The following is an 86,084-nucleotide window of genomic DNA, read 5'->3' as shown; positions in this document are numbered from 1 at the left end:
ATGTTGGCTTGTACAGCTTGTATCATCAGGCTTTACTACAAATCTATCATATACTGCATATTGAAGCGTTCTTCCTGTCATATCTTCTAAGGTTACTATATCTCCATTCTCTAAGATCGGAAGAGCGTCGTGCGTCGATGATTACAGCGTGTATGAGTATTTTGCCGACGCTTATGAATATTAATCTTGTGTATATGCGAAACTTCATTTTTTCGATTGTAGTGTTGCTCTTTCTGACGGCATTCGCCCCCGTGGCGGAAGCCCAGGAAAAAGTGCTTACACTCTCCGAAGCCGAAGCCTTACTCGAAAAAGCCCAACAGAAATACGACCAGGCCAAAAAAGACTACCGCAAGTCGCTGAAATCGCCCCAAGAGGGCACTTCGCTCAAAGCCATGCGGGCCGCCAGCCGCGAAGTAGGTCGTTACCGCCTCGAAATCTTCAAGGCCCACAAACGTGATTACCTCCGCGAAAGAGCCGAGCTGTCGGACAAAGAGGCCGCTGAATTCTTCCCCATATATGAAGAATTGCAAACCAAAATGTTCCGCGTGCAAGACGATGCCTCCCGGGCCATCAAACGGCTGATGCGTTCGAAAGAGCCTGTCTCCGAGACCGAATACCGGGCCGCCGTAGAGAAAAAGATTGAAGCCGAAATGCAGGAAGCCCTGTTGCAAAAAGAGTATTTCGAGAAATTCCTGCAAATACTTCCGGCGCAGAAAATCGTGAAAATATTTGACTCCGAGGCCCGCTTCTCCCAAGAGATGATGCGCAACCACTGGCCCAACAACAAAGACCAAGCCGGGCAGCCTCACCCCTCAACCCCCAAAGAGAAATAGCCGCATAAAATAGATTCTCAGATAACTTTGTGTTTTTTCCCGGGAGGTGCGCCTTCCGGGATTTTTTTTGCCTGACACACGACCGGCCGACACATGCCCCCCGACGCGGCAGCAAAGCAACCGCGTCGACAACTCCGCCCCAAGGCCCGTCCCCTCGGCCAAGACAAGAGGTCGATCGGCCCAAAGGTCTTGCAGGAGCTTGTAGCCCCCGGGGTGCAGGAACAAATCATCTTGTCAAGGAGGGCAAGTCCCGGCAACGCGCTGCATGACCACCACGTCGGCATACCCCCCCTCACGCACAATCCACTGCGAAAGATGCCCGCAACGCACGAAACCCGACGCCTCGAACAGGCGCAAACTGGCGACATTGGGCCCGGCAATGTGCGCATAGAGCTGGTGCAGGTGGAGAAAACCGAACGCATAACGGCACAGCAGGTCGAGAGCCTCCCTGCCGACGCCTTGCCGTCGGGAGGCGGCATCGACATAGATACCCACCGCCGCCCGGCGATGATACGGGTCGAAATCGAACAAGTCGGCCATTCCCACAACGGCCTCATCGTCACGACATACCACCATCAGCCGCAACTGACGCGACTGGTAGATGTCTTGATGCAGGCTCTCTTCGATATAGGTGCGTATCGCAAAACGCGAATAGGGCGCCAAGGCACAGCCGTCGCCCCACAGCGAAGAGTCGTTCTCCCAGCGGTAGACGAGGGAGACATCTTCGGGCTCGACGGCCCTCAACGAAAAACGGGTTCCCGATAAAAAATCCATGACAGGCTTGCAAAATTAGGTAAACGACGTATGCGCCGAAACGATTTTCCCGCTTTCGGGTGAATAGATATAAAACCGCACCTTCCCGGGAGCGCTCCACGCCTCCATGCACTCGATGATGGCTCCATAGGTGTAGAGCGAACGGTCGAAGACCACATGCTGCCGTCGCCGGGCACCGGAGAGACGGACGGCCATCTCGGCGACATCGGAGGTGACAAAATCGAGCGTGACGCCATGATGCGCCAACAACGATGCCGCGGCATCGGGTTCGCGACACAGGAGATTCCATTCACCCGACGTCTCGTCGACCTTTTTCTTCTTGGGGAAGAGCTTGCGGCGCACGGCGGCCGCCGAGGCCCGCAGGTAGATGGCCAAGCGAATGGAGAACTGGGCGAAAAACTTGTAATGGGGATAATGTTTTCGCAAGAAAATGAGCATCGCCTGGTAGAAGATGCGCACATAACGCAACGACTCGGTTTTGGTGCTTTCGCCCTTATAATGAATGATGCGCAGGGGCAGATAATAGTTGTGCCGGCCGGTAAGGGTCATGCGGTAGGAGAGGTCTATGTCCTCGCCATACATGAAGAACTGCTCGTCGAGCAGGCCGCAGCGGTCGAGCGTGGAACGCCGCAACAACATGAAAGCGCCCGAAAGCACATCGACGCGATTTATCTCATTTTCGTCGAGATAACGCAGATGATAGCGCCCGAAACGAGGGCTGCGGGGAAATATCTTGGCCAGCCCGAAAATCTTGCAGAACGAGACCCACGGTGAGGGGAAACCCCGTTTCGACTCAGGCAGGAAACGGCCGTCGCCATCGAGCATCTTCACCCCGAGGGCCCCGGCATCGGGGTGGTCATCGAGGAAGCGGCACGCCTCGGAGAGGACCGATTCCCCCACGACGGTATCGGGGTTGAGCAACAGCACATAACGCCCCGACGACAAGGCCATGGCCTGGTTGTTGGCGCGTGCGAACCCCACATTCCCGGTGTTGTAGATATATTTTACCTGCGGGAAACGCCGGGGTATATAGGTATCGGAACCATCGGTCGAAGCGTTGTCGACGACAAAAATCTCGTGCGGTATCTCCTTCACGGCATCAGCGAGCGAGAGCAGGCACTGCTCCAAGAATCCGCACACGTTGTAATTGACGATGACAATGCTCAGCGTAATCATGATTCGGGCTTCAACTGTGGAATGTTTCGTCGAACGGCAGACGGTTGATGATGGAACGTCCCAGCGTCACTTCATCGGTGTATTCGAGCTCGTCGCCGATGGAGACACCGCGGGCGAGAATCGACACCTTGACCTGATAGGGGGCCAACTTGCGGAAGATGTAGAAGTTGGTCGTGTCGCCCTCCATCGTGGGGCTCAACGCCAAAATCACCTCTTTCACGCCGCCGGCCGCGACACGCTGCACCAGGCTCTCTATCTCGATGTCCGACGGGCCTATCCCGTCCATGGGCGAAATGATTCCGCCCAGGACGTGATAGAGGCCGTGATACTGCCGCGTGTTCTCCACGACCATCACCTCCTTGATGTTCTCCACGACGCATATCGTCGAGGCGTCGCGCGAAGGGTCGGAACAGAGGGCACAGGTGTCGGTGTCGGAGATATTGTGGCACACGTTGCAATAATGCACCTCCTTGCGCAGGCGAATGACGGCATTTCCGAAACTCTCGGCCACCGACTCGTCTTGCCGCAACAGATGCAAGACCAGGCGCAAGGCGGTCTTGCGCCCGATTCCCGGCAACTTGGCAAATTCATTGACGGCATTTTCGAGCAGGGGCGAGGCAAAGGGCTGAAAGTCCATGACAGTGAGGCAGAGAGGGGTTACTGTTTTTCCTTGATATAACCGTTGCGGTAGGCAACCAAGAGCTTGTTGAGATTATAGATTTGCTCTTCAAGTTCTTTTCCTATGTCGGTGTCGCGCACCCGCATGCGACGCTGGCTCAGTTCGAGAATGACGTTGGTCGATATGATGTCGATACCGTCTTCGATGGCTTTCTGCGTCGACTCGAAAGGCTCATGCTGCACCAGTTGCAGGCCGCGGGAGTGGAAGATGAGCGTGTACCCGGCAATACCGGTCTCGGGCTGGTAAGCCTTGGAGAAACCGCCGTCGATAACCAGCAACTTGCCGCCGGCCTTGACGGGTTTTTCGCCTTTGAGCGTCTTGACGGGAATGTGCCCGTTGATGATGTGGGCATATTGGCCGGTGAGGCCAAACTCTTTGAGTATCATCTCACACACCGACTTTTCGTCGTAGTGAATGTAATAGGGGCATTTCCGCTCTTTCCACAACTCCTTGTCTTCGACAAAATAACGTTCGAACGTAGCCATCTTGTCTTTGCCGAAAGAGGGCGCGTCGGCACCGCACCAAAGGTACCAAATGTAATCGAGGGCATACTGCTTATCGGGTGAATTGACGCCATAATAGGCCAATCGTATCATTTGGTCGATTTTATCGAGGAGCGCCTTGCCCTTGTATTTCTTTCCGTCGATGGTGACGTCTTTGAGCGAGCCATCGTCGTTGAGGGGTATGGAAGCGTGGTAGAGGAGGTTGTTGTTGCGCACGAGATACATGCTGCCGTTGGAGAAGAGGCAACGCATGTGCTTGCGCAGCTTCTCGCTGTTGACAAAGGAGGCATGCAACCGGTTGACGAGTTCTTCCTCCTCGGGAGTCAACGCATAGGGGTTGGCCGGGTCGATCGTGGGGAAAATCTTGTCACGCAAGGCATATTCTTTCCCGTCGAGAATCAACACGCCACGCGCATAGTCGATTTTGTCGAGCAACAAGCGGTCGTTCATTTCAAAATCGGGGTGAGAAAGAATGAGCTGTCCTTCGAGTTTGAATTGTATGATGGAGATGGCTTTGTGCATCTGCGCCAGGAGGCGGCGGGTCTTGTCGCTATATTCGCCGTCGAGGCTCTTGGGCAAGAAGAGGGTGCAGGGGTCGTCTTTGTATTGCTCGATGGCAAAGGTGGCCAACGGCACGAGGTTGATGCCGTAACCGTCTTCGAGCGTGCCGTGGTTGCCATACCGCATCGACATGCGAATGACATTGGCCATGCAGCTGTCGTTGCCGGCGGCCGCGCCCATCCACAGAATATCGTGGTTGCCCCACTGTATATCGACGTTGTGATAGGCGCAGAGCTTGTCCATGATGATTTCGGCGCCGGGACCGCGGTCGAAGATGTCGCCCACGACATGCAGGGTGTCGATGACCAGCCGCTGTATGAGGTTGCAGATGGCACAGATGCAGGCATCGGCCCGGCCGGTGGAGATGATGGTGGAGATGATGCCGTTGACATAAGCCTGCTTGTTGGGGTCGATTTGCGACTCGTGCAACAACTCCTGCAAGATGTAAGAAAACTCGGCCGGCAAGGCTTTGCGCACTTTGGAGCGGGTGTACTTCGAGGAGACGTTCTGGCACACGCGTATGAGTTGGTGCATCGTGATGCGATACCAGTCGGTCATGTCTTTTTCCTCCTTCTTGATGAGTTCAAGTTTCTGCTCGGGATAGTAAATCAGGGTACAAAGTTCCTTGACTTCGCTCTCACGCAAAGTTTGGCCGAAGATTTCTTCGACTTTGCGACGCACCGAACCCGATGCGTTTTTGAGCACATGGAGGAATGCTTCATATTCACCGTGGAGGTCGGTGAGAAAATGTTCCGTACCTTTGGGCAGGTTGAGAATGGCTTCAAGGTTGATAATCTCGGTGCAAGCATCGGAGATGGTCGGGAACTTTGTCGACAACAACTGCAAATACCGCAGGTCATTGAATGCCGACTCGGGGGTGATAGGCGGCCTTTTTTCCATAGTATTGATGTTTAGACAGTCAAAAATAGCACTTTTTTTTTATTATCTATCAAGAAACTTCCTATATTTGTCATGTAATCTGCAAAACGTCTGTTCCATGGAGATAAAAGAGGCCCGATTTGTCATCAGCAACACCGATGTGACGAAGTGCCCGGCGGACGACCGCCCCGAGTATGCGTTCATCGGGCGGTCGAATGTGGGCAAGTCGTCGCTCATCAACATGCTCACCGGCCGCAAGGGATTGGCCATGACCTCATCGACACCGGGCAAGACCCTGCTCATCAACCATTTCGACATCGACGGGACCTGGTACATCGTCGACCTGCCGGGTTACGGATATGCCCGCCGGGGGAAGGAAGGCCGGGAAAACATTCGCCGCATCATCGAGCGTTATGTCCTCGGCCGCGAATCGATGACCTGCCTTTTTGTTCTCATCGACAGCCGCCACGAGCCGCAAAAAATCGACCTCGAATTCATGACCTGGCTGGGCGAAAACGGCGTGCCTTTTGCCATTGTCTTCACCAAAGCCGACAAACTGGGCACGACGGTCCTCCGCGACAAAATCGAAGCCTACAAGACCCGTCTGCTCGAAGAGTGGGAAGAGCTGCCCCCCATCTTCATCACCTCCTCGGAGACGCGGAAAGGCCGTGATGAACTGCTCGACTACATCGGCTCCCTCAACGAAATGATAAAAAACGCACCCTCGGGCGCTGACAGCCCGGAAGGGGAAGAAACATAAAATCTAAATTTTAAAAAGAAAATGAACTCTTGGTTCGAATGCAAAGTTAAATACGATAAAGAAATCGAAGGCGGGCTGCAAAAAAGCGTGAGCGAGCCCTACATGGTCGACGCCCTCTCCTTCACCGAAGCCGAATCGCGCATACTCGAAGAGATGCGCCCGTTTATCTCGGGCGAGTTTACCGTCGCCAACATCAAACGGGTAAAAATCAGCGAGCTGTTCTTCGACGAAAGCGGCGACAAATGGTACAAGTGCAAGGTCAACTTCATCACGCTCGACGAAAAGAGCGGCGTGGAGAAACGCACCGCCTCGTACATGATGGTGCAAGCCGCCGACTTCAAGACCGCCCTCGAAAATCTGCTCAAAGGCATGAAGGGCACCATGGCCGACTATGAAATCGCCTCGATTACCGAGACGCCCCTCATGGACGTGTTCCGCTACGATGCCGACGCCGTCCCCACCGCCACCCCCGCACAAGAATAAAAACCGCCGAAAACCATGAACGATATAGCCCGACAACTCAACGCCGTAAAATCGACCCTCCCCGCAGGTGTCGCCCTGGTGGCGGTATCGAAATTCCACCCGGTCGAGACCCTGCGCGAAGCCTACGATGCCGGACAACGCATCTTCGGCGAAAGTCGGGTGCAGGAGCTGGTCGCCAAAGAGGCCGCCCTGCCCAAAGACATCGCATGGCACTTCATCGGGCACCTGCAAACCAACAAGGTGAAGCAAATCGTCCCCTTCATCTCCCTCATACACAGCATCGACAGCCCGCATCTGCTCGAAGAGGTAGAGCGGTGCGCCGCCCGCTGCGACCGCCGTGTCGACTGCCTGCTGCAACTGCACATCGCCGAGGAAGAGACCAAATTTGGCTTCTCTCCCGACGAATGCCGCGACTACCTGGCCTCGGGCACCTGGCGCGACCTCGCCCATGTGCGCCTGCGCGGGGTGATGGGCATGGCCACCCTCACCGACGACGAACAGGCCGTGCGCCGCGAGTTTGCCACCCTGCAAGCATTCTTTGCCGAAATCAAAGAACAATACTTTGCCGGCGACGACGCCTTTACGGAAATATCCATGGGCATGTCGCACGACTACCGGCTGGCGCTCGATTACGGCACGACAATGGTGCGCGTCGGCACCCTCATTTTTGGAGAAAGAAATTATTAATCTTATAAAACCACTATCATGTTAAAGACACAGTATGCAGGATTGGAATTGAAAAATCCCATCATCGCCGCCAGTTCGGGACTGACCGACCAAGTAGAAAAAATCATCGCCCTCGAAAAAGCCGGCGTGGGCGCCGTAGTACTGAAATCGCTCTTCGAAGAGCAACTCGCCGCACAAAGCGAGCATCTGCTCAACAGCTCCGACAGCGATTACCCCGAAGCCTATGACTACCTCCAAAACATCGTCAAAGCCCACGAGGTAGAAAAATACCTGACCTTGATACGCGAAGCCCGCCAAGCCGTATCAATCCCCATCATCGCCAGCATCAACTGCTACGACGACGGCAGCTGGGAGAGCTTCGCCACCGACCTCGAAAAAGCCGGTGCCAATGCCATCGAACTGAACATACAGAAAATCAATCCCACCCCCGAATACCGTCCCGGCACCATCGGAAAACTCCACGTCGAGATTCTGCAAAAAGTAGAAGCCGCCGTGAAAATTCCCGTGACGGTGAAGATAAGCCGCAACCTCTCCAACCTGGTGTCGGTTGTCGACCAGTTGCGTGCCGCCGGAGCCGCCGGCGTGGTACTCTTCAACCGCCCGTGGCAACCCGACATCGACATTCATAGCCGCCGCCTCATTGCCGGCAACCCGTTCAGCACCTCGGCCGAGTTGAGCGACACCCTGCGCTGGCTGGGCATCGTCTCGGGACAAGTAAACAAACTGCCGCTGGCCGCCTCGACCGGCGTACACACCCCCGAAGACCTCGTGAAGGTGATTCTGGCCGGCGCATCGGCTGCCGAACTTTGCTCGACCCTCTACATCAACGGAGAAGCCATCGTAGGCAAAATGCTCGACTTCCTCACCGGCTGGCTCAAAGAGCAGGGATTTGCCTCGCTCCAAGAAGCCATCGGCGCACTCAATTACAAAAACATTCCCGACGTCGCTTACTACGAACGTCTGCAATTTATCCGCCAATATCGCGAAGCCGGCAACAGCAAGCACTGATTGCCGCCGCGCGTGTTTCTCACACACTCACACAACAACCGTAAACTCCCGACCCGGCCGCCAACTGGCCCGGGCCGGGAGCGCCGGTGAAATAAAAAAACTTTTAACCATGACAACCGTAAACCATACCGAAAAAACACAGTCGGGACTATCTTTCGCCGACTTCGATACCGTCATCGACGGGAAAAAGGTATCGCTTTTTCAACTGACCAACCGCAACGGGGCCGAAATCTGCATCACCAACTACGGCGGCATCGTCGTATCGCTGCTGGTGCCCGACCGTGACGGCAAGATGACCGACGTCGTGCTCGGTCACAGCACCCTCGACAGCTACCTGCACTCGCCCGAGAAATACCTCGGCGCCCTTATCGGCCGCTACGGCAACCGCATCGGCAAGTGCCGCTTCAACCTCGACGGGAAAAACTACACCATCACATCGAACAACCCGGCTTGCGCCCTGCACGGCGGCATCAAAGGTTTCAACGAAGTGGTGTGGGATGCCCGCCAAAGCGACACCCAGACCCTGCACCTCATCTACCGTTCGCCCGACGGCGAAGAGGGATTTCCCGGGAACATGAAGATAGAGGTGACCTATACCCTCACCAACGAGAACGCCATGGAGATACACTACCGGGCAACAACCGACAAAGCCACCGTGTGCAACCTCACCCATCACTCGTTTTTCAACCTCAACGGCGACGGCGGCGGCGAAGTGACCAACCACGTCGTGACCATCGACGCCCCCTTCTACACCCCGATGGACGCCGACTCGGTGCCCACCGGCGAGATTGCCACGGTCGAAGGCACCCCGATGGATTTCAGGAAACCCACGGCCATCGGCCTGCGCATCGACGACAACTTCGAGCAGTTGCAATTCGGCCGCGGATATGACCACAACTATGTGCTGGCCAAGAACTTCCCCGGAGAATATGCCTTTGCCGCCGAAGCCTACTCCCCCCAAACGGGCATCGTCATGACCGTCTACACCACCGAACCGGGCGTACAGCTCTACACCGGCAACTGGCTCAACGGATTCACCGGGAAATGCAACCGCACATACAGCGCCCGCACGGCCGTATGCTTCGAGACCCAACATTTCCCCGACAGCCCCAACAAGCCGCATTTCCCCTCGACGCTCCTGCGCCCGGGCGAGACCTACACCCAGACGTGCCGTTACCAATTCTCGGTGCGACAATAACCCCCTCTTTTGCATACGAATTTTATAAATAAGAAAGTTATGATACAAGAAAAGAAAAACAGCAATATCGTCGCCATCATCACGATGTTTTTCATCTTTGCGATGATATCTTTCGTGACCAACCTGGCGGCCCCCATCGGCACCATTTGGGGATACCAGTTCGAAGGCAACGGCGTGCTGGGCATGATGGGCAACATGATGAACTTCTTGGCCTACCTCTTCATGGGTATCCCGGCCGGTAACCTGCTGGTGAAAATCGGATACAAGAAAACCGCCCTTTGGGCCATGGCCGTGGGTGTCGTGGGTCTGGCGGTGCAATACCTGTCGAGCGTCGTCGGCACCGACACCGTGCTCTTCACAATGGACAGCACCATCGAAAAAGAGGGCGTGCTGCAAACGGTGGCCTTCCCCGTAACGTTCAACTACTTCATCTACCTGCTCGGAGCCTTCATCTGCGGCTTCTGCGTGTGCATGCTCAACACCGTGGTGAACCCCATGCTCAACATACTGGGCGGCGGCGGTAACAAAGGCAACCAGCTCATTCAGGCCGGCGGCGCGCTCAACTCGCTCTCGGCCACCCTCACCCCGTTCTTCGTGGGTGCCCTCATCGGCTCGCTCACCAAATCGACAACCATGGTCGATGTCGCCCCGCTGTTGTGGATAGGCATGGCCGTCTTCGCCGCGGCGTTCCTCATCATCACGTTTGTCGACATTCCCGAGCCGCACCTGCACAAGGGAGGCAAGAAAGAGGTCTTCGAGCATAGTCCCTGGAACTTCCGCCACACGGTCATGGGCGTCATCGGCATATTTATATATGTAGGCGTCGAAATCGGTATTCCCGGCACCCTTAACTTCTACCTGGCCGACCAAAGCGTCACCGGTGCCGGTGTCGTGGGCGACGCATCGGCCATTGCGGGAGCCATCGTGGCCATCTACTGGCTGCTCATGCTCGTGGGCCGCACGCTGAGCAGCGCCATCAGCGCCAAAGTATCGACCCGCACCCAACTCATCGCCGTGTCGGCCACGGCCATCGTGCTGGTAATCCTGGCCATCTTCATTCCCAAGACCTGCACGCTCGACATGCCCGGTTACAGCGTGAGCAACGGCATCGTCGTGGCCCAAGTTCCGGTAAGCGCCCTGCTGCTCGTGCTCTGCGGCCTCTGCACCTCGGTCATGTGGGGAGGCATCTTCAACCTCGCCGTCGAAGGACTGGGCAAATACACGGCCCAAGCTTCGGGCATCTTCATGATGATGGTCGTTGGCGGTGGCATTCTGCCCCTCATCCAGCAATACCTGGTGAAGGTGAGCGGATACATGAACAGCTACTGGCTCATCGTGGCCGCCCTCGCGTACCTGCTCTACTACGGCATTTCGGGCTGCAAGAACGTAAACAAAGATATACCTGTCGATTAACCCATTAAATTGCTATACCTTATGGACAACACACTTGTAAGAACCAGTTTCCAGAAATATTTCGCGACCTCGGGCGACCTCTACTTCTCGCCGGGACGCATCAACCTCATCGGCGAACACACCGACTACAACGGGGGCTTTGTCCTGCCCGGAGCCATCGACAAAGGAATCCTCGCCGAGATAAAACCCAACGGGAAAAACATCGTCCGCGCCTACTCGGTCGACCTCGACGAGTATGCCGAGTTCGGCATGGAAGAGAGCGACAAACCGGCACAAAGCTGGGCTTGCTACATCTTCGGCGTGGTGCGTGAAATCATCAAACGCGGCGGAAAAGTGGGCGGCTTCGACACCGCCTTCTCGGGCGACGTGCCCCTCGGTGCCGGCCTCTCCTCGTCGGCCGCCCTCGAAAGCACCTTCGCCTTCGCCCTCAACGACCTCTACGGCCTGGGCATCGACAAGTTCGAGCTGGCCAAGATAGGACAGGCCACCGAGCACAACTACTGCGGCGTGAAGTGCGGCATCATGGACCAGTTTGCCTCGGTATTCGGCAAAGCCGGCCATCTCATTCGCCTCGACTGCCGCTCGCTCGAATATGAATATGTGCCCTTCGACCCGAAAGGCTACAAAATGGTGCTCATCGACTCGGTGGTGAAACACGAACTGGCCTCGTCGGCCTATAACCGCCGCCGCGAATCGTGCGAAGCCGTCGTGGCCGCCATACAGAAACGCCACCCCGAAGTGTCGCTCCTGCGTGACGCCGACATGGCCATGCTGGCCGAAGTGAAAAACGAGGTGAGCGCCGAAGACTACATGCGCGCCGAGTATGTCATCGAAGAAATCCAACGCCTGCTCGACGCCTGCGACGCCCTCGAAAAAGGCGACTACAAGACCGTGGGCGAGAAAATGTACGGCACCCACCACGGCATGAGCAAACTCTATGAGGTGAGCTGCGAAGAACTCGACTACCTCAACGACGTGGCCCGCGAATGCGGCGTCACCGGCTCACGCGTCATGGGAGGCGGCTTCGGCGGCTGCACCATCAACCTCGTGCCCGAAGAGAAATACGACCACTTCATAGAGACGGCCGTCAAAGGCTTCACCGAAAAATTCGGCAAGGAGCCCAAAGTCTACCCTGTTACCATCAGCGACGGCGCCCGCAAATTGTAATACCGGCAAACCGTCGGACATACATTCAAAAAGACCTTTGTCTCCTTATGGGACAAAGGTCTTTTTTATACCCATAGCCCTCCTATGATAACCAAAAAAGGCTTTCCCTTTACAAATTCTCCTCAAAATGAGCCATTTTATGTTGCAAAACATATTGTAAAACGAATAAGCAGTCCGAATAAGTGTTATTTTCACACCGTTAAAATCCACAACCCTCGACAATAACATAAAATCTATATGCTCATGAAAAAACACGCTTTTCTCCTGGCCGCGCTGACACTCCTGCTGGGTGCCTCCTGCACGCAAAAGGCCGAAACCACCCTGTCGGGTCTCAACCCGGCCGATTTTGAGACCGTCGTCGACGGAAAACCGGTAGCCCTCTATACCTTGAAGAACGCCGCCGGCATGGAAGTCTGCATCACCAATTTCGGCGGACGCATCGTCTCGCTCATGGTGCCCGACCGCAACGGCGAAATGCGCGACGTGGTATTGGGATTTGACAACATCGCCGACTACCAGAACGTGCCCTCCGACTTCGGAGCGTCGATAGGCCGCTATGCCAACCGCATCGACCACGGCCGCCTCATCATCGACGGCGACACCGTGCAACTGCCGCAAAACAACTTCGGACACTGCCTGCACGGCGGCCCCGACGGCTGGCAATACAAGGTGTATGAAGCCCGCCAGCTCGACGGCAAGACCCTCGAACTCTACATGGACTCGCCCGACGGCGACGAGAACTTCCCCGGCCGCGTCGAGGCCAAAGTGACCTATAACCTCACCGACGACAACGCCATCGTCATCGCCTACGAGGCAACCACCGACGCGCCCACCGTCGTGAACATGACCAACCACTCCTACTTCAACCTCTCGGGCGACCCCACCCGCACCATTCTCGACCATCTGCTCACGGTCGATGCCGACAGCTACACGCCCGTCGACAGCACTTACATGACCACGGGCGAGATAGCCCCCGTCGAAGGAACTCCGATGGACTTCCGCACCGAAACGGCCGTGGGAGCCCGCCTGCATGAAAACAACGAACAGTTGAAAAACGCCAACGGCTACGACCACAACTGGGTACTGGCCACCGCCGGCGACGCCGAACGCACCGCCACCCGACTGGTATCGCCCGAGACAGGCATCTGCCTCACCGTGCGCACCACCGAACCGGGCATACAAATCTACTCGGGCAACTTCCTCGACGGCACGGTCAAAGGGAAAGGCGGCATCGTCTACAACCCCCGCACCGCCATCTGTCTCGAAACACAACATTACCCCGACAGCCCCAACAAACCGCAATGGCCCTCGACCCTGCTGCGCCCCGGCGAGAAATACGAGAGCCTCTGCATCTACGGATTTTCGATTGCTGAGTAACCTGTTTTTATAAACCTTAAATAATCATATTGTGGAAACATTAGATTGGATTGTCATAGGGCTCTTCTGCTTAGCCCTCGTGGGCATCATCGTATGGGTGATGCGCCAGAAACAAGATGACTCGAAAGATTACTTCCTCGGTGGCCGCGACGCCACATGGATTGCCATCGGCGCCTCGATTTTCGCCTCGAACATCGGCTCCGAACACCTCATCGGCCTTGCCGGCGCCGGCGCGTCGAGCGGCATGGCCATGGCCCACTGGGAAATTCAGGGCTGGATGATATTGATACTCGGCTGGGTCTTCGTCCCGTTCTACTCGCGCAGCATGGTCTACACGATGCCCGAGTTCCTCGAACGCCGCTACAACCCCCAGTCGCGCACCATACTCTCGCTCATCTCGCTCATCAGCTATGTGCTCACCAAGGTGGCCGTGACGGTCTATGCCGGCGGACTGGTCTTCCAGCAGGTCTTCGGCATCGACACGCTGTGGGGCATCGACTTCTTCTGGATTGCCGCCATCGGCCTGGTGGTCATCACCGCCCTCTACACCATCTTCGGCGGCATGAAATCGGTACTCTACACCTCGGTGCTGCAAACCCCCATTCTCCTGCTCGGCTCGCTCATCATTTTGGTTCTCGGATTCAGGGAACTCGGCGGCTGGGACGAGATGATGCGCATTTGCAGCAACGTCACCGTCAACGATTACGGCGACTCGATGACCGACCTCATACGCAGCAACAGCGATCCCGACTTCCCATGGTTGGGCGCACTCGTCGGTTCGTCGATTATCGGTTTCTGGTACTGGTGCACCGACCAGTACATCGTGCAACGTGTGCTCTCGGGTAAGAACCAGAGAGAGGCCCGCCGCGGAAGCATCTTCGGCGCCTACCTCAAACTGCTGCCCGTCTTCCTCTTCCTCATTCCCGGCATGATAGCCTTTGCCCTGCACCAGAAATCGCTGGCCGCCGGAGGTGAAGGATTCCTGCCGATGCTGGCCAACGGCATGCACAACGCCGACGCCGCCTTCCCCACCCTGGTATCGAAACTGCTGCCCGCCGGCGTGAAAGGTATCGTGGTGTGCGGTATCCTGGCCGCCCTCATGAGCTCGCTGGCCTCGCTCTTCAACTCCTCGGCCATGCTCTTCACCATCGACTTCTACAAACGCTTCCGTCCCAACACGCCCGAGAAAAGACTCGTGGTGATAGGCCAGGTGGCCACCGTGGTCATCGTGCTGCTGGGCATCTTGTGGATACCCATCATGCGCAGCGTGGGCGACGTGCTCTATGCTTACCTGCAAGACGTGCAGTCGGTACTGGCTCCCGGTATCGCCGCCGCCTTCCTCCTCGGTATCTGCTGGAAACGCGCTTCGGCCAAGGGCGGCATGTGGGGATTGCTCGCCGGCATGATTATCGGCCTCACCCGCCTCGGCGCCAAGGTCTACTACTCCACCGCAGGAGCCGCAGCCGGCGACAGCCTCTTCAAGTACCTCTTCTACGACCTCAACTGGCTCTTCTTCTGCGGCTGGATGTTCCTCTTCTGCCTCCTCGTGGTCATCGTGGTGAGCTACTGCACGCAGGCTCCTTCGGAAGAGAAAATCAAGGGGCTGGTATTCGGAACGGCCAGCAAGGAACAACTGGCCGAAACCCGGGCCAGCTGGAACAAGTGGGACATCATTCACACTTGCATCATTATAGCCATTACCGCCGCATTCTACTGGTATTTCTGGTAAAACAACAATCCCTGCCGCACCCGTGACAAACCGTGCGGCAGGGGTGCAACAACAAACTATGTCGTACTATCATTCCGAAATCAAACACTACGTCGCCGTGGACTGCGTCATCTTCGGTTTCCAGCAAGGGTCGCTCAACCTGCTGCTGCTCAAACGCAAGATGGAACCGGCCCAAGGGCAATGGTCGCTGATGGGGGGATTCGTGCGCGAAGGCGAGAGTGTCGATGACGCGGCCAAGCGGGTCTTGGCCGAACTCACCGGCCTCGAAAACGTCTACATGGAGCAGGTACACACGTTCGGCGCCATCAATCGCGACCCCGGCGAACGCGTCATATCGGTCGTCTACTACGCCCTCATCAACATCGACGAATACGACCGCGAACTGGTGCACGAGCATAACGCCTACTGGGTCAACATCGACGAGGTTCCGCCCCTCATCTTCGACCACGAAGAGATGGTGGCGCAGGCCCGGGAAAAGATGAAACAGAAAGCGGCCCGGGAACCGATAGGCTTCAACCTGCTGCCCAAGCTGTTCACCCTCACCCGCCTGCAAAGCCTCTATGAGGCCATCTACGGCGAGACCATCGACAAACGCAACTTCCGCAAACGGGTAGCCGAGATGGACTGTATCGAGAAAACCGACAAAATCGACAAGGAATCGTCGAAACGGGGCGCCTCGCTCTACCAGTTCAACGCCAACGTATATAACCGAACCAACACGAAATTCAAACTTTAAAAACATACCGCTATGTTAGAAGCTCTGAAAGAAAAAGTATTCCGTGCCAACCTCGACCTGGTCAAGCACGGGCTGGTCATTTTCACCTGGGGAAACGTCTCGGCCATCGACCGGGAGAGCAACCTGGTTGTCATCAAGCCTTCGGGCGTAAGTTATGAAACGATGGTGGCCGCCGACATGGTGGTGGTCGACCTCGATGGCAACATCATCGAAGGCGGCCTGCGTCCATCGTCCGATACCCCCACGCACCTCATGCTCTACAAAGCCTTCGACGGCATCGGAGGCATCGTGCACACCCACTCGACCTACGCCACCGCCTGGGCACAAGCCGGCCGCGACATTCCCAACATCGGGACGACACACGCCGACTACTTCCACGATGCCATACCCTGCACCGACGAGATGTCACGCGCCGAGGTCGAAGGGAACTATGAAAAAGAGACCGGCCGCGTCATCATCAGATGCTTTAAAAACATCGATCCCCTGCACACGCCGGGGGCCCTCGTGCGCAACCACGGGCCCTTTGCCTGGGGCAAAGACGCCGCCGACGCCGTACACAACGCCGTGGTGATGGAACAGGTTGCCCAGATGGCCTACCTCTCCTACCAAATCAATCCCGAGCTCACGATGAACCCGCTGCTCGTCGAGAAACATTTCAGCCGCAAGCATGGCCCCAACGCCTACTACGGGCAGAAAAAATAACCTCATGTATCAACAAACAAAAAAATAACACGCTATGAAAGGATTTGAAAATTTTGAAGTCTGGTTTGTCACCGGCGCCCAACTGCTTTACGGAGGCGATGCCGTCATCGCCGTCGACGCCCACTCCAACGAAATGGTAAAGGGGCTCAACGAATCGGGCAACCTGCCTGTAAAAGTCGTCTACAAAGGCACCGTCAATTCGGCCCGCGAAGTGACCGACACGCTCAAAGCCGCCAACAACGACCCGCGCTGCATCGGCGTCATCACCTGGATGCACACCTTCTCGCCGGCCAAGATGTGGATACACGGCCTGCAAGAGCTGCGCAAACCGTTGCTGCACTTCCACACCCAGTTCAACAAGGAGATTCCCTGGGAGACCATGGACATGGACTTCATGAACCTCAACCAGTCGGCACACGGCGACCGCGAATTCGGCCACATCGTCACCCGCATGCGCAAAAACCGCAAAGTGGTCGTAGGCCACTGGCAAGACCCCGCCGCACAAGCCAAAATCGCCGTGTGGATGCGGGTGGCCGCCGCCTGGGCCGACGCACAGGACATGCGCATCATTCGCTTCGGCGACCAGATGAACAACGTGGCCGTGACCGACGGCGACAAGGTCGAGGCCGAAATGCGGCTGGGCTATCATGTCGACTACTATCCCATTGCCGACCTCGTGGCCGTGCAAGACCAGGTAACCGATGCCGAAGTCGACGCCCTCGTGGCCGAATACGAGAAAGAGTATGACCTCGCCCCCAACTGCCAAGCCGGCGGCAAAGACCGCCAGCAGGTGCGCAACGCCGCCCGTGAGGAGATAGCCCTGCGCCGCTTCCTCGAAGCCAAAGGGGCCAAAGCCTTCACCACCAACTTCGACGACCTCGCCGGCGTAGACCAACTTCCCGGCCTCGCCTGCCAACGCCTTATGGCCGAAGGCTACGGTTTCGGCGCCGAAGGCGACTGGAAGACGGCCGCCCTCTACCGCACCATGTGGTTCATGGGTCAGGGACTGCCCCGCGGCTGCTCGTTCCTCGAAGACTACACCCTCAACTTCGACGGCGAGAAGAGCGCCATACTGCAAGCCCACATGCTCGAAGTGTGCCCCCTCATCGCCGAGCACAAACCCAAACTCGAAGTGCACCCCCTCGGCATCGGCGGCAAGAACGACCCCGCCCGCCTCGTCTTCACCTCGAAACAGGGAGCCGGCGTCGCCGCCACGATTGTCGACATGGGCAACCGCTTCCGCCTCATCGTCAACGAAGTCGACTGCATCAAGTCGAAAGAGCTGCCCAAGCTGCCGGTCGCCTCGGCGCTGTGGATTCCCCGTCCCAGCTTTGAAGTAGGTGCCGCCGCTTGGATTCTGGCCGGAGGCACCCACCACACCTCATTCTCCTACGACCTCACCACCGAATACCTCGAAGATTATGCCGACATCGCCGGCATCGAACTGGTGGTCATCGACGCCAACACGACCATTCCGCAATTCAAGAAAGAGTTGCGCCTCAACGAGATTTACTACATGCTCAACAAAGCCCTCTGCTAAAACCGAATGATTATGAGTAAATATGTCATAGGACTCGACTACGGCAGCGACTCGGCCCGGGCCATCGTCGTCGATGCAGCCACCGGTCGGCAGCTTGCCTCGTCGGTCAAATACTATCCCCGTTGGAAAACGGGAAAATACTGCGACCCCGCCGCCAACCAATATCGCCAGCACCCGCTCGATTATGTCGAGGTGCTCGAATCCTCGGTGCGCGAAGCACTGGCTGCCTGCCCCGCCGGAACGGCGGAGCAGGTGGTGGGCATCGCCTTCGACACGACAGGCAGCACGCCGGCCTTCACCGACGAAAGCGGCAACCCGCTGGCACTCCTGCCCGAGTTTGCCGAGAACCCCAACGCCATGTTTGTCTTGTGGAAAGACCACACCGCCGTGAAAGAGGCCGCCGAGGTCAACGACCTCGCCCGTCGCTGGCACACCGACTACACTTCCTATGAAGGAGGCATCTACTCCTCGGAGTGGTTTTGGGCCAAAGCCCTCCACATCTTGCGCGAAGACCCGCAAGTGCGGGCCAAAGCCTACTCCATCGTGGAATATTGCGATTGGCTGCCGGCCCTCATCACCGGCGTGAAACACAGCCGTGACATCGTGCGCAGCCGCTGCGCCGGCGGCCACAAAGCCATGTGGCACGAGAGCTGGGGCGGACTGCCCGACGAGGAGTTTCTCACCACGCTCGACCCGCTGCTGGCCGGATTCCGCAGCCGCCTTTTCGACAAGACCGAGACAGCCGACAAACCGGTAGGCACCCTCTCGCCCGAGTGGGCCGGGCGGCTGGGACTGTCGACCGACGTCGTCGTGGCCGGCGGAGCCTTCGACTGCCACATGGGCGCCGTGGGTGCCAACATCGCCCCGCACACCTTCGTGCGTGTCATCGGCACCTCGACCTGCGACGTGATGGTCGTTCCCTATGAAGAGATTGGCGACAAACTCATTCGGGGCATCTGCGGCCAGGTCGACGGCTCGGTCATTCCCGGCATGATAGGTCTCGAAGCCGGCCAATCGAGTTTCGGCGACGTCTACGCCTGGTTCAAACGAGTGCTCGAATATCCGCTCCGTGAGATATTGGCCAAATCGGAAATCATCGACGAGGCCACCAAGGAAAAACTCATCGCCGAAACGGCCGACCAAATCATTCCCCGCCTCACCGCCGAGGCCGAGAAACTGCCCGTCGACGAGAACGCCCTCCTCGCCACCGACTGGCTCAACGGCCGCCGCACCCCCGATGCCAACCAACTGCTCAAAGGCACCTTGACGGGAATCACCCTCGGCAGCGACGCACCGCGCATCTTCCGGGCCCTGGTCGAGGCTACGGCGTTCGGCTCGCGAGCCATCATCGAGCGGTTCCGCAGCGAAGGCGTGCGCATCGACCACGTCATCGGCATCGGTGGCATCGCCCTGAAATCGCCCTTTGTGATGCAAACCCTCAGCGACGTGCTCAACATGCCCATCAAGGTATGCCGCACCGACCAGGCCTGTGCACTCGGCGCCGCCATGTTCGCCGCCACGGCCGCCGGCCTCTACCCCACCGTCGAAGCCGCACAGGCCGCCATGAACTCGGGATATGCCGCCGAATACCGTCCAAACGCAAATAATGCAGTCAAATATCAAAAGATATACGAAAAATATTGTAATTTAGGGGCGTTTACCGAAAAAGAACTTTTTGCGTAAGACTAAAATACAAAAACAAATATCTGATGGACAACAAAGTAACTAATCTCGCAGCCGACAACATACGCATATTGGCTGCCTCAATGGTCGAAAAAGCCAACTCGGGACACCCCGGAGGAGCCATGGGTGGCGCCGACTTCGTCAACGTACTCTTCTCGGAGTATCTCGTGTATGACCCCGAAAATCCCCGTTGGGAAGGACGCGACCGCTTCTTCCTCGACCCGGGACACATGTCGCCCATGCTCTACTCGGTGCTGGCCCTCACCGGCAAATTCACGATGGAAGAGTTGAGCCAGTTCCGCCAATGGGACAGCCCCACGCCGGGCCACCCCGAAGTGAACGTCATGCGCGGCATCGAAAACACCTCGGGCCCGCTGGGTCAAGGCCACACCTTCGCCGTGGGAGCCGCCATCGCCGCCAAATTCCTCAAAGCCCGCCTCGGTGAAGTGATGAACCAGACGATATATGCCTACATCTCCGACGGTGGCGTGCAGGAAGAAATCTCGCAGGGAGCCGGCCGTCTGGCAGGACACCTCGGCCTCGACAACCTCATCATGTTCTACGACTCCAACGACATACAGCTCTCGACGGCCACCAACGCCGTGACCAGCGAGAATGTCGCCCAAAAATACGAGGCATGGGGCTGGAAAGTCATCTCCATCAACGGCAACGACCCCGACGAGATACGTTGCGCCCTCAACCGGGCCCGGGAGGAGAAGGGACAACCCACCCTCATCATCGGCAAGACCGTCATGGGCAAAGGCGCCCGCAAGGCCGACGGCAGCAGCTACGAAAACAACTGCGCCACACACGGTGCACCCCTGGGTGGTGACGCCTATGTCAACACCATCAAAAACCTCGGCGGAGACCCCGAAAATCCCTTCCAAATCTTCCCCGAAGTGCAAGCCCTCTACGCCGCCCGCGCCGAAGAACTCAAAAAAATCGTCGCCGAGCGCTACGCCGCCCGTGACGCCTGGGCCAAGGCCAATCCCGAACTGGCCGCCAAGATGGAAAGCTGGTTTGCCGGGAAAGCCCCCGTCGTAAACTGGGACGCCATCGAGCAAAAAGCCGGCGCCGCCACACGCGCCGCCTCGGCCACGGTACTCGGAGCGCTGGCCACACAGGTAGAGAACATGATTGTCGCCTCGGCCGACCTCTCCAACTCCGACAAGACCGACGGCTTCCTCAAAAAGACCCACGCCTTCACCCGCGACGACTTCTCGGGAGCCTTCCTCCAAGCCGGCGTGTCGGAGCTCACCATGGCCTGCTGCGCCATAGGCATGGCCCTGCACGGCGGTGTGATACCGGCCTGCGCCACCTTCTTCGTCTTCTCCGACTACATGAAACCGGCCGCCCGCATGGCCGCCCTCATGGAGACCCCCGTGAAGTTCATCTGGACACACGACGCCTTCCGCGTCGGTGAAGACGGCCCCACCCACGAACCGGTAGAACAGGAAGCCCAAATCCGTCTCCTCGAAAAGCTCAAAAACCACAAAGGACACAACTCGATGCTGGTACTCCGCCCGGCCGACGCCGAAGAGACCACCGTCGCCTGGCGGCTGGCCATGGAGAACACCACTACCCCCACGGCGCTCATCTTCTCGCGGCAGAACATCGCCAACCTGCCCGCCGGTAACGATTACAGCCTCGTAGCCAAAGGCGCCTACATCGTGGCCGGCTCCGATGCCGACCCCGACGTGGTGCTGGTGGCCTCGGGTTCGGAAGTATCGACCCTCGTGGCCGGTGCCGAAAAACTCCGCGCCGAAGGCATCAAGGTGCGCATCGTGTCGGCTCCGTCGGAAGGTCTCTTCCGCACCCAGAGCAAAGAATACCAGGAGAGCGTTATCCCCACGGGAGCCAAAGTATTCGGCCTCACCGCCGGACTGCCCGTCACCCTCGAAGGGCTGGTCGGCGCCAACGGCAAGGTGTTCGGTCTCGAATCGTTCGGCTTCTCGGCTCCCTACAAGGTGCTCGACGAGAAGCTCGGCTTCACCGCACAGAACGTCTACGACCAAGTAAAAGCATTGCTGGCCTAATCGCCCGTAATCCCCTCTTCAAAAAAGCCTGTCGGCACATGTGCCGACAGGCTTTTTTCGATATTCCTCACATACGGCGCAAAAATCCTCCTAAGAAATGAAAAAGTCCACATGGAAGATAAAAAAACAACCGTTCTTTGCAGGCAACATGACTTTTCGTTATTTTTGTTCAAATTCCATACAAGAACCATGAAGAAACAACTCCTTGCTTCCCTCTGCGCCGGCTTGTGCCTGCTCACCGCCCAAGCGCAAGACCTGTTACCGTACCAAAACGCCAACCTCACACCCGAAGAACGCGCCGAAGACCTGCTGCACCGCCTCACCCTGAAAGAGAAGGTGTCGCTCATGAAAAACGGCTCGGCCGCCGTCGACCGGCTGGGCATTCCCGCCTACGACTGGTGGAACGAAGCGCTGCACGGCGTAGGCCGCGCGGGACTGGCCACGGTATTCCCGCAAACGATAGGCATGGCCGCCACCTTCGACGACAAAGCCGTGTATGAGACCTTCAACATCGTCTCGACCGAAGCGCGAGCCAAGCACCACGAATTCAAACGCACCCAAGACAAGCTGCAACGTTACCAGGGACTTACCTTCTGGACCCCCAATATCAACATCTTCCGCGACCCGCGCTGGGGACGCGGACAAGAGACCTACGGCGAAGACCCCTACCTCACCGGCCGCATGGGGGTTGCCGTGGTGCTCGGCCTGCAAGGCGACACGACGGCCCGATACAACAAGCTGCACGCCTGCGCCAAGCACTTTGCCGTGCACAGCGGCCCCGAATGGAACCGACACTCGTTCGATGCCGAAAACATCGCCCCGCGCGACTTGTGGGAGACCTATCTGCCGGCCTTCAAGGAACTGGTGCAGGAAGCCCGCGTGAAAGAGGTCATGTGTGCCTATAACCGCTACGAGGGCGAACCTTGCTGCGGCAGCAAGCAACTGCTCATTCACATTCTGCGCGAACAGTGGGGCTACCGCGACATCGTCGTCTCGGATTGCAGCGCCATCACCGACTTCTTCAAGGAAGGCCATCATGAAACGCACCCGTCGAAAGAGGCCGCCTCGGCCGATGCCGTCATCAGCGGCACCGACCTCGAATGCGGAAGCAACTACTCGTCGCTGGTGAAAGCCGTGCGCGACGGCCTCATCACCGAAGACCAAATCGACACCTCGGTGCGCCGCCTGCTGAAAGCCCGCTTCGAGCTGGGACTTTTCGACCCCGACAGCATCGTGCCCTGGGCCCGCATTCCCTACTCGGTCGTAGACTGTGACGAGCACAAGGCCAAAGCCCTCGAAATGGCCCGCAAAAGCATGACCCTCCTCTACAACAAAAACGACATACTCCCCCTCGACAAGCAAAGCCGCATTGCCGTCATCGGCCCCAACGCCGGCGACTCGGTGATGCAATGGGGCAACTACAACGGATTCCCCTCGCACACCGCCACCCTGCTCCTCGGCTTGCAGGAGAAGGGCATCGACTTCTCCTACCAAAAGGGGTGCAACTGGGTCGAAGACCAAATTTTCAACAGCGTCTTCAACCGTTGTTCGTCCGAGGGTAAAACCGGATTCTCGGCCACCTACTGGAACAATACCGACATGCAGGGCGACGCCGTCACACGCACCCATGTAGCCCTCCCGTTCAACTTCGACATCGGCGGCGCCGACGGTTTTGCGGCCGGAGTATCGCTCTATGACTTTTCGAGCCGCTACACCGCCACGTTCACGCCCGAACGCGACGGGGAGTATATCTTCACCCTGTCGGCCAACGACGGATTCCGCCTCATTATCGACGGCGACACCCTCTCGAACCTTTGGTTCGACTCGCAATCGCGTGCCAACAACGAAATAAAATTCACCGCCGAAGCCGGCAAATCCTATGATGTCGTCGTCGAATATGTGCAAGGCGGCGGTGAAGGCCACCTGCGCTTCGACGTAGGCCAATATGCCACGGTCGATGCCGAAGCCCTGGCCCGCAGCATCGACGAGGAAGTGGTCGTCTTTGCCGGCGGCATCACGCCCCGTCTCGAAGGCGAAGAGATGCGGGTCAACTATCCGGGCTTCAAAGGGGGCGACCGCACCGTCATCGAACTGCCCCAGGTGCAGAGAGAGGTCATCAAAGCGCTGAAAAAAGCCGGCAAGAAGGTGATTCTCGTACTCAACTCGGGTAGCGCCATCGGCCTCGAAGAGGAGTTGCCTTGCGTCGACGCCATACTGCAAGCCTGGTACCCGGGACAAGCCGGCGGCACGGCGGTGGCCGATGTCCTCTTCGGCGACTACAACCCGGCCGGACGTCTCCCCGTGACCTTCTACAAAAGCACCGCCCAACTGCCCGACTTCGAAGACTACAACATGACGGGACGCACCTACCGATACATGACCGAAGAACCGCTCTTCCCCTTCGGCCACGGCCTGAGCTACACCACCTTCTCCTACGGCAAAGCGTCGCTCGACCAGAAAGCCCGCGCCGGCAAAGAAAACAGCCTCACCCTCTCCCTCACCAATACCGGCAGCCGTGACGGCGACGAAGTGGTGCAGGTGTATGTGCGCAACCTCCAAGACCCGCAAGGGCCCAAGAAATCGCTGCGCGCCTTCAAACGGGTGCACCTGCGTGCCGGAGAGACCCAAAAAGTGCGCATCGACCTGCGGGCTTCGACGTTCGACTTCTTCGACCCGGCAACCGGCTCGGTATGGTGCAAACCCGGGAAATACGAAATCCTTTACGGTGGAACTTCGGCCGACAACGGGCTGAAACGTTTTACCGTCACCGTGAAATAAGCGACGGGCTCCGCCCTAACGACACGTCGGCCGACACATCTCTGTGTCGGCCGACGGCATATACAGGAGGGGGCTCGATCAACTTTGCTTGTACTCCGACGGCGACATGCCCGTGCGCCGCTTGAAATAGGTGCCAAAAAACGACTGGTTGGGAAAGTTGAGATAATAAGCCACCTGTTGAATGCTCATCGAGGAGAATTTCAAGAGATTCTTGGCTTCGAGTATGACGTACTCGTCGATCCAGTCGGCGGCCGAACGGCCACTGACCTGCTTGATGAGCGTCGTCAGATATTTGGGGGTAATGTGGAGCAGTGAGGCATAGAAGCTCAGCGAACGCTCTTCCCGGTAATGCTGTTGCAAGTAGCGCATGAAATCGCGGAAATACTCTTCACCCCGATTGTGCACGGTCTCGATAGAGGCCGTTTGGCGCATCTCCATAACACGGGAAAGTATGGCACACACCTTGTAAATGGCAATGCTGGCATACCCCCGCAGAATCTCTTTTTGGTAAGGCTTCCCCGAGAGCTTCTTCATCTCACGCTCTATCGTCTCAAAAAGTTGCCGCATGTCGTCGAGCTCCTCGGTCGAAATCGTGATGCAGGGATTTTCCAGGACGAGGGAGAACTGGGGCAACAGGTTGTGCAGGTCGATGTGCACATCGCGGAGGAAATTCTCGTCGAAAGACATGAGATGCACCACACTGTCTTCGATTTCGTCGACCTTCACAATCGTGTTGGGCACGTTGATGTAGAGCATATTCTCCTGTAAAATATACTGTTTGAGGTTCGACGTGAAACGCACCTTCCCTCTCTCGCACACGATGGCCGTCATGGCATTGATGCGGCAGGGATATGAAAATATGGGAAGCACCTCCTGAGCTATCTCTTTTTTATTGATGCCGTGATAGGTCGAGATGAGACAACCGTCATGAAAGGTGCTTTGCACGTTCGATTCCTTAAAAACCTCTTGCAAGGAGAAATTCGCAATATTCATCTGTTCCATACAATCATGCTTTACAGGGCAAATATAAGAGTTTTCAGACAAAATATTATTCGATATATCGTTTTTTTAAACATATCGACCATTTTCTGCCCTCCCCGATTCCTGCCGGTACCGCCATCGCTAAAAGAGACTCCCCGTCACGCTCGACATGTTTCTACTCCCCCCGTCCGATAATGACCCCGACGGATCCGGACAGGACATAAAAGAGATGGCCCCGGTATTGGTTTCCCCGGGGCCATCTGTCTATGGAAAGTGTCATAAAAACCCTCTATTGCGGGGAAAGGACAGATGCAAGAGAATCCGCCTCGCGGCCCGTCCCTCACAAGTCGACCCGTCGCCAGCAGGGCGACAAAAAATTCAGGAGAGTTCGAGGCCGAAAATCTCTTTCAGCCGGTTGAGTTCCGGATTTTGCTCGGCCAGCAACACAAAACGTTCACCGGGGCTGAATGCCTTCTGCCGCTCTTCCCGCTCCCGTTCGCGCACCTGCATCGAGAGGTGAGAATTGCGCAGACTGGTACGCAGGAAAGCCAGGAGGTCGGCCGCCCGTCCGTTGAGTTTGTCCATCTGCGCACGATTGTCGACCACCACCTCGAATGTCGTGGCATCGAGCAGTTGCGGCATGCACAGATACATCGTCTGCACCAATACCGTCTCGGTAGGAATCTGTTTGGTAAAACGCAACCACACCTCGTGCAGGGCATCGAGGGTAAAAGGCTCGTTCATCTCGGCAGTCGGCTGTTTTTCAACGACAGGTGTCTCGGAAGGGTCGGGCTCGATGCCGTGTTTGAGCGAGATGCGGGGAATCTTGCGGGCGGTCGGTTTGGAAGGAGAGCCCACTTGCGCAACCGGAATCGGAGGCCGCTGCGGAGTCTCCTGCGAGGCGGACTCCGTCACTTCCTCCCGAGGGGCAGCCGGTTCCCTCTCTGCCGGAGCAGAGGGGTCGGCAGCCGGTTTATTTGTGTGAGCGGTAGCCGGCGACACCGCTGGACGAGGGTTTGCCGTCGCAGGGGGAACGGCCGCGGCAAGGGTCGTGCCGGCCAACGGCTGGCTCACGACCGGGGCATTCAGGGAACAAATCTTTATGAGCATGAGCTCTACAAGCAGACGCTTGTTGTTGCTGATGCGGTAATCGAGGTCGCAACGGTTGCTCAAATCCATGGCCGCATAGAGGAAACGTTTGTCGCATCGGGCAGCCTGAGCGGCATACTGCCCGGCCACCGTGGCACCCACGTCGAGCAACGGAAGGGTCGAGGCATCTTTGCTCACCATGAGATCCCTGAAATGGCTGCTCAACCCGTTGACAAAAAGTTGGGCACCAAAGCCGGCCCGCAACACGGCGTCGAAGACGAGCAGGGCGGCCGGGACATCACCGGCGAGCAGGGCATCGGTGAGTTTGAAGTAATAGTCATAGTCGAGAATGTTGAGATTCTCGATGGTGTTCTGATAGGTGAGGTTCCCGCCCGAAGAGGCCGCCACCTGGTCGAAGATGGAGAGGGCATCGCGCATGCCGCCATCGGCCTTGCGGGCGATGACATTGAGGGCGTCGTCTTCGACGGTAAACCCCTCCCGGGAGGCGACATAGCGCAGATGTTCGACCATGTCTTCGATGGTGATGCGCTGGAAGTCATAAATCTGGCAGCGCGACAGTATCGTGGGCAGGAGCTTGTGCTTCTCGGTCGTGGCCAAGATGAAAATGGCATGGTGGGGCGGCTCTTCGAGTGTCTTCAAGAAGGCGTTGAAGGCGGCCGTCGACAACATGTGCACCTCGTCGATGATGAAGACCTTGTAACGGCCCAGTTGGGGCGGCACACGCACCTTGTCGATGAGGCTGCGTATCTCGTCGACCGAATTGTTCGACGCGGCGTCGAGCTCGATGATGTTATAGGAGCGCTGCTCGTTGAAGGCACGGCACGACTCGCATTCGTTGCAGGCCTCCCCGTCGGGCGTAGGGTGTTCGCAGTTGATGGTCTTGGCAAAGATGCGGGCACAGGTGGTCTTTCCCACACCACGCGTACCGCAGAAGAGATAGGCATGAGCCAGCTTGCGGGTGATGACGGCCGCTTTGAGCGTCTGCACCAAAGCCTTCTGCCCGACGACCGATTGGAAGGTCGCGGGGCGGTATTTCCGGGCCGATACGATATAGTTGTCCATAATGAGACAAAGATAATGAATGGCAAATAAAAGGCAAAGGGGAAACGAAGTTTTCTTGTCCGGCGACGGTGGGTTCTCTTCCACGACGTTTCCCGCCGAGCGGGACGGAAGCACAGCTGGGTGGGACATGACGGTTGGAAGGGGGAGAGGACAAGCGGTCACCCCGCCCCTCGATGCGGGGTTCGGGGAAAAGCCGGCGCCATGCGTGCGAACGATGGGTCCCCGTCGGGCGGGCACGGCGCGACGGGGCGAGGGAACAGCAACTGGCCATAAAAGGGGCCAAAAGGTCTTGCCCGGGAATTTTCCGGAAGAAACATTCTCTTGGAAAACGGATTACCGGACAATTCCGTTTTTATCCCCCATAACGGTTTTTTTTGTATATTTGCGACAAACGGCCGTGAGCCGGAAAGATTCTCCATGAAATAAGTGCACATGAAAATCGAAATTCTGGGAGGCACATCACCCCGCTTGTACAAGTTGGTCGCTCCCCTTGTCATGAACGCAGCCGTCTTGCGACAGAACGACAATTATCCCTACAAAACCTCGCAGCGCCACGAGTGGCTGCTTGCTCTCGACGACGAGGACGAAAACAAGATTTCGGGCTTTTTCCCCGTCGAACGCCGCGAGGGGTATGCCTACATCAACAACTACTATCTCTCGCCCGAGGCCGAGGAGGCTGTTTTGCCGGCACTTATCGAGAAATCCATCGAGATGTATGTCCCGATGGGCCCGCTGGTCGCCGTTGTCCATACGCGTGATGCCGAAGCCTTTCTTGAAAAAGGTTTTGCGGCTGAACGGGAATGGAAACACTATGTAAAAATGAAATACCAGGCTGGCGATGGAAAAACGTCGTAACGTGTATGAAGCGGCCCTCTCGCGCATAGAAAAAATCTTCACCGATTTCGACAATGTCTATGTCTCCTTTTCGGGCGGGAAAGACAGCGGGGTATTGCTCAACCTCTGCATCGACTATGTGCGCAAACACCGGTTGAATCGCCGCATCGGCGTTTTCCACATGGACTACGAGGTGCAATACTCCGAAACGCTGAAATATGTCGAGGAGGTACTCGCGCAAAACACCGACATTCTCGACATCTACCGCGTGTGCGTGCCGTTCAAGGTACAGACCTGCACCTCGATGCACCAAAGCTACTGGCGCCCGTGGGACGACGAGATGAAGGAGCTTTGGGTGAGGGAAATGCCGCGCTCGGCCTACCGGAAGGAGGATTTCGATTTCTTTTCCGACGATTTGTGGGACTATGATTTCCAGATAAAATTTGCCGAGTGGCTGCACCGTTACAAGCGGGCGGGGCGCACCTGCTGCCTGGTGGGCATTCGCACGCAGGAGAGTTTCAACCGCTGGCGCTCGATACACAGCGACAAGAACTATTGCTGCTACGAGCGTTTCAAGTGGACACGCAAGATTGCCGACGATGTCTACAATGCCTACCCCATATATGACTGGCGCACGACCGACGTGTGGGTGGCCAACGGCCGTTTCGGGTGGTCCTACAACCACCTCTACGACCTCTATTACCAGGCCGGCGTCTCCATCGAAAAACAACGGGTGGCCAGCCCCTTCATCTCGGCGGCGATACCCAGCCTGCAACTCTACCGGGCCATCGACCCGCAGATGTGGGGGCGCATGATAAGTCGTGTCAACGGCGTAAACTTTGCCGGCATCTACGGCAACACCTCGGCCATGGGGTGGTACACGGTGAAATGCCCGCCCAACATGACATGGGAAAAATACATGCACTTCCTGCTCAGCACCCTGCCCGAAGAGATACGCCAGGGCTATCTCGACAAGTTGAGCGTGAGCATTGCCTTCTGGCGCGACAAGGGCGGTTGCCTGGCCGATGAGACCATCGACAAGTTGCGGAAGATGGGGGTCGAGATAGAGGTCGGGGAATCGACCAATTACAAAACCGACAAAAAACCGGTGCGCATGGCATATCTCGACGACATCGACATCGAGGAGTTCAGGGAGTTGCCCTCGTTCAAACGCATGTGCATCTGCATTCTCAAAAACGACCATTCGTGCAAATACATGGGCTTCGCCCCCACGAAGGCCGAGAAAGAACGACGCGACCAAATTATGGAAAAATATAAAAAATACTATGGCGAAAATAAAGAATGAAGAGCGATACAGAAGTCCCGTCTACAAAGTCATACCCGTCCCGGTCGACAAGGTGGTGGCCAATGCCTATAACCCCAACGTGGTGGCTCCTCCCGAGATGAAATTGCTCGAACTCTCGATATGGGAAGACGGCTACACGATGCCTTGCGTGTGTTACTATGTCGCCGACAAAGATGTCTATGAACTGGTCGACGGCTATCACCGGTACCTGGTGATGAAGACCTCCCGTCGCATCTTCGAACGCGAACACGGCCTCTTGCCCGTGGTGGTCATCGAAAAAGACCTTTCCAACCGCATGGCCTCGACGATACGCCACAACCGGGCCCGCGGCACGCACAACGTGGAGTTGATGAGCGAAATCGTCTCGGAACTGACCAAGGCCGGCATGTCCGACCGCTGGATAGAGCGCAACATAGGCATGGACAAAGATGAGCTGTTGCGCCTGAAACAGATTACCGGATTGGCGGCACTTTTTGCCAATAAGGATTTCTCGCTTACCGACGATTGACGCCCCTCGGGGCAGCCCCTTTTGCCAGCGAGCCGGCCGAAAGACTTTCGGCCGGCTCGCTGCCTTTTCCCTTGTCATTGCGACGGTGCACCACCATTTCAGCGCAACCGCAGCACGTCGCCCACCCGGGGAACTCTGTCGCCCGAGATGTCATTGCGACGCAGGAGCACCTTCAACTTGATGCCGTACATTTGCGCCACGTCGTGCAGCGATTCGCCGGCGGCCAGCGTATGGGTCTTGTTGGGCTTTTGGGCGCGGCGGCGTTTGGCTTTGAGGTAGACGATGTCGCCGGCTTGGAGCTTGTAGCGGCGGGGAAAGTCGTTGAAGCGGCGTATCTGATAGGCATACAACTCAAACTCCCGGGCAATGAGCCGTTGCGTGTCGCCCTCCCGGGCCACCACATAAGGAAGGCCCCACTTCGACTCCATGTCGTGGTATTCATAATTCTTGGGCATGCGGGGCAACCCTTTGCCGTCGTAGCGGTGCAGGCCATAGAGCTCTATCATCTGAATGAGTTTACTCGCATAAGCCTTGTCGGTGGCATAGCCGCAGCGTTTCAGGCCGTGTGCCCACCCTTTGTAGTCGGTGATGTCGAGCTTGAAGAGTTTCTCGTAGCGCGGGCTTTTGGTGAGGAACAGGGCATGGTCTTCATACGAATCCTTGGGATTGCGGTATTTCCTGAAACACTCGCCTTTCTCATCGTCGTCGTGATACACCCGTTTCCCCTCCCAGGCGTTGTGGCACTTGATGCCGAAATGGTTGTTCGATTTGCGGGCCAGTTCGCTGGTTCCGGCGGCCGACTCGATGAGACCTTGCGCCAAGGTGATGCTGGCCGGAATCCGGTAGCGTTTCTGGTGCTCGATGGCAATATCCTTGTATTTGTTGATATAATCGATATAGATGGGGTTTTTCGACTGGGCAAACACCGTTGCGGCCATCAGCGACAAAAGGCAGGTAAAAAGAAGTTTTCGGCAGTGCTTCATAGAGACAAAACAGTTATCAAAATGGGTGCCGGGACATGGATTTGTGGGAAAATAACCTTATATTTGTGAAGATTACCAACACGACCGAGCCATGGCAAGACACCTGCAACTATCGGCAAAGATAACGGTTTGTCGTTATAATGAATTGAGCGACCGCGAAAAAAAATTAGTCACGGCGGCGCGAGAAGCCACCCAAGGGGCTTATGCCCCCTATTCCCGATTTGCCGTAGGAGCGGCGGTGGCGCTCTCCGACGGCCGCATCATACCGGGCAGCAACCAGGAAAACGCCTCCTACCCCGTGGGCCTTTGTGCCGAGCGGGTGGCACTCTTTGCCGCCGGCGCCACGGCGGGAACCGTACCGCCGGTGGCGATAGCCCTGGCCGCCTGCGACAAGGGGCAGGCCATCGGGAAACCCGTCACCCCGTGCGGAGCCTGCCGCCAGGTCATGCGCGAGATCGAGATGCGTTACGGGCAGCCGTTGCGCATTCTCATGTGTGGCGCCGAAGAGATATACATTGCCGAGTCGGCGGCCGACCTGCTGCCGCTGAGTTTTGAATTGTAACCTTGCAGAACCTCATGGAGAAGGATATTGATTTTGTTCTTGTCGAAGAACGTGCTTTCGGCGATTTTGCCAAAGAAACCGCCGCCGTTTTCTCCATTGCCGTTGTCGAACATTTCGGCAACGCCGCCGGTCGCAACGCAGTTCCCCTCGACGAGGTGGAGAAATCGCTTCGCAAACGCGGGTCGGTGGTGTATGCCGTTTTCTATCACGGGCAGAAAATCGGAGGCGTCGTCCTGAACATCAACCCCGAAACCCGGCACAACAGCATGGAATTGTTCTATATCCTGCCCGCGTTCCATGGACGCGGGTTGGGCGAAATCGTGTGGCGGGAAATAGAACGCCGCTATCCCGAGACCCGGGTGTGGGAATTGGTAACCCCCTATTTCGAGAAACGGAATATCCATTTTTACGTCAACAAGTGCGGGTTTCACATCGTCGAGTTTTTCAATGCCCATCACAAAGCGAGCGGGACGAGCGACGATGAACCCGAATTTCAAAAAGAGTTTTTCCGCTTCGAGAAAAGAATGAAGGATTCTTAATTCCACACCCCCCCCTTTTTCTTCCGCGCCGTTCCCCGGGAGAACCACGGGGGGGGTGATTTTGAACGCTTCCCAACAGAAAATCGACCATGAAAAACACGCTTTTATCCCTGGCTTTCGTCCTAGGCTGTTTCATGCCGGGGCACACCGCTTGCGCCTCATCGGGCGACAACGGCGACGGGACGTTTACCAACCCCGTCGTGTGGGCCGACATTCCCGACCCCGACGTGATACGCGTGGGCGACGACTTCTACCTGGTGAGCACCACGATGCACCTCATGCCGGGCGCTCCCGTCATGCACTCCAAAGACTTGGTCCACTGGGACATCGCGAGCTACCTCTACGACCGTCTCGACGACAAGCCCCAATATGACATGGTGGAGGGCACCGTCTACGGACGCGGACAGTGGGCCACCTCGCTGCGTTACCGCGACGGTCGCTACTACGCCTATTTCTCACCCAACGACACCCCCTTCAAAGGCTACCTCTACACCACCGACAATCCCGCCGGCAAGTGGTCGCTCATGGCCCGACTGCCCCACTTCCACGACGCCTCCCTCTTCTTCGACGATGACGGCCGGGCCTATGTCTTCTACGGCACGGGACAACTGCGGGAACTGAAACCCGACCTGACCGGGGTACTGCCCGGCGGGGTCGATACCACCCTCTTCGTGCGCGACGCCGAAGAGACCGGACTGCTCGAAGGGAGCCGCGTCGTCAAACACGACGGCCGCTACTACCTGCTGATGGTTTCATGGCCGGCCGGTGCTCCCCGCCGCCAGGTCTGCTACCGCGCCGACCACATCACGGGACCGTATGAGAAACGGGTGATTCTCGAAGATGCGTTTGCGGGCTTTCCCTATGTGGGGCAGGGAACCATCGTCGACGACGGCCGGGGCAACTGGTACGGCATCATCTTCCAAGACCGCGGAGGCGTGGGCCGGGTGCTTACCCTCATGCCCTGCCGCTGGGTCGACGGCTGGCCCCTGCTGGGCGACGAGTCGGGACGGGTACCCGGGAAAATGGACAAACCCGTGGCGGGATTTTCTTCGCCGGGGCTGACGGTCAGCGACGATTTCAATGACGGGAACCTGAAACGCAACTGGCAGTGGAACCACAACCCCATCGACGCATGCCGTTCGCTGACAGCCCGCAAAGGATTCCTGCGCCTCACGACAGGACGGGTGGTGGAAAATCTGTTCCTGGCGCCGAACACCCTCACCCAACGCATGGAAGGGCCCCGGTGCCGGGGCATCGTCGCCCTCGACCTCTCGGGCATGAAAGAGGGCGACGTGGCGGGATTTGCCGCGTTCAACAGCGATGCGGGCGTATTGGCGATTACCTGCCGGGACGGGAAAAAACAACTCTCGATGCAGAGCCAGTCGGTGAGCCTGACCGAAAAGGAGAAACGGGTCTCCGACGTCAAAACAAGGACACACGAGACCGTTGCGCTCACCTCCGACACCCTCTACCTGCGCATCGACGGCGATTTCAGGGTCGGCCGCGACATCGCCACCTTCTATTACAGTCGCGACAACAAGCAATGGCGACGAATCGGCACGGATTTCAACATGACATTCGATTACCGCCGCTTCTTCATGGGCACCAAGTTCGCCCTCTTCAACTATGCCACCCAAGCGACGGGCGGACACATCGACGTCGACTTCTTCGACTATAAACGCCTCGACGAATGAACGCTCCCGCCGCCCTCCTCCTTCCGCTCCACCGAAAATTCAACCCACCCTTAATCCATACCTCCATGAAAAAACTGACATTGATGCTGCTGGCAATATGTTGCGCCTCCCTCCTGTGTGCCGGGGAACTGAGCCTGTCGAGCCCCGACCGACGGCTCACGGTCATCGTCTCCGACAGCGGCGGCCATGCCTCCTACCGCATATTATACGACGGTATCACCTTCCTCGACCCCTCTCCCCTCGGCTTCATAACCGACGCGGGCGACTTCACCCGGGACCTGCGGCTGGGCAAAGCGACCGGAGTGCAGGTCATCGACGAGACTTACAGCCTCAAAAACATCAAGAAAAGCCAAGTACGCCACCTCGCCCACACGGTCGACATACCGTTTGAACAGAACGGCAAGAGAGCCTTCGTGGTAACGTTCAGCGTGGGCAACAACGATGTGGCGTTCCGCTACACCCTCTGCCGCACCGGCGAAACGCTGTGCAGCGTGGTGCGGCAGGAGGCCACGGGGTTCAGGCTCCCCGCCGGAAGCACGACGTTCCTCTGCCCGCAAAGCCCGGCCATGGGCGGATTCGCCCGCACGACCCCGAGCTACGAGACCCCCTACACCCCCGACGACACACCGGGCAAGAACGGACTGGGCGAAGGGTACACCTTTCCCGGTCTCTTCCGCATCGCCGACCGGGGGTGGGTGCTGATTTCGGAGACGGGCGTCGACAGCCGCTACTGCGCCGGCCGGCTCCTGGGACATGCCGACGGGCTCTATACCATCGGTTTCCCGCAAGAGAAGGAGTTCAACGGCAACGGCTCGTCCTCACCGGGCATCACCCTGCCGGGACAAACGCCGTGGCGCACCCTCACCGTGGGACGCACCCTCGCGCCGGTGGTCGAGACGACGGTGGCCTTCGACCTCGTCGAGCCGCTCTATGAGCCCTCGAAAGAGTATGCCGACGAGTATGGCTGCGGCACATGGAGCTGGATTATCGCCGGCGACGGCAGCATGAACTACGCCGAACAGAAACGCTACATCGACTTCTGTGCCGAGATGGGCTACCGCACGGTACTCGTCGATGCCTGGTGGGACACCCGCATCGGCTACGAGGGTATCGAGGAGCTGGCCGCCTACGCCCGCACCAAGGGGGTGGGTCTCTACCTGTGGTACAACTCCAACGGCTACTGGAACGATGCCCCGCAGGGGCCGCGCGGCAAGATGCACAACCTCATCAGACGCCGCCGGGAGATGAAATGGCTGCAACAGACCGGCATCAAGGGCATCAAGGTCGACTTCTTCGGGAGCGACAAGCAGGCCGCCCTGCAACTCTACGAGGAGATTCTGGCCGACGCCAACGACTACGGCCTGCTGGTCATCTTCCACGGCTGCACCCTGCCCCGCGGCTGGGAACGCATGTATCCCAACTATGCCGCCAGCGAGGCGGTACTGGCCAGCGAGAACATGAACTTCACGCAAAGCAGTTGCGACGCCGAAGCCTTCAACGCCTGCCTCCACCCCTTCCTGCGCAACACGGTGGGAAGCATGGATTTCGGCGGCAGCACGCTCAACCGCTACTACAACGCCGGGAACCGTCCGGGCGGCAGCCGGCGGGTCACCTCCGAGGTCTTCGCACTGGCCACGGCCATACTGTTCCAGAGCCCCGTACAGCATTTTGCCCTGGCACCCAACAACCTCACCGACGCCCCGGCCTGGGCCATCGACTTCATGAAGGGGGTGCCCACGACCTGGGACGACACCCGCTTCCTCGACGGCTACCCGGGAAAATACATACTCCTGGCGCGCCGCCACGGCGACACCTGGTATGTCGTGGGGGTGAATGCCCAGAAAGAGACGGTGCGCCTCACCCTCGACCTGTCCCTGTTCGAGGCCGGCGAGACGGTCACCGTCTATGACGACAACAGCCGGCTCGAAGGGCGGGTGCGCACCGCCCGAATAGGGAAAAGGCAACAGATGTCGGTCACCATTCCCACCAACGGCGGAGTGGTCATTCACAACTAAAACATCGGACAGAGATGAAACGCCCAGCGAAAAAACTCCTTCCGGCCGCACTGGCCCTGCTTGCCCCGGCATGGCTGGAAGCCCAAAACCCCATCGTGCAAACCTGTTACACCTCCGACCCGGCACCGATGGTGCACGACGGCACCCTCTACCTCTACACGGGTCACGACGAAGAGCGTGCCGACTTTTTCTGGATGCAGGAGTGGCGCGTCTATTCGACCGAGGACATGGTCAACTGGACCGACCACGGCTCCCCGCTGGCCATCGAATCGTTTGCCTGGGCCGATGACCGGGCCTGGGCCTCGCAGTGCATCGAACGCAACGGCAAGTTCTACTGGTATGTGTGCCTGCACTCGAAACTCACTAACGCCATGGCCATCGGCGTGGCCGTGGGCGATTCGCCCACGGGACCCTTCAAAGACGCCCTCGGGAAACCCCTCTGCGACGGCAGTTGGGACTACATCGACCCCACCGTCTTCATCGACGACGACGGCAGGGCCTTCCTCTACTGGGGTAATCCCCACCTCTACCTGGCCGAGCTCAACGAAGACATGGTGTCGTTCAAAGGCGACGTGCAACGGGTGGAACAGACCGTCGAGAGTTTCGGTGCCCCCAATCCCGAGAAACGGACAAAAGAGGTAAAATATCCCGACACCTATACCGAAGGCCCCTGGCTCTGCAAACGCGGCGACAATTACTACCTGCTCTATGCCGCCGGCGGGGTACCCGAACACATCGCCTACTCGATGAGCCCGAGCCCCACGGGGCCGTGGCGATACATGGGCGAAGTCATGCCCCTGCAAGAGACCGGCGCCTTTACCAACCATGTGGGGGTGGCCGACTACAAAGGAAATTCCTACCTCTTCTATCACACCGGCAAGTTGCCGGGCGGCGGGGGCTTCGGCCGCTCGGTCGCCGTGGAGCGGTTTGAGTACAACGCCGACGGGACCTTTCCCCTCATCTACGCCACCAATGAAGGGGTAGACCCGGTAGGCACCCTCAACCCCTACAAGCGCACCGAGGCCGAAACGATGGCATTCTCGCGCGGGGTGAAATCGGAACCCAACGCCACGACAGGAATCTACATTGCCGACATACACGACGGCGACTACCTCAAAGTGCGTGCCGTCGACTTCGGCCACAACAGTCCGAAGAAATTCCATGTCGCCGCCGCAAGCGCACGGCGCGGCGGGATCATCGAAGTGCGACTCGACAGCATCGGCGGGACGGTCGTCGCCCGGGTCGACGTGCCATCAACCGGAGGCTGGGAACAATGGAAGCGGTTGAAAAGCGACGCGAGCGGCAACGTATCGGGCGTCCACGACCTCTATTTTGTCTTCAAGGGCCGGAAAGGGTGCAAACTCTTCAACCTCGACTGGTGGAAATTCTCCCGCTAAGGAGCGCCGCGCCGCCACACGCCAGGCCGGACGGCAGCGGCACCGTCACCGGGAGCCACGGCAGGAGTTATCGCCCGCCTGCGCGACAAAACAAATTTTTCGGCCTTTTCCCGGCCTTATTTTTCAATTATTTACTACCTTTGGGAAAGAAGGCATTCCGTCGCGGCTCGAAACGCCATCGAGCCCGCTCGACGCCTACGGCCTTTATCCTTTATCAACTTAACACGAATCGCCATGTGTCGCAAATTTCTGTTTCTTCTCGGGCTTGCTCTCCCGCTCGGTTTTTGTGCCGCGGCCCAAGACTCCTATGAGGAGTTCCTGAAAAACCGCCGCAACGAATACAGCAACTACAAAAAAAATGTCGAGGACGACTTTGCCGCCTACCGGGCCAAGATCAATGCCGAATACACCCAGTTCATGCGCGAAAGTTGGAAAGCCTTCTCGGGCGAAGATGCCATACCCGTACCCGAGCAAGAGCCACCCGTTCCGCCGACTGTCGCCCCCAAAGAAGACCAGGAACGCCCCGCGGTAGACCGCCCCGTCACCATCGATAAAATCATCAAGAAACCCATTGCCCCGATAAGCGTTCCGCAGCCTGTGGTACGCATCGACAAAGAACCCCAACCTCAGCCCGTCGTACCGCCGACACCCAAAGAAGAACCCGCTCCCATGCCCGACAAGCCCCTTCCCGTAAAGGAAGAACCCCTACCCGAAGGGAAGAAAGAGCCCACCCCGGTAAAAAAAGAACCGGTGCCCGAGGTAGAAAAACCGGTAACCCCGGCCGACAATCGCTTTGCCTTCTCCTTCTACGGGACCGATTGCCGCATACGCCTCTATGAGAATCAAAAATTCACGCTGAAAAATACGCAGGAAAACAGCGTGGCCGACATGTGGGAACGCCTCTGCACCGACGAATATACCGACATGGTGGCCGACTGCCTGCGGCTGAAAGCCGAGCTCAACCTGTGCGACTGGGCATATCTGAAAATGGCCAAGGTCGTGGGCGACTCATTCCTGCGCCCGGGCAGCGACGAATCGACCCTGTTGCAGATGTTTATCCTCAACCAGTCGGGCTACCGCACCCGCCTCGCCCGCGGCAACGACAACCACCTCTACATGCTCGTGGCCAGCGACTACACCATCTACGGGAAACGCTTCTTCCGGCTCGACAACGTGCGGTTCTACCTCCTGCAACCGTATGAGGGCAACACGATGCACATCTTCGACCGCAAATTCCCCAACGACTGCGCCCTGAACCTGGCCATGAACGAGACCCCCCGCTTCGCCGTGGAGAGCTCGGCCGAGCGCACCCTCACCGCCAAACGCTTCCCCGAAGTGAGCGCCAGCGTCTCGACCAACAAGAATCTGATGGATTTCCTGTCCGACTATCCGTCGTCGGCCATCGACAACGACGAAAACACCAAATGGACGATTTTCGCCGACATTCCGCTCAGTCCCGAAAATCGCGAACGCCTCTACCCCGCCCTGCGGCAGGCCATCGCCGGGAAGAGCGAAGAGGAAGCGGCCAACATGATTATCAATTTCGTGCAGACGGCCTTCGTTTATGAATACGACGACAAGGTGTGGGGCGGCGACCGCATCTTCGCCGCCGACGAAACCCTCTACTATCCTTACAGCGATTGCGAAGACCGGGCCATTCTCTTCACCCGCATCATACGCGATGTGATGGGTCTCGAAACGGCACTCGTCTACTACCCGGGTCACCTGGCCGCCGCGGTACGGTTCAACGAAGAAATTCCGGGCGATTACTTCGTCATCGGCGACAAACGATACCTCATCTGCGACCCCACCTTCATCGGCGCCAACATAGGCCGCACGATGACGGGCATGGACAACAGCCGGGCACAAGTCATTCTGCTCAACCGATAGACGAGGCGTTGTCTTTCTCCCCGTCGCGGGGAATGATGTCCATCTGCTCCATGAGGAAACAGGCATTCATGTGGCGTGCCACGCCGGGACGCAGACGGTAATCGAAGTGCAACGTGTCGTCGACGATTTCCGACTCGAAACAGACGGCCCGCACCACACCGGGATATTCATCGGCGAGCGAGCCCAGCACCAGGTCGTGCGTGGCCGCCACCCCCACGGTTCCCAGCGAGACCAGTTGGCGGACGAGGGAGAGTGAGCCCGTCTGCTTGTCGACCGAGTTGGTACCTTTGAGTATCTCGTCGAGAATCACCAAACATCTCTCACCGGCCCGTTGTCGCAACACCACTTGCCGCAACCGTTTCAGCTCGGCAAAGAAATAAGACTCGTTGCCGGCCAGCGAGTCGGTCGTGTGCAACCCCGTAAAGAGCGTGCAGGGCGTGAACGTCATCGACGCGGCACACACCGGCACACCGAGTGAAGCCAACACGAAATTGACCCCGATGGCCCGCAGGTAGGTACTCTTCCCGGCCATGTTCGCGCCGGTGACAATCAAGAACGAAGGTCGTGCCGGCAACTGCACAGGATTGCAGACACAACGCGCAGGGTCGATGAGCGGGTGTCCCAACGCCTCGGCCACATACACCGGGCATTCGCTATCGACCGCCTCAGGGTAGACATACCCGGGGTGATTGTAGGCAAAAGCCGCCAGTGAAGACAGGGCATCAAACTCGGCCAAGGCATCGAACCAGCGCGTCACCGCACCGCCATGCCGTCGCACCCAGGCGTCGAGAGCCGCCAGTTGCCTGAAATCCCACAACAGAAAACCATTGAGCAAGAGAAACACCAACGCATTGTTGCGCTGGTTGAGATCGTCCATCAGGCGATGCAGGTGACGCAAGGCCGCCGAAGCTTTCTCGCCCGGAGCCGCAGAAAAGGCGTCGGTTACCGCACGCAGTTCCGGAGCCGAAAACGAAGCCGATTCGAGAGTCTCGATGAGCGGAGCATATTTGGCCAAGGCACGCAGGCCCGATTCGATCCGCTCCTGCGCCTGCGAAACCCGTTTGGCGGCAACCAGCGCAGCCACCAGACACAGCGCAAAGAGCAACCCTATGAGCGACGCGGCAACAGGCCACACCCCCGACGAGAGAGCCAGGGCAAGGTAGACAAACGGAAGTATCTTCATGGCCGGCACAACCCCCTTGCGACGGGGAAAGACAGCGGTCGAAAGGGCATCTCCGGCCATGGAGACGTCGCCCCGCTTCCCGCCCGAGACCTTGCCGGTGGCGGCAAAATGCAGCCGCAGGTCGGGCAGGGCGGCCAGTTCACGCACCGCCTCCTGGCGGCGGATTATCGACGCCACATCGGAGAGCGGACGACGCAACCGGTCGGCCAAGCGGTGACGGCCGGCCTCGGTGGCCGTGCGGTCGATATAGGCAAAGAGCGATTTCTCGCCGAAGATGTCGAGGTCGGCCGTAAAATCATGCGCGGCATCGAAAAACTCGACACCCCCGTCGCAACCCGAGAAGTCGTACCGCGACAATCGGGACTCCCGCCGGCAAATCTCCATCGCCGCCTCGACGTAGGCTTTGCGGGCAAAGAGGCGGCCATGCACCTTGACCAGCGCCAGGAAGGCCACCACGAGGGCAATGGCCACCGACCACACCACGGGCCCGGGGCACCAGCCGCGCCCCCACGCCAGCCAGGCAATAAACAGGAGAGCCAGAGCCACCCGCGCAAAGCTCACCCGGCGTATGCGACGGGAGAGCCCGGCCAGAGCGACGGTATATTCTTGCAGTTTTCTGTTGTAAAAATCGAGCGGCGACAGGTCGACAGGTTGTTCCATACAGGCAGTAGGATTAGTGTAAAAGATTGGTGTAAAAAATTCGGATAAAAAATTTCCGGCCGCCCCGGCAACACAAGGCACGAAAACCCCGCGACAGAGAGGCGCCTCTCATTTGCCGACAACAGCCGCACGCAAAGATAAACGATTGCCCGCACACACGCAAAAAAGAGTATATATCCATACCCCCGCCTTTCTCCCCCAAAAATCCTTAAAGATTCGGACGTTATCGAAAAAAGCGTGACGCATGTGACAACAATGAGAAGAAAATCGTATTTTTGTAAAAGCAGGATTTTCCCCTCTCACGAAGGGTTATACCTGATTACAAACCTATTATCAACCTCTATCGCCATGACCCGCAAATCGATTCTCATCGTCGGGCTGCTCCTCATCGCCCTGCTGCCGATGCAGGCCGCCCGCAAACTGACGAAAATATCGTTCGACAAAGTAACCCACGACTTCGGCACCCTCTACGAGAAAGACGGCAACGCCACCTGCACTTTCCGCTTCGTCAACGAAGGGAAAATCCCGCTCGTGATACTCCGCGCGCAAGCCTCGTGCGGCTGCACGGTACCATCCTATCCCGAACACCCCATCGCCCCCGGCGACACGGCCGAGATGACCGTCGAATACCGCACCCGCCACCGTCCGGGAGAGTTTACCAAGTACATCTTTGTCTACTCCAACACCAAGCCCGACCGCACCACCCTGCAAATAAAAGGCGTGGTGATTCCCGACAACGGCAACAACGGCGTCGAGCCCTCGACCCGCGACTACCAACCGGGCGAGCTGCGCACCCGCACCGTCACGAAATAATCTCGTCACGACATACCGTCTTCCCCGAAAAAACCTCCCTTATCCACTTCCCATGAAACATATCGAGAACAACCGCGAATATGCCGGACTTTCGGTGAACCAAGGCATCAGCCAACCGCCGTCGATAAACCCCTACCTGGCACAGAAACTGCAACACCGCCGCCGCGAATACACCGCCGCCGAATACATCGAAGGGATACGCCAAGGCAACATCACCGTGCTGAGCCAGGCCGTCACGCTGGTCGAGAGCCAACTGCCCGAGCACCAGGCCATCGCGCAGGAGGTCATCACCGGCTGTCTGCCCTACGCCGGGCAATCGGTGCGCATCGGCATCACCGGCGTGCCGGGCTCGGGAAAGAGCACGTCGATCGACGCCTTCGGGCTGCATGTGCTGAGCCGGGGCAGCAAACTGGCCGTGCTGGCCATCGACCCCAGCAGCGAACGGTCGAAAGGGAGCATTCTCGGCGACAAGACCCGCATGGAACGCCTTTCGCAGGAGAAAAACGCCTTCATACGTCCCTCGCCGTCGGCCGGCTCGCTGGGCGGCGTGGCCCGTAAGACCCGCGAGACCATTATCCTGTGCGAAGCCGCCGGCTTCGACACCATCTTCGTCGAGACCGTGGGCGTGGGACAGTCCGAGACCGCCGTACACTCGATGGTCGACTTCTTCCTCCTTATCCAGCTGGCCGGCACGGGCGACGAACTGCAAGGCATCAAACGGGGCATCATGGAGATGGCCGACGGCATCGTCATCAACAAGGCCGACGGCAACAACATCGAGAAAGCCCAACTGGCACAGGCGCACTTCCGCAACGCCCTGCACCTCTTCCCGCCCACCCCGTCGGGCTGGGAACCGCAGGTGCTCACCTACTCGGGCTATTACGGGATAGGCATCGACGAGGTGTGGAAAATGATCGACGACTATGTGGCCTTTGTCAAAGAAAACGGCTACTTCGACCGCCGCCGCCGCGAACAGTCGCGCTACTGGCTCACCGAGACCATCGACGAACAACTGCGGGCCCACTTCTACCAGAATCCCGCCATCGCCAGCCAACTGGCCGAGAAAGAACGTCGCGTGCTCGTGGGCGAAGAGAGCCCCTTCACCGCCGCCCAAGAAATTCTCGACAACTACTTCGCGCGATAGAGGGGAACTTCACTTTTACAAGAACGGCAACAATCCTGAGGATTGTTGCCGTTCTTGTTTCTTTCCGGGTGTTGCTTTACCGAGCGACCTCGACACGGAAGGTGGCGGTAATGCGGCACCGCCCGACCTCGGCGGGGCAACGGAGAATGAGCGCGTCGCGCGTCTGCCGCCACTCCACGGGGGCATCGCTGCCCAAGAGGGTGACTGCGGTAACTCGTGCCGCTTCGCGGGAAAGAGAGCGTATGACAAGCGTCTCACCGGCTCGGGGCACCTGCATGCAATAGGCATAGACGGCGCTGTCGGCTCCGAGGGTGAAGCGGAAATCGCCCGTCGTGAAAGGCACTTCGGCCTGGCGGCGTCCGAGTTTGCCACGGGGCGTCATCGTGGCCGGGGTCAGCGACGACTCACCCCACACGCGCCACGCCCGGCTGCCGTAGATACCGGCGGCATTGACCCGCACCCAGGCTCCTATCTCATGCAACATGTCGACGCAGGCCGAGTCGAGCGAACCGTCGGGGCGTATGGGTATGTTCACGGCGCAATTCCCGTCGCGCGACACACATTCGAGCAAGTAGCGCACCACCGACACGGCGTTGTAGTCGATGCCCTCGGCATAGAACCAGTCGCCCACGGGAGCCTCGCCTATCCACATCTGGTCGCGTTTGATGTCCTTGGGAACGGTGTTTTCAAAGGTCGTCACGATACCGCGGCGACCGGCCGGGTGGAACTTGACGATGCTGAACACGTCGACCTCGCCGTGCTTCTTCAACGCCCGGTTGTAGTACGAGGCGATGACCCGCTGGGCGGCATCGCTCTTGGTGCCGGTACCGGTGCGTATGCCGCAAAAGGGTTGCAGGGTGTTGCCGTCGGTGTAGATAAAGTCGGGGTCGTACTTCTCGATGGCGTCTTCGATGCGCAGGGCCCATTGCGTGGTGTACCAGCGGGCATAGTCCTGATGGCGGGTGAAGATGCCCTCTTCGGGACGGTTCACAAACTCGTCCATCGTCTTGTACTCCCGCAGGTTTATCCCGTAAAGCCATTGCAGGGGATAGGGTTCCCACCACCGGCCCTCGGCACTCTCGTAGACGAGGCGTCCGTCGTAGGGAACACCGGCATAGGGGCCGGTAGAGTCGCACTCAAAAGCCGTCTGCCACCACCACCAGGTGTACTCGTGATGGAAGGTGATGCCGAAGTGCATGCCCTGAGCCCGAATGGCAGCGGCCCACTCACCCAGCAGGTCGCGGTGCGGACCGATGTTGACCGCGTTCCACGGCTGGTAACGCGAGTTCCACAAGTCATAGTTGTCGTGATGCACTCCCAAGATAAAGAGGTAACGGGCTCCGGCCTCGTAGAAGAGTCGGGTATAGGCTTCGGGGTCGAGATGTTCGGGATTCCAGGTGCGCAGCACATCTTTGTAGCCCACCTGCGAGGGGTGGCCGTATTTTTCGAGATGGGCCTTGTAGGCGGGATAATCGCGTTGATAGAGCCGGCGGGCATACCAGTCGCCGCACTCTCCCACCGCCTGGGGGCCGAAGTGCACCCAAAAGCCGAACTTGGCCTGCCGCAACCACGCCACCTCATCGGGATAGGGGGCGCTGATGCTGTCCCACGTCGGGCCGAAAGGGCCACTCCACATGGGGAAATCGCTCTTCACCTCGGCATAATCACGACTGTCGCCGAGGGGTACCGAGGCAGCCGGAAGGGTATCGGGCAGAGGGGGTAAGGCCAGTGTCTCGGGCAGCAGCAGCGTGTCGGGTGCCATCGTGGGCGAAGGGGTGGCGTGTGCCACGGCTCCTGCCATCAGAAGGGGGAAAACAAATGTGGCTATGCGCAGGTGTTTCATGGTCGTGATAGGAAAAAGGTTAACGTGTGACAAACTTACGAATTTTCAACACAAGGAGCGCGGCCGGCACAAAAAAAAAACTCCGCCTCGTTGAGGCGGAGTTTTCAGAAATTATACCGAATGGCTGTTTTTACATGCGGTCGGGCACCTGAATGCCCAGCAGCGACATGGCCGTGCGCACGACCCGTGCCACCTGTGCCGAGAGCAGCAGGCGGAAGGCTTTGACCTCGGCATCGCTCTCGCGCAGAATCGAGAAGTCGTGGTAGAACTGGTTATACTCTTTCACCAGGTCGTAGGTGTAGTTGGCGATAAGGGCGGGGCTGTATTGCTTGCCGGCCTCGGCCACCACATCGGGGAAGGCCGCCAGGTTCTGAACGAGCGAAATCTCCTTGTCCGACAGGGTGATATGTGCCGAAGCCTCGGCAGGAACGGCGATTCCCTCATCGGCCGCCTTGCGTAGCACCGAGCAGATGCGGGCGTGGGTGTACTGGATAAAGGGCCCCGTGTTGCCGTTGAAGTCGATAGACTCCTTGGGGTTGAAGGTCATGTTCTTGCGGGGGTCGACCTTCAAGATAAAATATTTGAGAGCACCCAGTCCCACCATGGTCGACACGGCGTCGGCCTCTTCGGGCGTGCAGCCGTCGAGCTTGCCCAGCTCGGCCGATGTTTCACGGGCGGTATTCACCATCTCTTCGATGAGGTCGTCGGCGTCGACCACCGTACCTTCGCGCGACTTCATCTTGCCCTCGGGCAGCTCCACCATGCCGTAGGAGAAGTGCACAAGGTCGCGGCCCCACTTGAAGCCGAGACGGTCGAGGAGTATCGAGAGCACCTGGAAGTGGTAGTTCTGCTCATTGCCCACGACATAAATCATGCGGTCGATGGGATAGTCGCGGAAACGCAGCTTGGCCGTGCCGATGTCCTGTGTCATATACACCGACGTGCCGTCGGCCCGGAGCAGGAGTTTCTGGTCGAGCCCCTCGTCGGTGAGGTCGGCCCACACCGAACCGTCGTCCTTGCGGAAGAGCACGCCCTTTTCGAGCCCTTCGAGCACCTTCTCCTTGCCTTCGAGGTAGGTCTGCGACTCGTAATAGATTTTGTCGAAGTCGACACCGAGACGGCGGTAGGTCTCGTCAAATCCGGCATAGACCCAACTGTTCATCATCTCCCACACGCGGCGCACCTCGGCATCGCCGGCCTCCCACTTGCGCAACATCTCGCGCGCCTCGGCCATGAGGGGCGAAGCGGCTTCGGCCTCCTCCTTGGTCATGCCTTGTGCCTGCAACTCGGCCAACTCCTGCTTGTAGTGCTTGTCAAAGAGCACATAGAAGTCGCCGATGAGGTGGTCGCCCTTCTTGCCGGCCTTTTCGGGGGTGACACCCTCGCCCCACTTCTCCCACGCCAGCATCGACTTGCAGATGTGGATACCGCGGTCGTTGACGATGTTGGTCTTCACCACCCGGTTGCCGCAAGCCTGCATGATGCAGGCCAGGCTGTATCCCAGCAGGTTGTTGCGCACATGGCCCAGGTGCAGGGGTTTGTTGGTATTGGGCGAGGAGTACTCGATCATCACCAGCGGAGCATCGGGAGCCACTTCGCGCACACCGTAATGGGGTGCGGCGGCGATGGCGTTGAGCTGGCTCACCCAGCAGGCCGGGGCGATGACCAGGTTGAGAAATCCCTTCACCACATTGTACGAGGCGACCAGCTCGGGGTGTTGGGCCTTGATGTACTCGCCTATCTCGGTGGCCGTTGCCTCGGGCGACTTGTGCGAGGCTTTGAGGAAGGGGAAGACCACCAGCGTGAGGTTGCCTTCAAACTCTTTTTTGGTCTTCTGCAAGCCCAGGGCTTCGGGGGCTACCTTCGTCCCATACAGGGTTTCGAGGGCAGCCGAGAGGGCTTGTGCTATTTGATTTTCGACTTTCATAATTTCTTGTTTAGGATTTTACACTCTCCCGCCCCGGCAGGCGACAGCCTGGTCGGGAGCGGGCAAAGGTACGACTTTTCGGGCGAAATGCGAAGCGGTGTCGCGGGTCAAAGGCTTTCGAGAATCTTTTTCAGGACGACCTGCGCCGAGATTTCGCGGTTGGCGGCTTCGGGAATGACAATCGACTGCGGGCTCTCGATGACCTCGTCGGTCACAATCATGTTGCGGCGCACGGGCAGGCAGTGCATGAAGTAGGCGTTGTTGGTCAGCGCCATCTTCTCGGCGTCGACGGTCCAGGAGCGGTCGGTGTTGATGACCTTGCCGTAGTTGGGGTCGGTATAGGCCGACCAGTTCTTGGCATAGATGAAGTCGGCGCCCTCGAAAGCCTTGCGCTGGTCATACTCCACGCGGGCTTTTCCCACGAAGCGGGGGTCGAGCTCATAGCCTTCGGGGTGGGTGATGACAAAGTCATAGTCGGTCTCGTTTATCCACTCGGCAAACGAGTTGGCCACGGCCTGCGGCAGCGCCTTGGGGTGAGGAGCCCAGGTGAGCACGACCTTGGGACGCGGGGTCTTCTTGTACTCCTCGATGGTGATGAGGTCGGCAAAACTTTGCAGCGGGTGACGGGTGGCCGCCTCCATGCTGAACACGGGGCGTCCCGAGTACTGGATAAACTGCGAGATGATTTTCTCTTCGTAATCATCGGCCTTGTTTTCAAAACGGGCAAAGGAGCGCACGCCGATGACGTCGCAGTAGCAGCCGATGACGGGAATGGCTTCGAGCAGGTGCTCGGTCTTGTCGCCGTCCATGATGACGCCGCGTTCGGTTTCGAGCTTCCAGGCGCCCTGGTTGATGTCGAGCACGATGACGTTCATGCCGAGGTTCATGGCCGCCTTCTGGGTACTGAGGCGGGTGCGCAGGCTCGAATTGAAGAAAATCATGATGAGCGTCTTGTTCTTTCCCAGATGCTGGTAGGCAAAACGGTCGGCCTTCACGGCGAAAGCCTCTTGCAGGGCGGCGTTCAGGTCGCCCAGGTCTTTGACAGAAGTGAAATGTCTCATATCGGAATGTTTTTTTGTTATTTTCGCACTTGTCCGTTTCCGGTAACAATATATTTGTAGCTGGTAAGCTCGGGCAGAGCCATGGGCCCGCGGGCGTGGAGCTTCTGGGTGCTGATGCCTATCTCGGCACCGAAGCCGAACTGGCCGCCGTCGGTAAAGGCGGTCGACACGTTGGTGTAGACGCAGGCGGCATCGACCTCGCGGGTGAAGCGGGCGCAGGCACCGGTATCTTCGCTCACGATGCACTCGCTGTGCTGCGAGGAGTAGCAGGCGATGTGTTGGAGGGCGCCGTCGAGCGAATCGACGGTTTTCAGGGCCATCTTGTAGTCGAGGAACTCGGTGCCGAAGCTATGGTCGTCGGCCGGCCGCAACAACGCCTCGGGATAGGCTCCTTGCAGGGCGGCAAGAGCCGGCCCGTCGGCATAGATGGTGACATTTTTCCCGGCCAGCGGAGCGCAGAGGGCGGGCAGGTCGGCGAGCCGCTCGCGGTGCACGATGAGGCAGTCGAGGGCGTTGCACACCGACACGCGGCGGGTCTTGGCGTTGAACACGATGTCGCGCCCCTTTTCGAGGTCGCCGGCGCGGTCGAAATAGGTGTGGCACACACCGGCCCCGGTCTCGATGACCGGCACCTTGGCATTTTGCCGCACAAAGTCGATGAGCCCCTTGCTGCCCCGGGGAATGATGAGGTCGACATAGCCCGAGGCTGTCAACAACTCGTTGATAACCTCGCGGTCATTGGGAAGTAAAACCACTGTGTTCGAGTCGATTCCATGTTTTACCAACACACTGTTGATAACCTCGACAATCGCGGTGTTGGAGAAGTGGGCGTCGCTCCCGCCTTTGAGCACGCAGGCACTGCCGGCCTTGAAGCAGAGCGAGAAGACATCGAAGGTCACGTTGGGACGCGCCTCGTAGATAATTCCTATCACGCCGAACGGTACCGACACCTTGCGAATGGCCATGCCGTTGGGACGCTCCCACTCGGCGAGCACCCGTTCCAGCGGCGAGGGCAAGCCGGCCACGCGGCGCATGTCCGAGGTGATGTCGGCCAGTCGCTGCCGGGTCAGCTGCAAACGGTCATACTTGGGGTTGTTCTTGTCCATGAGGGCAAGGTCGCGGGCATTCTCCGACAAGATGTGTTCGGCCCGGGCATCGGTTGCATCGGCGACATCGAGCAGTACGGCATTGATGCGCTCCTCATCGAACAGGTTGAGCCGGCGCGAAGCCACCCGCACCTGTTCGAGACGGGAAAGAAGTGTAGACATATTATCGCGATTTTGTGCAAATGTAGCAAAAAGCGTCGGCATAAAGGTCTTTTTCGTTTCGTTTTTTCAGAATGAAGGGATTATGATGAATTTTATCCCTATCTTTGAATGTATTTATCCGGGAATCATGAAAAAAACACGCCTTCTTTTATCGGCACTCTTGTGTGCAGCCACCCTGTCGGCACAGTATCCCTACCAAGCCACCGACCCCGACGACCCCATATATTTCGACGGCAAGACCGTCATCTACCACACCGACACCATCACGCTCGGCCCAAAGACCTTCTTTATCGACGGCTCGCTGCCCGACACCATAAGCCGTGTCTGTCGCTACGTCTACACCTCGGTGCAAGAGGCCGTCGGTCACCTGACTCCCGGAACGGCCGACGACCCCATGAAACTCTATTTCGCCCCGTGGGTGTACTGGGTCGACGACCCCGACGACCCGTCGGTGCGCCGGCCGCAGCAGGGCAGCACGCCCTATGGCCTTATCGTACATTGCGACGGCCTTCATCTCAAAGGGCTCACCGACGACCCGTCGAAAGTGGTCTTGGCGGGCAACCGGGGGCAGACGATGGGAGCGGTAGGCAATTTCACGCTCTTCTATTTCGACAGCGACGAGGTAACCTGCGAGAATCTCACCCTGGGAAACTACTGCAACGTCGACCTCGACTATCCGCTCCGCCCCGAGCTGAACCGCCCCCGACGCGGCAGCGCCATCGTGCAGGCACAACTGGCCATCTGCAACAGCGACCGCGTGTTCTGCCGGAATGTCCGCTTCATCAGCCGGCTCAACCTGTGCAATTTCGCCGGTGCCAAGCGCGCCCTGTTTCTCGGGTGCCACATGGAGTGCACCGACGACGCCCTGTGCGGGACGGGCGTGTATAAGGACTGCACGCTCGAATTTTATGCCCCGCGGCCTTTCGGACATACCGAGGGGAACGGTGCCGTGTTTCTCCACTGCGACATAACCTCGATGAGCCGGGGCACGCAATACTTCGTCAAGTCAAGAGGGCCGGTTGCCGCCATCGACACCCACATACACGGCGAGCATGTCAGAGATTGCAACTGGCGCGACTTTCCCCTGCGCGAAGAGCGCTACTACCATGCCGGGCTCCGTTTCAACGGCAGCCCCTGTCCCATGGGAAGCAACTCCCCCGAAACGAGCATCGACCTCACCGGGAAACCGCTGCTCGATGCCTACCGCATCGTCGTGGGGGGAGACACGATATATAACCTATATAACCTCCTGCGGGGCGACGACGATTGGGACCCCTGCCACACCCGGGAACAGATTGTCGCCGTCGGGAAACGGCTGCAACGCGACCTGACCGACATTCCCACGAAGATGTGGATAGCACCGACCCGTGAAACCATCGAAACGGGACAGGAAGGCATCACCCTGGCTGCGACGGCCGCCCGGCCGGGTTGCAAGCCCCGGGCCATCGGACAGCTCTCTTGGAGCCTTTCGCCCGAAGACTCGGCCTATGTGCGCATCACACCGTCGCCCGACAAGGGCAGCTGCCGGGTCGAGTCGATACACGACCGCGACGAAGTGCGGGAAGTGGCCGTGACAGCGTCCACGCCCGAAGGTCTTTGTGCGGCCGCCATCGTCCATGCCCGCCCCCGCACGCTCCCCGCTCCCGCTTTTGTCGACAAGCCCCGCATCGCATATGAAAACGGGACATTGCACCTGCATTATACCCTCGACTCCGAACGGGAAGATTTGTCGTCGGTGACGTGGTACCGATGCTCCGACAAGTCGGGCCGCAACGCCATTCCCGTGGCGGCGTCGAACCTGGGCAAGCCGCTCTGCTCCTACCGCCTTTCGGCCGGAGACAAGGGCTGCTATCTGATGGCCGCCGTCACACCCCGGAATATCCGCTGCAAAGCGGGGGAGGAATACCGGGTCATATACGGGCCCGTCAAGTCGAGAAGGATAACCGACGACGCATCGTCGCTCACCACCGACTTTTCGACCCTGCCCACGACGCAGCAGTTGAGGTTGCTTCCGGGATTCTGGACGCTCGACGGGTACAAGCCGGCCGATACCCAAGATTATGACTGGACGGTCGATAACTCCCAAGACCATTGGTATTACGGCCACGGCGTAAACGGTGCCCGTGAGGGTCGGGGTCTGGTGCAAAGCCGCGTGGGAGCCCGCCTACGGTACACACCCGTGGGCGACCGCTTCGGCGACATGAAGGTAGAGCTTGTCGCGTCACCGGCCAAGACGGCCGGACAAGGCTTTGCCAGTGCGCGGCAGCAGTATCTCGACCTGTTTATCAAGTTCGACCACACCACGCTCTCGGGATATGCCCTACGGCTGATACGCACCACGAAATATGGCGACGCCATTGATTTCCTCTTCGTCAAATATGACCACGGCACGGTAACACCCATCGGCGAGCCGGTCACCTCGTCGTGTTTCAGGACACCTTGCCGCATCACCCTCGAAGCAACGGGGCAGCGGCTGCGCGCCACGGCCCACACCGATGCGACATACTATGTCCTGCCGGGACGCCCCGAGGTGAAACTCTCGGTCGAAATGGAGACGGAAATAGAGCCGAACGATTTCGGCGGGGTCGGCGTGCAACATACCGGGACGGTCGACGGCGGCGCCACGCAACTCAACTTTTTACGGGTAGAGTGGGAATAAATAGACAAAACAACCGAAAAAACCGGGTTCTCTTTACAAAAACACAGTCAATAAGAGAGGATACCGGTGAATTTTGGCTATTTTTGTAGCAAAATTCAACCCTATCCTTTTGACAGCCATGACGACCGAGACTTCACTCCCCTCAGTCCTGCTCATCTACACCGGTGGCACCATCGGCATGATACGCAACCCCGAAACCGGAGCATTGGAGAGCTTCACGTTCGACCACCTCGTGCAGCACATTCCCGAGCTGAAACAGATACAATGCCACATCTCCTCGGTGCAGTTCAATCCGCCCATCGACTCGTCCGACATGGATCCGCAACTGTGGGTCGAGCTGGCGCGCATCATCTACGACAACTACGACCTCTTCGACGGTTTCGTGGTGCTGCATGGCTCCGACACGATGGCCTACACGGCCTCGGCCATGAGCTTCGCCCTCGAAAACCTCGCCAAGCCGGTCATCTTCACCGGCAGCCAGCTCCCCATCGGCGTGCTGCGCACCGACGGCAAGGAAAATCTCATCACGGCCATCGAAATCGCCATGGCCAAACGCCCCGACGGCAGCCCCATGGTGCCCGAGGTGTGCATCTTGTTCCAAGACCAGCTGCTGCGAGGCAACCGCACCACCAAAGTCAATGCCGAGAACTTCAACGCCTTCTGCTCCCACAACTACCCCAATCTGGCCGACGTGGGCGTGCACATCAACTACTATACCCGCCGCATACTGCCGCCCCCGGCACCCGAGAAGGCCCTCAAACCGCACTTCCTCTACGATACCAACGTCATCGTGCTCACCCTCTTCCCGGGCATACAGGAACGCATCGTCACCGAGGTGCTGAAAATGGAAGGGCTGAAAGCCGTCGTGATGAAAACCTTCGGCACGGGCAACGCCCCGCAACGGGAATGGTTTGTCAAGGCCGTACGCGATGCAACGCAGCGCGGCCTGGTCATCATCAACATCACCCAATGCCCGTCGGGCTCGGTCGACATGAAACGCTACGAAAACGGACGCCAGCTCCTCGAAGCCGGGGTCACCAGCGGTTATGACAGCACGGTCGAAGCCGCCGTCACCAAACTCATGTTCCTGCTGGGACACGGCTACTCGACCGACGAGGTGCGCCGCCTGATGAACATGTCGCTCGTGGGCGAAATCACCCTCGAAAGCGACCGCCCCCTGCAACAGGAATCATTCAGCTGACAAAGCCCTCCTCCCCCGTCAGGGACACCGAAAGACCCAATCCACACACTTGCCGGGGCGACTTCGATGGAGGTCGCCCCGGCTCGTTACGCACCCGACACCGCACGCCGGGGGAAAATCGTGAAATTTTGACAGTCGGGAGGCGAAATTTTGTCATTATCTATTTGATAATAAAGACATTTTGTCCACAATCGCCCGTTTTCTCCCTTGGCACGGACTTTGCATATCTGTTGGTGATTTCGGTTCACAAAAAGAGCCGGAGTCACCACAAAAACGATTGTTAAACATTAATTATAGGAGATTATATTATGGTACCCATGATGAGAAAAAACCAAGGTTGGTTGCCCGACATTTTCAATGATTTCTTCAATACCGAATGGATGGAAAAAGCCAACGCTACCGCTCCGGCCATCAATGTAGTCGAACACGATAACGGATATGCCGTAGAAGTAGCCGCCCCCGGTATGACAAAAGACGATTTCAACGTACACCTCGACGAAGATGGCAACATCTCCATCACGATGGAAAAGAAATCGGAGAACAAAGAAGAAAACAAGAAAAACGGTCACTACCTGCGTCGCGAATTTTCATACAGCAAATTCCAGCAGACAATGGTTCTCCCCGACGATGTCGACAAAGAAAAAATATCGGCTTCGGTAAAAGACGGCGTCTTGACGATTGACCTTCCCAAGTTGCCGAAAGAAGAGCCGGTAAAACGGTCGAAACAAATCGAAATCAAATAACACACCAACCGGAACAGGCTTCCGCTTAAAAGCGGGAGCCTGTTTTTTTGTTCCCATGAAACGCTCGCTCGTCATACTCAATTTTACCCACGCCTACGAAACACAACCGTTCCTGCGCCGCTACCCTGCCTCATGGGTCGACTGCACCGGCCTGCAAGGGACCGACTGCTATTGCAGCCCCGAATCCTACGGGAAACTGCAAGAGCTCCTCGCCCCGTTTTCGCCCGAGGGACTGCATCTCATCGACTCGGGCGACTACCACTATGTAACCAAGTTGTGGACCGACAAAATCGACCAGCCCTTCTCCCTCGTGCTTTTCGACCATCACCCCGACATGCAGCCTACCCTCTTCGACGAACTGCTCTCGTGCGGCTGCTGGGTGCGCACCATGCTCGACACCAACCCGCTCCTGCAAAAGGTGTGCATCATCGGTGCCAACGAAACGTTGAAAAACGAAATCGAGGGATATGACAAACGGTTGATTTTTTTCAGCGAGCAATCGCTCGAATCGGCAAAGGCGTGGCAATTTTTCTCGGAAAGGCACATTCACGAGCCGCTCTACCTCTCGGTCGACAAGGACGTGTTGTCGCCTCACTTCGCCACGACCAACTGGGACCAAGGCTCGATGACCCTGCCGCAACTCGAATCGCTCCTGCACATCATCATGGCCAACGACACCATCGTAGGCATCGACGTGTGCGGGGAGCTGCCGCCCTATCTGAGCCAGGCGGGCGACGACACGGCAATAAACGAAAAGAGCAACCGCAACCTCATCGAGTTCATCGGGAAATATGCCGTGTAAGAAACCCGCGGGCACGGCACCTCAATCGCAAACCTCGGAGCGGCGGAAAAAGGGAGGGCAATCATTTTTCCCGGATACATGCCCCATCATCGCCCCCCGGCCTTTCTTGCCGAGAACATCTCACCGGTCAATGCCGACACAAAGAAAAAGGGCCGTGTCGGAGATTCACTTCCGCACACAGCCCCTCGGTATCAATACATCACATCTTGCTGTCGCACCCACTCGGTCGCATCGCTTTTCGACGAGAACCATTTTCCGGTATTGTCGATATAACCCCAGCGACCGTTCATCTTCACGCGGGCCAGCCCGTCGACAAAAGCCCAAGCCTCGTCATACTGGCAGGGAATGACAATGTCGCCGTTCTTGTCGATGTAGCCATATTTCCCGCTCAGTTTTATGCGGGCCAAATCTTCGGAGAAGAACCACAACGCCTCAAAGCGGGCAGGAATGACATAACGGCCCGACTTGTCGATGGTACCATACTTTCCGGCCACCTTCACCTTGGCCTGGCCGTTGGAGAAAGCCCACACATTGTCATACCGGCAGGGAATGACCAGCTCGCCGGCCTTGTCGATAAACCCCCATTTGCCGTCGATTTTCACACTGGCCAGACCTTGGGAGAAAGAACCGGCCATGTCGAAGCCGGCAGCAATTTCGAGCCGCCCCTTCGGGTCGATGTAGCCTGCCATGCCGTCGATGACCACGACGGCAAGCCCTTCGGAGAAATTGAAGGCACGGTCATATTGGGCGGGAATCACGATTTTTCCCGACTTTTCCTTGTAGCCGAACTTCCCGTCGCGATCGCGATAGGGATAGATTTCCTGCCCCGCCAAATCGATGGAGAGAAACAGAAGAAGAAAGAGAGCCATGCATGTGTTTTTCATAATCGTCGTTTTAGGAGGACGACCCAATATCGGCATTTTTAGCGACAAAAACAAGAATTTTCACCCAAAAAGCGAGGGCGGCCCCGCTGCCGGGGCGACTCCGGGGGGTGTGAAGTCGATGCCGGCCCTACGGGCCTGGGCATGCTGCAACAGCCGGGGCACGGCGTAGTGCCGCCCCTCCTTGTAGAAGTTCGCCCCCGTCTGCTTGAAGGCAAACGCCACACCGGCCTCGACACACTGGCGGCGCAGGTCGAGTACCCACTCATAGCGACAGGGACGGGCATCGGGCCCCGACTCACCGCCCGCAATCACCTCGTCGACGGCCGGCGAAAGGTAGGGCGAGAGGTCGACGGGGCCGAGAAGCGGTTCGCACACGATGATGCGACGGGCCAACGGCGCGGCCAGGTAAAAGGGAAGGCGATAGTCGGCTCGGTCCTGGTTCTCGACGGTGCAACAAAGGGTGACATGGGGATAGCCGTCGCCCCAGTCCGACGGGAGACAGGAGCGCAAGCGGTCGATGCGTTTGGTGACGATGAAAAAGTGCAGGTCGCGGCGACGGCTTATCATCGCCCACGCCTCGGGCCGCCACGGGTCGGCGTCGGAGAGCAGGAAATCGGACGAGAAACAGGTATAGACCGTCTCACCCGACGGGATTTTGTACCGACCGTCGCGCTGGCGGCGCACAGGCAGGTCGTAGTCGCGGGTAAGGCTCACCTGCGAACTGTCGCGGCCATGCCGGCTGTCGATGCGGTAGACGTAACAGTGGCGGCACCCTTCGCTTATCTTGTGGCAACCGTGCCACGGATTCCATTGCGCCATAATGCGGATTACAAAAAAAACGGCAAACGCCGGCCACGGGAGCCCCCTTGTGTGACCGGCGTTGTGCGAGATAATGAGACAGCGTTTATTTCAACTTCCATTCGGTACCTTCCTTGGTATCTTTTATCTCGAAACCGATGGCACCGAGACGGTCGCGGATAAGGTCGGAAGTGGCCCAGTCCTTGCGGCTCTTGGCTTCGCGGCGCACTTCGAGCAGCAGGTCGACGGCCTTTTCAAAAGGTTCGGTCGAAGCTCCGCTCTCGGTCTCGTCGAGACGCATGCCGAGAATGTCGAAGAGGAAAGTCGAATAGGTGCTGCGCAACTCTTCCAAGTCGGCCTCGCTGATGGTGGCATGGCCCGAGAGTATGGTGTTGATGGCACGCACGGCATCGAAGAGGTGCGAGATGACGATGGGGGTATTGAGGTCGTCGTTCATGGCCTCGTAGCAACGCTCGCGCAGCCCCTTGACCTCGGCCGTGGTCTCGGCCGAAGGCACGATTTTGCCCAAGTTGCGCCACCCCTCGGCCAAGCGGGACCAGCCCTTCTCGGCGGCTTGCAGGGCCTCGTTGCTGAAATCGAGCGTGCTGCGGTATTGGGCTTGCAGGATAAAGAAACGTATCGTCATCGGGGCATAAGCCTGGGTGAGCAACGGGTGGTTGCCGGTGAAGAACTCATCGAGGGTGATGAAGTTGCCGAGCGACTTGCCCATCTTCTTCCCGTTGATGGTAATCATGTTGTTGTGCAGCCAGTAACGCACCGTTTCGTGCCCCTGTGCGGCGACCGACTGGGCTATCTCGCACTCGTGGTGGGGGAAGAGCAGGTCCATGCCGCCACCGTGTATGTCGAACGTCTCTCCGAGGTACTTGGTGCTCATGGTCGAGCATTCGAGGTGCCAGCCGGGGAATCCGTCGCTCCACGGCGAGGGCCAGCGCATGATGTGTTCGGGGGCGGCTTTCTTCCAAAGGGCGAAGTCGAAGGTGTTGTGTTTCTCGCTCTGCCCGTCGAGCTCACGGGTGGTTCCCAGCAGCTCGTCGATGTTGCGTCCCGAGAGTTTGCCGTAATGATGGTCCTTGTTGTATTTGGCCACGTCGAAGTAGACCGACCCTTCGCTCTCGTAGGCATAGCCGTGGTCGAGAATCTTCTTGATGTACTCTATCTGCTCGATGATGTGACCCGAGGCATGGGGCTCGATGCTGGGGGGCAACACGTTGAGCGCTTCGACGGCCTTGTGGTAGCGGTTGAGGTAATACTGCACGACCTCCATGGGTTCGAGCTGTTCGAGACGGGCTTTCTTGGCGATTTTGTCTTCTCCCTCGTCGGCATCGTTTTCGAGGTGTCCCACATCGGTGATGTTGCGCACATAACGCACCTTGTAGCCGAGATGTTTCAGGTAGCGAAACACCAGGTCGAAGGTGATGGAGGGACGGGCATGTCCCAAATGGGCATCGCCATAGACCGTGGGACCGCAAACATACATGCCCACATAAGGCGGATTGAGGGGGACAAACTCTTCCTTGCGGCGGGAGAGGGTGTTATAAATGGTGAGTTTTTGTTCCATTGTACTACGGGTTTAAAATACAAATGTAGTCATTCTCGACAAAGAATCAAAACACGGCCGGCAAAAATCGGGCACACGGGTTCCCGGGGCCGGTCGCCTCGGCAGGAAATGGCCTCATGCCTCGCCGCCGGGAACGATAAAGGGTGTGGCGGGCGGCGTCTCGACATTGATTTTGCCGAACTGCTTTTCATATTTCACGATATTGTCTTCGAGGGCGAAGAGCAGGCGTTTGGCATGCTCGGGCGTGAGCACGATGCGCGCTTTGACGTGGGCTTTGGGCATGCCGGGGAGTATGCGTATGAAATCGGCGACAAACTCCGAGGAAGAGTGGCTGATGACCGCCAGATTGGCATAGATGCCTTCGGCGACTTCGGGGGTGAGTTCTATCTGCAATTCTTTCTTTTCCATTGTATGTGTGATTTTATTATTCGTTCCTTAATACAAACTGCCGGCTTCCTCCGAGGTTGGAGGTATTGATGCGCACACGCACCACGGGAGAGAGCGGCCTCGGCAACAGGTAGGAGGCGTAGCCCGAGGCGTAGTATCCCGGGGCGTCGCCCCGGGTGTCGTGGAGCAGTTGCAAGTCGAGGGTATCGCCCCCGACGCGAGGCAGGAGGGCGACCATCGCGAGACTGTGTGAGAGGTCGTGATACTCTATCATGTAACGCACATTGACATAGCCTCCGCTGCACCATACCGAGGTGAGATAGATGGGGTCGTCGGCCAAAGTCTCCACGGCTTCCCGGGAGAGCTCCTCGATTTTTCCTCCCGTCACGGGGGCGATGGAGGTCTGCAAGTCGATGTCGAGCCGGCGGTCGGTGATTTCACCCACGGGAGAATAGCCGATGAGCACCCGCTCGTCGATGGGCATGAGGTCGGCCGCAAGAGCCTCCCGCGGACAGAGCAACACCGTATCGTCGCGCAGGAAGAGGAGTTGGCCATCGTCGTGCCGGCAAGTCACCAGGTCATATCGGAAATGGGTGAGGTCGAGCCCCTCCTCCCCGTGGTCGCAGGCGGTACAGAACAGCGACAGCATGACGCCGAACAGGAGGAGAAAAGAAAATTTCATCGGGCTTCGGGATTTGAGGTTTGAGCCACGATGCGGCCGTCGCAAAGCTCTATCATGCGGTCGGAAAGGCGCGCCAGGGTCTCATCGTGGGTGACGATGAGGAACGTGTGGCCAAACTCCCGGCGCAGGTCGAAGAAGAGGTTGTGCAACTCGGTCTTGTTCTGGGTGTCGAGACTGCCCGACGGCTCGTCGGCAAGGACAACGTCGGGACGGTTCACCAGCGCGCGGGCCACGGCGACACGCTGCTTCTCGCCCCCCGAAAGCTGCGCCGGCTTGTGCGACATGCGGTCGCCCAGCCCCAGGAAATCGAGCAGGCCGGCAGCCCGCCGGCGGGCTTCGGTGCGGTTTTCGCGGGCAATCAGGGCGGGTATCATGACATTTTCGAGGGCGGTAAACTCGGGCAACAGCTGGTGAAACTGGAAGACAAAACCGATGTGGCGGTTACGGAAGGCCGACAGTTCCTTTTCGCGCAAATCGAAAACCGCCCGGCCGTCGATGAGAATCTGTCCGGCATCGGGCTTTTCGAGCGTTCCCACGATTTGCAGCAGGGTGGTCTTTCCGGCTCCGCTGGCGCCGACGATCGACACGATTTCGCCGCGCCCGACCGTGGCATCGATGCCTTTCAAGACTTCGAGCCGGCCGAAACTTTTGTGTATGTTCTTGATTTCTATCATGCTTCCGATAATTGGCGTATCACATAGGCGGCCAGGTAGCAACCAAACACGGCCGGGAGATAGGAGACCGTGCCCACGAGCGAGCGTTTGTTGCGCTCGCCATCGGTGGAACGCACGGCCGAGGCGACCGGCTGTTCCGTGGAGAAGACAACCTCTACCCCGCTGTCGATTCCCTGCGCACGCAGGCGCCGTCGCACCTCACGCGCCAGCCCGCAACGGCAGGTTTTCGAGATGTCGGCATAGGCCACGGCCGCCGGGTCGAGACGCGCACCGGCCCCCATCGACGAAATCACGGGCACCCGACGGCGCACACAAGCGGCCAGCAGGGCGGTTTTGGGAGCCAGCGTGTCGATGGCGTCGACAACAAAGTCATAGCGTGCATCGAGAAGCGCCTCCACGTCATCGGCTTCGAGATAGCGGCAGAGGGTGTGCAGGCACAGACGGGGATTGATGTCGGTGAGACGCTCGCCGAGCACCTCGACCTTGGGTCGCGCCAGGGTCGAATGCAACGCCACCAACTGACGGTTGATGTTGGTCTCCTCGACCACATCGGCATCGAGCAAGGTGATGCGACCCACGCCCGCCCGCACAATCATCTCGGCGGCATAGGCTCCCACGCCGCCCACGCCCACGACAAGCACATGGGCGTTTTGCAGCCGGGACAGCGGCTCTTCTCCCAGCAGGAGAGAGGTACGCGACAACCACTCCTCCATCGTCGGCCGGGGAATTATTTATATGCGGCAAACGACGTCTGCGCCATGTCGCCCGAACGGAGGAACTCTTCGTGGAAGGCGTACGCGGCGGGAAGACAGTGCGGCGTATGACTTTTTTTCCCGAGAGAAAGATATTCTCGCAGCAGGGGGCGATACATGGGGTGTGCACAATTTTCGATGATGAGCTCGGCACGTTCACGAGGATTCTTGCCCCGCAAATCGGCCACGCCATATTCCGTAACAATCACGTTGACGGAGTGTTCACTGTGGTCGAGATGCGAAACCATGGGCACGATGGCGCTGATTTTGCCGCCCTTGGCCACCGAGGGGCAGGTAAATATCGAGATGTAGGCGTTGCGGGTGAAGTCGCCCGAACCGCCGATACCGTTCATCATCTTGGTACCGGTGACATGGGTACTGTTCACGTTGCCGAAGATGTCGGCTTCGAGGGCGGTGTTGATGGTGATAAGTCCCATGCGGCGCACCAACTCGGGGTTGTTGCTGATTTCACCGGGACGCAACACGATCTTGTCGCGGAAGAAGTCGAGATTGCCATACACCTCCTGCATCACCTTGTCGCTCACCGTGAGCGAACAACTGCTGGCAAAGGTGCAACGCCCTTCTCGCAAAAGGCCGATGACCGAGTCCTGTATCACCTCGGTATACATCTGGAAAGGCGGGATATGGGGGTTCTTGCCGAGGAATCCCAACACGGCATTGGCAATGTTGCCCACGCCCGACTGTATGGGCAGGAATTCCTGGGGGATAAGGCCGGCTTGAAGCTGCGCGGTGAGGAAGTCGCTCACGTTGCGGCCGATGCTCATCGTCACCTCATCGCTCGGGGCAAACTCCTTCACGCCGTCGGGGAGATTGGTCTCGACGATGCCCACAATCTTGGCCGGGTCGACTTGGATATAGGGCACACCCACGCGGTCGGAGGGGCGATAGACGGGTATCTCGCGACGATAAGGGGGGTCGGCCGGCTGGTAGATGTCGTGGAAACCGGCCAACTCTTTGGGGTTATGGGCATTGAGTTCGATGATAATCTTACCGGCCAACTGGCATACGGTAGGGGCGATACCCACACCGGGACCGAGGTAAATTTTCCCGTCATCGGTCACCGACGAAGCCTCGATGACGGCCACGTCGATTTTTCCCAGGAAACCATAGCGCAACATCTGGGCCAACTCCGAAAGATGCACGTCGCAATAAGAAATCTCCCCCGCGTTGATGGCCGCCCGCGAATCGGGACACGACTGGTAGGGGGTGCGAAATTTGATGGCTTTGGCGCGTGCCAAAGCTCCGTCGAGATGGTCACTGGTCGATGCTCCGGTGAAGACACCGATGCGGAAAGGCCGGCCGGCGGCATGTTCTTCTTCGGCACGGCGGGCAATGGCTTCGGGAACCACCTTGGGAGTTCCTGCGGCAGTAAATCCGCCAAAGCCCACGTTATCATCATTCTTTACATGCAAAGCGGCCTCTTCGGCCGAAATTACTTTAAAACTCATACTTGTATTGTCTTTCTAATATTTCCGATTTAATATTTCCGATGCAATAACGGCTTTCCGCCACTCCTCGATGGTCATTTCGGGGCGCGATTCTTCATTCGCGTCGGCCTCGGCAGGAGGCGGCACCACAGGAGTCCCGCCATATTCGGCCCCGGTTGCCGGGGCAACGGCTTCGGGCTTGGCCTGCGAGACTTTTCGCAAAAACGACTCGCGGGCTTCGCGTGCCGGCTTGGAGGCCTGCGACAACTCTCCCGGGAGGAACGGAGCGGGCTTCTTTTTGACGGGAAGCGGCTCGGCAGGAGCGGGGGCGGTTTGTCTTGCAACGCCTTTCTTCTCACGGAGCGAAGGCATCTCGCCCTGCAACAGCCGCAACAATTCATCGTCACCGATTGGCAACGCCTCTTGCTCGTCCTCCAACGCACGAGACGACTGCTGCGACTCTTCACGCTGCTTGCGGGCGCTCTTCACCAGCGAATATCCGACATAGCCAAAAATAAGTATCAGATAAACCCACAGATTATCCATCGCTTTTTTGTATTTTTGTCCGTGTAAAATTACATATTGTCTCTTGAAAAACAAAATTCCTGCCTACACAAAAAATTTAGGGCGGTTTCACAACCACCCTAAACGAATTTAACCTAAACCTTAACTATGAAAAAATTTCATATGAAGTTACGGCAAAGATAATAATTTTCTTTCTAATGCAAACTTTTTAGAGCATTTTTTCATAAAAAAGCCTTCAAATCATTGAAAAAATAAGGAAATTCGAATAAATATTCTTCCTGTAAAAGTTTTTTGTCATATTTGCCCCCTCATCATAAAAACGTGCCCATGAACGAAAAAAAACTCTTTATCGAGACATACGGTTGCCAAATGAACATGGCCGACAGCGAAGTGGTCGCCTCCATCATGAAGATGGCCGGTTATGCCTTGTGCGACAACATCGAAGAGGCCGACGCCATTTTTGTAAACACCTGCTCGATACGCGACAATGCCGAGCAACGGGTTGTCTCCCGCCTGCAATATTTCAACTCGCTGCGCCGCAAAAACCGGCGCCTCATCGTGGGCGTGCTCGGCTGCATGGCCGAACGGGTGAAAGAGTCGCTCCTGAGCGAACACCACGCCGACCTCGTCGTAGGCCCCGACGCCTACCTCGACCTGCCCCACCTGGTGGCCTCGGTCGAGAACGGCGAGAAAGCCATCAACGTGGAACTCTCGACCACCGAAACCTACAAGCAGGTGATTCCCACCCGCATCGGTGCCAACCGCATATCGGGCTTCATCTCCATCATGCGGGGCTGCAACAACTTCTGTTCCTACTGCATCGTGCCCTACACCCGCGGCCGCGAACGCAGCCGTGAGCCCGAAAGCATCTTGCAGGAGTTGCAAGAACTGCGCCGCCAAGGCTTCAAGGAGGCCACCCTGCTGGGACAGAACGTCAACTCCTACCACTTCACCGAGGCCGACGGCCGCGTCATCAACTTCCCCGCCCTGCTCGCCATCGTGGCCGAAGCGGCTCCCGACATGCGCATACGCTTCACCACCTCGCACCCCAAAGACATGAGCGACGAGACCCTGCGCACCATCGCCCGGTATCCCAACCTGTGCCGCCACATACACCTGCCGGTGCAGTCGGGCAACAACCGCATTCTCGCCCTGATGAACCGCAAATACACGCGCGAATGGTACCTCGACCGCATTGCCGCCATACGCCGCATACTGCCCGACTGCGGCATTTCGAGCGACCTCTTTGCCGGCTTCCACTCCGAGAGCGAAGCGGAGTTTGAAGAGACCCTCTCGCTCATGCGCGAAGTGGGATTCGACAGCTCGTTCCTCTTCAAATACTCCGAACGCCCCGGCACCTACGCCGCCCGCAACCTGCCCGACGACGTGCCCGAAGAGGTGAAGATAGAGCGCCTGCAACGCATGATCGACCTGCAAAACGACCTCTCGCTCGAAAGCAACCGTCGCGACATAGGCCGCACCTTCGAGGTGCTCGTCGAGGGTTTCTCGCGCCGCTCCCGCGAACAGCTGTGCGGCCGCACGCAACAAAACAAGATGGTGGTCTTCCCCCGCACCGAAGACGTCAAGGCCGGCGACCTCGTGCCCGTGCGCATCACCGAAGCCTCCTCGGCCACCCTCCTCGGTGAAGTGGTGGCCTGACCTCACCTCCCTCCTCACGAGGCTCACCCCCCCCGGCAGGGAGTCACGGCACCTACCGATGCAGGAAAGGGGGTCCGACCTCCTCCGTAAGACAATCCCCGCCCCAAACAAGATGATTGTTTGGGGCGGGGATTGTCATATCCACAGGGAAAAACAGGCTCTCAGAGCTCCGCGAGGAGCTGCGACACACTCTTCCGCAACAGGGGGTGAAGCAACGCCGGGGCAATTTCGCAAAGGGGTTCGAGGACAAACCGCCGCAGATGGAGCCGGGGGTGCGGCAGGGTGAGAGCCGGCGTGTCGAGCACGGCATCGCCCACAAAAAGCAGGTCGATGTCGATGGTGCGGTCGGCATACCGGCCGTCGACACTTTTGTGCGTGCGACCCAGGTCGCGCTCGATGCGCTGCGTCACGGCAAGCAGGATTTCGGGAGAGAGGGTGGTTTCGAGAGCGAGAGCCACGTTGAGAAAACGATGCGGCGAGGAGAATCCCCACGGCTCGGTCTCGTAAAGCGACGAGAGAGCCGTCACGGGGCCGGCCTCGACCGTAAGAGCGGCGACCGCCTCCTGTATGAGCCGGAGGCGGTCGCCGAGATTGGAGCCGAGCGACAGGTAGGCGGTGGCCATAAGGTCAGAGAATGAGCATGGCGTCGCCGTACGCGCCGAAATGATACCCCTCTTTGAGGGCCGTCTCGTACGCCTCAAAGACCAGTTCATATCCGCCGAAGGCGGCCACCATCATGAGCATGGTCGAATAGGGCATGTGGAAATTGGTGACGAGACTGGTGGCAACGGTGAAGTCGTAAGGCGGGAAAATAAACTTGTTGGTCCAGCCGTCATACGGTTTCATGTGACCGTCGGTGCTGACGGTGCTCTCGATGGCTCGCATCACCGAGGTACCCACGGCGCACACATGGCGTGCCTCGTCCTTGGCATGGTTGACAATCTCCACCATCTCGGGGGTGACAATCATCTGTTCCGAGTCCATCTTGTGCTTGGTAAGGTCCTCGACATCGATTTCGCGGAAGTTGCCGAGTCCCGAATGGAGGGTGAGGAACGCCGAGTCGATGCCCTTTATCTCCATGCGTTTCATCAATTCGCGGCTGAAATGGAGGCCGGCGGCAGGGGCCACGACGGCGCCTTCGTTGCGGGCGAAGATGGTCTGATAACGTTCAAAGTCTTCGGGTTCCGAGGGACGGTTGATGTAACGGGGAAGAGGCGGCTCACCGAGTTTGTAGAGCGCCTCCTTGAACTCTTCGTGCGTACCGTCGAAGAGGAAACGCAGCGTGCGACCTCGCGAGGTGGTGTTGTCGATTACCTCGGCCACCATCGAGTCGTCCTCGCCGAAATAGAGTTTGTTGCCGATGCGGATTTTGCGGGCAGGGTCTACCAGCACGTCCCACAGGCGATGTTCTTCGTTGAGCTCGCGCAGGAGGAAAACCTCGATTTTGGCGCCGGTTTTCTCCTTGTTTCCATAGAGCAGGGCGGGAAACACGCGGGTATCGTTGAAGACGAAAAGGTCGTGTTCGTCGAAATAGTTGATAATCTCCTTGAAGATGCAATGCTCTATCGTACCGGTTTTGCGATTGACCACCATGAGGCGCGACTCGTCGCGGTTTTTGGCCGGATACTTGGCAATCTGCTCTTCGGTGAGTTTGAACTTGAACTGCGATAACTTCATATCTTATTCGGTTTGTTGATTTTTCGATTCTTCGGCGGGAGGGATTTCGGCCTGCCGGGCAAGCGACTCGGCAACGACGCGGTCGATGTCGTCGACCGAGAGGCAACGGTCGAGGGTCACATCGCCCACCCGGGTGCGCACCAGCCCTATGAGGTGTGCGCCGCTGCCCAATGCCTCGCCCAGGTCACGGGCCAAGGCGCGTATGTAAGTGCCCTTGCTGCACACGATGCGTATGCGCAAGGTGTCGGGGGTGAAATCGAGCAACTCTATTTCGTCGATGACCAACTCTTTGGGTTTGAGCTCCACGGCCTGCCCCTTACGGGCCATTCTGTAAGCCCGGCGGCCATCGACCTTGCAGGCCGAGAAAGCCGGCGGTACCTGGCTGATGGTGCCGACAAAGCGGGTCAACGTCTGCTCCACCAACTCACGGGTGATGTGCCCGGTGGGATAGGTGGCATCGATTTCGGTTTCGAGGTCGTGCGACGGTGTCGTGGCGCCGAGGCGCAGGGTGGCAACATATTCTTTGGTCTGATACTGGAAACTCTCGATGAGCTTTGTGGCCTTTCCCGTGCAGACAATCATGACACCCGAAGCCAGCGGGTCGAGCGTGCCGGCATGTCCTACCTTGATTTTTTTGAGGCCGTAGGCACGGGATATGGTGTTGCGCAGCGTCTTCACGAGCTTGAACGAGGTCCAATGCAACGGCTTGTCGAAATATAATATCTCCCCTTCTTGAAAATCCATCTTCTCTTTTCTAAATCATAGCTCCCCCGGGAGGAGCCGTTCACAGGTTCAGGCCAGCAACGAATGGCCGATGCAGAAGGCGGCCATGAGCACACAATAGAGGGCAAACCACACGAGCTTGCCGTTCTGCACCAAACGGAGCATCCATTTGCAGGCCACGCAGCCCGAGACAAAAGCAGCCAGGAATCCGACAATCATGGCCGAGACGGAAATTCCCGATTCGGCCGGAGAGAACTCCCCCTTCATCAGTTCGAGGAGAGCCTCGCCGAGTATGGGGATTATCACCATGAGGAACGAGAAACGGGCCACCTGTTCTTTCTTGTCACCCAGCATGAGGCCGGTGGCAATCGTCGTACCCGAACGAGAGAGTCCCGGCATCACGGCACAGGCTTGCGCCAGACCGATGATGATGGCGTCCTTGTAGGAAATTTTCTCTTTCCGGCGGGGACGGGCATAGTGGGCAAAGGTGAGCAACAACGCCGTGACGAGAAGCATGATGCCGACAACGAGCAGGCCGTTGCCGAAAACACTCTCAACCTCTTCCTTGAAGAAGAGCCCCACGATGCCCACGGGAATCATCGAAAGGAAAATCTTGGCCACATACTGTGTCTCTTCGTTCCAGCGAAAACGGAACACACCGGCAAAGAGCCCGGCAATCTCGCGCCACAACACCACCAGCGTGCTGCACACCGTGGCGGCATGCACCACCACGGCGAAAGTGAGGTTGTCGCTACCCTGGATACCCAAGAGGGTGTTGGCTATTTCGAGATGCCCGCTGCTGCTCACGGGAAGGTATTCGGTGAGACCCTGCAAGAGTCCCAGCCACAAAGCGTCGAGCCACGTCATTCTTTATCGGTATTATGTTTTTTTTCGGGGTCCTTGTAGAGAATGGCAAACACCATGAAAACAAATCCGAGGAAGGAAATCGTCGGAGCCAGGACGATGCGCCGGAAACTGAAAATGTCGGGATTGTAATGCTCGGGAGTGGAACCGGGGCCGGCCATCAACACAAAGCCTATGATAATCACGGCGAAGGCTGCGGCAATCAACTTCAAGTTGCTACGTCCGAGGGCAAAAAGCCGGGGGTCGGTTTTTTCTGTTTTTTTCCCGGTGAGGGGAGAAACGACTCTTCCTGTTTTCATTTTTATTCGATTACGAGTTTATGATTTACATATAATAAAGTTTGTCCCGGTCGGTACGCAGGTAACGCCGCACGGCGATGCGGGCGGCCAGGTAGGAGAGCACGATGCCCACCAGCACGATGCCCGCCCCGATGACAAGCAGCATCTCCCTGTCGAGCAACGAGGCAAAACCGGTCAATTCGCGGCTCATGTAGTAAAGCACCCCGCCCAACAAAGCATTGGCAATAAGTGCGCCGAAGATGCCGTCGACGACATGCGAACGCACAAAGGGCCGGCGGATAAAAGCCGGCGTGGCGCCGACCAGCTCCATGGTGTGCAGCAAGAATCGCTTGGAGTAGGCCACCAGGCTCACGGTGTTGGCAATAAGCACCACCGATATGATGGTCATGACAAGGGCTATACCCACGAGTATGAGACCGATGAGACGCAAATTGTCATTGACCAGCTCTATGAGGTCTTTCTGATAGGAGACATTTTCGACGTAGGAATAGGCGCTGCGCAGGTTCTTGTCGATTTGAGCCAAATATGCCGCATCGGCATAGTCGCTGTGCAACTTCACCTCGAACGAGGGACGCAGCGGATTGTAACCCAAGAGGTCTTCGGGGTTTTCGCCCAGCTCGATGTAGAGCTCGCGCAGGGCGTCGGCCTTGGAAATGAAATGCACCTGCCGGGCATACGGGGCGGCCGAAAGACGTTTTTCCAACGTTTTTATCTGGGCATCGGTAACGTTTTCGTCTAGGACGACCGAGAAGCCCATGTTTTCACGCACATAGTGGGTGAGTTGTGTGGCAACGCCCCCCATGAGGGCGATTATCCCCAAGAGGAAAAGCACCAGGGAGGTGCTGATGGTCGACGTGAGTCGCGCTCCGAAAAACGAGTTGTATTTTTTCTTTTTCGATTTCGCCATGTTCTTTTATCGCCTTCTCCGGGCAACGCATTTATTTCTAACGGGAGAACCCTCCGAGGCATTTCTCGGCAAAGCGAAGACAATTCTACCCGTAATTTCAGGCAAAAGAACAAATAATATATGGAATTACCGCCTGGTATTCAGTTTTTTTAACACAATATCCGCTCTTTCAGCGCAACTTATGTCGCGTGAAATAGGGTGCCGATATGTACCGAAAGAAGAAATAGCCGACAAAAAGTATCACCAGTGAAGCGGTGTAGGCGGTCGTGTAGTCGGAGATGTCGGCAATACCACCGCCGATGAGCACGCCAAGCCCCACGCCCAAGTCCCATGAGGTGAGGTAAGTGGAGTTGGCCGTTCCCCGCTGGTTGTGCTCGGCCAGGTTGATGAAATAGGTTTGGAACGAAGGGCACACAAAGCCATACCCCATGCCCAGCACCGCGGCCGAGAGGTAATAGGTGACCGGCATCTTCACAAAGATAAAGAGAGAATAGCCGACAAAGAGTATCACGATGCCCACCTGTATGAGCCGGTTGATGTAACCCTTGTTGAGGAATTTTCCCGAGAGAAGGCGGGAGAAGATGAGGCCGAAGGCCATGAGCATGAAAAAGACGCCCGTGCCCGAATCCATACCCACCTCGTTTTTCCCATAGATGGCCAGGTAGGTCGAGAGCATGCCGTAGCTGAACGAGAGCATGCTCACCGCGATGGCTCCCGAGGTACCTTTTACGAGGAAAAAACGGTCGAACGAGATGTGGTCGGTCACCGGCCGGGGTTGCCGTTCCTTGACCGGCACGCGCACCGTCGTCACCAGCACAAAGCCCACGCAGCACGAGAGCAACGACACCCAGAATATCGTGTCGTAATTGTGCGAGGCTTCGAGCAGATAGAGCGAGACCGTAGGCCCCACGGCCATGGCCAGGTTGCTGCACACCCCAAAATATCCGATACCTTCGCCACGGCGCGACGAGGGCATGACGTCGATGGCCACGGTACTGTTGGCCACACTCACGATGCCGAAAGAGAAGCCGTGCAAGGCGCGTATCATGGCAAAAGTCAGTATCGATGCCGCCAACAGATAACCGCCGAAGATGCAGGTAAACACGGCATAACAGATGAGCATCAACCGTTTCCGGGGGAAGGTGTCGACCATGAACCCGGCAAACGGACGCATGAAAAGCGCCGTTACGGTGTAGAGAGACAAGACCATGCCCACGGCCGACTCATTGGCTTCGAAACGCTCCATGAGGTAGAGCGGAAGTATGGGCAACAACAGGTAGAAGGCAAAGAAGAGCAGGAAACTGCCTCCTCCGATGGCCAAGAACGACGGGGTCCATAATTTTTCTTTCTCCATGTCCGCTTCTCTATTTTTGTGTGTATATGGGCTTAGGTTCCGGATTCGGGGCGCAAAGATAGGAAATAAACCCGAGGCCGCGTTACCGGGAAGCGAAAATCTTGTCACGGAGAGCGACTACCTCCCCGCCGGCATCTTGCCGGGAACGACATCTCCGCCCACGCGGGCAAACCTCTTTTCACGCACTGTTGCCCTGGTCCAAAAGGGGGATGCTGGAGTGAACTTTGGAAGCCCGTTGTCTGTTGTTATCATATCCATTACTTTGTTTTACTCAACAACTTACCCAACATGAGATTGAAAGGAACCATTACCGAACAAAACCTGCTGAAAGCCTTTGCCGGCGAATCGCAAGCCCGCAACCGCTACACGTTTTTCGCCCAGACGGCCAAGGAAGAAGGTTATGAACAGATTGCCGCCATCTTCGCCGAAACGGCCGACCAGGAACTGGCTCACGCCCGCCGATTTTTTGATTTTCTCGACGAGGGCGGCATGGTAACCATCGAGGCCGAATATCCGGCCGGCCGCATCGGGAAAACCAAGGAAAACCTCTACGAAGCCGCCGAAGGAGAACTGCTTGAATGGTCGGACCTGTATAGCAACTTCTCTACCATCGCCGTCGACGAGGGGTTCAAAGACGTGGCCGCCGCCTTCCGCGCCATAGCCCGCGTCGAGGAGTTCCACGAGTGGCGCTACCGCCAGCTGCTCTCCCGCATCGAAGAGCACGAAGTGTTCCGCCGCGAGGAGCCCATCAAGTGGCAATGCCGCCATTGCGGTTATGTGCACGAGGGTCTCAACCCGCCCGAGAAATGCCCCGCCTGCCTGCACCCCAAAGCCTATTTCGAACCCAAACGGTTGAACTATTAAGAAAGATAAAAGAGGTTGGTTTATAGAACTCAACCTCTTTTATCTTTAATCCGTAATAAAAATAATTTCACTATTTTCTCTTTTGCTTTCCTTTATGATAATATCCGCCAACTTTGAAAAATCAAAAAATCCATTATCAAGATTCGTCCAATTCCAAATTGGCCAGTTATCTTGGAGTTTATTATTATTAATGCACATTAAATCTGAATGTTGCTGTATGAGAGAATTGAAAAACTTAACAGTTGATAATTTTGCATTTCCATCATATTGAAATATACCCCAATATGGAACATTATCCTCTTCTTGAATACAACATCTCATTCTACTTTTCTTGTATAGAAAATCAAATCCTATGTTCTTTCCATTATAAGCATTCTCCTCTATATGCAATTTTAAACCGTATTGCTCCTTAAATAAGGTATTCCATAACTTCCAAACCTCTGATTCTTTTAGCATTTGTAGTTTCTCTATCAAAAACTCCGTATTTTCAATCTGTTCATTAATTTTGCTAACACGTTCACTACAATTACTCAACGAATCTAATTCTAATTTTTGAATCAGAAGTTTTTCAATTTCCGCATTCATTGGCTTATATATGTTTGTTGTCTGAAAAATATTTTCAAGATAATCTAAATATTGCACTATTGCACTTTGCAAATAAGGCTGATTAACAAGAAAATCTTTTTTATTATTTATAGATTTCAACCATTTAATTATGGAATGTTTATATGAATGGCATATTAATCTTTCATTCAATACTTTATCAATCAATACTATTCCTGTTCCATCTTTTGATAAAGAATAAACAGTCGGAGGTATATTTGTATCTCTATTTAGATACAACACATAAATTTGATTAATATCATATTCTTCTCTTGCGATTTGGACATAACGATAAATTTGTCCACATTGCTCCGGCGCATCATTAATTTTATTCTCTATAATTATATAATAATCTTTACCTTTAATAGTCGTATCTATTCTATTTGTGTCAGGAGGAGGTATATAATCTGAATCAGAAATATCAAGATTAAATTTCTCAAAGAAAAACTTTATGAAAGAAGATCGTATCTCTTTATTACGAAGTAAATCAACTAAAATACGGCTATGTGCCGTTTCTCTTAAATTTTTTCCACAAACAGCAGAAGAGATTACATTTATTTGATAAGGTATCTTATCTTTCTCTTTTTGAACTTTTTCAACGATATTCGATATTAAACATAAAGTATCTTCAATTATAAAATATATTAAACCTTGAACACGATTCAATTTTTCTATAATACTATCTAACTTTCTTTCTATCTGCCTATCTAACATTATTTTGTAAGCATTATCAATGTTACATTACAACTATTTGGCTCCGGGACCGTCGGTGGTGTAGGTGAAGAAGTCGAAATCGGCCACGCCGCCGTCACCCTCGACATTGTAGGTATAAAGTCCCACACGGGAGCCTTTCCAACTGCCGAACCGGAGGGCATAAGGCTCTCCGGCCTCGACATAGCGTTTGCCGTCGGTGCTGTAATAGAGCCGATGGCTGTTGGCCGGATAGTCGATGACCGCACGCAGATAAATGGTCTTTCCGCCCACCGGCGCTATCTCCTCCACACGTCCGTCTTTCTCCAAGTAAATGATTTTCTTGCCCTGCTTGCAGAGCACGCCGATACCATTGAAAAGGTTGCCGGCGCAGAGCAGTCCGGCCCGCTGACCCTCGGCCATGCGCGAGAGGTCGAGGCGGGTCGTCGCCTCGGAGTGATAGCCCATGGTCTTTTGCGAGAGCATGTTGTGCGAGGCTTTCAGGCTGTCGGCCTGCAAGGCGGTGAGACGCAGCCACCCCTTGCGGGCGGTAAGCGACACGCACTCGGGGCGCGGGTTGTGGTTGTATTGCCACTGCACGCCGAGACGGGGTGCGGCGAAATCGTCGCTCGACTGGGGCAGCGTAATGTCGCCGCCGGCCGTGGCGATGCGCGGCTTGGTCCACACCCGCACCGGCTCGCCGATGCCGTTCATGTCGATGTCGACCCCGATGGCCGGCCAACCGTCTTTCCAGTGCGCCGGCTGCAAATGCACCACGCGGCCGATGGGCTGCACAAACTGGAAGTGGAAAAACCACCACTCCCCGTCGGGCGTGTCGACCAGCGCCCCCTGGTGCGGGCCGTTGACGGGGGTGCTCCCCTGCTCCATCACCACTTTTTTCTCATAGGGACCATAGATGTTGCGGGAGCGGAGCACCGTCTGCCAGCCCACTTCCACCCCGCCTTCGGGTATGCTGATGTAGTAATAGCCGTCGCGCTTGTATATCTTCGTGCCTTCGGCTACGGGGCCGGTATATACGGTAACCCCGTCGTCGAGCAGTTCACGCCCGTCGGGGCTCATCTTGTGCAGGATAATGGGGCCTGCCCCATGTCGGCTGCGGCCGAGATAAGCCTGCCCGTCCTCGTCCCAGAAGGGGCACGGGTCTTCCCACTTCTCGACGGCCACGACCCGGTGCAGCGGTGCCCACGGCCCGTGCGGGTCGGTGGCCGTGCTCATGAAGAGCCCTTCGTGCGGGGTGCAGAAGAAGACCCAGAACTTACCGTCGTGGTAACGTATGGCAGGAGCCCAGGAACCGCCGGCAAAACGGCGGTTGTCGTCCCACTTGGGATAGTCGAAGCGGTCATAGACCTGGGAGATGATGGTCCAGTTGACCATGTCATCCGACTCCAGAACGGGCATACCGATGTAGTGGAAGTCGGAACATACCATATAATACTTCTCGCCCACGCGTATCACATCGGGGTCGGAATAGTCGGCGTTGAGAATCGGGTTCACATAGGTGCCGTTGCCCTGGTCGCCCCAAGCGGTGGTCGACTGGGCAGGCGCTCCCGCGACGGCGATGGTAAAAAGCAAGGCGGCAAGAATCGGTTTTTTCATGGATATTTCTTTATCGAATGGTTGATGTCCAAAGATAAACGAAAAGAGCCTACTTTCCAAACGGACGAAGCAGGCTCTTGCAAATTTTCTCTTCGACGGGACACTATTTCTTCCCGTCGGTAGCGGCGTGGGGATAGTCGATGGTGTAGTGCAACCCGCGGCTCTCCTTGCGCTCCATGGCCTGACGGGTGATGAGGTAACCCACGTTGATCATGTTGCGCAACTCGCATATCTCGCGCGAGGCTTTGCTGCGCTTGAAGAGGCTCTCGGTCTCCTCATAGAGAATGTCGAGGCGGTTCCACGCCCGGGTGAGGCGCACGTTGCTGCGCACGATGCCCACATACGATTCCATGATTTGATTCACCTCCCTCATGCTTTGGGTGATGAGAATGCGCTCCTCGTTGGTGATGGTACCTTCGGCGTTCCACTCGGGAATGTCGGTGTTGAAGTCATAGCGTTCGAGCACGCTCAGGGCATGGCGGGCGGCCGCATCGGCATAGACGATGGCCTCGATGAGCGAGTTCGACGCCAGACGGTTGCCGCCGTGCAGACCGGTGCAGGAACACTCGCCGAGGGCATAGAGCCGGCGTATGCTCGACTGACCGTCGAGGTCGACCTTGATACCGCCGCACAGGTAATGGGCGGCCGGCGCCACGGGTATGTAATCGCGGGTTATGTCGATGCCTATCGAGAGGCAATGCTTGTAGATGTTGGGGAAGTGACGCTTCGTCTCCTCGGGGTCTTTGTGCGTAACATCGAGGAATACATGGTCTTCGCCGCGCTGCTTCATCTCATTGTCGATGGCACGGGCCACAATGTCGCGCGGAGCCAACGACAGGCGCGGGTCGTATTTCTGCATGAACTCCTCGCCCGACTGGTTGCGCAGCACGGCACCATATCCGCGCATGGCCTCGGTGATGAGGAAACTGGGACGGTCGCCCGGGTGAAAGAGCGCCGTGGGGTGGAACTGGATAAACTCCATGTCCTTCACCGCACCCTTGGCGCGGTACACCATGGCGATGCCGTCGCCCGTGGCCACCAGCGGATTGGTCGTGTTGCGGTACACCGCCTCGCAACCGCCCGTGGCCATGACGGTGATTTTCGAGAGGAAGGTGTCGACCTCGCCCGTCTCCTCGTCGAGCACATACGCCCCGAAACATTTGATGCCGGGCGTGTGGCGCGTCACGATGATGCCCAGGTGGTGCTGGGTGATGATTTCGACGGCGAAATGGTTTTTGAATATCGTGATGTTGGGGTGCCGTTTCACCGCCTCGATGAGGCTGGTCTGTATCTCGGCCCCGGTATTGTCTTTGTGGTGCAGGATACGGAACTCGGAGTGGCCGCCCTCCCGATGGAGGTCAAACTCACCGTTTTCCTTCTTGTCGAACTGCACGCCCCACTCGATGAGCTGCTTGATTTGACCGGGGGCTTCGCGCACCACCTTCTCCACAGCCTGCCGGTCGCTTATCCAGTCGCCGGCAATCATCGTGTCTTCGATATGCTTCTCGAAGTTGTCAACGGCCATATTGGTCACCGAGGCGATGCCTCCCTGTGCAAAATAGGTGTTGGCCTCTTCGAGACCGGCTTTGCAGATGAGCGCCACTTTGCCTTTGTGGGCCACTTTCAGGGCAAAACTCATTCCCGCAATGCCCGAACCGATAACCAAAAAATCGTATTTGTATACCATACACTCTTTCTTTCTCCGGACTTCGTTCCGGCATTCTACCGGCAAAGATAAGAAAATCCGTCAAAGAATATTCCCACTCTCACGCATTTTGCAATAATACCACGACCCTTTGCCGGAATTTAATGGCACTTTTTTATTGTTATGCCGGGTTTTGGCACATCACTCACAGATCTTTGTCTGCACAAAGCAGTCAGCGATATTTTACTTTGAGTTTGCTTTTTAAAGGAAAATTTATTTTCTTTACCTCCGAAACCTAAAAAAGGAGGTAAAAAAACAGACATTCCATAATTCCATACTCTTGTAACATATTGCACAACTTGTCTGACAATTATTGAACTCGGTTAAATCTGGTAAATTTAAGAAGTTCTACAATAAGCGTCAAAGTCAAGTTTGTACCCCTATGGGGCGCAGACTGCTTTTTCGTCTTAGAACTTCGGGCTTACCAGAGCCTTACCGAGTAAGAGAAAAGCGATGGCTGCGTCCCTTTTCTTTTACATAACAGCAGCAACATAAAAACAAAAAAAACTCTCTTATGGAAAAAGATGTAAATGACAAACTCATGGATCTGTACTCCGGGTTATGGCCCGACTTCTGCAAGGCCATGAAATCGGTGACAACAAACACTGAGGCCACCGCCCTACCCACCAATCCGCTTCTGCTGTTCGTAAAAGACGACGGAGCCGATTACGAGAAAGCAGACTTGCGTGTTGTTGTTTTCGGTCGTGAGAACAACGATTGGGAAGGCACGTTTTCTGCCGAGAACATCTCCCCCCGCGAAGAAATAGACCGGATACAAGAAATTTACAACGGCTACTTCAATTATGGCGACGGCAGCCGAAAAATATTCATGCACGGCATGGAGAAATTCATATCCCGCCTTCGCGAAAAATGCCCGGGACGCACCATCGAGTATGTATGGAACAATATCGTGAAAATAGGGAAAGCCCGCATTCCGGGGCAGAAAAATGCAATCGGCATTCCTCCGCAACAGATACAGGAGGTCGAGATGCGATATTTCCCTGTCGTGGAAGAAGAGCTGCGCATTCTGAAACCCGATGTCGTATTGTTCCTCACAGGACCATCATACGACCCTGTCATTGTCAAGCGCATTCAAGGCGTTACGTTCTCTCCCCTGACCTCGGCCGATGGCCAAGAAATAGCCAGGGTTGAAATTCCCGGCATAAAATGGGCATATCGCACTTATCACCCACGCGGATTCATGTATAAAGGAAAAGGTACGATGGAAGCCTATTTCGACGCAATCATTGAAGACATTCTATGCAACCTCAAAAAATAACAATCCTTATGAAAAAACTTTTTCCCTTTATCGGTATCGGACTATTTCTTGCTCTGCTGACAAGCAGTTGTGAAAACAGCGGCAACACATTTGCTTCGGGTAATGTGCCGAACGAAGAATATGAACTTTGGAATATAATCCCACAACAATCTATCGAAACATTCGCCTTACGCATCACAGAAATCCCCTTATATAAATTCACTACATCTGAATATAATTATAATATACACACATATATTGAAAAGGAGTATCTTGAAAAAACTTGGTTATCCATACAATTCTTCGAAAATATGGATAAAAACGAACGGTGCGGATTTCTTATAGGGGCAGATGATGTATATTATCCACTCGACGCAATCACGGAATTGATAAGCGCTCTCGAAAAAATCGAAACACAAATACAAAACGACACCTGTACCTACTCCTGTACCCGGTTTTATAACACTGCTTCCAACTTAACTATAACGTATAACTATGACAGAGATAAGAAAAAATGGGAAAAAATCAACATTCCGAACATTAACAAAACCATTGACATAGAAAATCTCAATGCAGTAATAAAAGGCCTAATAGATTGTAAGAACAGCATTATCAATTACCAAAAAGGCCTATGGAATAACCACTCAACCCTAAAATGATAACATATAGATATATGCCGGTAATGCCAAAGACCGTAAACATGAGGCACCACTCTAAAAACAAACACTTATGCCACAAATGATTAAACGCGGAAAAGAATTTATCCGCATCTCCCCGGTTTCAGCAGGAAAACTCGAATATTCTTCCACGGACGGAAGATCATGGGCCGTTCGGTTCCAACCAAACTCCTATATCGGAGATTTCCTGGATTTGATTGATAATGGAAAAGAAATTTTAGCCCAAACGACCAAAGGACTGTTTTATTCAACAACCGAAGGTAGATCATGGGCCAAGCGCAGCTAAAATAAAAACAGGCAAGCACAAGCTTGCCTGTTTTTATTTCATTATATTTGTATCATGACAAAAGATCTGTTCAACCGTTACATCTGGCTGGTCGATACCATCTACCGGGCCGGACGAATCTCCTTCGAAGAAATCAACCAACGTTGGAGAAACTCCGGAATGAGCAACGGCGAAGATATGGCTCTCCGCACATTCCACCATCACCGGCACGCCATCGAAGAAATATTCGACATCAATATCGAATGTGACAAACGGAACGGCTATTGCTATTACATAGAAAATGCCGATGATATAGAAAAAGGGGGCATAAGGAACTGGCTGCTGAACACGTTTGCCGTAAACAACCTGATCAACGAGAGTCATCACCTCAAACACAGAATCCTGTTTGAACAAATCCCCTCATGCCAAAAATTCCTGACGCCCATCATCGAAGCCATGCGCGACAGTACCGTCATCACCATTACCTACCAAAGTTTCTGGAAGGAGCACCCCAACACCTTTGTGTTGGAACCGTACTGCGTAAAAATATTCAAGCAACGCTGGTATATGCTGGCCAATAATTGCCCAAGTAACACGTTGCTTGTTTTCTCCCTCGACCGCATTCTTTCTCTTACCCCCACCGAACAACATTTTACCCTTCCGGCCGACTTCGATGCCCGGGAATTTTTCTCTTCCTGTTTCGGCATCATCGTGGAGGCGGACAAAAAAATCGAGACGGTACGCCTCATCGTTTATGGCAACCAATACAAATACATACGTTCGTTGCCCCTGCATCACAGCCAAAAAGAGATAGAAACCGACAAGAACATGGATTTCAAGATTTTCGAATACCAACTGCGGCCCTCTTTCGACTTCGTCAAGGAAATCCTCTCCTACGGAGACGAGATAGAGGTGGAATCTCCCTCATGGCTGCGCGACATCGTAGCCAACATAACCCACAACGCCAGCGCTCTATACCGGGAGTGAAATGACACTTTCCATGGGAACGGCGTTGTCTAAGAAATTAAAGGAATCCATACGTTCAACCAAAAATACTCCGACCATGCGCACATTCAAATCGAGAATCGACGGCTCGGCGGTTTATTCGCTGCTGGCCGTGACGACGGCGGGCATGCTCTACTGCCTGTGGGTGGGGTATGTGGTGGCGTGGGTGTTGTGCATGTTGGGAGTGGTGTTTCTCATTGCCCGCATCACCGGCACCGAATACCGTTTTCTCGACGACGGCACGCTCGTTGTGCGCTCGGGCTACCTCGCCTCGCGCCATGTGGCCGTGACCGAGATAACCCGTGTGGCGACAGTCGTGAAGGGGCACGCCTTTTTCGCGCCCTATGCCCTCTCCCGCCACGGCATCGCCCTGAGCCTGGAAGAGGAGAAACGGCCGCTCTTCGTCTCCCCCAAGGAACATGAGGGTTTCATAAGGGAACTGTTGCGACGCAATCCCGCCATCGAAATTTCCGATTTTAAATAAAAGAGAGGCTCTGCCACTGCGGCAGAGCCTCTCTCCTGCTTGTCGCACCGACGACGCCCCTACATCTCTTTGTAGCGTTGCAGACGGGCGTTCCAGCGGTCGCGGGCCAGCTGCTGCATATCGACAACGGTATCGGTCTCGTCGATGATTTCGAGGCCGAAGATGGTCTCCACCACGTCTTCCATGGTGATGATGCCGCGGAAGCAGCCATACTCGTCGACGATGAGGGCTATCTGTTCCTTGTGTTCGAGGAGCTTTTCCCACACGGTCGAGACCGACTTGTTCTCGGAGAAATAGGGTATGGGACGGCGTATGTCTTTGAGTTTCATGTCGAACTTGTCTTCGGTGAGGTTTTCGAGCACCGTGCGCCGCAGCACATAGCCGGTGATGTAGTCTTTGCTGTCGCCGTAGACGGGTATGCGCGAATAGAAACGGTAGGACTTCTCGTTGTAGAAGTCGCGCAAGGTCATCTCTTCCGAGGCCACGGCGGTGACCACGCGCGGGGTCATCACCTCTTTCACCTTCACGTTGTTGAGGCGAATGAGGTTCTGTATCACCTTGTTCTCTTTCGACTCGAAGACACCCTCTTCCTCGCCCACCGTGAGCATGGCCGACACCTCTTCACGGCTCACCGACAGCTCTTTCTCCTTGGGCGAGAAAACACGGGTTATCAACTCGGAGAGCAACACGAGCGGATAGCAGATGTAGACAAACACCCGTATCACCTGTGCCGAGAAAAGGGCCATCCTGCGCCAATACGAAGCGCCGATGGTTTTGGGGATAATCTCAGAAAGCACGAGAATGAGTATGGTGAGTATGGCCGAGATGATGCCGAAATAGGCCTGACCAAAGATTTTCACCGCTTCGGCTCCCACGCCGGCTGCACCGATGGTGTGGGCGATGGTGTTGAGCGAGAGAATGGCCGAGATGGGTTTGTCGATGTTCTGTTTGTATTTTTTCAGCAGTCGGGCCGACGCTCCGCCCCCCTCCTGCTCTTTCATCGTGATAAATGACATCGGCGTCGAAAGCAACACGGCTTCGAGCACCGAACAAGTAAAGGATACACCTAATGCCGTGAATAGGTATAAAAGCATTAATCCCATAATTTCCTAAATAAATTGCCGATTGTTCTGTAAATGTTTTTTGTTTTTGTTTCTCTTTCTGATTGTACCCGCGCGGGGAAAACAAAAAACTAAATGCGCATAAAAAAGATTATCGCCCGACGGAACAGTGGCGTACATGCATTTCGGGTATCGCACGATACCGGATATTGAGCAACGTTAATATGTGTATGATAAGGCTCGAAAGCTGTATTTCGTTTTTGATGATGCGCAAATATACGGGATTATTTTAGAATAAAGATTTTTTTACAATGAATTTTTTGAAAAAGAGAGACCATGGCCGCCTCGCCCTCTTTCCCGACATCGAATCTCCTTCACCTGAGAGAAAAGAGTTGCCTATCTTCGGGGGAGGAGCGCAAAAAAAGATATATGAGATTCTCCCTTGCAGGGGGAGAATCTCATATATCAGTCACAAAAGGGGTCAGCAGGAGAAGACAAATGCCTCCTCACACCTTATTTCATGTTGTCGTTGACGAGGGTTTCGCCCTTGTACTCGCCGGTGAGGGCTTGCAGGAAAGCGGTTATCGTGGCGATGTTCTCGGCCGACAGTTCCTTGCCCACCTGATATTTGGCCATCATGCCGACAGCCTCTTCGAGGCTCTCCACACTACCGTCGTGGTAATAGGGATAGGTGAGTGCCACATTGCGCAAGCCGGGAGTGCGGAAGCGGAACCGGTCGCGTTCGATACCCGTCTGTGCCCAACGGCCATTGTCGCCGTCGGTGAGACCCGATTTCTCTTGAAGCTCGCGGTCCTTGAAATAGTCGGCCCGGCGACCCATCAGCTCGTAGCTCTGCCCGCCCATGTTCACACCGGCATGGCAGGTGGCGCAGTTATACTCCTTGAAGAGCTCGAAGCCCTTGATCTGCTCGGCGGTCATGGCTTCCTTGTCGCCTTTGAGGTAACGGTCGAAAGGCGAGTCGGGCGTGACGAGCGTGCGCTCATACTGGGCGATGGCATCGGTGATGGTGGCTTGGCTCAACCCTTCGGGATAGACGGCGTTGAAGGCTTTCACAAACGCCTTGTCCTGTGCCAAGCGGGCCACGATTTCATCGAACGAGGCACAACCCATCTCGACGGGATTCAAGGGAGGGCCGGCTGCCTGGTCGGCGAGCGTGGCAGCCCGTCCGTCCCAGAACTGGACGAAGTTGAACACGGCATTGAACACCGTGGGGGCGTTCACACCACCGAGTTGTCCGCCGATGCCTTCGGAATATTTCAGGTTGTCGACACCGCCGGTATTGATGCCGTGGCAGGTGGCGCAGGAAACGGTGCCGTCGGCCGAGAGACGGGTGTCGTGGTAGAGGAGCTCACCCAGCGCGGCTTTGGCGGGGTCATACTCCACCGAGTCGGGCACCGGTCTGATGGTCTCGTTGGCAAACTCTTCGGCAGCCAGCGTGTTGGGATAGAACTGTGCCCGATGGTCGCGTATCCAGCCGAGCACGATGTCGCTCTTCTTGTCGGTCAACGACGCGCCCCAGTGCACCAAATAGTATTTGGCCAAGGGCATCGTGCCGTCGAGAACCGCTTTCTCGACCTTGGCCAGGTCTACCTCGTTCACGGCTTCGCCGTTCTCGATGGCCTTCATCATGGGAATGATGTCGAAAGCCTCATACCCTTTCAGAATGTCTTCGGTAATGAGCTTGCGGGCAATGGGCCAGTTTGAGAAGAAAGGGAGTGCGGGGTCGGCGGTGTGACAAGCAGCACAGCCTCCGTCGTCAAAGATTTTCACGATTTGCTCATCGGCCGGCATCGACTCGGGCGGAGCCGTGTTGACAGCCCGGTAAACAATCGCCCCTATTACGATTATGGCAATCGCAATGAGAATGATTTTCGAACTTGTTTTCATTTTCTTTACGTTTAGGTTTGGTGGTATTTATTTGATATTTTGGTTATTGCATGTTGTAGAGATGCAGGCTTTGACCCGACGAAGGTAGGTATTTATATCCATACCAGCACATTTGCAGCAGGAGAAAACTCACCACGACCACGAAATAGAGCCATCGGCTCTTCGAGGCCCGGGTGAAACGCAGGTGTATATAGGCCAAGTAACCCGCAGCCGTGACGGCTGCCCAAGTCTCCTTGGGGTCCCAGCTCCAAAAGTCGCCCCAAGCCTCCTTGGCCCACAAGGCACCGGTGAGCAGACCGAGAAACAACAGTCCGGTGGCAATATACACAGGATTGTCCATCGAGTCGAAATAGAGATTTTTCTTATCGAAAAGCCCCACGACAGCAAGAATGAAAGAGCAGGCCAATATCCCGTAGGCAAACATGTAGACGGCAACATGCGGAATGAAATAGACGCTTTGCAGCGCCGGCACGAGTGTCGCGTCGTGTATCTCGGGTTTCAGGATATTGATGATGCAAAAGACGGCCGAAAGCACGGTGGTAAACAGCAGCAGCCAACGGTAATTCCATCGCCGGTAAACAAAGAATCCCGCCATCATCACAAACAGCGAATACCACAAGCGCGTCTCGCCCATGGTGCGCATGGGCGGCCGTCCGAGCGACACCCAGAATCCCGCCACAAACACGCCGAGCACTCCAATGCCGGCCAGCGCCAAAACCTGCGCCACAAACGCCTGCCGCGGCTTGAACAGGGCCACGAGGGCTCCGCCCAGCGACAGGACGACGGAGACAACGGCAAAATATGGAAAAACCTCCCAATTCATGTCAAGTTCTGTTTTTTCCACCCCATACCAACATAAGGGCTCCGGCCACAAAAAGCAACAGCCCGGTAAGAGCGATATATTTCCACGGTTGTATGACAAATTCGAGGACACAGTATTCCGACTCTCGACCGGCCCGGGTATCATAACCCGAGAGATAGACGTCTTCTTTCCACGACCTGTGCCACGGCTCGTTCACCCTGAGGGTGTGACGCTCCCCGTCAACGACGACCACGGCCCGGAAGTCGGCCGGGACACGGTTACTACCTTCGTAGAAATCAACCTCGAAGGAGTCGAGCCTGAGGGCATAACCCAACGAATGGGCTTTCCCTTCGCGGGTATAAGCCTTGTCGATGGTCTCCCCCACGTTCACGGCCGCGCGCATAGTGCGCATGTCGGCCGCACCGAAAGCCAGGGCGGCGACGAAGACGAAGAGACCGGCATGATTCAAATAAAATCTGATGCGGTTGGCTCCCTTGTATCGCAACAAGATAAGGAAAAGATTGGTAAAAAGCATGAGCAGGCAGGCATCGAAAATCCACGATTTCTGCCATTCGAGCCCGGGAAAGAAAACCATCAGAAGGGCATTCAAGCCCGTCAGGAGTATGGCAACGACAGCCGCTTGTCCCGAAGAGAGGGAAGCCACCAGAGGACTCTTCTCCTTTTCCCGGTGCAGGACATACAACCCGCCGACGAGAGCCAGCAACATGACCGCGTTCACAGGAAAGGCAAAAATCCCCGGGTCGGGATTGCCGAGAAAAAATTGGAGGAGAGCCGCCGCCAAAAATACGAGGACAAACAGGTATAACAATCTCTTTCCCATTTTTGTTGTTTGACCCGGTAAAAATAATTCTTTTCTTTCACTGACAAGGTAGAGTCGGTAAAAAATCGACAACCTTATTGCATTTTTATCAGGTTCGAAGAGTATTCCGAAACCGAAAGAGACCGGCCATCAATACGAAACCTGAGCTTTGATACCCAAGGCTTCGACGCGGCGGGCAATGGCGTCGAGTGTTTCGGGCGACGCCTTGCGCAAGGCTTTTTCGGGCGTTTCGCGGTCGATGGTGTAAATCATCACCTCCTTGGGAGCGATGCGGCGCAAGGCATCGAGCCAGGGCAGGAGCTCTTCTTCGGTGGCGTTGTCGACCACATTTCCGTTGTGCTCACCCTGCAAGAAAAGGGTCTGTATGATGAGATTTCCTTTGAAGCGGCAGAGCCCCTCGATGAGTTTCTCGACCGAGAAAGAGGGCGATGTGGGCGTATTGATGAGACGCACCGTCGTGTCGAAGGTCGAATCGAGTTTGAGTATGTTGTTGTCGACCCGGTTGAGGGCGTCGAAAACATCGGGACGGTCGATGCGCGTGGCATTCGACAAGACACTCACCTTGGCTTCGGGGTAGTAAGCATCGCGCATTTGCAACGTATCGTCGATAATGGCGGCAAAGTCGGGGTGGAGCGTGGGCTCCCCGTTTCCGGCAAAAGTAATGACATCGAGTTTCTCACCCCGGCCGTGCATGGCCACGAGACGCTCTTTGAGACTCTCCCGCACCGCTTCGCGCGACGGTAGCCCGCTGTGGGCGTGACGTTCGCTGTTGTAACCGCATTCGCAATAGATGCAGTCGAACGAACAGACTTTTCCATCTGCGGGCAAGAGATTGATACCCAAAGATATTCCGAGTCGGCGACTGTGTACCGGCCCGAAGACGATTTCGCGAAACAGGAGAGTGGACATTGCTTTTTTATATTTTTCCCTGCAAAGGTAACATTAAAAAAACAACCTTTGTTGCATCGCTCCCGACATTTGCATGGCGAGTGGTGCGAAAAGTTTCGCCCCGCTTCGAACCTTCACTTTATCACCCGTTGTCGATAAATCGGTATTTTTATAATATATTATTGATTTACAATATATTATATATTCGTTATTGATAAATATCAACAACTTGTCCACAACTTCCCAACACCAGGAAATTTCCGATGCGGGCCATAGGGGTCGTCAGCCCGATTCACGACCAACCGCCGCCAGGCAAGCGAAAAAAATTTATAAAATTCCACACTTTATCACCAGCTGTCGATAAACCGGTTTTTTTATATCATATTATTGATACATAGATAATTGAATCTGCATAATTTATAAATATCAACACTATATTTAGTAGTTATCAACATTCGGCCGAGAGAAAATAAGTCTTTTTAAGCCCTTATTCGCGTGTAATACACTACTTTTGCGGTAATGAAAAAGGCCGTTACCGTTATCCTCCTGTTTCTTGTGGGGTCATTGTGTGTCCAGCAGGCACAGGCTCAGCAATCGCGTTATTATCAACGCGTCACCCGCATAGTGACCGATGCGGGCGATACGGCCACGCTCATTATTTTGAGACCCATTTACTGTTTTCCCAAACGTACATTCAAAAGCAAAAAGGAAAAGGAATATTACTGGCGCAACGTGCGCGACGTGAAAAAGGTCCTTCCCTACGCCAAACTGGTGCACCGGGCACTGATAGAGACGTATGAATACATACAGACCTTGCCCGAAGAGGAACGCGAAAAACATCTCAAACGCATGGAAAAAGAGCTCTTCGAGGAATACAAACCGGTGCTGAAAGAGTTTACCTATTCACAAGCCAAACTGTTGATACGCCTCATCGACCGTGAATGCAACCAGTCGTCCTACCATCTTATCAAAGCTTTCCTGGGAGGATTCAGGGCTTCGTTTTGGCAAACGTTCGGCGCCATGTTCGGCGTGAGCCTGCGCAAGGAGTGGGAACCCGAAGGCAAGGACCGCATACTCGAAGAGATTGTCGTGCTGGTCGAGAACGGCCAACTCTGATTCTCCCGAAAATCTGTTTTCCAAATACACCCCTTTTTTTCGTTATCAACACCTTTATATCATCTATATTTCTATCGGTAAGAATATAGAAATACATGATTATAGGTTGCAAAAACAGTTCAAAACTATCTTTTTTGAAGATAGTTTTGAATTTTTATATTTCTTATTATCAATATATTATATCGAATATTATCAAGAAAA

Annotated in this window: 75 protein-coding genes; 39 read left to right on the top strand and 36 right to left on the bottom strand. The window is 56.5% G+C overall.

Annotated features, from left to right (window positions below):
- Positions 1-194: 194 nt before the first annotated feature.
- Positions 195-833: a hypothetical protein gene (locus IAD09_01675; GenBank protein ID HIT80944.1), complete on the top strand. Its 639-nt coding sequence runs from the start codon at positions 195-197 to the stop codon at positions 831-833.
- Between the two features lie 234 nt (positions 834-1,067).
- Here IAD09_01675 and IAD09_01670 read toward each other — a convergent pair whose 3' ends face one another.
- Genes IAD09_01670 through IAD09_01655 form a run of 4 tightly spaced genes read right to left on the bottom strand, consistent with a single transcriptional unit; the run spans position 1,068 to position 5,426 of the window.
- Positions 1,068-1,607 (bottom strand): GNAT family N-acetyltransferase, encoded by a 540-nt coding sequence (locus IAD09_01670; protein HIT80943.1) that lies wholly within the window; start codon positions 1,605-1,607, stop codon positions 1,068-1,070.
- Positions 1,608-1,622: 15 nt separating this feature from the next.
- The gene (locus IAD09_01665) at positions 1,623-2,780 is read right to left on the bottom strand and encodes a glycosyltransferase family 2 protein (GenBank protein ID HIT80942.1); all 1,158 of its coding nucleotides are present in this window, start codon (positions 2,778-2,780) and stop codon (positions 1,623-1,625) included.
- Positions 2,781-2,793: 13 nt separating this feature from the next.
- Entirely contained in the window at positions 2,794-3,420 is a 627-nt protein-coding gene (recR, locus tag IAD09_01660) for a recombination protein RecR (protein ID HIT80941.1), read from the bottom strand.
- Positions 3,421-3,440: 20 nt separating this feature from the next.
- Positions 3,441-5,426, bottom strand: a complete 1,986-nt coding sequence (locus IAD09_01655; protein HIT80940.1) for a fructose-1,6-bisphosphatase — start codon at positions 5,424-5,426, stop codon at positions 3,441-3,443.
- A 97-nt stretch (positions 5,427-5,523) separates the two neighbouring features.
- On the opposite strand from IAD09_01655, the gene IAD09_01650 reads away from it, so the two are divergent.
- From IAD09_01650 to IAD09_01580, 15 genes are all read left to right on the top strand, one after another.
- On the top strand, positions 5,524-6,165 hold the full coding sequence (locus IAD09_01650; protein ID HIT80939.1) for a YihA family ribosome biogenesis GTP-binding protein: 642 nt from the start codon (positions 5,524-5,526) through the stop codon (positions 6,163-6,165).
- A gap of 21 nt (positions 6,166-6,186) precedes the next feature.
- Positions 6,187-6,648, top strand: a complete 462-nt coding sequence (locus IAD09_01645; GenBank protein ID HIT80938.1) for a DUF4494 domain-containing protein — start codon at positions 6,187-6,189, stop codon at positions 6,646-6,648.
- 15 nt (positions 6,649-6,663) lie between these two features.
- Positions 6,664-7,335 carry a YggS family pyridoxal phosphate-dependent enzyme gene (locus IAD09_01640; protein ID HIT80937.1) on the top strand — a complete coding sequence of 224 codons (672 nt, stop codon included), beginning with the start codon at positions 6,664-6,666 and terminating at the stop codon, positions 7,333-7,335.
- 18 nt (positions 7,336-7,353) lie between these two features.
- Positions 7,354-8,343 carry a dihydroorotate dehydrogenase-like protein gene (locus IAD09_01635; GenBank protein HIT80936.1) on the top strand — a complete coding sequence of 330 codons (990 nt, stop codon included), beginning with the start codon at positions 7,354-7,356 and terminating at the stop codon, positions 8,341-8,343.
- Between the two features lie 109 nt (positions 8,344-8,452).
- On the top strand, positions 8,453-9,541 hold the full coding sequence (locus IAD09_01630) for a galactose mutarotase (protein HIT80935.1): 1,089 nt from the start codon (positions 8,453-8,455) through the stop codon (positions 9,539-9,541).
- A gap of 39 nt (positions 9,542-9,580) precedes the next feature.
- Entirely contained in the window at positions 9,581-10,954 is a 1,374-nt protein-coding gene (locus tag IAD09_01625; protein ID HIT80934.1) for an MFS transporter, read from the top strand.
- A 21-nt stretch (positions 10,955-10,975) separates the two neighbouring features.
- Positions 10,976-12,121 carry a galactokinase gene (gene galK / locus IAD09_01620; GenBank protein ID HIT80933.1) on the top strand — a complete coding sequence of 382 codons (1,146 nt, stop codon included), beginning with the start codon at positions 10,976-10,978 and terminating at the stop codon, positions 12,119-12,121.
- Positions 12,122-12,364: 243 nt separating this feature from the next.
- The gene (locus IAD09_01615; protein ID HIT80932.1) at positions 12,365-13,498 is read left to right on the top strand and encodes a galactose mutarotase; all 1,134 of its coding nucleotides are present in this window, start codon (positions 12,365-12,367) and stop codon (positions 13,496-13,498) included.
- Positions 13,499-13,529: 31 nt separating this feature from the next.
- On the top strand, positions 13,530-15,227 hold the full coding sequence (locus IAD09_01610; GenBank protein HIT80931.1) for a sodium:solute symporter: 1,698 nt from the start codon (positions 13,530-13,532) through the stop codon (positions 15,225-15,227).
- A gap of 58 nt (positions 15,228-15,285) precedes the next feature.
- Entirely contained in the window at positions 15,286-15,963 is a 678-nt protein-coding gene (locus IAD09_01605; GenBank protein ID HIT80930.1) for an NUDIX hydrolase, read from the top strand.
- A 12-nt stretch (positions 15,964-15,975) separates the two neighbouring features.
- Positions 15,976-16,665, top strand: a complete 690-nt coding sequence (locus tag IAD09_01600) for an L-ribulose-5-phosphate 4-epimerase (GenBank protein HIT80929.1) — start codon at positions 15,976-15,978, stop codon at positions 16,663-16,665.
- A gap of 34 nt (positions 16,666-16,699) precedes the next feature.
- Positions 16,700-18,205, top strand: coding sequence for an L-arabinose isomerase (araA, locus tag IAD09_01595; protein HIT80928.1), 1,506 nt, complete (start codon positions 16,700-16,702; stop codon positions 18,203-18,205).
- A 6-nt stretch (positions 18,206-18,211) separates the two neighbouring features.
- On the top strand, positions 18,212-19,888 hold the full coding sequence (locus IAD09_01590) for a ribulokinase (GenBank protein ID HIT80927.1): 1,677 nt from the start codon (positions 18,212-18,214) through the stop codon (positions 19,886-19,888).
- A 23-nt stretch (positions 19,889-19,911) separates the two neighbouring features.
- Positions 19,912-21,924: a transketolase gene (locus IAD09_01585; protein HIT80926.1), complete on the top strand. Its 2,013-nt coding sequence runs from the start codon at positions 19,912-19,914 to the stop codon at positions 21,922-21,924.
- A 189-nt stretch (positions 21,925-22,113) separates the two neighbouring features.
- Complete coding sequence (locus tag IAD09_01580) at positions 22,114-24,702, top strand: glycoside hydrolase family 3 C-terminal domain-containing protein (protein HIT80925.1); 2,589 nt, start codon at positions 22,114-22,116, stop codon at positions 24,700-24,702.
- Between the two features lie 78 nt (positions 24,703-24,780).
- On the opposite strand, the gene IAD09_01575 is transcribed toward IAD09_01580, so the two are convergent.
- Both IAD09_01575 and IAD09_01570 read right to left on the bottom strand, forming a co-directional pair.
- Entirely contained in the window at positions 24,781-25,704 is a 924-nt protein-coding gene (locus tag IAD09_01575) for a helix-turn-helix transcriptional regulator (protein HIT80924.1), read from the bottom strand.
- A gap of 357 nt (positions 25,705-26,061) precedes the next feature.
- Positions 26,062-27,855, bottom strand: coding sequence for a DNA polymerase III subunit gamma/tau (locus tag IAD09_01570; GenBank protein HIT80923.1), 1,794 nt, complete (start codon positions 27,853-27,855; stop codon positions 26,062-26,064).
- 432 nt (positions 27,856-28,287) lie between these two features.
- Between IAD09_01570 and IAD09_01565 the strand changes: the two genes are divergently transcribed.
- From IAD09_01565 to IAD09_01555, 3 genes are read left to right on the top strand one after another with little or no spacing between them, the layout of a single operon-like run.
- Positions 28,288-28,710, top strand: a complete 423-nt coding sequence (locus IAD09_01565; GenBank protein HIT80922.1) for a hypothetical protein — start codon at positions 28,288-28,290, stop codon at positions 28,708-28,710.
- Positions 28,694-29,995 (top strand): DUF3440 domain-containing protein, encoded by a 1,302-nt coding sequence (locus IAD09_01560; GenBank protein ID HIT80921.1) that lies wholly within the window; start codon positions 28,694-28,696, stop codon positions 29,993-29,995. The genes IAD09_01565 and IAD09_01560 overlap by 17 nt, the downstream gene beginning before the upstream one ends.
- Positions 29,976-30,503 (top strand): ParB-like nuclease domain-containing protein, encoded by a 528-nt coding sequence (locus IAD09_01555; protein ID HIT80920.1) that lies wholly within the window; start codon positions 29,976-29,978, stop codon positions 30,501-30,503. The genes IAD09_01560 and IAD09_01555 overlap by 20 nt, the downstream gene beginning before the upstream one ends.
- A gap of 98 nt (positions 30,504-30,601) precedes the next feature.
- On the opposite strand, the gene IAD09_01550 is transcribed toward IAD09_01555, so the two are convergent.
- Positions 30,602-31,486 (bottom strand): glucosaminidase domain-containing protein, encoded by an 885-nt coding sequence (locus tag IAD09_01550; protein HIT80919.1) that lies wholly within the window; start codon positions 31,484-31,486, stop codon positions 30,602-30,604.
- A 91-nt stretch (positions 31,487-31,577) separates the two neighbouring features.
- Here IAD09_01550 and cdd point away from each other — a divergent pair, with 91 nt between their 5' ends.
- The 6 genes from cdd (at position 31,578) to IAD09_01520 (ending at position 39,583) form a co-directional block, all read left to right on the top strand.
- Positions 31,578-32,048: a cytidine deaminase gene (gene cdd / locus IAD09_01545; GenBank protein HIT80918.1), complete on the top strand. Its 471-nt coding sequence runs from the start codon at positions 31,578-31,580 to the stop codon at positions 32,046-32,048.
- 14 nt (positions 32,049-32,062) lie between these two features.
- Positions 32,063-32,587, top strand: a complete 525-nt coding sequence (locus tag IAD09_01540) for a GNAT family N-acetyltransferase (protein HIT80917.1) — start codon at positions 32,063-32,065, stop codon at positions 32,585-32,587.
- A gap of 89 nt (positions 32,588-32,676) precedes the next feature.
- Positions 32,677-34,281: a glycoside hydrolase 43 family protein gene (locus IAD09_01535; protein HIT80916.1), complete on the top strand. Its 1,605-nt coding sequence runs from the start codon at positions 32,677-32,679 to the stop codon at positions 34,279-34,281.
- A gap of 65 nt (positions 34,282-34,346) precedes the next feature.
- Positions 34,347-36,296, top strand: coding sequence for a glycoside hydrolase family 97 protein (locus IAD09_01530; GenBank protein ID HIT80915.1), 1,950 nt, complete (start codon positions 34,347-34,349; stop codon positions 36,294-36,296).
- Positions 36,297-36,310: 14 nt separating this feature from the next.
- On the top strand, positions 36,311-37,693 hold the full coding sequence (locus IAD09_01525; protein HIT80914.1) for a family 43 glycosylhydrolase: 1,383 nt from the start codon (positions 36,311-36,313) through the stop codon (positions 37,691-37,693).
- Positions 37,694-37,927: 234 nt separating this feature from the next.
- On the top strand, positions 37,928-39,583 hold the full coding sequence (locus tag IAD09_01520; protein HIT80913.1) for a hypothetical protein: 1,656 nt from the start codon (positions 37,928-37,930) through the stop codon (positions 39,581-39,583).
- On the opposite strand, the gene IAD09_01515 is transcribed toward IAD09_01520, so the two are convergent.
- The gene (locus IAD09_01515) at positions 39,573-41,426 is read right to left on the bottom strand and encodes a hypothetical protein (protein ID HIT80912.1); all 1,854 of its coding nucleotides are present in this window, start codon (positions 41,424-41,426) and stop codon (positions 39,573-39,575) included. The two genes, IAD09_01520 and IAD09_01515, sit on opposite strands and share 11 nt — an antisense overlap.
- Positions 41,427-41,774: 348 nt before the next feature.
- On the opposite strand from IAD09_01515, the gene IAD09_01510 reads away from it, so the two are divergent.
- Complete coding sequence (locus IAD09_01510; GenBank protein ID HIT80911.1) at positions 41,775-42,239, top strand: DUF1573 domain-containing protein; 465 nt, start codon at positions 41,775-41,777, stop codon at positions 42,237-42,239.
- Positions 42,240-42,291: 52 nt separating this feature from the next.
- Positions 42,292-43,383 carry a methylmalonyl Co-A mutase-associated GTPase MeaB gene (gene meaB / locus IAD09_01505; protein HIT80910.1) on the top strand — a complete coding sequence of 364 codons (1,092 nt, stop codon included), beginning with the start codon at positions 42,292-42,294 and terminating at the stop codon, positions 43,381-43,383.
- A gap of 76 nt (positions 43,384-43,459) precedes the next feature.
- Here meaB and IAD09_01500 read toward each other — a convergent pair whose 3' ends face one another.
- The 4 genes from IAD09_01500 to IAD09_01485 form a co-directional block, all read right to left on the bottom strand.
- Positions 43,460-45,259, bottom strand: coding sequence for an alpha-L-fucosidase (locus tag IAD09_01500; protein ID HIT80909.1), 1,800 nt, complete (start codon positions 45,257-45,259; stop codon positions 43,460-43,462).
- A 97-nt stretch (positions 45,260-45,356) separates the two neighbouring features.
- Entirely contained in the window at positions 45,357-47,153 is a 1,797-nt protein-coding gene (locus tag IAD09_01495) for an arginine--tRNA ligase (protein ID HIT80908.1), read from the bottom strand.
- A 107-nt stretch (positions 47,154-47,260) separates the two neighbouring features.
- Complete coding sequence (locus IAD09_01490; protein HIT80907.1) at positions 47,261-48,214, bottom strand: N-acetylornithine carbamoyltransferase; 954 nt, start codon at positions 48,212-48,214, stop codon at positions 47,261-47,263.
- Positions 48,215-48,231: 17 nt separating this feature from the next.
- Positions 48,232-49,482, bottom strand: a complete 1,251-nt coding sequence (locus IAD09_01485) for a glutamate-5-semialdehyde dehydrogenase (protein HIT80906.1) — start codon at positions 49,480-49,482, stop codon at positions 48,232-48,234.
- Between the two features lie 127 nt (positions 49,483-49,609).
- Between IAD09_01485 and IAD09_01480 the strand changes: the two genes are divergently transcribed.
- From IAD09_01480 to IAD09_01465, 4 genes are all read left to right on the top strand, one after another.
- Positions 49,610-52,141, top strand: a complete 2,532-nt coding sequence (locus IAD09_01480; protein ID HIT80905.1) for a hypothetical protein — start codon at positions 49,610-49,612, stop codon at positions 52,139-52,141.
- Positions 52,142-52,259: 118 nt separating this feature from the next.
- Positions 52,260-53,342 carry an asparaginase gene (locus IAD09_01475; GenBank protein ID HIT80904.1) on the top strand — a complete coding sequence of 361 codons (1,083 nt, stop codon included), beginning with the start codon at positions 52,260-52,262 and terminating at the stop codon, positions 53,340-53,342.
- A 308-nt stretch (positions 53,343-53,650) separates the two neighbouring features.
- Positions 53,651-54,085: an Hsp20/alpha crystallin family protein gene (locus IAD09_01470; protein HIT80903.1), complete on the top strand. Its 435-nt coding sequence runs from the start codon at positions 53,651-53,653 to the stop codon at positions 54,083-54,085.
- Between the two features lie 55 nt (positions 54,086-54,140).
- Positions 54,141-54,887: an arginase family protein gene (locus IAD09_01465; GenBank protein HIT80902.1), complete on the top strand. Its 747-nt coding sequence runs from the start codon at positions 54,141-54,143 to the stop codon at positions 54,885-54,887.
- Between the two features lie 191 nt (positions 54,888-55,078).
- On the opposite strand, the gene IAD09_01460 is transcribed toward IAD09_01465, so the two are convergent.
- The 9 genes from IAD09_01460 to IAD09_01420 form a co-directional block, all read right to left on the bottom strand.
- Positions 55,079-55,771, bottom strand: a complete 693-nt coding sequence (locus IAD09_01460) for a WG repeat-containing protein (protein ID HIT80901.1) — start codon at positions 55,769-55,771, stop codon at positions 55,079-55,081.
- A 60-nt stretch (positions 55,772-55,831) separates the two neighbouring features.
- Complete coding sequence (locus IAD09_01455) at positions 55,832-56,590, bottom strand: DUF5131 family protein (GenBank protein HIT80900.1); 759 nt, start codon at positions 56,588-56,590, stop codon at positions 55,832-55,834.
- Positions 56,591-56,675: 85 nt separating this feature from the next.
- Positions 56,676-58,148 carry a cysteine--tRNA ligase gene (locus tag IAD09_01450; protein HIT80899.1) on the bottom strand — a complete coding sequence of 491 codons (1,473 nt, stop codon included), beginning with the start codon at positions 58,146-58,148 and terminating at the stop codon, positions 56,676-56,678.
- Between the two features lie 114 nt (positions 58,149-58,262).
- Positions 58,263-58,556: a DUF3467 domain-containing protein gene (locus tag IAD09_01445; protein ID HIT80898.1), complete on the bottom strand. Its 294-nt coding sequence runs from the start codon at positions 58,554-58,556 to the stop codon at positions 58,263-58,265.
- Positions 58,557-58,572: 16 nt separating this feature from the next.
- On the bottom strand, positions 58,573-59,217 hold the full coding sequence (locus tag IAD09_01440; GenBank protein HIT80897.1) for a hypothetical protein: 645 nt from the start codon (positions 59,215-59,217) through the stop codon (positions 58,573-58,575).
- Entirely contained in the window at positions 59,214-59,891 is a 678-nt protein-coding gene (locus IAD09_01435) for an ABC transporter ATP-binding protein (protein HIT80896.1), read from the bottom strand. Before IAD09_01435 ends, IAD09_01440 begins: the two co-directional genes overlap by 4 nt.
- Positions 59,888-60,604 carry a tRNA threonylcarbamoyladenosine dehydratase gene (locus IAD09_01430; GenBank protein HIT80895.1) on the bottom strand — a complete coding sequence of 239 codons (717 nt, stop codon included), beginning with the start codon at positions 60,602-60,604 and terminating at the stop codon, positions 59,888-59,890. Before IAD09_01430 ends, IAD09_01435 begins: the two co-directional genes overlap by 4 nt.
- A 14-nt stretch (positions 60,605-60,618) precedes the next feature.
- The gene (locus tag IAD09_01425) at positions 60,619-62,112 is read right to left on the bottom strand and encodes an acetyl-CoA hydrolase/transferase family protein (protein HIT80894.1); all 1,494 of its coding nucleotides are present in this window, start codon (positions 62,110-62,112) and stop codon (positions 60,619-60,621) included.
- 15 nt (positions 62,113-62,127) lie between these two features.
- Positions 62,128-62,637 carry a hypothetical protein gene (locus IAD09_01420; protein ID HIT80893.1) on the bottom strand — a complete coding sequence of 170 codons (510 nt, stop codon included), beginning with the start codon at positions 62,635-62,637 and terminating at the stop codon, positions 62,128-62,130.
- A gap of 306 nt (positions 62,638-62,943) precedes the next feature.
- On the opposite strand from IAD09_01420, the gene miaB reads away from it, so the two are divergent.
- Positions 62,944-64,275 carry a tRNA (N6-isopentenyl adenosine(37)-C2)-methylthiotransferase MiaB gene (miaB, locus tag IAD09_01415; GenBank protein ID HIT80892.1) on the top strand — a complete coding sequence of 444 codons (1,332 nt, stop codon included), beginning with the start codon at positions 62,944-62,946 and terminating at the stop codon, positions 64,273-64,275.
- 161 nt (positions 64,276-64,436) lie between these two features.
- On the opposite strand, the gene folK is transcribed toward miaB, so the two are convergent.
- The 7 genes from folK to IAD09_01380 all read right to left on the bottom strand — a co-directional run bounded on the left by folK (position 64,437) and on the right by IAD09_01380 (position 70,099).
- On the bottom strand, positions 64,437-64,898 hold the full coding sequence (gene folK / locus IAD09_01410) for a 2-amino-4-hydroxy-6-hydroxymethyldihydropteridine diphosphokinase (protein ID HIT80891.1): 462 nt from the start codon (positions 64,896-64,898) through the stop codon (positions 64,437-64,439).
- 4 nt (positions 64,899-64,902) lie between these two features.
- Positions 64,903-65,952, bottom strand: a complete 1,050-nt coding sequence (queA, locus tag IAD09_01405) for a tRNA preQ1(34) S-adenosylmethionine ribosyltransferase-isomerase QueA (protein HIT80890.1) — start codon at positions 65,950-65,952, stop codon at positions 64,903-64,905.
- A gap of 3 nt (positions 65,953-65,955) precedes the next feature.
- Positions 65,956-66,696, bottom strand: coding sequence for a tRNA pseudouridine(55) synthase TruB (gene truB / locus IAD09_01400; protein ID HIT80889.1), 741 nt, complete (start codon positions 66,694-66,696; stop codon positions 65,956-65,958).
- 48 nt (positions 66,697-66,744) lie between these two features.
- Complete coding sequence (locus tag IAD09_01395; GenBank protein ID HIT80888.1) at positions 66,745-67,542, bottom strand: undecaprenyl-diphosphate phosphatase; 798 nt, start codon at positions 67,540-67,542, stop codon at positions 66,745-66,747.
- The gene (locus IAD09_01390) at positions 67,539-67,838 is read right to left on the bottom strand and encodes a DUF3098 domain-containing protein (GenBank protein ID HIT80887.1); all 300 of its coding nucleotides are present in this window, start codon (positions 67,836-67,838) and stop codon (positions 67,539-67,541) included. Before IAD09_01390 ends, IAD09_01395 begins: the two co-directional genes overlap by 4 nt.
- Positions 67,839-67,863: 25 nt before the next feature.
- Positions 67,864-68,745, bottom strand: coding sequence for a cell division protein FtsX (locus IAD09_01385; GenBank protein ID HIT80886.1), 882 nt, complete (start codon positions 68,743-68,745; stop codon positions 67,864-67,866).
- A gap of 169 nt (positions 68,746-68,914) precedes the next feature.
- The gene (locus IAD09_01380; GenBank protein HIT80885.1) at positions 68,915-70,099 is read right to left on the bottom strand and encodes an MFS transporter; all 1,185 of its coding nucleotides are present in this window, start codon (positions 70,097-70,099) and stop codon (positions 68,915-68,917) included.
- 288 nt (positions 70,100-70,387) lie between these two features.
- Between IAD09_01380 and IAD09_01375 the strand changes: the two genes are divergently transcribed.
- A complete protein-coding gene (locus IAD09_01375) occupies positions 70,388-70,963 on the top strand; it encodes a rubrerythrin family protein (GenBank protein HIT80884.1) in 576 nt (191 codons plus the stop codon).
- Between the two features lie 45 nt (positions 70,964-71,008).
- Here IAD09_01375 and IAD09_01370 read toward each other — a convergent pair whose 3' ends face one another.
- The 3 genes from IAD09_01370 to nadB all read right to left on the bottom strand — a co-directional run bounded on the left by IAD09_01370 (position 71,009) and on the right by nadB (position 75,560).
- Positions 71,009-72,280: a PD-(D/E)XK nuclease family protein gene (locus IAD09_01370; protein ID HIT80883.1), complete on the bottom strand. Its 1,272-nt coding sequence runs from the start codon at positions 72,278-72,280 to the stop codon at positions 71,009-71,011.
- Between the two features lie 33 nt (positions 72,281-72,313).
- Complete coding sequence (locus IAD09_01365) at positions 72,314-73,873, bottom strand: glycoside hydrolase 43 family protein (GenBank protein ID HIT80882.1); 1,560 nt, start codon at positions 73,871-73,873, stop codon at positions 72,314-72,316.
- A gap of 103 nt (positions 73,874-73,976) precedes the next feature.
- A complete protein-coding gene (gene nadB / locus IAD09_01360; protein ID HIT80881.1) occupies positions 73,977-75,560 on the bottom strand; it encodes an L-aspartate oxidase in 1,584 nt (527 codons plus the stop codon).
- Between the two features lie 532 nt (positions 75,561-76,092).
- On the opposite strand from nadB, the gene IAD09_01355 reads away from it, so the two are divergent.
- The 5 genes from IAD09_01355 to IAD09_01335 all read left to right on the top strand — a co-directional run bounded on the left by IAD09_01355 (position 76,093) and on the right by IAD09_01335 (position 79,267).
- Entirely contained in the window at positions 76,093-76,857 is a 765-nt protein-coding gene (locus tag IAD09_01355; GenBank protein HIT80880.1) for a hypothetical protein, read from the top strand.
- A gap of 8 nt (positions 76,858-76,865) precedes the next feature.
- Complete coding sequence (locus IAD09_01350; GenBank protein HIT80879.1) at positions 76,866-77,495, top strand: hypothetical protein; 630 nt, start codon at positions 76,866-76,868, stop codon at positions 77,493-77,495.
- A gap of 70 nt (positions 77,496-77,565) precedes the next feature.
- On the top strand, positions 77,566-77,799 hold the full coding sequence (locus tag IAD09_01345; GenBank protein HIT80878.1) for a hypothetical protein: 234 nt from the start codon (positions 77,566-77,568) through the stop codon (positions 77,797-77,799).
- A 54-nt stretch (positions 77,800-77,853) separates the two neighbouring features.
- Positions 77,854-78,765, top strand: a complete 912-nt coding sequence (locus tag IAD09_01340; protein ID HIT80877.1) for a WYL domain-containing protein — start codon at positions 77,854-77,856, stop codon at positions 78,763-78,765.
- A 76-nt stretch (positions 78,766-78,841) separates the two neighbouring features.
- Positions 78,842-79,267, top strand: a complete 426-nt coding sequence (locus tag IAD09_01335) for a PH domain-containing protein (protein ID HIT80876.1) — start codon at positions 78,842-78,844, stop codon at positions 79,265-79,267.
- 59 nt (positions 79,268-79,326) lie between these two features.
- On the opposite strand, the gene IAD09_01330 is transcribed toward IAD09_01335, so the two are convergent.
- The 5 genes from IAD09_01330 to IAD09_01310 form a co-directional block, all read right to left on the bottom strand.
- Positions 79,327-80,370, bottom strand: a complete 1,044-nt coding sequence (locus tag IAD09_01330) for an HlyC/CorC family transporter (protein ID HIT80875.1) — start codon at positions 80,368-80,370, stop codon at positions 79,327-79,329.
- Between the two features lie 471 nt (positions 80,371-80,841).
- On the bottom strand, positions 80,842-82,236 hold the full coding sequence (locus tag IAD09_01325; GenBank protein HIT80874.1) for a heme-binding domain-containing protein: 1,395 nt from the start codon (positions 82,234-82,236) through the stop codon (positions 80,842-80,844).
- 43 nt (positions 82,237-82,279) lie between these two features.
- Positions 82,280-83,059 carry a cytochrome c biogenesis protein CcsA gene (gene ccsA / locus IAD09_01320; GenBank protein HIT80873.1) on the bottom strand — a complete coding sequence of 260 codons (780 nt, stop codon included), beginning with the start codon at positions 83,057-83,059 and terminating at the stop codon, positions 82,280-82,282.
- A gap of 1 nt (position 83,060) precedes the next feature.
- Positions 83,061-83,879 carry a cytochrome c biogenesis protein ResB gene (locus tag IAD09_01315; protein ID HIT80872.1) on the bottom strand — a complete coding sequence of 273 codons (819 nt, stop codon included), beginning with the start codon at positions 83,877-83,879 and terminating at the stop codon, positions 83,061-83,063.
- Between the two features lie 129 nt (positions 83,880-84,008).
- Entirely contained in the window at positions 84,009-84,788 is a 780-nt protein-coding gene (locus IAD09_01310) for a radical SAM protein (protein ID HIT80871.1), read from the bottom strand.
- Positions 84,789-85,286: 498 nt separating this feature from the next.
- On the opposite strand from IAD09_01310, the gene IAD09_01305 reads away from it, so the two are divergent.
- Positions 85,287-85,883 carry a DUF4294 domain-containing protein gene (locus tag IAD09_01305; GenBank protein HIT80870.1) on the top strand — a complete coding sequence of 199 codons (597 nt, stop codon included), beginning with the start codon at positions 85,287-85,289 and terminating at the stop codon, positions 85,881-85,883.
- Positions 85,884-86,084: the final 201 nt, after the last annotated feature.

This window comes from Candidatus Caccoplasma merdavium, assembly GCA_018715595.1.
Lineage (GTDB): Bacteria > Bacteroidota > Bacteroidia > Bacteroidales > UBA11471 > Caccoplasma > Caccoplasma merdavium.
The sequence above is the reverse complement of the archived record's forward strand: the minus strand, read 5'-3'. Positions and strand labels throughout refer to the sequence as shown.

Excerpts from the sequence above, each read along its gene's own strand:
- galK (HIT80933.1), top strand. The coding sequence starts at position 10,976 with ATGGACAACACACTTGTAAGAACCAGTTTCCAGAAATATTTCGCGACC.
- IAD09_01605 (HIT80930.1), top strand. The coding sequence starts at position 15,286 with ATGTCGTACTATCATTCCGAAATCAAACACTACGTCGCCGTGGACTGC.
- IAD09_01435 (HIT80896.1), bottom strand. The coding sequence starts at position 59,891 with ATGATAGAAATCAAGAACATACACAAAAGTTTCGGCCGGCTCGAAGTC.
- IAD09_01375 (HIT80884.1), top strand. The coding sequence starts at position 70,388 with ATGAGATTGAAAGGAACCATTACCGAACAAAACCTGCTGAAAGCCTTT.
- IAD09_01630 (HIT80935.1), top strand. The coding sequence starts at position 8,453 with ATGACAACCGTAAACCATACCGAAAAAACACAGTCGGGACTATCTTTC.
- IAD09_01555 (HIT80920.1), top strand. The coding sequence starts at position 29,976 with ATGGCGAAAATAAAGAATGAAGAGCGATACAGAAGTCCCGTCTACAAA.
- IAD09_01615 (HIT80932.1), top strand. The coding sequence starts at position 12,365 with ATGAAAAAACACGCTTTTCTCCTGGCCGCGCTGACACTCCTGCTGGGT.
- miaB (HIT80892.1), top strand. The coding sequence starts at position 62,944 with ATGAACGAAAAAAAACTCTTTATCGAGACATACGGTTGCCAAATGAAC.
- ccsA (HIT80873.1), bottom strand. The coding sequence starts at position 83,059 with ATGAATTGGGAGGTTTTTCCATATTTTGCCGTTGTCTCCGTCGTCCTG.
- IAD09_01470 (HIT80903.1), top strand. The coding sequence starts at position 53,651 with ATGGTACCCATGATGAGAAAAAACCAAGGTTGGTTGCCCGACATTTTC.
- IAD09_01550 (HIT80919.1), bottom strand. The coding sequence starts at position 31,486 with ATGAAGCACTGCCGAAAACTTCTTTTTACCTGCCTTTTGTCGCTGATG.
- IAD09_01340 (HIT80877.1), top strand. The coding sequence starts at position 77,854 with ATGACAAAAGATCTGTTCAACCGTTACATCTGGCTGGTCGATACCATC.
- IAD09_01420 (HIT80893.1), bottom strand. The coding sequence starts at position 62,637 with ATGGATAATCTGTGGGTTTATCTGATACTTATTTTTGGCTATGTCGGA.
- IAD09_01390 (HIT80887.1), bottom strand. The coding sequence starts at position 67,838 with ATGAAAACAGGAAGAGTCGTTTCTCCCCTCACCGGGAAAAAAACAGAA.
- IAD09_01310 (HIT80871.1), bottom strand. The coding sequence starts at position 84,788 with ATGTCCACTCTCCTGTTTCGCGAAATCGTCTTCGGGCCGGTACACAGT.
- IAD09_01670 (HIT80943.1), bottom strand. The coding sequence starts at position 1,607 with ATGGATTTTTTATCGGGAACCCGTTTTTCGTTGAGGGCCGTCGAGCCC.
- IAD09_01580 (HIT80925.1), top strand. The coding sequence starts at position 22,114 with ATGAAGAAACAACTCCTTGCTTCCCTCTGCGCCGGCTTGTGCCTGCTC.
- IAD09_01480 (HIT80905.1), top strand. The coding sequence starts at position 49,610 with ATGAAAAAAACACGCCTTCTTTTATCGGCACTCTTGTGTGCAGCCACC.
- cdd (HIT80918.1), top strand. The coding sequence starts at position 31,578 with ATGGCAAGACACCTGCAACTATCGGCAAAGATAACGGTTTGTCGTTAT.
- IAD09_01565 (HIT80922.1), top strand. The coding sequence starts at position 28,288 with ATGAAAATCGAAATTCTGGGAGGCACATCACCCCGCTTGTACAAGTTG.
- IAD09_01645 (HIT80938.1), top strand. The coding sequence starts at position 6,187 with ATGAACTCTTGGTTCGAATGCAAAGTTAAATACGATAAAGAAATCGAA.
- IAD09_01485 (HIT80906.1), bottom strand. The coding sequence starts at position 49,482 with ATGTCTACACTTCTTTCCCGTCTCGAACAGGTGCGGGTGGCTTCGCGC.
- IAD09_01440 (HIT80897.1), bottom strand. The coding sequence starts at position 59,217 with ATGAAATTTTCTTTTCTCCTCCTGTTCGGCGTCATGCTGTCGCTGTTC.
- IAD09_01380 (HIT80885.1), bottom strand. The coding sequence starts at position 70,099 with ATGGAGAAAGAAAAATTATGGACCCCGTCGTTCTTGGCCATCGGAGGA.
- IAD09_01370 (HIT80883.1), bottom strand. The coding sequence starts at position 72,280 with ATGTTAGATAGGCAGATAGAAAGAAAGTTAGATAGTATTATAGAAAAA.
- IAD09_01650 (HIT80939.1), top strand. The coding sequence starts at position 5,524 with ATGGAGATAAAAGAGGCCCGATTTGTCATCAGCAACACCGATGTGACG.
- IAD09_01330 (HIT80875.1), bottom strand. The coding sequence starts at position 80,370 with ATGGGATTAATGCTTTTATACCTATTCACGGCATTAGGTGTATCCTTT.
- IAD09_01495 (HIT80908.1), bottom strand. The coding sequence starts at position 47,153 with ATGAAAGTCGAAAATCAAATAGCACAAGCCCTCTCGGCTGCCCTCGAA.
- IAD09_01350 (HIT80879.1), top strand. The coding sequence starts at position 76,866 with ATGAAAAAACTTTTTCCCTTTATCGGTATCGGACTATTTCTTGCTCTG.
- IAD09_01395 (HIT80888.1), bottom strand. The coding sequence starts at position 67,542 with ATGACGTGGCTCGACGCTTTGTGGCTGGGACTCTTGCAGGGTCTCACC.
- IAD09_01515 (HIT80912.1), bottom strand. The coding sequence starts at position 41,426 with ATGGAACAACCTGTCGACCTGTCGCCGCTCGATTTTTACAACAGAAAA.
- IAD09_01460 (HIT80901.1), bottom strand. The coding sequence starts at position 55,771 with ATGAAAAACACATGCATGGCTCTCTTTCTTCTTCTGTTTCTCTCCATC.
- folK (HIT80891.1), bottom strand. The coding sequence starts at position 64,898 with ATGGCCACCGCCTACCTGTCGCTCGGCTCCAATCTCGGCGACCGCCTC.
- IAD09_01355 (HIT80880.1), top strand. The coding sequence starts at position 76,093 with ATGGAAAAAGATGTAAATGACAAACTCATGGATCTGTACTCCGGGTTA.
- IAD09_01325 (HIT80874.1), bottom strand. The coding sequence starts at position 82,236 with ATGAAAACAAGTTCGAAAATCATTCTCATTGCGATTGCCATAATCGTA.
- IAD09_01600 (HIT80929.1), top strand. The coding sequence starts at position 15,976 with ATGTTAGAAGCTCTGAAAGAAAAAGTATTCCGTGCCAACCTCGACCTG.
- IAD09_01385 (HIT80886.1), bottom strand. The coding sequence starts at position 68,745 with ATGGCGAAATCGAAAAAGAAAAAATACAACTCGTTTTTCGGAGCGCGA.
- IAD09_01570 (HIT80923.1), bottom strand. The coding sequence starts at position 27,855 with ATGGACAACTATATCGTATCGGCCCGGAAATACCGCCCCGCGACCTTC.
- IAD09_01590 (HIT80927.1), top strand. The coding sequence starts at position 18,212 with ATGATTATGAGTAAATATGTCATAGGACTCGACTACGGCAGCGACTCG.
- IAD09_01520 (HIT80913.1), top strand. The coding sequence starts at position 37,928 with ATGTGTCGCAAATTTCTGTTTCTTCTCGGGCTTGCTCTCCCGCTCGGT.
- IAD09_01455 (HIT80900.1), bottom strand. The coding sequence starts at position 56,590 with ATGGCGCAATGGAATCCGTGGCACGGTTGCCACAAGATAAGCGAAGGG.
- IAD09_01430 (HIT80895.1), bottom strand. The coding sequence starts at position 60,604 with ATGGAGGAGTGGTTGTCGCGTACCTCTCTCCTGCTGGGAGAAGAGCCG.
- IAD09_01425 (HIT80894.1), bottom strand. The coding sequence starts at position 62,112 with ATGAGTTTTAAAGTAATTTCGGCCGAAGAGGCCGCTTTGCATGTAAAG.
- IAD09_01365 (HIT80882.1), bottom strand. The coding sequence starts at position 73,873 with ATGAAAAAACCGATTCTTGCCGCCTTGCTTTTTACCATCGCCGTCGCG.
- recR (HIT80941.1), bottom strand. The coding sequence starts at position 3,420 with ATGGACTTTCAGCCCTTTGCCTCGCCCCTGCTCGAAAATGCCGTCAAT.
- IAD09_01575 (HIT80924.1), bottom strand. The coding sequence starts at position 25,704 with ATGGAACAGATGAATATTGCGAATTTCTCCTTGCAAGAGGTTTTTAAG.
- IAD09_01490 (HIT80907.1), bottom strand. The coding sequence starts at position 48,214 with ATGAGACATTTCACTTCTGTCAAAGACCTGGGCGACCTGAACGCCGCC.
- IAD09_01335 (HIT80876.1), top strand. The coding sequence starts at position 78,842 with ATGCGCACATTCAAATCGAGAATCGACGGCTCGGCGGTTTATTCGCTG.
- IAD09_01655 (HIT80940.1), bottom strand. The coding sequence starts at position 5,426 with ATGGAAAAAAGGCCGCCTATCACCCCCGAGTCGGCATTCAATGACCTG.
- IAD09_01640 (HIT80937.1), top strand. The coding sequence starts at position 6,664 with ATGAACGATATAGCCCGACAACTCAACGCCGTAAAATCGACCCTCCCC.
- IAD09_01510 (HIT80911.1), top strand. The coding sequence starts at position 41,775 with ATGACCCGCAAATCGATTCTCATCGTCGGGCTGCTCCTCATCGCCCTG.
- IAD09_01475 (HIT80904.1), top strand. The coding sequence starts at position 52,260 with ATGACGACCGAGACTTCACTCCCCTCAGTCCTGCTCATCTACACCGGT.
- IAD09_01635 (HIT80936.1), top strand. The coding sequence starts at position 7,354 with ATGTTAAAGACACAGTATGCAGGATTGGAATTGAAAAATCCCATCATC.
- IAD09_01675 (HIT80944.1), top strand. The coding sequence starts at position 195 with ATGCGAAACTTCATTTTTTCGATTGTAGTGTTGCTCTTTCTGACGGCA.
- meaB (HIT80910.1), top strand. The coding sequence starts at position 42,292 with ATGAAACATATCGAGAACAACCGCGAATATGCCGGACTTTCGGTGAAC.
- IAD09_01445 (HIT80898.1), bottom strand. The coding sequence starts at position 58,556 with ATGGAAAAGAAAGAATTGCAGATAGAACTCACCCCCGAAGTCGCCGAA.
- IAD09_01315 (HIT80872.1), bottom strand. The coding sequence starts at position 83,879 with ATGGGAAAGAGATTGTTATACCTGTTTGTCCTCGTATTTTTGGCGGCG.
- nadB (HIT80881.1), bottom strand. The coding sequence starts at position 75,560 with ATGGTATACAAATACGATTTTTTGGTTATCGGTTCGGGCATTGCGGGA.
- IAD09_01305 (HIT80870.1), top strand. The coding sequence starts at position 85,287 with ATGAAAAAGGCCGTTACCGTTATCCTCCTGTTTCTTGTGGGGTCATTG.
- IAD09_01540 (HIT80917.1), top strand. The coding sequence starts at position 32,063 with ATGGAGAAGGATATTGATTTTGTTCTTGTCGAAGAACGTGCTTTCGGC.
- IAD09_01465 (HIT80902.1), top strand. The coding sequence starts at position 54,141 with ATGAAACGCTCGCTCGTCATACTCAATTTTACCCACGCCTACGAAACA.
- IAD09_01525 (HIT80914.1), top strand. The coding sequence starts at position 36,311 with ATGAAACGCCCAGCGAAAAAACTCCTTCCGGCCGCACTGGCCCTGCTT.
- IAD09_01450 (HIT80899.1), bottom strand. The coding sequence starts at position 58,148 with ATGGAACAAAAACTCACCATTTATAACACCCTCTCCCGCCGCAAGGAA.
- queA (HIT80890.1), bottom strand. The coding sequence starts at position 65,952 with ATGAAGTTATCGCAGTTCAAGTTCAAACTCACCGAAGAGCAGATTGCC.
- IAD09_01625 (HIT80934.1), top strand. The coding sequence starts at position 9,581 with ATGATACAAGAAAAGAAAAACAGCAATATCGTCGCCATCATCACGATG.
- IAD09_01560 (HIT80921.1), top strand. The coding sequence starts at position 28,694 with ATGGAAAAACGTCGTAACGTGTATGAAGCGGCCCTCTCGCGCATAGAA.
- truB (HIT80889.1), bottom strand. The coding sequence starts at position 66,696 with ATGGATTTTCAAGAAGGGGAGATATTATATTTCGACAAGCCGTTGCAT.
- IAD09_01530 (HIT80915.1), top strand. The coding sequence starts at position 34,347 with ATGAAAAAACTGACATTGATGCTGCTGGCAATATGTTGCGCCTCCCTC.
- araA (HIT80928.1), top strand. The coding sequence starts at position 16,700 with ATGAAAGGATTTGAAAATTTTGAAGTCTGGTTTGTCACCGGCGCCCAA.
- IAD09_01345 (HIT80878.1), top strand. The coding sequence starts at position 77,566 with ATGCCACAAATGATTAAACGCGGAAAAGAATTTATCCGCATCTCCCCG.
- IAD09_01535 (HIT80916.1), top strand. The coding sequence starts at position 32,677 with ATGAAAAACACGCTTTTATCCCTGGCTTTCGTCCTAGGCTGTTTCATG.